Origin of the sequence: Coleofasciculus sp. H7-2, from assembly GCF_042747725.1 — a bacterium.
GTDB lineage: Bacteria > Cyanobacteriota > Cyanobacteriia > Cyanobacteriales > FACHB-T130 > FACHB-T130.
The window spans coordinates 57,672-173,014 of record NZ_JBHZGO010000034.1 but is presented as its reverse complement, the minus strand read 5'-3'; the positions used below and the strand labels follow the sequence as shown (position 1 = coordinate 173,014).

Here is a 115,343-nt window from a genome sequence, read left to right as displayed (position 1 = left end):
CTGTGAGCATGATCTCGGCGATTTCCTTCACCTCGTCCTTCGTCAATTGACGGAAGACGATGATCTCGTCGAGACGGTTCAAGAACTCTGGGCGGAAGTATTGCTTCAGTTCTTCGTTCACCAGCGAACGAATGCGGGTGTATTGTGCCTCTGCTTCGCTCTCTTGAGTGTCCAAGAAGCCAAGCCCGGTTCCACCTTTCTCAATCACCTTAGAACCGATGTTGGAGGTAAGAATCAACAGCGTGTTCTTGAAGTCTACCGTGCGTCCCTTGGCATCGGTCAGGCGACCGTCTTCCAAGATTTGCAGCAGCATATTGAATACATCTGGGTGGGCTTTTTCGATTTCGTCGAATAGCACCACGGTGTAAGGACGACGACGCACTGCTTCGGTGAGCTGACCGCCTTCGTTGTAACCGACATACCCTGGAGGCGAACCAATCAGTTTGGAAACGGTGTGGCGCTCCATGTATTCGGACATATCCAAGCGAATCATCGCGTCTTCCGAACCGAAGAAGTAAGCAGCTAAAGACTTTGCGAGTTCTGTCTTACCTACGCCCGTCGGTCCTGAGAAGACAAAGCTGGCAATCGGTCGGTTGGGGTTCTTTAAGCCGACCCGTGCCCGACGAATGGCTCTGGAAACTGCTTTGACGGCTTCTTCTTGACCGATGAGCCGATTATGCAGGGTGTCTTCCATGTGCAGCAGCTTCTCGGATTCGGATTCGGTGAGCTTGTTCACCGGCACCCCAGTCCAAGAGGCGACAATGTGGGCAATATCTTCCTCGGTGACGACGGGGGAAACATCATCGCGTTTGTCTGATTCGGTCTTTTTGGTTTGAGCGATCGCCCGAATTTCGGCTTTGATTTCCATTTCGCGATCGCGCAGTTCTCCTGCCCGGTCGAAGTCTTGACTCCGCACCGCGTCATCCTTATTCTTGAGAACCTGACGCAGTTCTTTATCCAATTCCTTCGCGGCGGGTGGCAACTGAGAGTTGAGCAGGCGCACACGGCTTCCGGCTTCATCAATCAGGTCAATCGCTTTATCCGGCAAGTAGCGGTCGGAAATATAACGATCTGAAAGTTTGGCAGCAGCTTCCACGGCTGTATCTGAGATTTTCAGTTTGTGGTGTTGCTCGTAGCGTTCGCGCAATCCGTACAAAATCTCAATGGTTTCGGCAACTGTCGGCTCACCCACCATCACCGGCTGGAATCTACGCTCTAGAGCGGCATCCCGTTCGATGTGCTTGCGGTACTCATCCAGCGTGGTTGCGCCGATGCACTGCAATTCCCCTCTCGCCAAGGCGGGTTTAAGGATATTTGCCGCGTCTATCGCACCTTCTGCGGCACCTGCACCAATCAGGGTGTGAACTTCGTCAATTACCAGGATGACATTTCCGGCGCTGCGGATTTCATCCATGATTTTCTTCAAGCGCTCTTCAAATTCACCCCGGTATTTAGTGCCCGCTACCAGCAAGCCAATATCCAGCGTAACTACGCGCTTTTCTTCTAGGATGTCGGGAACATCGTTGTTAGCGATGCGAGTCGCTAACCCTTCGGCTATAGCTGTCTTACCAACTCCGGGTTCCCCAATCAGTACTGGGTTGTTCTTCGTGCGGCGTCCCAGGATTTGGATTACCCGTTCAATTTCTTTCGCCCGACCGACTACTGGATCGAGTTTGCCTTCCCCTGCCATCTGGGTCAGGTTAGAGCCAAACTCATCTAATGTAGGTGTCTTGGTGCGCCCGCTACTTTGCCCCGCAGAGACTTCTGCCGTCTCTCCCAGCATTCTAATCACTTGCGTCCGCACTTTCGTGAGGTCAACACCTAAGTTTTCCAACACTCTGGCGGCGACTCCTTCTCCTTCCCGGATCAGACCCAGTAGCAGGTGTTCCGTCCCAATGTAGTTATGCCCTAGTTGGCGAGCTTCTTCTAGAGATAACTCCAGGACGCGCTTAGCTCTGGGGGTGAACGGAATTTCTACCGCCACAAAGCCAGAACCGCGACCGATAATTTTTTCCACCTCAATCCGAGCATCCTTGAGGTTGACGCCCATAGATTTCAGGACTTTGGCGGCGACGCCGGTTCCTTCTCCAATTAGACCCAGGAGGATCTGCTCCGTACCGACGAAGTTGTGTCCCAGGCGACGAGCTTCTTCCTGGGCCAGCATGATTACCTTAATGGCTTTTTCTGTGAAGCGTTCAAACATGGCGGATTTAGTTTCCCCTGCTGCGTGCCTGTAATGGTGATTCTAGCATAGGGTTTTTCTACGCCTGTCACATTGAAGATAGATGAAATCTATCCCGCGATATTTTTCTGACTTTGTTGGTAGACCTGAGCGATCGCTACTATCTAAAGTTAGAAAATTGGCGGGGCGAGAAAGCGAGTAAATTGACAGATTGGCAAAAAGCGCCAGTTGAACCACCATGTGCCCTTCAACCTTATAACCGAACCTGATAACCGTCAACCTTCTATCCTTTAAATTCATCGGCTTCTAATAACTGCCAGCCAGAGTAACCGAAGCGATCGCTAATTGTGGAATGCCAGTCGCTTAAGGTTTGCTGAAATTCGGGTGTTTGAAGACCGCTGCGCCACAAAATCAAAGCATCTTCGCCAGTGTCTTTGTAATAACGCCGACGCCTGCCGACTTCCTGAAACCCAAATTTCTCATAGAGAGACTGGGCAGGTCGATTCGATGCTCTCACCTCCAGCGTTGCCCACTCCAATCGGCGTTTCCAGGCTTTTTTGAGCAGGGCATAAAGCAGTGCCTGCCCCAAACCCTGACCCCGATAGTTTGGATGCACTCCCAAAATCGTAATGTGCGCCTCCTCCAAAATTGCCCAGAGGCATCCGATGCCCACCAGCGATCGCTCTAAAGGCGAATCCCCTTCCGTACTGAGTGCGGTAGGGGCGAAGTTTTCCCGCCCATACTGAGTGGATTGACTAATTACTCGCTCCTTGCCGCTAACTTCTTCTATAACCAGCAAGTCACTATTGGGACTTTCTAACTCTCGCTTGTAACCATCTAGAGTCCAGAGTTGACCAAAACACAGTTGGTCTAGTTCCACTACCGCCAAGAGCTGCTCTGCTGTCAGCGGCTGAAGTTGTAAAAAAGTCACAGTTTTCAATTGTAGACTGAAAAACGAGACGCATTCACGCCTGTTAAGCATCCAAGGACAACTATTAGATCATGCTATCGACTCAACCAGTCGGAGTTCAAAATTCTGGACGGCAATATTTACCGCCTACGCCTACAACCCGTACAGACGCAAATCATCGCGTCAGTGTAGAAACTCGCTCACCGAATCAGGAACTTTTACCCCTGACATCTGGGGTTAACAACCGCGACTGCCTGGAAATTGGTGGTTGTGACGTAACGAAACTCGTGCAGCAATTTGGTTCACCTCTCTATATTTTGGACGAAGAAACGCTGCGGACAGCTTGTCGTCAATATCGGGATGGTTTTAGCCGCTATTATGGCGGTGAGTCTCAGGTGCTGTATGCTTCTAAAGCCTGGAGTTGTCTAGCCGTTTGCGCGATCGCGGCGAGTGAAGGCTTGGGGATCGATGTCGTGTCTGGCTGCGAACTCTACACGGCGCTGCAAGCTGGCGTCAGTCCCGACAAAATTTATTTTCACGGCAATAACAAATCCCGTGAAGAACTGACTCTAGCTGTCGAAACCGGCTGCACGATTGTAGTAGACAACTGGCTAGAGTTACGCACCCTCGCTGATTTTGGATCGAGACAAGCGGGTAAGGAATCAGAGGTTATTGAGTCCCCAGAGCAATTTAATCATCCCAAATCCCAAATCCGGATCGTGCTGCGGTTCACCCCTGGCATCGAATGTCATACTCACGAATACATCCGCACCGGACACCTCGATAGCAAATTTGGCTTCGATCCTAACCAATTAGAGGAAGTCTTTGCCTTGCTCGGCCAGCAGTCAACCTTGGATTGTATCGGGTTGCACGCCCACATCGGTTCCCAAATCTTTGAGAAGCAACCCCATCACGATCTCGCGGGGGTTTTGGTGGAGTGGTTTAAGAAAGCTGCAAACAAGGGATTACCCGTCAAAGAATTAAATGTGGGAGGTGGCTTAGGAATTCGTTACACCGAATCAGACGATCCACCCAGTATTGACGAGTGGGTAAAAACCGTCAGCGATGCCATCACCGAAGCCTGCCAATCCCAACAAATCCCCTTACCTAAATTATTGTGCGAACCAGGGCGATCGCTCATTGGGACTGCTTGCGTCACCGCCTACACCGTAGGCTCATCAAAAGTCGTTCCCGACATCCGCACCTACCTATCCGTTGATGGCGGAATGTCTGACAATCCCCGTCCTATCACCTACCAATCCCTCTATCGAGCCGTCGTTGCCAACCGGATGTCGGCACCTTTGACGGAAACCGTCACCCTTGCCGGTAAACACTGCGAATCTGGAGACATTCTGATTAAAGAAGCATCCCTGCCGAAAACTGAGCCGGGAGATATTCTCGTCGTCATGGGCACGGGTGCCTACAATTACAGCATGGCTTCTAATTACAATCGCCTGCCTCGTCCGGCAGCGGTTTTAGTAGGTCGAGGAGAAGCTAATCTGATTTTGCAGCGGGAAACCTACCAGGATTTAATTCGGCAGGATCGCCTACCTGAGCGATTAGTAGTTAGTTAGATGGGTAATTTTTTTATTTTGCACCAATGCCGTCAACTAAAATCCCTGCCCCTTAATCCCCCTTAATTCAAGGGCTACCGTGTACACACAAGTGGCTTATTTTGCAAGGGGCGCTCCCAGACAAGAGCAAGAACAGCCCTTTCCCGATTCTGGGAAGGGGAGCCATATTCAAAGCCCCTCTCCGTGTCGGAGAGGGGTTTGGGGATAGGTCTGCCGACTTGTGTGTACACGGTAGATTCAAGGGGGAGGGCACAAGCTTTCCCCTTTAAACGCGGGGAATACAGCGGCTGGCAATTGGGTGCCGTACATTCTGACCTCTCCCCAACGCCTCTCCTCTTAAAAGAGGGTTAGGGAGAGGTAGGGAAGGGGCCAGGGGGTTAGGTCTGTATTTCACTTAGATGAAAATCGCTATTATAGTCGATTGATGCAAGATGTCAGTAATCGGAACCCACGATTCACTATCTAATTAGCGACTACCCAAGGTGGCGCTTTAGCTAAAATCGAGCCTTAAGGGCAAAAGAAAGTAAAAAATAGAAACAGCAATTAGCGATTAACTGTTTAGGTGGGACGTAACCACAGGTACACTAGATTTAGACTCTAAACAGATAACTTAAAGTTAATAGCTAACCGCTCTCCTGGCTTTTTGCCTTTAAACTCGCCCGTATCCAGCAAACTTCAGCAAACCTGATAAAAGTTCAATGAATTCGGGTCCCGGTCAAGACCCTTCCGCAACTTCGACCTTGTTGCTTCAAAGCCTTGATATTGTTTTAGTTCTCATCCTCACGTATCTGGTGCTACTCTTTATCGGGGAGCGTCGCACATTGTGGATGGTACGGGGTTTGATTGTCTTAATGCTAGCCTCAGCGGTGAGTAATCGCCTGGGGCTAGTACTGTTGAGTTTTGTGCTGGAAAAGTTGGTAGTTGGCTCGGCTGTGGCGATGGCTGTCATTTTCCAGTCAGAATTTCGTCGGTTTCTAGAACAATTGGGCAGGGGAGAACTGATGCAGTTGCTGCAACCCTCCCGACGAGCAATTCCCAAAGCGGATAGTGTTATTGATGAGATTGTGGATGCGGTCAAAGAATTGTCCCAAAACCGCACGGGTGCGTTGATCGTACTGGAAACGACGGGACCAATTGATGAGCGGGATTTTTCCGTTCAAGGCGTCAAGTTAAATGCTGAGGTTTCTAAGGAACTCCTACAGACCATCTTTCAAACATCTACGCTACTGCACGACGGCGCAATATTCATTAGTGGCTCCCGCATTGTTGCCGCTGGGGTGATTCTGCCCCTTTCTGAGCGCACGGCGTCGCGGCAGCTGGGGACGCGGCACCGGGCGGCAATGGGAATTACGGAGCGAGTCGAAAATTGCCTATGTATCGTTGTATCTGAAGAAACAGGCTCTATTTCCTTGGCGGAGCGGGGGAGCCTGAATCGCCCCCTAACCAGCAGTAAACTGAAAGAACTCCTAGAGGCGCGATTCTCCACGTCAAGCGAAGAGAGAGCCGTCGCCCCCGGTCTACGCAGTTTGGGACGTCAGATTAGCGATCGGGGAAAGGCACTGGTTTCGCGTTTGCTTCGTCTTCCACCACCGGGTTCTCGTGACAAGAAATGACTTCAAAATCAACTGTCTTACAAAATTTGCCTGCTGACCTCGATCGAGACCGTCTGCCAAAGCATGTGGCAGTAATCATGGATGGAAATGGTCGATGGGCCAAACGCCAAGGGCTACCTCGAATTATGGGCCATCGGCGAGGGGTCTATGCGCTGAAGGATTTACTGCGCTGCTGTAAGGATTGGGGAATTCCAGCGCTGACTGCTTATGCGTTTTCTACGGAAAATTGGAAACGACCGCTGGAAGAGGTTGATTTTTTAATGACCTTGTTTGAGCGGGTGTTGCGGCAGGAACTCCGGGAAATGGTGCAGGAGAATGTGCGAATCAATTTTATGGGAAATTTAGCTGATTTACCGCGAAGTCTCCAGGCAGAAATTGAGCGGTCAATGGCTGAAACTCAGGACAATGCCAGCATTCAGTTTACTGTGGCAACTAATTATGGGGGACGCCAGGAAATTCTGCAAGCTTGCCGAGCGATCGCAACTCAGGTGCAGCAAGGTCTTTTACAGCCTGATGAAGTTGATGAAGCTTTGTTTTCACGCCACCTCTATACTGCCAAAGTTGGCGATCCCGACCTGCTGATTCGCACCAGTGGGGAAATGCGCCTCTCGAACTTCCTGCTGTGGCAATTAGCTTATGCGGAACTCTATATCACAGAGACGCTATGGCCCGATTTTGATCGGACGGAGTTTCACCGGGCATTGTGTACCTATCAACAGCGCGATCGCCGCTTTGGCAAAGTATGAATATTGCCAAAGTATGAATAAATTTTGTAGAGACGCGATATATCTGACATCTTGCACCATTCTCAGTAAGCCCAAATTCCGCCTTGAACTCAAGTTCAAGGCTCATAGCTCAAGTCCATTGAAATGGACTGAAATTCTTACTGAGTCTTCTCTTAGAAGACTTGATTCTGAAAGCCCAGGGGTTTAAATCCCTGGCGGGTAATGCGACTGGTGCAAGATGTGAGATACTATCGCGTCTCTGTTTTGAGGGATTTCTTGAACTCAAAACTCAAAACTTTTTCTAAGGGCCTGCAAAAACGGCGTCTTCTACATCTTGGCGAGTCAGGGAATATTTGAAGGAGCGCAGGATATCTCGTCCGCCTTCACCCGCTTCTAGATAGCGCACGGTTAGCTCCTCCACATCTAGAGACAGTTCTGCTTTCCAAAAAGGTCTAGCAATGTGCCAGCAGTGCAGCTGAGTTCGATCTTGTTGACATCCCATCTTTTTGAGCCACTGTTCAAGATCGGGCAAGGGATGGTTATAGAGGGGCGTATCAGCAGTGGGAAGAGTCATAGGTCGTTTTAAGTTGGCTAGGGGCGGATTTTCCCAGATTATCTGTCATCCGACCAGTAGATTGAATCAACCCGCCTGTTTTGAGGGATGAGTGGGGCAAGGCGCGACCCAGATGCCACGGGTTTAGATAGATGATGAGGATGAGGAGTCGCCTGCTGTTCGGCTGGTTGCAGGGTTTGTAGACCGGAAACCTGGAAAGCAGCTTCTCCCCGCGTTAAGCCAATGGCGATCGCTAACAGTAGGCAACCCACAAAGGTTAAACCCATGATGAATAGGGCAAAAACCTCTCCTGAAGAGAGGGGGCGGTCGGTTGGATCTAAGTAGGCTGAGGAGGAATATGCCTTTTTGGGTTGGGAAACCGGAGGATTCAAGTTTGGCGGTGCTTGAATTACGCTAATGCGGGAATAGCCAATTTTCAGGTCATAAGCCACTCGCCGTTGTGGGTTACTGAGGGTGGAATAGGCTTCATTTAGCTGCTGGAACTTAGCCGTTGCTGTTTTAGCGGGCAATTCTGTGGTATCGGGATGGTAGCGTTTGCTTAATTCTCGATATGCCCGCCGAATCTCGATCGGCGTCGCCGAGGGATGCAGCCCTAGCAAAGCGTAATGACTGGTCGCCAAGGTTGTTTCATATGGTATCCTGCGACCTTCATGATTCGGATTTTCCCTGTTTTGAGTCACCGCAGCTTCACTCTGCCTGGTTAAGAGTGGTTTTCAATTATTCTAAGCGATCGCATGGGACGCCCCACATTGTCTCGTAGCATCGAATGCTGGGGCTATTGCGTTTAAGCTTGCCTTCGCGGGGTATAGAGCAATCCTTTTTGAGTTGTGAGATGCCAGTGCTTCAGATCCCCGACTTCTTGGAGAAGTCGGGGATCTCGCCTTTATGAATCTGTTTAGGACTGCTATAAAAGCAACCCCTGTCAAGCCTATAGCAGCTATTGCGATAACCAATGATATTAATATTAGATATTTACAGGACTTACGCAACATCACCACATCTGAGGGCAACCACAGAGGGATTGAACCGACAAGAACGCTATATGTATAAGCTTTGCGTAAGTCCTGATTTAGTAACAAAACAGAGAATTTAGGGAAATTTCCAGAATGGCGCTCACCTTAAGGATAATATCTAGAAGTGTGGAAATGACTAACTTAAAGTAATATCGCAATCCTATTTGAGTTGTGAGCCAGCCCTTCAGATCCCCGACTTCGTAAGAGTTGCCCTAGGATCTCGCCTTCACGAATCATTTAGGACTGCTATAGCGATCGCTCTCTTTTGATAAACTACTCCACAAATCGCTGCGAAAAGCAACCATCCCAAGGTATTCACCCGTAAATCAAAGAGGGTCACGTCTACAGTATTAAATAAAGTACAGGCACCAAAAGCAACTAAATAACTGAATAGAATTAACCTATATTGTAGGGACGGGATTAATCGCGTTGCCAATACTAGGACAGCTTGAACCATCACCCAGCCAACTAAACCACAGAAGAAAATGGTTGCGGGGATGCCAGTTTCAGCAGTTAACATTAACAGCAAACTGTGAGGATGTCCCAGCCAAACTTTCATCTGTGCCTCGTAGAGTGGGGTAAAATTCCTTAAACCCCAGCCCGTCCAGGGACGTTGCTGAGTCATCGACCAAGCAAACTGCCACTGAGTTGTTCGTAACAGCGCCACAGGTCGATCTGGATACATTTGGTCGGTGAGTCGCGCCCAAAAGTAATAGGGGACAATCGTGCGAAGCCATTCTCGCACGGGTGAAGGGCCAAAAGCTGCCCAGAGGATGCTAGTAGCAATACCTGTAACTATGGCAACTAGCCAACGCCAACCTTGATAGAAGGCAAAGGTAAGACAGCTGAGAACGACAATCGCCCAAGCATTGCGGGAATTCGTCAAAATAAGTGCAGCTGCATTTCCAATTACCGCTACACTCAGAAACCCCATTCGCCAAGTAATAGGAGGAAAAATATATTTTCTTTTGCCTTGTGCTTCCCCGCTTTTCTCTAGCGTAGCGGCGCGTAAGCGAGAAGGTTGGGGCGATCGCTTTTTGCTTTCTTCAATCCACAATCCCAGCCCCAGAATAAACACAATTTGCAGATATCCTGCCAAAATGTTGGCATACATAAATACCGCAGCCATCCGCCCGATGGGATTGCCTTTGGGTTGCAGCGCCCAACCTAGGATACCTGGCAATGGCGCTGGACTCCCCCAACCCAAAAATAGCTGTCCCAAGCCAAGAATCACCACTGGTACGGAAGGCAGCACCAAAATCCAAGCTAACCGTCGTAGTTGTGCTGGTGTCTGAATAAGTTCGCTATAGGCAGCAAAAAAGATGAAAAAGGGGAAGAAATTAAACAATCCCAGCAAGGCTTCTAAAGGAAAAGGGGCGAAACCCGCTGAAATAATTATCCAGGCGCAAAAGATAGCGAATCCGCGATTGAGAGGGCGTCGGATAATCGTGGGATGTTTTTTTCTGTAGGTGCCGACTAATCCGATAAATATTCCTACAGCACCCAGAATTGGAATCAAGGGGAAAATCAGGAACCCCAGTTGAGCATAGTTCCAAGATGCTTGCAAGCTGGGGTCAGGATGCCGACTTAAAAATGGGAAATTAAAAATTAAAAACGGGGATTTCTTCATTTTTAATTTTTAACTTTTAATTCCTAAGCAGGTTCCCAGCATTCGGCACGAGTCAGGCGAATTTGCGCTAAGGCAACGATGATGGGGATAATCCGACCATAGTTGGTAGCGATCGCTCTCCAGCCCAAATCGGCAAAAAACCACGCCCACATCGCGGGTCCCACCAAGGCAAATACACTGCGGAGGGCACCATAACGGGCAGCACTCATTGCCATCCCCCGCTTAGCTGTTTGCATCACCACGTAATTTTGGAACTGTGCAGCAGCCGCAGCACTGCCTTGGATAACAGTTTCTTTGGCGACTTGATAGCTAGCAAAGTGAATCGCAAATTGACGGGCAAGTTGTTGTAGCAGCAGCGGTTGGACAATCGAACTGACGGCTAAGGCACTGCCCCCCTTAACGAGTAAAGCCATCGGGTCGTGCTGCAATTGTAATGGCAGGGGTTCGGAGAGTTGAGACTTCGCTAGCGATCGCTGTACTCTGGCGGTTAACGCTTTCTGTTCGTGTCGTGGCATTTGTTTCCACGCCCGACCCATCAGGTTGAGAAATACTTCTGCTTCTAAATCAGTCGTCGAAAGTTTTGCCGAATAGGGAATTTTCAGATATCGACAAACTTGGATCAAAATTTGGCGATAAGTTACTTCACCCGTGCGTCCTCGCAAAACCGTCACTCCATCCGCCGCTAAAAAGCGAAATCTCTGTTCGATAGCATCCAACCAAGCTTCGCGGTCTTGGCTTTGGATATCGATCGGGTCAGGTGTCTGAACGTAATCTAAGGGGTTAAACTTGCGGCGAAATAGAATATCTGTCAGTTGCTGTAACTCTTCTTCTGTGGCTAATTTCAGCGCGGCTCTCAGCTCGTCCAACTTCAATTCCTCCCAGACCCCAGATTCGGTGCTGTCCCTTATTCTACTTCTATATACTTGAAGACTGAGGGTTATCAGTAGTGTTTGATGTCGCCGTAATTGGTGCGGGTATCGCGGGACTGACCGTTGCTCAACAGTTGCACCAAGCTGGATATAAAGTGGTCGTCGTTGACAAATCTCGTGGTGTTGGGGGAAGGGTGGCAACGCGCCGATTGCAGGGTACTTGTGCCGATCATGGCTTGCGCTATTTAGAACCCCAAGGGCAGTTAATTGAGAAGTTTATTGATGTTTTGCGGGTGAAGCAAAGCGATTTTGAAGGAAATCGGGGGATTCTTCAAGTCTGGACGAATCCTGTTTACGAATGGGAACCCGCAAAGCTGAATTCATCCTCGATCCTTCCCCGTTATGTGGCACCAATGGGGATGAATGCGATCGCTAAATTTCTCGTCACAGGTTTAGAAATGCGGTTGAATCAACGGGTACAAGAAATTACCCCAACTGATGAGAAAGCTTGGCATCTTACTTTTGAGCAGACCGATAAATTAACTGCTAAGGCTGTCGTTGTGGCAATTCCAGCGCCTCAAGCTTTGATGCTACTGGAACCCTTAGCCAAAACCATACCAACTGAATTTCTGGATAGTTTACGCACTGTGGAGTTTGACCCCTGCCTCAGTGTAATGGCGGGTTATCCAGCTTCTCGACAGCAAGATTTAAGTAATGTAGAGACGGGAAATTTGCGGTTACAGCCAGATGTTACACGCGACTCTGACTTAGCGTGGATTGGCTTAGACAGCAGCAAACGCCCCAATCCCCAGATGCCTCTGTTCGTGCTACAAAGCACCGCTGAATTTGCCAAACGTTACCTGGACGCCGAAGATTTAAACCCAGCGGCAAGCCAGATGTTATCCCGTGCCGCACAGTTACTCATTCCGTGGCTGGATTCTCCCGAATGGTTTCAAATCCATCGCTGGCGCTATGCTTTCCCCAGTCGTCCTTTGGATCGAGATTGCCTAGACGCTGGGACACCATTGCCCCTAATTTGTTGTGGCGATTGGTGTGGAGGAAACTTGGTAGAAGGGGCGATGAATTCTGGATTAGCTGCTGCTGTCAAAATTAATCAACAGATGGAAATGCGATCGCTACCAGGAGAAAGTTTTTTAGAAGCGCTCGCTTAGCATTGCCCAATCTAATATTATAAAACCAAATACAACCCAGTTGTGGCAACTACGGAGCCAACTGCCCAAAGTTACTGATTTTCAAGGCGATCGCGTTCAGCGAACACAAGTATTTACATACTGTTTCATAATACTTCGGGGGGTTGAAATTGCCATCAACCCTACGCCCTGTATGAAGAAAGCCGATTCGTAGCCGTCCTAGATGGCGCGATCGCTGTATCGCATTATGTAAAATTTTATTTACATAATGTAAAGTTTTGTTATATCCTTTAAGACAGGAGACAAAGATTCGTAAACCAGAAGTTTCTGGATTAACACTTTTAACGAATCTAAATAATGCATCCATGACCTATACGATCGAGTCCGCACAAGGCATTTTCCCTGGAACTCAGATTGCTAATGCGGTTCCAGCTACCACGGAAGCTTTCGATAAGCTCAGCGTTGACGATCAACTGGCATTACTTTGGTTTGCCTACACCGAAATGGGTGTTTCAATTACTCGCGCCGCCACAGGAGCCGCCCGCATGATACTAGCGGAAGGTTTACTAGCCCAAATTAAGCAGATGCCAGCTGCCGCCCAAACGAAAGTTATGGAGGATCTTGCTAACCATGCCGACACTCCCATCAGCCGTTCCTATTCTTCTTTCAGTGTCAACACCAAGCTGGGTTTTTGGTATGAGTTAGGAGAGTTGATGGCAAAAGGCATCGTCGCTCCCATCCCCCCTGGCTATCAAATGACACCTGAAGCCTCAGCAGTGCTAGAAACCATCAAGAAACTCGATCCGGGTCAGCAAATCACAGTTTTGCGGAATACCGTAATTAACATGGGATTCGATCCGGCTCTCAACGATTACGCAAAACCCGAAGATCCCTTGATGTCACCCACCGAGCTAGCTTCTCGTCCGAAGGTCAGCATTGATGGCATCAGTGAGCCTACAGTGCTGAACTATATTCAAAACATGAACGCATTTGACTTTGAAGCTGCTGTGGCTCTATTTGCGGAAAAGGGAGCATTACAACCGCCCTTCCAGAAGCCAATTGTCGGTCGTGAAGCTATTTCTGCATATATGCGCGAAGAATGCCAGGGACTCAATATGATGCCACAGAAAGGCGTATCTGAGCGTATAGAAGATGGTTATACGCAGCATAAAGTCACAGGCAAAGTAGAAACTCCTTGGTTCGGTGCCAGCGTTGGGATGAACATTGCGTGGCGGTTCTTACTAGATCCCCAAGGCAAAATTTTCTTCGTGGCGGTTGACTTACTGGCATCCCCTAAAGAACTACTAAACCTAACTCGTCAGTAGAACGCTAAGTATAGTTGCTGAGATAAGATAAGGCATAAATAATCGGCTTAGCAACAAAAACTGTAGGGTGCTAGGATAAGCACCCTACATTACTGCTTGAGTCTGCAAGACATCAAATTTTTCACCCAAACCCCTCATAACTCCCAAAAAAGTGATGCAATTTTACCGCTCGTCAAGTAGTTGGGAAACTAATTTTATGGCTTCTGCGGGAGTGGAGATTTTACCTTCAGCCCGTGCCAGTCCAATAGCGGTGAGAAGTTTACCAACTTGTGGCCCAGATGGGAGATTGAAAGTTTGGATCAAATCTTTGCCAGTGACGAGGGGCGCGGGATGAGCAACTGGGTCGTCAGGAGTAAGATAGCGGTTAATGAGGGGTGTCAATTCTGCTACCGACACCCCAGATGCTACAGCCAGAACGAGGATGGCTGGAAAAACCTGTCCGGCTTCCCGAAAGAATAAATACTGCTCTCCTAAAGACATCTGAGATGATTGCAGCTGCGGCAACAATTTGAGTGCAGTGGTGATTGCGCGAACTTCAGCGCGACTGTACTTTAAATTCAATAATTCAGCCTCGGCTATTTCAGGCACGGGCGATAGTAGAGTTGCTAATTTCGCAATTCCCAACCAAGAAGTTTTTAAAGTATCGCCCACTAAGCTAGATAAAAAGATTGCTAATTCATGCCATGTTTCTCCCAGCACTACCGCTGAACGTTCAACCGCTGGCAAGATTGTAGAGAGATTTTTGGAACCTCTCCCCCAAACCCCCTCCCCGTCAACGGGGAGGGGGCTAAGAGGTGGGGTTATCGGCTGGTGGAAAATGGCAGATTCCCCCAATCCCTGTGGAAAAGGCGGGCTAAATCCCTCCAACCCCCCGATTGTTCCCTCTCCTTGCAGGGGAGGGTTAGGGAGAGGTTCAGGGCTAGTTGAGGCACTCTTAAACCAAGTTTGGAGTAAACCATCGTCAACGGCAGCAATAATCCAAGGAGTGCCTTTAGGAGTGTTAAGAAGATAGGCAAACTCTGCTTGCACTCGTTCTGCCGATACTTGCCCCAGCAAGGGCGCTAGTTGTCGAATCGCTGATTGGGTTTCCGGTTCAATGATAAAACCCAGCTGGGCGGCTTGTCGGTAGGCTCTTAATAGCCGTAAGGGGTCATCTTGGAGATTTTTGGGGGAAACCATACGAATGACGCCCTGTTGCAAGTCTGCATAGCCATTGAGGGGGTCGATGAGTTCGCCTGTGTGGGGATTGTAAGCGATCGCATTCATTGTATAGTCGCGCCGCTGCAAATCGATTTCTAGACTTGACCCTTCGGCTTGGGCAATATCAACAGTTGCCTGCTCAAATACGACTCTGGCAATCTGTCGCTGGGCATCTAACAACACAAACCCCGCTTTGTAGCGACTGGCAATCTTTCGCGCCGTTTTTACCGCATCCGCCAGTAAGACAAAATCTAGATCCCGGTACTCGCGGCGGCGTCCCAACAAGGCATCTCGCACGGCACCCCCCACCATATAAGCGGGTTGTGGGAGCAATTCCAGGCTAAAAGGCCAAGTTTTTGGCGATAGGGTAGAAGTTTCTGTGTTTAAGTGCATCTGTATACTTACCCCAGTTAGATAATTTTCTGAGTCCGCGCACAGGGACAAGCGTTTGTGTCGCTATGAATTTATTCGCCCCAACGACACATCGCCATAAAAATCAACCCAATAGGTAATTAATAGACGTGTTGACTGAGCTAGATTAACAGAAAAGCCTCTGGAGGCTGTGCTATGTGTATTTGTGTTAACTGCCAATACGTAGACCGCTGCACCACCTATCATGCGGTAGAAACGCAGCATCAGGTGCCTCACCTAACTGAAGACCCCGATTTTGAAGCCACTGAACCCACCATCAATGTCAATATCCGCACGCAGGGGGAAATGATTGAGATGGAGTGGGATGTTGTGGGTTGTCTCAGCTTTAAGCGGGAAACTGGCAAATGGGTTCGGTTGCGTCCCGGCGAGCTAGTGCCAACCTGAAAACATCTCGCGTCAGATGGCGCTAAGTTACACTGTTTTACCAAACTTTAACCCGACGGCTACTGCTACCTCAGTAGCCGTTTTGTTGCGTTTAGGTTAAAAAGAGGGAGAGTAGAGCGATCGCTTACCGGCAATTCAGGTGACTGCATAGAGTCAAACTTAGTCACGAAAAATATTGTGAATTACTAAGAAAAATTACTTGCTTCTTAATAGTTGATAACAATACAGACAACAAGAGTAACGATTGGCTAAGAATCTGCACTGTTTTAGAGTTTTTACAGTAATTAATAAACTAATGCTTTTTTTATCTGGTTGCGGCAACTATACCTAAGCAGGTAAGCAAAAATGAATATATCTGGTGGAGAAACTGGTGGAGATGGTAGTAGGGATTAGGCAAGCGATCGCTCTAAACCGCATTCCCTAATAATTAGCATAGTAATCTGAATTAATTTATGAAATATTAGCAACGATCGTTAGGAATTTTTAATAGCCCTTATCCCATTTTACTTTTGCGAGGATACACATTATCTTCCCCATTTCCCCGCGCTTACGCACTGCTACGCTTGAAAAAAGGGTAGCTAATAAGAAGCCTAATTTCTGAGTAAAGCGACTGGCTCTAACAGAATTTATCTAGCTTAATCTCACTCAAGAATACCAAGGCGGAGTTATGAATTTAAGCCATCATTTACCAAGAATAACACCGTTTTACGCCCGTAATAGAGCCGTCTTTGGACTGAGTCTTTTAATTGTCGCCGGATATTTAGGTAATTATTTCCGCTGGTCATTATTTTTCGATATTGATTTTCTATTTGGCAGCATTGCCGTTTGGATTGTAGTGTCTTTGTATGGCACAGGTTGGGGTACTTTTGCAGGCTTCATTTCTGGCATTTGTACCTATGTTATTTGGCATCATCCATACACGGTAATTACCTTTACTCTTGAAGCATTCTTTGTCAGTTTATTATTTCATCGTCTACGCCAGAATATCGTGCTGCTAGACGGAATTTTTTGGCTGTTGATCGGAATGCCTCTCATCTGGCTGTTTTATGCAATTATCTTGCACGTAGATACTACACAAGCGCTGATTATCCTGTTAAAGCAGCCTGTAAACGCGATTTTCAATGCTTTAATTGCTAGCTTAATGCTGACTCATTTACCGATTCATAAATGGCTAAGTCGTCCTCAAGCAGTTAGTACGCTTTCCTTGCAACAAACTGTATTTAATTTGTTAGTAGCTTTTGTTTTTTTTCCTACTTTAATTCTTATAATTTTAGACAGCCGCCGCGTAATTGACAACATCAAGACAACAGCTAATGCAGAACTCAAAGCAGCTTCTACAGATTTAGTTGTTGAAGTGCGTTCTTGGCATCAGCAACATCTAAAGATCGTTCAGGAATTCGCTCGGATTGCTGCTGACTCTGAGCTAACCCAATTGGATGCATTGCAGTCAAGTATAGAATTCGCTAAACGTACATTTCCGGATTTCCGTAATATTTATGTGGTCAATGCTGAAGGTAAAACAATTGCATCTTCCCCTAGCTTGAATGAAGCGGGAGAGTCCACTATTGGATTGAATCTCGCTGTTAAACCCTACTTCAAGGAAATAAATAATACTCTGCAACCTACTCTATCGGATGTATTAACCGGACAAAAAGTAGTTCTCAGTGTACCCCTACTGAGAGACAATCGCTTCCGTGGTTTAGTAATTGCAGAACTCGATTTGAACGGTATTGACGAACTCCTAAAATCAAATCTTGACGACCGGGGACTGCAAATTACTCTCGTCGATCGAAGAAAGTCTGTAATTGCTAGTACTCAGCCTGAGCGAGTAGCAATGCAAACATTTGATCGTCGTAAGGATGGCGAAATTCGTCTAATTGCGCCGATGACTTATCAGTGGCTACCGATAACTGGCAGTCGGCTTGTCATGGTGCGTTGGAACAATTCGTTCTTCGTGCAAGAGACTCCGATTGATAGCCAACTTCCGTGGACTCTAATTGCAGAATTGTCTGCGACACCATACGTCCGCCATATAGAGCGCGTTCATACTAATAGTTTAGCGATTTTGATGCTAATTTCAGCGATCGCGCTCATCTTCGCAACCCTTCTAAGTCGCAGCTTAGTTAGCCCTCTCTCAAAACTAGCCCAAGTGACGACAAACCTGCCTCATAAACTTCTAGAGCAAGAATTAATCGATTGGCCTAATAGTTCGGTGACAGAACTGGACGCTCTAGTTCGCAATTTCAAGTCAATGGCGGCGACGCTTAATCAAAAGTTTTCGGAAATCAAAAGCGTCAACGAAATACTTGAAGAGCGGGTGCAAGAACGTACCCAAAAATTATTAATTATTAATACAGAACTTGAAGCTGAAATTGCCGAACGAAAGCGAACCGAGGAAAAATTAAAAGCCTATACCTTCAAACTGGAACAAAGCAACCGGGAATTGCAAGACTTTGCCTTCGTCGCCTCCCACGACTTGCAAGAACCATTGCGGAAGATTCAAGCTTTTGGCGATCGCCTCAAACTCAAATACAGTGAATCCCTGACCAATGAGGGGAAAGACTACCTGGAGCGGATGCAAAAAGCGGCGCAACGGATGCAAACCCTGATTAATGACCTCCTAGCCTTCTCGCGGGTGACAAGCAAAGCTCAGCCTTTTACTCCCGTCAATATCACCAACGTGCTACAAGAGGTCTTGTCTGATTTGGAGGTGCATATCCATAAGGTAAGCGCACAAATAGAAATTGGCGATCTGCCAACGATTGATGCCGATCCGTCGCAGATGCGGCAATTATTACAAAATTTGATTAGCAATGCGCTGAAATTTCGGCGTGAGGAAGAAGCACCAGTCATCAAGATTTGGGGTCAGTTATTACAGGGGGACGAGCAGCTTTGGACACAAGAATTATCTGCTCGTCCGATGTGTCAAATTATGGTAGAAGATAATGGCATTGGTTTTGACGAGAAGTATCTGGATCGGATCTTCACAGTTTTCCAACGCCTACACGGTCGCAACGAGTATGAAGGAACGGGAGTTGGCTTAGCGATTTGCCGTAAAATAGTCGAGCGTCATGGTGGTAGTATCACCGCAAAAAGCATATTGGGGCAAGGAGTGACATTCATTGTCACGCTACCTGTTGAGCAATCTAAGTGAGAAATTTTATCATTTGAGATTTTATATTTTGGATGAAAAACCTTAGAAATTAACGCCATATGCAACTTTTTCTTAGCCCCCTTTTTCCAGGGGAGTTGGGGGATCGAAACTGATTGACTGACAAATCTCGGATGTGTAGGCTGAGTTTCGCGAACTCAACCCCACACTGGTGCAGTTTGTTGGGTAACGCGATCGCTCTACCATTCCCTACGATTTTTCTTAGCCCCCTTTTTCCAGGGGGGTTGGGGGGATCGAAATGTAAAGCCAATTTTGTCAGATTACCCCTAGCTTCCCTCACAAGGGGGAGAAATACACAAAGTTGCAAACTGCGTGAAATTAAGTCTCTTATAGGAATTGGAAATGATGCAACGATTCTGCAACTTGGTGTGAGTAAAACGCTGTGAATAAAGCTGGAAAATCAATTACTATCTTGATGGCTGACGATGATGAAGACGATCGTCTGCTAGCAAAGGATGCATTAGAAGAATGCCGACTCGCTAACGATCTGCACTTTGTTGTAGATGGTGAGGATCTGATGGATTATCTTTACCATCGGGGTAAGTATGCCCAGTTAATAAAGTCGCCCCGCCCAAGTTTAATCCTGCTGGATCTGAATATGCCTAAAAAGGATGGACGGGAGGCTCTCCAAGAAATTAAAGGCAACCCCGAACTGCGACCTATTCCAGTTATCGTGCTGACTACATCAAAGGCTGAGGAAGACATCTATCGCACTTACGATTTAGGTGCAAACTCTTACATTGCTAAGCCAGTCACATTTGAATCCCTCGTTTCCGTGATGAAAACTTTGGGAAAATACTGGTTTGAAATTGTTGAATTACCGCTAAATGAAGCGGGATAAACACTATAAAATAAAACTTTGCAGAATTAATAGGTTAGGGTTTGCGATTGCGAAACTCAATATTAAGCAATCCTAAATTTCGGTAATTTAATCAGGGCAAATGACCTAACCCAATACTTCTTGGATAAGCGACAATTTGAAACCACGTAGGTTGGGTTAAGGTATCGAAACCCAACGCTAATATTAGGTTGGTTGGGTTTCACTCGCGCTCAACCCAACCTACAATTTTTCCTAGCTAACTCCCTAACCCAAGACTTCTTGGATAAGCAACAATTTGAAACCACGTAGGTTGGGTTGAGGTAACGAAACCCAACGCTAATATTAGGTTGGTTGGGTTTCACTCGCGCTCAACCCAACCTACAATTTTTCCTAGCTAACTCCCTAACCCAAGACTTCTCGGATAAGCGACAATTTGAAACCACGTAGGTTGGGTTGAGGTATCGAAACCCAACGCTAATATTAGGTTGGTTGGGTTTCAACAATTTTTCCTAACTAAATTTCGGTAATTTAATCATGGAAAGCGAGTAATTATTTTTTACCCATTCCCGATTACCCAAAATTATTGTGGCTTTACAAAGCTTGAGGCAAAACAATTAAAATCGGTGGTGAGCTGCTGTGCTGTAACAATTAATTCTTCTGCTTCCTCTTGAGTTAAGGGTTTAGAGAAAAAATATCCTTGCCCATATTCGCATTCCATTTCTCTGAGTTGCGAGAGTTGCTCGACTGTTTCCACCCCTTCTGCTGTCACATTCAGCTCTAAAGTATGAGCCAGGGTCACGATGGCGCGGACAATTTCTAAACTGTCGTCTTTGACCCCCATTCTGCTAATAAAAGAACGGTCAATCTTTAACTGATCGATGGGGAACCGATGCAGATAACTTAAGGATGAATAGCCAGTGCCGAAGTCATCAATATGCAGATGTACGCCCAAAGCTTTTAATTGGAAAAGCATTTTAATTGCCGATTCGGCGTTTTCCATGACTGCACTTTCAGTAATTTCTAACTTCAAACTTCGTGCATCCAGGCGGGTTTCCTGCAAAATTTGGTCGATTTGCTTAACTAAATCTGGTTGTAAAAACTGTTTACTGGAAAGATTAACACTGATCGTTAATAGTAACTCTGGAGAAAATTGCTGCTGCCAATCATGCATTTGGTAACACGCTTTGCAGAGTACCCACAGTCCGATGGGAACGATCAAACCTGTTTCTTCGGCAATTGGAATAAATTCCGCTGGAGAGATCAAACCGCGCTCTGGATGCTGCCAGCGTACAAGCGCCTCGAACCCGTCAAGTCTGCCAGTTGTCAATGACACAATGGGTTGATAGTGAAGCTGAAATTCATGCCGCTCGATCGCACGCCGCAAGTCGTTTTCCAGTTGCAAGAGTGCCACCGCGCGGGTGTGCATGGTGGTATCAAAGACTTCATGACGCGCTCTACCCATCGATTTGGCACGATACATGGCGGTGTCAGCATCGCGCAGGAGATTTTCCGGACAGTCATATCCGATTGCTGGGGCACTTTGCGAACCGCCCCCGATGGCAATGCCGATGCTTGCTGTCGAGAATACCTCTTGTTCGTTGAGGTTGAAAGGATACATGAGTTCTAAGTGGATGCGCTCGGCAATGTCAGTGGCATTGTTGATATTTCTGATATCTTCGAGCAGGATGGTGAATTCATCTCCGCCTAGCCGCGCGACTGTATCGCCACCCCGCAGGCAAGTTTTCAACCGCTGCGCGATCGCTACCAGCAATTGATCGCCTATCATGTGTCCCAAACTGTCATTAATCACCTTGAAGCGGTCAATATCTATAAAAAGGACGGCGAAGAAATAGTTACTGGTTCGTTTTGACCGTTCAATTGCCTGTCCCAACCGATCGATAAACAAGGCTCGGTTTGGCAAGCCAGTCAACACGTCATGAAAAGCATCATGGAGGAGTTGTTTCTCAACTTGCTTGCGCTCGGTGATGTCAGTCTGAGAACCAGCCATGCGAGAGGCTTTCCCATTAGTGTCTCGTACAGCCATCCCCCGAATTAGCATCCAAAGGTATGTTCCATCTTTGTGTAGTATGCGATGTTCGTTCTCGAAATGGGGGGTCAGCTCTTCGAGATGTAAAGAAATCTGCGCTTTCAACCGCTCTATATCCTCAGGATGGACTCGCTCAAACCAAGCATCCGGAGTATTGCTAATTTCGTTCTCCTCGCAGCCCAGCATGGATTTCCAGCGGGGAGAAAAATAAATTTCGTTGGTTTTTAAATTCCAGTCCCAAAGTCCGTCGTTAGCACCAGAAACGGCGAGTTCATAACGTTCTTGACTCTCACGCAATGCCTCCTGGGTTTGGGCAGCCGCAAGGGCAGCCTTTACGCGCTCGGTAATATCTTGGAAGGTAACGACTGCACCCACCAACTGACCATTTTCTCGAATGGGGGTGCTGATGTACTCAACGGGAAAACTCGTGCCGTCTTTTCGCCAAAAGACTTCTTCGTCTATTTGTTGAACTTTGCCATCGTGAAAGGCTGTATAAATTGGACACGCTTCTCGCGGATAGGGAGCGCCATCGGCTTTTGAATAATGGCAGATAAAATGTAAGGGCTTGCCAATGAGTTCTTCAACTTCCCATCCCAGCATTCTCGCAGCAGCTGGATTGACAAAGGTGGCATTTCCATGAAGATCCAAACCATAAATTCCTTCACCTGCTGAGTTGAGAATCAGTTCGTTTTGGTGGCGCAGTCGTTCAATTGCCTCTTCGGTTTGCTTGCGAACCGTGATATCGTTCTGCAACCCGATGAAGTTGATGAGTTTCCCTTCGTTATCAAAAACCGGGTTGATGGTGAGTTCATTCCAAAACGGTGTCCCATCTTTGCAGTAGTTCAGCAGTACACAGATAATAGGTTGCTTTGAGGCGATCGCTTCTCGCATCACTTTCACAACAGCGCGATCGCTATCTTTTCCTTGTAGGAAGCGGCAATTACGACCCATCACTTCCGCCGCCGAGTAGCCGGTGATGGCAGAAAAAGCCGGATTGACGAAGATAATGGGATTGTCAGGTAAAGTTGGATCTGTGATCGCTACTCCAGTTGTCAGGTTAGCGATCGCCGCAGCTAGCTGGCTGTTTTCGCGCATGGCTGCCCGGAGGGCTTCTTCTGCCTGCTTGCGTTTGGTAATATCGGCAGCCAAACCATCGATTCGGATGACATTCCCATTGGCATCACGCCCTAGATGAGCGCGATTGCGAATCCAACGCTCTTCCCCGTCAGGTCGGAAAATGCGATACTCTTCGTCTGTTGCACCGACTTGTGGTAAAGCTTGCGTCACAGCTTTCAATCGTTCTCGATCGTCTGGGTGAATCACCTCCAGCCAAAGGTTCGGGCGCTCGAAGAACTGGGAGACTGGACGACCATAAATTTCCGCCGCCGCCGGACTGATGTAAATCGGCTCCCAGGTGGTGGCTGAAACCGACCACACGCTGTCTTCGAGTGAGCCAAGGATGCTCTCCAGCCGCGATTCGCTCTCCCGCAGCGCCTCTGACGTTTTGACTCGCTCGATTGAGTAGCGGATCGCCCGCTCTAATAGCGGTGCATCCATCTTCCCCTTGACTAAGTAATCGGCGGCTCCCGCTTTCATCGCCGCAACGTCTACTTCCCGATCCCCTTGCCCCGTCAGCAAGATGAGCGGCGCTTTACAATTATTTAAAATTGCTTCTTTTAACAATTCCAAGCCGTTGTGCGCGCCAAGACGATAGTCTACTAAATAGACATCATGTTGATGCATCTGAATCTTTTCTAAAGCAGCATCATAACTGTCTACCCATTCCAGTTCAAACTTTTCTCTCTCAATTTCTGAGAGGAGATCGCGAGTAAGAACATAGTCATCCTCGTCATCCTCAATTAAAAGCACTTTTATGAAGTCTTTAGACATAAAATAATATTAGAAGCGAAATATCTCTATCTTAGAGTTCCTATCTCCACGGGTAAAGCTAGAGAAGTCGTCTCTCAGCCAGAGTTGCAAATTCAGTCACAACTGGTTTTTGGCTTGAGTCCTTACGCTCGTCACTCTTTAACAGTCTTAAGCATAACCAAATTTTAATTTGGCATCTGTCCGCAGGAGGAACTGCTGAAAATGCTTTTTAAAACTAAACAGCCAGTATAAATAAAACTGCTGGCGGCAAAACCCTCTCTACTAGCCGTCTCGATAACAATCTCAAGATTTGCCGCCCTGATTGACACCCTGAGCGGATCGAGCCACTATGATAGAAGTATGAATCTATGTAAAGACCCAGATAAATGTCTTTAGAATTTGTATCTGTGGAAAATATCAAAGAAATTGCCCACCACTACGGTTACTGGGCAGTTTTTTTGGGGATTTTGCTAGAGAATCTTGGCATTCCCATCCCTGGTGAAACGATTACGCTCGCCGGGGGTTTCTTGGCTGGTAGTAAGGAACTGAATTACTGGTTCGTGCTAGGGAGCGCGATCGCGGGTGCAGTTGTCGGCGGTACTTGCGGTTACTGGATTGGCAGAAAAGGCGGCTGGCCACTCCTTGTGAAAATTGGGGGATTTTTCCGCATCCGCGAAGAAAAACTCTTACAACTAAAGCAACAGGTTAGCGAGAACGCCGGAAAAACCGTATTTCTCGGTCGTTTCCTTGCCCTGCTGCGAATTGTAGCCAGTCCCCTAGCTGGAATTGCCCAAATGCCCTTCCTCAAGTTTATGGCTTATAACTTAGCTGGGGCAGCCGCCTGGGCATCGGTGATGGTTACGTTGTCCTTTTTTGCAGGGCGACTCGTACCCCTGGAACAATTAGTTGTGTGGGTTGCACAATTTGGTTTAATCGCGTTATTCCTGCTAATTGCCTGGATTGTCGTTCCTCTCTGGCTAGAAGCCCGCGAAGCCAAGCGCCAAGCCGGGGGATAGAATTGAATTTTTAACGCTCTCGGTACGCAAAGGTAATCGCAAAGTTTCGCCAAGGATGACCGATAACTTTGCGTACTTTGCGCCATCGTTTGCGTACCTTTGGGTTAAAAAATTGACTGTTTTATTGGCGAGCTTTTTGCGACCAAACGCGAGTCGGTAATCCCCAAACGTAGATAAATCCTTCAGCAGCTTTATGGTCAAACTGGTCTTCAGCCCCATAAGTTGCTAAGGTTGGGCTGTAAAGGGACTTGTCAGACTGACGCCCCACAGTCATCGCGTTGCCTTTAAAGAGTTTAATCCGCACGGTTCCCGATACCCGCTCCTGTGTTTGTTGAATGAAGGCATCCAGAGCAGCTTTGAGCGGACTATACCAAAGACCGTTATAAACTAGCTGAGTGTAAGTTTCTTCGATACCGCGCTTGTAGTGGGTCACATCTGCGGTTAAGGTGAGGCTTTCTAAGTCGCGGTGGGCATGAATTAAAACCATTAAAGCTGGGGCTTCGTAAATTTCCCGCGATTTGATACCCACTAGGCGGTTTTCGATCATATCGATCCGCCCAACGCCATGATTTCCAGCAATTTCGTTGAGTTTCGCAATCAGTGCCACTGGCGGCAAAGCTTCACCGTTGAGGGTGATGGGGATGCCTTTTTCAAAGCCAATTTCAACGTATTCTGGCTCATTGGGTGTGTCAGCGATCGCTTTGGTCATTACATAGATTTCTTCTAGCGGTTCTGTCCAAGGATCTTCCAGGGGTCCTGCTTCAATGCTACGACCAAATAAATTGCGATCGATACTGTAGGGAGATTTCTTTTTCACTGGCGAAGGAATCCCATAACGCTCACCGTAAGCGATCGTTTCCTCTCGGCTCATCCCCCACTCCCGCGCCGGTGCTAGAATCTTCAAATTCGGGTTAAGTGCGCCAATCGACACATCAAAGCGAACCTGGTCGTTACCCTTACCCGTGCAACCGTGAGCGATCGCATCCGCACCGTATTTTTCAGCCGCTTCCACTAAAAGTTTGGCAATCAGCGGACGTGCCAAAGCAGTCTGAAGGGGATAGCGATTTTCATAGAGAGCGTTCGCTTGAATCGCTGGAAACGCATAATCTTTGACAAAACTTTCTGTAGCATCGGCAACTAGCGATTCGCTAGCACCCGATTTTAACGCTTTTTCCCGGACTGGCTCCAGTTCGTCTCCCTGTCCTAAATCCGCCGCCAGGGTAATTACCTCTTCAACTCCCCACTCCTCTTTCAGGTATGGGATGCAGACGGAGGTATCGACTCCACCTGAATATGCCAGCACAACTTTGGTAGCACGACCCATTGATCTCTCACTTCCGCAAAACAACGAGTTCTTATTATGCAACTAATCTATACCAAGTCTTGTGAGCAATGGCACAGATTAATCTACAGCCATAGCCATTTGGGGCACTAGGAGATAGATGAAAATGCTTTGTGTTCATTGGCTTACAGTTCTTTGAGAGATACTAAAAGTGTTGTAATCTGGGGGAAATCGTGTTTTTTAGTGTTGTCATTCCAACTTATAATCGCAAACCGATTCTAGAGAAATGCCTGAGGGCGATAGAAAATCAGCACTTAGTTGAGAGTAGCGTCGTCAGCGGCTATGAAGTGGTGCTGGTGGATGATGGTTCGACGGATGGCACGTTGGAGTGGTTAGCTCAACACGCAGCTGAATTTCCTCATGTGCGATCGCTCTTGCAAGACCATCAAGGGCCAGCCGCCGCCCGTAATCTGGGAGTAGAACAGGCTCAGGGTGATACGATTATCTTTATTGATAGCGATTTAGTCGTTACCGAGCATTTTCTCCAAGCACACGCCGATGCTTTAGTTGAGGGAGAAAAGAATCTAGGAAGCGATCGCCTCTTTACTTACGGTTGGGTGATCAATACCAATAACTTCGATAATCCCACCTCCGAACCCTACAAAATCACGGATTTTTCCGCCGCTTACTTTGCCACGGGGAATGTAGCGATCGCTCGTAAATGGCTCACAAAAGCTGGATTATTTGACACTCGCTTTCAACTTTACGGCTGGGAAGATTTAGAACTCGGCATCAGACTCAAACAACTGGGTTTAAAACTGATTAAATGTCCAGCCGCAGTCGGCTATCACTGGCATCCCCCCTTTGCCTTAGAACAAATTCCCCCCATGATTGATAGAGAAATTCAACGGGGACGCATGGGCGTTTTATTCTATCAAAAGCACCCTACCTGGGATGTCAAAATGATGATTCAAATGACCCTACTTCACCGCATCCTCTGGGGTTTTCTTTCCCTCGGTGGCAGACTCAACGAGCGCACAATGGCACCTTTTTTGCAATGGCTAATTAATCAAGGTAAACCCCAATTAGCCTTAGAAATTGCCCGAATTTTCCTCAATTGGTACAACGTTCAAGGTGTTTATGCAGCCTACGCTGAAGCCAAGCAAAAAGCATAATTTACACGATTGTACTGCTAAGGATGCGAGTGGGCGATTTGTTTTGCGATCGCTAATCTTTTAATATTTTTATTGCCAAATATCCAGAAATAGGGTATCACAACTGTGCTAGCCTATTTTTCAATGTTTTTCCATCAAGTTTTTCCATCAAAGCCCTTATAACTCTGATAAACTGGAAGAGTTGTCTCAAATTCGCACATTCAGGATTTCGGGTGTTTCCGTTGGAAATACACCTGGATGGAGGATTAACCCGAAAGGAAAAAAATATGTCAGTTGTTTCTTTGGCTCAGATGATGGAGTCAGGTGTTCACTTTGGGCACCAGACCCGTCGGTGGAACCCGAAAATGGCTCCATACATCTATACATCCCGCAATGGCGTCCACATCATCGATTTGGTGCAGACTGCCCAACTGATGGAAGATGCCTACATCTATATGCGAACCGCAGCGGAACAGGGCAAGAAGGTTCTCTTCATCGGTACCAAGCGTCAAGCCGCAGGAATTGTGGCTCAAGAAGCTACTCGTTGTGGTTCTTATTACATCAACCAACGTTGGTTGGGGGGAATGCTCACCAACTGGACGACAATTAAGACGCGGGTAGAGCGCCTAAAGGACTTGGAACGCCGGGAAGAAACCGGAGTCCTCGACTTGCTGCCTAAGAAAGAAGCTTCGATGCTGCGCCGGGAAATGACTAAATTGCAGAAATACCTCGGCGGTATTAAGCAGATGCGGAAAGTTCCCGACATTGTGCTGATCGTGGATCAACGTCGGGAATATAATGCAGTTCAAGAATGCCAGAAACTGGGGATTCCCATCGTAGCGCTGCTGGATACAAACTGCGACCCGGATGTAGTGGATATTCCCGTTCCAGCCAATGACGATGCCATCCGCTCGATTAAGCTAATAGTGGGTAAGTTGGCAGACGCCATCTATGAAGGTCGTCACGGTCAGCTAGACGCAGAAGCAGAAGAAGATTACGAAGATTACGAAGGCGCTGAAGACGATTTGGAATATGAGGAAACCGAGTCGGTTATTCCTGAAGAAGAGGAAGAAGAAACCGAGGGATAATTCAGCGTTAGAAACATCAATTCTTAGTTAGGAACTGAGGAAATGGCGGAAATATCTGCAAAACTCGTTAACGAGCTGCGCCAAAAAACTGGTGTCGGCATGATGGACTGCAAAAAAGCGCTAAAAGAAACCGATGGCGATATGACCAAAGCTATGGAATGGCTGCGGCAAAAGGGAATGGTTAGCGCTGGGAAAAAAGGCGATCGCCAAGCCTCAGAAGGACTCGTCGGCAGCTACATCCATACTGGAGGTCGAGTCGGCGTCCTGGTGGAAGTGAACTGCGAGACAGACTTTGTCGCCCGCAACGAAGCCTTCCAAACTCTGGTGCGAAACATAGCCATGCAGATTGCAGCTTGCCCCAACGTTGAATACGTGAAGGTTGGCGACATTCCCTCTCAAGTCGTTGAGAAGGAAAAAGAAATCGAAATGGGGCGGGATGACCTGGGAAACAAGCCACAGAACATCAAAGAAAAGATTGTTCAGGGTCGGATTGACAAACGCCTGCAAGAGCTGAGCTTGCTCGATCAGCCATACATTCGTGACCAAAGTATCACGGTGGAAGAGTTGGTAAAGCAACATATTGCGACTCTGGGTGAAAATATCCAAGTCCGTCGCTTCGTCCGATTTATTTTGGGTGAAGGACTGGAAAAGAAAGAGAGCAATTTTGCTGAGGAAGTTGCGGCTCAAATGGGTAGCAATACATAAGTGAGCTTTTTCACTGGTAATTAGAGAAGACAGGTTTCGCCTTCAGGCTGACCTGTCTTTTATTATGAGTCGTTAGTTCTTAGGCATTAAGTAGGTGGAATTAATTATTTGTAGTAGTGGTTAGCGATCGCGTAACCCATGCAAGTGTTGGGTTTCCTACGTCAAACGCCACGTCGCGCTAGGGCAGGGGAACCCCCACTTTTCGTGTGGCTCCCATTCCCGACGATAAATCTTCAATTTAATTGCATCCGCCTACTTAGTCAGTAGCAACGGACTAATGGCGAATGACTAATGGTTATGGGTCGGTATTCTAAACTAGGGAAGTACATCTGTACGCCCGTACCGTCCCGATGGACAGATGTAAGTAGCAATGGCGAGAACAGTAGAGGAAATAAAGCGGGATATGGCAGCGCTGGAAGAAGCAATCAAAGCGATCGCTATAGAATTCCACGATACCTACAACGATTACCTGACTGCGTTGGGACAAGCCATGCGGCAGCAGTTGATCGTGGCGAGTTATTATCTTTGCACCCAAGTCTATCCAGAAGCGTTTCTGAGTCTGGCTCTCAGAGAACGACAACAATTGCAACAGAACCTTCAGCAACTGGCAAGGCTTGCTCAACCACAACTGCGAAACCTCGAAAGAAGTCGTTCCTCTGGGACATCGCACTGGGACTCATCTCAAGAAGAGGGTTTCCCCGCCCCGACTGATGACTTAGCCATCGAGATGCCAGCGCCACAAGACATTCCCGACACCCTAAACCTCAATAGCGACTCAACCAGTCGCTTTACCTTTTCTAACATCCCGACAAACAACCCAGAGGATTTGGCTCAATGGCAGGAAGAGGTGGAAAACGCCATCAGCGCAACGTTGCTCGCCGTTTCTTGCCAAAGCAATCGTCTATTACAGGAAGTGGGGATCTTACCGAAAAACTTTCCGGAAGCTGTTCTGGAAGCTGCTGTCAGATCGGAGCCATCTGGTGAGCCTGTGGTGGGACGTGCCAATCTTTTAAAATTTGTGGTTCAAATGGAAAATGAGCCGGTAGAAACGTCAAATCTCCCGACTTTACAAAATCCTACCTTGATGCCGATTATCGCCATCCATCTGCGGTTATCTGAGATTGAATTTGCTGATTCAACGGTAATGGCTGGGCGCAACCAGATTCGGAACCTCAGCGCACGGCTTAGCACGCTGCGCCGAGAATTTCAGAAAAAGCAACGAGAGCGTACCGTGGCTGCGGCAGAAGCGGCTTGGCGTGCTTGTTGGTTTGAAGAATAATGGGAATCGTCGTGAAGATCGACCATATCCGGGTGAGGACGGCTATTGGCTAATGGTTAATCGCGAATTGTCAGCAGAATTGGGCAATCAGCCATTCGCTATTAGCAATTAACAAAAAAGGGGAGAGAAGATGCAAATAGAATCACCGGATTGGCTGCGATTGCAGAAAGCCCTTTCAGTCGAGGCAGAACGGGGCTTTACGGACTTAATAGGGAAACAATATCGCTTCAGTGAATTCTTAAGCCTGGAGTTCGGCAAAACTCCATCTTTTTTGCCGCTGATAGAGCGACATCGGTGGCAGGAGATGGCGTCTCAGTTTGCCCGTTACCCGAACCTCACCCTCTCCCAGCGACAACATTTAGTCTTGGAAACGCGGCGATTTCTCCACCAGATGCAACAAGTCATGGAGAGGCAGCGATCGCGCTTGCATCAGCGAAATGAAGACAATCAGCAAGAAGTAGAGACAAGTTCAACGCCCCCATCCCCTGATACTCAAGCTCCGCGCACCACGCCCCTCGTCCAGTCCAACTCAGCGATTTCTCTTGACCAACCGCTGACCAGTTTGCCAGACGTGGGAATCAGAAAAGGCGGGTATTTAGCCAAGCTGGATCTACATACGGTGCGGGATATCCTCTTCTATTACCCCCGCGACCACATTGACTATGCACGTCAGGTGAATATCTCTGAGCTGGAATCGGGCGAAACGGTGACGCTGGTGGGAACGGTGAAGCGCTGTACCTGCTTTAGTAGCCCAAAGAACAAGAAATTAACCATATTACAGGTGGTGCTGAAAGATCGCACGGGTCAAATCAGCCTCAGCCGCTTTTTTGCCGGTTCTCGCTACAGCAATCGCGGCTGGCAAGAAGGGATCAAGAATCGGTATCCCCAAGGTGCAGTCGTGGCGGCTTCTGGCTTGGTGAAAAAAAGTCAATATGGTCTGACTTTGGAAGATCCACAACTGGAAGTTTTGGCACACCCTGGAGACCCGATTGACTCCCACACAATTGGTCGAGTCGTGCCGGTGTATCCCCTAACCGAAGGCGTGGCGGCAGATATGGTGAGACAGGCGGTAATTGCGGCTCTCCCCGCCGCCGCCCAGCTGAAAGATCCTTTACCCACGGTTTTACGGGATGGGTATGGATTGATGAAGTTGTCGGATGCGATCGCAAATATCCATTTTCCCACCGACAGCGCCGCCAAGGAAGCCGCCCGTCGCCGTTTAGTCTTCGATGAGTTTTTCTACCTTCAGTTGGGTTTCCTGATGCGTCGCCAAGCCCAGCGGCAAAAGCAGTCCAGCGCTATCTTGGCTCCCAGAGGGAAGCTGATTGAACAATTCCACCAAGTTTTGCCCTTTCGATTAACGGGTGCCCAGCAGCGGGTACTGAACGACATCCTCAACGATTTGCAATCATCCAACCCGATGAATCGGTTGGTGCAAGGCGATGTCGGTTCTGGTAAAACTGTTGTGGCAGTCATTGCCATCCTCGCCGCAATTCAATCCGGCTACCAAGCGGCGCTGATGGCTCCCACAGAAGTTTTGGCAGAACAGCACTATCGCAAGTTAGTCAGTTGGTTCAATCTTCTGTACTTGCCCGTAGAACTGCTGACAGGTTCCACCAAAACTGCCAAACGCCGCCAAATCCATGCCCATCTAGAAACGGGCGAACTACCTTTATTAGTGGGGACTCATGCTCTGATTCAAGAGAAAGTCAATTTTCATAAGCTGGGGTTAGTGGTGATTGACGAACAGCACCGTTTTGGAGTAGAACAACGGGCGCTGTTGCAGCAAAAAGGCGAACAACCCCATGTATTAACCATGACAGCTACACCAATTCCCCGCACCCTAGCGCTGACGGTGCATGGGGATTTGGATGTGAGTCAGATTGATGAGATGCCACCCGGTCGGCAAGCAATTCATACGACCGTACTAACCGGCAAAGAACGCACTAATGCCTACGATCTTATCTGCCGCGAAGTTGCTCAAGGGCGTCAAGCGTATATCGTCTTGCCCCTGATTGAAGAATCGGAAAAGTTGGATGTGCGTTCGGCAGTTGAGGAGCATCAGCGCCTGTGTGAAAGTATTTTCCCTCAGTTCCAAGTAGGATTGCTGCACGGGCGCATGACTTCAGCGGAAAAAGATGAGGCAATTACCCGATTCCGCGATAACCAGACTCAAATCATTGTCTCCACCACCGTGATTGAAGTGGGTGTGGATGTGCCGAATGCCACGGTGATGATGATCGAGAATGCCGAACGCTTTGGCTTATCGCAGTTGCACCAGTTGCGGGGGCGCGTTGGTCGCGGTGCCCATCAATCTTACTGCCTGCTGATGAGCAGCACCAAAACCGCAGATGCTCGTTACCGGCTCAATGTATTAGAACAATCCCAAGACGGCTTTTTTATTGCTGAGATGGATATGCGGCTGCGGGGTCCCGGTCAAGTGCTGGGAACTCGCCAGTCGGGGGTGCCAGATTTTGCCTTGGCGAGTTTGGTGGAAGATCAGGAAGTTTTGAATATAGCGCGGGATGCCGCCGAGAGAGCGATCGCACAAGATGTCAACTTAGAGCGATCGCCCTTATTAAAAGCTGAGTTAGACTATCGTTACCAGCGCTTAATGGGTGGGGCAATCTTAACATGATTGACCACGACCGCTTATTCAAGGAACTGCTCACCGAGTTCTTTATAGAATTTATAGAGTTATTTTTTCCAGAAATTGTTGCCTATCTAGAACCCGATTCCATCAAGTTTCAAGACAAAGAAATATTTACAGATGTCACGGCTGGGGAAAAATATGAAGCTGATTTATTGGTAGACGTTAAATTTAGAGACCAAGAAACATACTTTCTAATTCACCTAGAACATCAAGCGCAACCACAAGCGAATTTTGGCAGGCGGATGTTTCGCTATTTTGCCCGTTTGTATGAAAAGTTTGCCAAACCTGTATATCCAATTGCTATTTTTTCCTATAATGCCCCGAAACTTCCACAGCCCAACTATCACCGCGTAGAATTCCCCGATAAAGTTGTATTGGACTTTAACTATCAGCTAATTCAGCTAAATCGCCTGAATTGGCGGGATTTTCTGCAACAACACAATCCAGTAGCTAGTGCGCTCATGGCTAAAATGAACATAGCGCCTGAAGACCGTCCCAGAGTCAAATCTGAGTGTCTGCGTCTGCTAGCAACGTTGCGAGTAAATTCCGCCAGAATGAGGATGATTTCTGGGTTTGTTGACACTTATCTCCAGCTAAATGCAGTAGAAGAAGAGATTTTTCAGGCGGAAATAGCCAAGTTTGAACCAGCACAACAGGAGGTAGTTATGGAAATCGTCACCAGTTGGATGCAGCAAGGTATAGAACGAGGGTTGCAACAAGGAAGACAAGAAGGAGAATTGGCAGTGATTATGCGTCAACTCAATCGCCGAATCGGTACAGTTGAGCCGGAGTTGCAAGAGCGAATTCGCCAGTTATCTCTCACCCAGTTAGAAGATTTAGCTGAGGCGTTGTTAGATTTTTCGGATGTAGCAGATTTGGCTGCTTGGTTAGAAAGCCAAGGAGAGGGTTAAAGGCTAGAATTTTAACAAATTTGAGATATGCTCTGGTTCGCGCGATCGCTCTTGTTGCCGAGATCAAGCGATCGCTCCTATTAAAATCAGATATGAGATTATCGTGACCAGTGACTGATAGAAGGTGAAATTTTGACGGAATTAGCTTTGAAACCTTCTTTAAGAAATATAAAGTCATTTTCTATAATGTTTGCTAATAAATTCAATAAATAAAACTAATATTTTTAATAAAATGCTTGCTACTCAATAAATCCTCTCTTAAAAAATAATAATTTCGACACAAATACGAAATAACAGTTATTATAAATAACAATTCAAATACTCCTATAAAACCAGATATGTCGAGTGCAAGCAAGATTCTTCCATCAACTCGTAAAAGAGGATCGGTATTTGATCTAGAACTATCTATCCTTACCTATACATTAATATTCTTCTTCTGTTCATTACTTCAAACAGGATATGCCGTTTATGTCCAAAACCAAGCGCTCCAGCTCCCCCTTGTTCATCTCCTAAACAATCCTTCTCTTTACCCAAACGACCCATTTGGTGCCACTCTACCCTATTACTCTTCCACACTTTGGTATGGAGTGGCGCTGCTTCATCGCTTTATCCCACTGGAACCCGTACTGCTGACGCTATTTTTATTTGAAAGAATTTTAGTTATCTACGCAGCAGGGCAACTCGCTCAAGCTTTTGCACCCCAATCTAAACTAGCGGTTGGTGGTACAATGGCACTGTTTGCATTAGCAATCAGTCCGATTATTGGTTCGGGCACCATAGTTGAAGACTACTTTGAACAAACTGGCTTTTTTATACCTTTTTTCTTATTAGCAACAGCTTCATTTTATAAAGAGCGACCCCTGCCGTGTGCTATTTGGCTAGCCATCGGATTTAACCTGAATAGTATGTATGGAGTTTACGCCCTAACATACTTGGGAGCAGTGTTTCTACTTGACTCTACTTACCGGAGAGCCTGGAAAAAATGGATGTTATTTTTCGGTTTGTTCCTCTTGTTAGCTTCACCAGCTATATATCTTACTGCTGCTGCCTTTGGTCGAGAAGCCGTTGATAAACAATTGTGGCTGGCAGCAAGCAAATTTCGTTTTCCCCATCATCTTTATCCGCTTACTTGGAGCAGCCAAAGCTTTGCTCACTTTGCAATATTGATTGTATTACTGTTGGTTATCCTCTATCAGAATAAACAGAGGATAGAAAAGCTTTTCAAGCATGGTGTAATTTGGGCTGGAATGAGCATTCTTTGGGTGTTTTATGCATTTGTGGCTGCTTACATTGCTAAATCACCTTCAATGATAATCATGCACCCTGCAAGAGCTACTGACTTGTGGTATTGCTTTGCTGAAATAGCATTAATTTCAGTATGTGCGATTCAACTGGAAGCAAGTAGAGGCAAAGCAAGGTGGATTCTCGCCGCAGTAGTCTTCGCCTCAAGCATTCTGATTTGGCATCAACCTGTTGGAACCTACATCATTGCAGTTTGTTTGATTGCCCTTACTTTCCGACCCGTGTGGTACTACATTCTTGGTCGGGGAAGTACTAACCGTGTGGCTTTATTGCTAACACTGGTGGTTTTTGTGATGGGAGTTAAGAGCTTTCGATATCGCATATCACAGACTGGAAGTTTTGATGCAGCTTTGATCAGACGACCTTCATCTTCTATGGAAGAAGTTATTAACTGGACAAGTGCCAATACTCCTTTAGATGCACAATTCCTAGTAGAGTTGTTCTCCGACCCGCGCTTGCCAGGTTGGGAAGAGTTTCGGGGTCTGGCAAAGCGCCCGGTTTTCGTAACTTGGAAAGATGGTTCAGCGATACTTTGGGATCGACCGTATGTACAAGCCTGGGCAGAACGCCTGAAGGCGCTCGGTTTTGATATTACTAAAGAAGAGTCCACTAATGCTATAAATAAGCTCAAAAGTCTGTATAAAAAACTTCGGGATGAGGATATTAAACGGCTTCAATCCCGCTTTATAATTAACTATTGGATTGTTCCAGCGAATCACCCTTCTACGTTTCCTGTCGCTTTTCAAAATCGGTCTTACAAGGTACTGAAACTCCAATAACCAGTACTACTAAATAGGTGGGTTTTACAGGGTGATGATGCGGAATCTGAAGTAAAAAGTTTCGTTTATATAGAGAGGCATGAGCATCCATCTCTACAGGTGGCGAGGATAAGTAGGCTTCCCTCGACAGCAAATATGTCGGCGATTTGAGGCAACACTTGATTGAATGATGTAATTAAGGTTGTCATCTTGGGTTCGGCGCTCATCCCGCTCAAAAATCGATTGCAGCTTTGAACCTCAGTAGCGTCTGGTTGCAAGGTATCGTCAGATGCGATGCGATCGCTATTTGCAACTGAGTCAGAATTCCTGGATTTCAGGTTACTTGCAGATTACTCGGCACTTCCTTTCTCTAAAAGGGTTGTTGGCTGTGAATGCCTGTGATACACTTAAAAACCTAGGGCGATTAGCACAGTGGTAGCGCACTTCCTTCACACGGAAGGGGTCACTGGTTCAAATCCAGTATCGCCCACTTACATTCTTGCTGCTATCCAATCCCAGGTAGCATAAGGTTTTCAGACTTGAGTCGATTTTTTCTAGCCAAAGTTATCAAAGAAGCATCGGCACAAGTTAACCTAGTCAACCCAGCCCCTACCACTACAACACTCATCATTGATTCAACAGTCGCAGCAAGTCTAGCGTATCTTGTTGAAAAACCGTGGGCGGAGGCTTAGGAAAGCGAGAGTATTTTAATATTCTAGCAGCAGCGACACGAACATATTAAGTAGTCGTGCGTCTACAGATAGGTTGCGAAAGCGCGTGCCTTAATCATTGATTTATCTGGTATTGGGGTAAATTCTCACCATGAAATACGGGCGTGAAACGCTAGCAGTTTGCCAGCGAATTTTGATTGAATTGTTACGACGGCGACGCAGCCTGATTTTTTGGTGTATTTTTCCAGTTTCTGTTTTGCTGATTAATGGGGTAATTCTGGCAGAAAATGCCAAGCTGTCTATGGCTCAGGCTTTTGAAAAGGCTGCTCCCTCAACACTGGTGGGTGCTGCACTATTTTTCAGTTGCTTGGGTGGTAGTGTAGCAACCGTGGTGGCGGAGCGAGAACAGCAAACGCTCAAACGTCTTTTTATCTCACCGCTCAGTGGAACGTCTTATTTCTTAGGAATTTTTCTAGCTCACAGCTGTATTGGTGTCGGTCAAGCCCTTTTAGTTTACACGATTGCTGCCTTTTGGAATGCTCAGTTTCAGGGTTCTATTGTGCTAGGAATACTGATTATTTTTCTAAGTATTATTTCCTATGTTGGGGTAGGATTTATTCTCGGTACGCAGTTTGCTCGTCGCACTGAGGATGTCAATGCTTTAGTGGCAGCATTTGGGGTGCCATTATTAATTTTAGGAGGCGCATTTTTACCGACCTCGCTATTTTCCAAGACGCTGCTAGAACTTGCTAAGTTTAATCCAATTTATCACATGAATGAAGCCTTGATAGGTGTTTCTGCTGACGGCAGCGGACTGGGAGAAATTGCATCTCACTTTTGGTTTTTATGCGTGTTTGCAATTTTGATGGTTGCAGGAGGATGGCTATCCTACCAGCGGATGCTGAGTGTTGAAAGGAGGCTTTGATAGGTTAAGAATGGGGATGTCAATATAGTTTTTTAACGCAAAGTTACGCGAAGTTTTACGCAAAGGTCAGCAAAGTTTAATTTTATTCTTGGCATACTTTGCGGTTCTCTTGCCGTACCTCTGTGGGTTAAAAATATCGTTCAGCCTGCAATCAATTAGGAAATATTGTGCTGCGAATTGAGAAGCTAAATAAATCTTACGGAACGCGACCTGTTTTACAGGAGTTAACGCTGCATATTCCACCCGGAGAAATTTACGGTTTACTAGGGCCAAATGGAGCGGGGAAAACCACAACGATTAATATCATTTGTAATTTACTGCGGGCGGATAGTGGAGAAATTAAGATTAATAACCAACCCGTCTCGAAGGCGACAAAAAAGCTGATTGGTGTGGCACCACAAGAAAATTTACTTTATAAAACCCTAAGTTGTGAGGAAAATCTCCATTTCTTTGCTCGGATTTATGGCTTAACGAATCAGCAGCGGCGTCAACAGGTAGAAGCAAGTTTGGCGGCTGTCAATTTATTAGATAGAGCGAAAAGTCCGGTGGAAACGTTGAGTGGTGGAATGCAGCGGCGGTTAAATATTGCTGTTGCTTTGGTACATCAGCCTAAGTTGATCGTTCTGGATGAACCTACGACTGGGTTGGATATTGAAGCGCGTTACGAAATTTGGGAGTTAATTCGGCATCTGAAAAATCAGGGGATTACGATTCTGCTCACGACTCATTTGTTAGATGAAGCCGAACGCCTTTGTCAAAAAATCGGGATTCTTAAAGGGGGTAGTATTTTAGCGGAGGGAAGTTTAACAGAACTGCGGAAATTAGTGCCAGCAGTGGAAGTTGTGGTGGTGGAGACGCCGGAGGAGGAACAAGCGATCGCTCGTGCTAAAAAATATAATTTTACTCCTCGGCGTTATGGTAATGACTTAGCTTTTTGGCTACCAGAACATCTAGAACTGAAGGAAATTATCTCCTGTTTTGATGGGATTCCTCTCGATTCGATTTCTCGGCAACCTGTACGGTTAGAGCATATTTATGTTGAAGTGACGCAGGGTTAAGAATTTGAACGGCGAGACAACAGAAGGCAAAGAGAAGGAGAGTTTTGCTGACTCATTTAATCATGAGGGGAAGAATTGCGCGATCGCAATATCTCTCCGTAGCAGACAGACCAAAAATAAAGTGCAATATTGATTTCGCTGAACAACTTTGGGACACCCTCTAGCAAGACAGAAACTCCATCACCGCTTAACTTTAGCGAATCTACAGCGATCGCGCTGAACAATAAACCGATACCACTCAGTAGTAGAATGTAGGGCGTTGATTTTATTTTGCGCCTGAAGGCTAATCCGTATCCCAAGGTAGTCATGGCATATACGACTATGGTTATCAACTTGGGAATCCCTGCTCTTAAAAGAATAATGTGAATCCGAAAAATTTCATTGACGAGAAAACCTCCGGTTATGATTGCTGAATACAGGATAAATAAATTTCCTTTTTGTTGTGGTTGAATCGTTCTCAGCAAGGCAAAACTAAAGGTGCAAACAATGGGCGGTACAGCACATAATAATTGGAACGTATGAGTTAACAAACCCGCATTCGGATCTGGTGGGGCAAGTGGCGGCTCGAATAATATTCCTGCTGAGGCACCAAACAATTTGGTATAGACAATCAAAGAAATAACCACTAGGAAAGATAAACTATTGACCCAAATAGCAGATCGGTAACTTGCCATAACTCAACCAGAAACACTTTCTCTTCAATAGGGATACACGATTCGCGCCAGCCGTTACGAATTATTGCCGCCCGAATAAGCTGATGGTGCGCCACTAGCAATTTGCTATTGTTAAATCTGCTAATTAAATAGGAGAAAGTTGCCGCGATCGCTATTGTTGTATTTTACCGATACAGCGCTTTCACGGCTTACTCCCTGAAATTCTGAAACGATAATTTCTCTGCGTTCTGATTACCAATTCCACATGATAGGACTATCATCTAGACAATCGGTGACAATCCGCCCAATTGCGTCAATTTCCGGCAATTCATCAGCCGATAGTTTAATATCACCCGCCTTGGCGTTGTCTACGGCTTGTTGAGCATTTCTCGCACCAGCGATCGCATTCGCTTGGGGTTGGGCAATTAACCACGCCAATGCCAGTTGAGCAAGGCTACACTGATGGCGTTCGGCAATTGGACGCAGTTTGTCTAAAGCTTGCTGGGCGCGTTCGTAGTTCTCCCCTTGAAAGAGCTTATTTTTCGCGCGATTATCTGCTGGATCGAATTGATGAGCGGAACCGAATTTGCCAGTTAATAAACCTTGAGCTAGAGAAGAATAGGCAATGATTGAAATATTGTTTGCAACGCAGTAAGGTGTTAAATCTTTTTCCACCCAACGCCAAAATAGGGAATAAGGCGGTTGCAAACTATCAATGCGTCCATACTGGGCGGCTTCTTCTAACTGGGCGCGGGAGAAATTAGAAACGCCTATTGCCCGAATTTTACCTTGTTCTTTCAGATGGTTGAGGGCGCTCATGGTTTCTTCAATTGGGACTATTTCAGTCTTGAACACTCCAGAAGGCCAGTGAATTTGGTATAGGTCGATATAGTCGGTTTTCAAGTTTTTGAGAGAGCGATCGCACGCTTCAATCACTTGGTCATACTTGAGATGATTGGCAAACACTTTAGTTGCATAAATCGCTTGGTCGCGCACATCTGATAGCGCTTGTGTGACAATCTGCTCAGAGTGCCCCTCACCGTAGACTTCAGCTGTGTCAACTGTGGTGATACCGGCATCAAATGCCGCCCGGATTGCTTTGATTATCTCGGTGTCTTCAATTCCCACCCACATCTTTTTGCCAGCTTGCCATGTACCCATGACAATCGGAGAGATTTGGATGTCGGAAGTACCTAAGTGTCGCTTTTCCATGCGTAAATCCTGGTTGATAGGGTTCTGCCTTCATATTACGCAACACTTGGGGGGAAGGGATGCGATCGCTTCCTTGGTTCCCAGCATCAAAGTAACGATGTTAACTGACCTATGGGGCGATCGCCGTTACCCTGGAATTAGAATACCCGATACTTATGCAATCCACGACCACTACAACCACAACCCACGCCCTCAAAGAATGGGCGGTTGCTGTCGATGCCTTAGAACAAGGCAAAACGATTATGCTGCTACGCAAAGGCGGCATCCGCGAGGAAAACAACCGCTTCACAGTTGCCGAAAAAGAAGTTTTGCTTTATCCGACTTATGAACATCAACAGCCAGATTTATTGAAAGCAGAATATTCCAATTTGGTGACACCAGTACCCTCCGGTTGGCATCCAGAAACCATCCGAATCGGTGCTTGGGCGGAAATTACTGATATTTTGCCTGTGAGTGAAGAATCAGCGGTGAGAGGGCTGCTACCGTACCATATTTGGAACGAGCAATTTGTAAGCGATCGCCTCAAATGGAAGCCGCGTCAGCCGATTTATGTGCTGCTACTACGCACTTACAGACTTCCCCAAGCGCAGATCATCGCTTACCGCACGGAATACGGAGGTTGTAAGTCGTGGATCGATATTGCGATCGCGATCGCAATTGAGGAAGCAAAACCTGTTTTAGATGATGCAGAATACGCCCAGCAAGTAACAACAATTCGGCAAATTGCTACTTCAGGACTTATGTACTGAAAGCTTGAAACCTAGATCCTCCCTAACCGGAAAATTCCCCCAATTTATCGGGGGATTTAGGGGTATCTCTGCGTAAACGTAAGTCCTATAATTGCTAATTGACGCGATGTGCGACTTTTCTTAGCCCCCTTGACAAGGGGGAGAAATACAGAAAGTTGCACACCGCGTTAATTGGTGCTTGGTATCCCATTACTCATCACCAGACATTGGATGTGTCAGAGGTAACTCCAGAGTAAACGTTGTCTCATCAGAAGCACTCCTGACTCGAAGAATGCCGCCTAAATGTTGGGTGAGTTTCTGCACCAGCGCTAATCCTAAACCAGTTCCGCCCTGCTTCCAGCGATCGGCACGGGGAATGCGGTAGAACTTGTCAAAAATGCGGGGTAGCTCATCAGGCGGAATCTCTACACCAAAATTGCTCACCTTGATTTGCATCATTGCCGAAGAAGCACGAACTGTCACCGTAATGCGTTCTCCCGGTGGGGTATACTTGCAGGCATTATTGAGCAATTCTGTCAAGATACGCTCCAGACTGGCTAATTCAGAGACCAGGCTGGGCAAGTCCGAGGGAATATCAACCTGTAAGATTTGTTCGCGTTCCTGGATGCGGGAGCGAAATGACTCAACAATATTAGGCAACCACTCTGGTAGGTCGATTGCCGTGGCAAGAAAGCTGGGATAAGACGCAGCTGCTAGCCGTTGCAAGTCTAGAAGGTCATTGATTAGCTCAGTTTCTCGGTTGCACTCTGCTTGCAATATTTGTAGATAGCGCTGAGTGCGATCGCCTGTCGGAGAAACTTTGAGCATTTGGATCGCCATTTTCATATTGGCGATGGGAGTCCGCAATTCGTGGGAAACGGTGCTGAGGAAGTCATCTTTGAGTTGATTGAGTTTTTCCAGTTCCTGCACTTGGGCAAGCGATGCTTGATAAAGTCGGGCTTGACGAATGGCGATCGCGCATTGAGTTGCGACCTGCTTGACTAGCCGGATCTCTAGTTTTTTGAAGGTATAGTCTGGACGATGGAATAACCACAAATCCCCCAGGACTCCTTGATCGTCGAACATCGGACAAGCTAACATAGCCGCCTGACCGTGGATCGAGTTGGCAGCGAAGGAACACAATTGAAAATGTTTTCCTTGCCGGAGGGGTTGGTAAATCTCTGGGAAAGAAGTCATTTGCAATACGCGACCCTTCGAGGAAGGCATTGAGGCGACATACTCGTAGCAAATGGTAGCAGTTTCTTGTTCTAGGTTGTAGAGCGAAGCATGGCAGCTGCTCATGTTGAGAGATAGCCCTAACTCCCGAACCGCTGCTTGCAAAATTTGGCTTTCGTCCAAACTATCGCGGACTTTGTCTGTGATGCGTTTCAGTACCGCATCAAAGCCAAGCGCTTTTTGCAGTTGGGTGGTTCGTTGTTGTACTTGGCGTTCCAGACTGGAGTTCATCTGTTGCACCTGCTTAAACAGTGCCGATTGCTCAATGGCGATCGCTAACTGATTCGCCAATGAAGTGAGCAAGTCAATTTCTAATTGCTGCCACTGTCGGGTTTCCGAACAATGATGGGCACACAGCAACCCCCACAATACCGGCGTGGGGGTGGCGGTGCAAAGTACGGCATTCGCTCCCGTATTTTGCCCGACTGTGAAGACTTCCTCCCTGCCTCTTTGCAAAATCGGGACTACCAAATTAGCCCTAACTTGAATCTCAGCCATGAGGTCAAGATAAGTCCGATCTATATCTGCTGTATAAATATCTTCTATAGCTGCGATTTGCCCTTTTTGGTAGCGCTGGACATAGGTTTCCCCCAATGGGGTAGAGATGAGTCTTCCCTGGAGAGACATCCAACCAGAACCGACCGATTCCATCATCACGACTCCACTCAAGTCTGGCTCGAAACGGTAAATGATGACCCGGTCAATCTGGAGAAATTCCCGGACTTCAGTGACGGTCGTATTCAGAATCTCGTCTAAGTCTAGAGATTGGCGAATGTGTTGAGCGATCGCTGCCACCAACCGCTGTCGCTCAGTCTGTTGCGTTAAGGCGAATTGTGCTAGCTTCTGTTTGGTAATATCCAGCGTAGTTCCAATCATCCGCACCGCTCTACCCGTTTCGTCGCACAGCAACTGGCTTTTTGTCATCATCCAACGAATGCTGCCATCAGGGCAGACAATGCGAAATTCCTGTTCGTAACCCCGGTTTTCTTCCAAGGCACGAATCGCTGCTTGCTGTACGGATTGGCGGTTTTCTGGATGAATGTATCCGAGAAAGGCGTCATAGGTTTTCTCAAAGCTACCTGGAGCTAGACCAAATAGCTTTTCATTGTTGTCAGTCCAGGTCATTTGATTCGTGAGGATGTTCCAGTCCCAAATGCCCATTTGTGCAGCTTCCAGGGCTAGTCTCAATCGCTCCTCACTTTGTCGCAGTGCCTCTTCTGCTTGCTTGCGTTTCGTGATATCGAATCGAATTGCTAAATATTGGAAGGGTTTTCCTTGGTCGTTTATAAATGGCACAATGGTGGTATCGACCCAGTAACCAGTGCCATCTTTCGCTCTATTTTTAATTTCACCTTGCCAAACTTTTCCGCTAGAAATAGTTGTCCAAAGGTTTTGGAAGAATTCTTTTGAATGAAATCCAGAATTGATCAAGCGATGAGTTTTACCTATCAATTCTTCCCTGGCGTATTTAGAAATCTGACAGAATTTATCATTAACATAGTTAATAATTCCTTTCTCGTCAGTTGCCACTGCGATCGCAGCTTTATCTAAAGCAAACTTGATGTCTGATAATTCCTTCAACGATTGTTCTAATGCCTCTTCAGCTTGCTTGCGTTCATCAATGTTTTCAAGCACCGAAATGAAATACTTCGGCTCACCCGTTGGTTCTCGTACCAGCGATACAGTCAAATTAATCCAAACTTGAGAACCATCTTTGCGGATGTAGCGCTTCTCTATTGAGTAGGTCTGAATCTCTGACGCCAACATTTGGCGGACGTGTTCAAGATCCGCATTCAAATCGTCGGGGTGGGTTATATCCTGAAAAGTCCGCTCTCGCAGTTCCTCTGGCGTATAACCCACAATCTCGCAGAGTTTTTGGTTAACCAGTAACCACTGTCCGTCGATGCTGACGTGAGCGATGCCGACAGCAGCTTGGTTGAATGTAGCCTGGAATAACCTTTCGCTTTTTATGTGTGCCTCTTGCGCTTGCCTGCGGTTGGTTATATCCGTGAATATGCTGATTAATCCCTGAAATTGACCTTCTTCGTCGAGAATTGGATTGTTTCTAGCGAATACCCACAGTTCTCGATCGTTTTTGCAACGCCAACGCCAGTCATGCTGTTCTTGGGTCCCCTGCTGCATCCGCTGGTAATAAGACTGTGCTTCAGCTAAGTCTTCCTCAAAGAGGAAATCAAATGCAGAACGACCGAGAATTTCCTCAGTCGGATAGCCGAGGATTTCGGCGGTTCGCTGGTTGACGTATGTCGTTTTTCCCTCAGCGTCGATTATCCAAATGCCTTCACCCGTAGCATCCACAATGCGGCGATACATCTGTTCGTTTTGGCGCAGCACTGCCTCCGTTTGTTGGCGCTGATTGATTTCACGTTGCAATTGTTCGTTGGCTTGCGCCAGTTCCGCAGTCCGGTCTTTTACCCGCTTTTCTAACTCTTCATGAGCTTCGTGCAACGCCGCCTCTGTTTGCTGGCACTGGGTTAATGCAGCTTGCAACGCTTCTTTGGCTTTGAGAAGCTTTGGAGTTTGTGCTTTAAGTCGTATTTCAAACTCTCTAGACATTCTGCGCTTGAATCTGCTCATCATAACTAGCCGCGTTGCCAAGTACAGTGCTACGATTAGCCAACTGATTAGCTTCTTGTTCAGTACGAATGCGATCGCTCACAAGTTTTCTTGATAGAAGAGCTTTAAGAAGCTGTTTACGATCCCCATTTTCCTGCTTCTTCGAGCCAACTGCCAGCGAGAAGCCGCCTATAGCGGTATAGACTACGCAATGGCGATCGCATACACACAAGATACCAGCTACGTTGATATGCTCTATTCCTGGCGTCAAACAAGGACAGACCACGTCAAACTAGCTTAAATCGGTAACTTCGTCTCCTTCGGTAAGCTTGGTTTTGTGCCTAGATTCATTAGATACTGTATAGCTTCAGTAGAGCTGCACATTCTAGCTTTTCCGAATTCCGCAATAAATATGCAGGATTATTTGATTATTTCATCCCGATCTTAGGCTTTGGGTTTTATTGAATACATCTTACTTGTTGTATATTTCCTCCGAGTAGGGAAGTCGCTCCAATTCGCTGGTGCTACCAAGTGAAAGGTAACTCACCCGATTGGATGAGACTCAACTGCTCTACCTAAATAATGTTTCACCAAAAAAAGCGACTGGCAACGACCTTTGAGCAAAAGTAATTATAGCGATAGGTCAAAGGTATTGGGTGAGAGGGGCGAAGAATTCCTCTCAATCGGTTCGGCGTCAAAGCGATCGCTTTGATGTCGAGTTAAGAATGAATGCTACTAGACAACTTATTCCACAATTTGCACTATATACAACTAGGCTGAATAACCGATTTCTATATTCATTTTGCATAATTTGTCAAGAAACAAGTGATAATTTTTATAAATAAATCGCCAAAGATTGATTGGTGCAAGAATTTTGTGAGTTCTTTAAAGGTATGTTATTGTAAACGATCAACAAATCTAACTTTCCTTGGAGCAGCAGTTCATCTTAAGAGCTTTTCAGGATCAAATCAAGCCGATCGACCTTGAGCCGTCTCAGCAACTCTTGGTTGAGCTGTATAGACAGCTATTGTTAAGGGAAGCTTACTGCAAGCATTTACTCCAAGAAAATCTGCTCAAGGGTTCATCCCCTTTGTTTTGAGAAAGGAGTTTTCTGATGCCTAAACAAATGTCTTGGTTGCCTAAGTCTGCGACGGATGATGAGAAGATTTTGTATTTGCAAAACCAACCGAATGAACCCTGGCGACCTTACACAGCCTTTCCGCAATACGCTGTACCCGACTACCGCGAACCAGGAATTTCTAAGGGTTGGGCAACTTACCAAAAGCTAATCCGGACAGGCTGGACTTTGGTTCCCAGTGCAAAGGCACAGGAATTTTCTTGTATAAATTCAGAGCAAAGCTGATAAAACCTAACCATTATGCAAAGCAAATTAACAATGCCAAGTGTAGAAATGCCTGCTACACATAAGTGGCTGGAGACCGTTCTTGCTAATGCAGCGTTGATTGATATCTAGGACATTTCTTAGCTCCCAATTCCTGATAAATTGGGGGCTAAGAAAAAGTTGCAGATGGCGTTAATTTCTTAATTGCTTTAATTGTTTGCGGAGTAGGGCGATTTCGGTACTGTTACCGTTTTCTTCGCCCATTTTAAATAACTGAAATTTCTTTTGAGCCAACTCGGCTGCGGTTTGAATGAAAGCGCGTTTTTGTTTGGGTGCTACCCGCAACCGCGCTAGGGTGTTGGAGAGCCGGTTACACAGTGCCTCGTAGTCAGCATCTGAAATTACAGTTGGCACTTCGTCGCTGAGGTAAGTTTTGAGCATTTTGCGATCGCTCTCGGCAGCAACAAACCCTAAAACAATCATTAAGGCTGCCAGAAACCCGTAATTCCACAAAGCGATCGCTAGGGTCGCACCACCGCTGGCTTTTGCTAAAATCAGTGCGCCATTGTGGATTAAATGGGCACTCATCGCCGCAATCAACCCGCCAGAGATTAACAATATTTTCGTAAGCAGGTTATGCCGATGGCGTGCCAAACCAAAACCTATCCCGGTGAGGGCTGTCCAAAAGCCGTGCATGAAGCCCAAAACGATGACACGCAGCAGCAGCAGCTGTCCCCATTCTTCCCACGTCTTTGTGCCCAGCAAGTACAGGATATTTTCTACATAGGCAAATCCGAAACCCGCCATCGCCCCGTAGACGATACCATCTACCCAGCCATCAAATTCTCTGCGATACCACAGGTAAATAATTGCTACGGCAGTGCCTTTGAGGATTTCTTCGGTCACTGGTGCATTGACAGCAGTGGTGATAAATTGACCCCCAAGACTTTCTGCACCAAATATTAGTTGTATGGGTACGTTTAAAATTAATTGCACAATGATGCCACCAATCACTGCTGGCAGCGCCCCCCACAAAAATGCTGCAATCAGGTAGCGTGTCGGTTCTTTTTCAAACCGATCGATGCTAATAACGATGCGGATGTAAATAAATGTGGGAATCGCTATTAGAATGGCTGTGATTAGGAATCTATCCATAGGGAGAGCTTTAATTTATTCGTTTATAACTTATTGCTCAGTCACTTGTCTGGTGATGTTATCCAAAAGTAATCAGCGATCGCTTTATCAGTTGGTGCTGGATCTTCTACAGTAGGATTAAATAAAATCGAGCGTTGGACTATTTTATTGCCCAAGCGTCGAGCAACACGACTGGGAATTCCGTAGCCGTAGACTATATGAGCTTGTCCAGCCAGCACGACGACTTGATAATCTGGATGGATTTTTAGAAACTGCGCGATCGCATCTGCCATTGTTTCATCCCACAGCACTTGCGCGGTGAAAAATCGTTCAAAGTTGGCACTGCTATGACCCGCTACTTGATGTTGTTGAAAAGTCTGTTGTACCATTTGGCGATATTCAGTATTATCGGTACGAATTTCAGCATCTGGTGGAATATAGCGTCGTTCCTCTGGTGTTAGGCTTTCTAATCCTTTTCGGGCAACTTTGCGGGTGACTTCGCTGGGAGTATTCAAAGCTAAGACAGGCAGTTTCTTTTCCTTGGCAAAACCCAGAATTGGGGCGTAATATTCCCAAGAAAAACCCCAGCGTTTTTCATATTCACTTTGTTCGATTAACTGAGTTTCTGTTATCTTTCCCGCCAGATATCGATCGAGTACGCCTTGATAGGGACGCTGGAACATTTCCATAGCGATCGCTACTTTCCGATTGCGCCGATAGAGTTCCTGAATTATCTCCAGTTGAGCTTGGTGATCTTCAGGGCTATCGTGGGTTTCCCCTAAATAAATGACGTTTACCCTTGCGAGTTGTTGCAAAACTTCGGGTGTAGTATAGCTTTGCTGCGTTTGAGGGCTGGATATTTTTTGGGAATAAGCAGGCAAAACGCAGAGGAGGAAAATAAACAGCGACCAAGCGCAGAGTTTGGTGAATGAGTATTTTTGCATAAAGCATAAAGATATTGTGGCTTGCGATCGCATTCTCCAAGAAGCTTAAGCTATCTACAAAGTCCTATAGCTTCTGGCAGAATAGTTGTAAGTGCCCACCTGATTCTTTCCCCGATGGCATAATTGCAAGCATAAGCCTATGACTATTGTTACACCCGAAGAAATTGCGAAGTTTCGGACTGAACTGGCAGATAACCCAGAAGCCCTGGAAGCTCTAGATGTGCTTGAGGAGTGTGAAGGTAATTTAGAATATGCAGCCGAAACCATAGCAATAGAGTCAGGAGAATTACAGAACGATCTGGGTGACAAAGACCCGAATGAGCCTAGCTGGTTAGAAAAGTCGATCCAGAAATTGCGTCCTCATATTTGTACGCAAGCCTTTAAAGAAGCCTTAAATCAAGGTTTCGCTGGTGCAGTAGGTTGGCTAATAGCTATCGCTGCGTACCCAGCAGTACCAGTAACACTGGTAGTTATTTACATAAGTAGAAAAAATCTGGACGAGTTTTGTAAGGATTGCTAAACGCCGATCGCGGTGAAGCCAGCCCAGTAATGAGGTTCAGCAAAGGGAAACGGCTTACGACTAAGTGGGCTATTCAAAGGAGCATCAATATAACGTCTGCGTTCTTTTGGGGGTAGTTGGTCAAAGATTTGATCGATTTGGGGTTAGAGGCGTTCCAATTCGGCTTCAAGCTTCTCTGATGTCAGATTCCGCAGCCATTGCTGTGCCTCGCTGAAAGCAGTAATAGTTGACGGAGTTTCCAGGTTTTCATGGAACCGGATCAGTAACAAAGTGCTGGCGAGTTGATCCACTTTCCAGAGGGTGCTGACCATACTGGGGCTACCTGCCAACAAGAAGCCGAAAGGTAAACCAATATATTCATCGGTGGTGCTAGATTCTGTCAATCCAGTTTCGCAGGCGGAGAGGGTGACAAGGCGGCATTGACTGAGGTTGAGAGCTAAAATTTCCAGCAGTGTCAAACGTTCCTTATTTGCCAAGATGAGGGCTGATTCTAGAGGCGAGTCAGGGTTAAACTCACCGTGACAGCCGAAATGGACGCAGTTAGTAAGGCTGAGTTGTTGGTTTTGAATTGCTTTTTTGTTAGCATCATCTTTCGCCAAAGAATGCTCAGACTTGAATCGGTGACGGATGTTTGCGGCTTGAAGCTCAAGTAAGTAGCGGTCTTTGGTGGGATTGGCAATGGCGAACAGGTGAGAAAATTCAGGACGATCGCGTTTTTGGGCAAGTTGTAGGAGTTGGCAACTGGGGGCATAACGCACGCCATTGGGGAAGCAGTCTAGAAGACGATATCCATCTGGAGGGCGATCGCCTAGTTCGCTGTTTTCGGGTATGAGTCGGCGCGATCGCACTACAGCATCCCCAACTGGCAAAGCATGGAGAGGAAACAGGTGCAACCAACGATGAGGTATTAAAATTAATTGGGTGATGTGTGGTGGAATCAGTTCAATAATCTCATCGATATGCAGTATTTTTGACAGTTCTGCTAGTTGAGTGTTCAATTCACTACGCCATTGCTCTTTTTTCTTTGTGTAGCTATGCCGATAGTTATTTGCCCATCTTTCTAGTTCTTTTCTGCCTGTGTCGGATGAATAGCAAACAATGGGCTGTGGGTGGTTGCGAGTGATGATGAAGGTACGGAAGAATGGATCGCTGATGTACCACTCTACAATTGCCGTGTAGTCATCTAACAGATCTTGGATTTCAGAAAATTGGATAGGTTTAACCTTTTGAGTAATGCTGAACTCTGGATCGTAGAGTTTTATTTGCTCTAAAATTTCAGCTAACTGTTGCTGTAATGTGTTGAGGTAGCTTTGAGTTGGATTTAGCTCTGTTGACAAACTGGTAAAGAGTTGATTTCTTGCTTGAATATCATTAGTTATAACTTGCTCACTAGCCAAATTTCCAATTTCTTCAGAGTTCTCTTGTGGCTGCATCGCTAGCATTTGGCGGCGTAAGCGATCGAGTTCAATCAAAATTTCTGATGGGACTTCTCCTTGTGGGTAAACATCTCGATTTACCAAAAGTTCGACTAAGTTCCGAGCTTTGCTGCGCTCAGCGTATTCTACTGCTTTCTCTGGTTGACCAATCAACAGACAGGCAGCGATGATTAGCTCATAAATTTTAATCGCATTTTCTAATATTTCTTGCTTGCTTTTTTGGTAGACTGCCCAAGCTTGGCTCTGTTCTACACCTTGAATCGCATAGTCTAACCCCTGAATAGCTGTTGCCCAGTCTCCTATCTCAAAAGCTGCCAAACCGAGGCTTCGCCCAGTTTGGAGGCAATTTATGGGAAAAGTAGCAGGTGTGTAGATTTCTAGGGCTAACTGGAAACTCTCCATCGCCTTAGTAATCTCTTCCATTTCAAAATAAACATTACCTATATTGTGTTGAATCTGCGCCCATTCTTTCTGGAAAGGGTCACGAGTGTATACCTGCAAAGCAGCCTTGAAACAATCGATAGCCTTTTCTAAATTATCTCCTCGTTCTTCCCTGCTAAGACTACAATAGGCAGCACCCAAATTATGTTGGAGCTTAGCCCATTGGTAGGGATAAGTTTGATAAGTGGCTACCTCCAAAGCATCTGAGAGACATTTGATTGCTGCTTTTGAATGAGCTACCCGTGGCTCCCCGGTGTGCCTCGCATAAGCACCACCCAAAGCGATTTGGATATCTGTCCATTGTTGGGGAAAGTCTTGGCGGGTAAATACTCCCAAGGCATTTGAGTGATAGTTGATCCCTATTTCCAAGTTCTTTGTTTGCTCCCCCCGGATACGATAAAAGTAGGCACTACCCAGATTTGCTTGAGTTCTAGCCCACTCGAAGGGCAAGGCTTCGCGGCTATTTACCTGCAAAGCAGCTACAAAACAGCCAATTGCGGTTTCTAAATTCTTCGCCCGCTCTCCAAGAATGCGATGACTGTAGGCAATATCCATATTATTTTGGATATTTGCCCATTCCTTTGCGAAACCTTCCCGATTGAATACCTGCAAAGCGTTTGAGAAACAGCCAATGGCAATTTCTAAATTCTCCGCCCGTTCTCCTCGACTACGCTCGCAATAGGCATCACCCAAACCGTTCTGGATCATTGCCCACATTTCAGGGATTACTTGGGGAGTGAAGACTGTCGCAGCTACCTCATAACCTGCAATGGCAATTTCTAAATTGTTAGCCTGGTTCTCCAAAGGGAACTGCTTAATCATAGCCGTGAAAAGGAGAATATTGCCTGCCAAGCTTTGCGCTTCCTTTAGCTCTGCTTTCGGTAGGGTAGCTGTCGCTCTAGTTCGCAACAGTTCAGCAAAGTTATCATCAAGTAATTTTAGGTTATCTTGGAGCAGCGAGTACAAAGCTTGCGGGTTGTCTTCGCTCTCAGAGGCTAACTGCAATGCCTGGAAAAGGAAAATAAGTTGGGAGTCGCGAGTTGTAGGTGGCGAAAAAGTAGAAGTTGATAATGATATTCCCAAGGAAGCAGCCATTTGACGGGCAATTTTAATTAAAAAATCAGCAACTTGACGACAGAGAAGTTTCACCTCTGGAGACTCACTCCTTTGCGCCCACTCTTCTGCCACTTCTACCATCGTCTGCACTAAGCCTTCATCAAGCAAGTGTGAGTTGGCGATCAAAATCTCCTGTCCCTGACTGGAGTTGCTAAGTAAGTCTCTGATGAGTTGGTGATAAGCTTTGATGCGTTCTTGGGTCATAGGGCTATGTAGCTATCGCAGGATAGGTTATTATGACGCTTATCCATAAAAGAGGGTGGACATTGCCCACCCTACTACTTACTGGTAGATTAGATTACGATTTAATGCCCTCGGCTTCAGCCACAATGAGGAGTGTCTTTAGCACGGTGTCGGGATTGAGGCTGATTGAATCGATACCTTGCTCAACCAAGAAACGGGCGAATTCAGGGTAATCGCTGGGGGCTTGACCGCAGATACCAATTTTGCGACCATTCCTTTTAGCAGCTGCAATAGCCATCTGGATCATCCGTTTCACGGCTTCGTTACGTTCATCAAATAAATGAGAAACCAAAGCCGAATCCCGGTCTAATCCCAAGGTTAGCTGAGTTAGGTCATTAGAACCGATCGAGAACCCATCAAATACCTCGCTAAACTCATCAGCCAAAATAACATTACTGGGTAACTCGCACATTACGTAAACTTCTAACCCATTTTTGCCCTGTTCCAGACCATTTTCTGCCATTTCAGCTAACACCTTGCGTCCTTCGGCAGGGGTGCGGCAGAAAGGCCCCATCAGGATAACATTGGTCAACCCCATCACGTCCCGCACCTTTTTCATTGCGTGACATTCCAAAGCAAATGCGTCCCTGTATTTCTCATCATAATAACGAGACGCCCCGCGCCAACCAAGCATCGGGTTTTCTTCTTTGGGTTCAAATTGCCGACCGCCCAAAAGATTGGCATATTCATTACTTTTGAAATCGCTCATCCGCACTATCACTGGTTTGGGATAAAATGCCGCAGCAATTCTCGCTACCCCTTGGGCTAATTTATCCACAAAGTACTGCGGTTTCTCTTCATAAAGTGCGGTCATTTGGGCAATCTTTACTTGTGCAGATTCATCTTGCAGCTTGTCGAAGTGAATCAAGGCTAAAGGATGCACTTTGATGTGATTGGCAATAATAAATTCTAACCGCGCTAAACCAACACCATCGCAGGGAAGATGGGAAAGACCAAACGCTTCTTCTGGATTCCCCACATTCATCATTATTTTGGTGCGGGTGCGAGGTAAATTTTCTAGCGCTACTTCTTTGACATCAAAAGGTAGCAACCCAGAATAAACTCGTCCTTCTTCACCTTCCGCACAAGAAACTGTTACTTCTTGACCTGTTTTCAAGATATCAGTAGCATCGCCAGATCCGACAATTGCGGGAATACCCATTTCGCGAGCAATAATTGCGGCATGACAGTTACAAACAATAACAGGCGTGTATTTGCGAGTGAATACGACATAATTATGATGTTCCGCAACGGTAATATTGAAGACATCACCATAACTTTCTTCACCAGTTGACACGACTCGCAGCATCCGGATATCTCCCGCCAAGAGTTCGTCAAACTTGCCAGACGGTCGAATTTCTCGCTCTGAGATGAGTAAATTATTATCTTTTCTCATCTTAATTTGCCCTAAAGCATCTTCGCCAAAGAGTTGGTTAGTGGCAAAGAAGCGTGTTTGGATTGTTCTTGGGGCAACATTTCCTTTGACTCGTTTGGTATGAAGGAAGATTTCGTTCAGCTTCTCTACGATTTGGACATTATAAATGTTTCGGTTTCTTGTTACTTGGGGAACGGTATTTATCTTCAAACAAGCGACAATAATGGCTTGCAGCAGAAGCTCTTCACTGACGTAGATATTGATGCGATTGTTGAAGTAACTCCCATCCCCGTCGATGACTCCCGCTAGGAACTGATAGCAGACTTCGGGACTGCTGTTGAGCAGGGTACTAACGATGTTTTGCTCTCGCTGATGTAATTCGTATGCGATCGCTTTAGAGTAGAGTCTGTAAGCGGTTGCTTGTCCTACAACCTGTTGTCCCCGAATATAACCGACAGATTCTTTTTTGGGGGAAGGGGTAAAAGACTTACCATAAAGAGTGCTGATACTCTCATTCATGGCAGCGATAAATGCTTGTTTTTCCGGGATATCTTTCTGAATGAATTGTACTTCCCCATGAGTGCGGCTTCGGTAAATAGAACCGTCTGTAAGCAGTCCGCCTAATAGGTAAGCCGTGTTTTGTTGTTCTTTGGTGCTGTGATTCAATTCTGGAATGTGTTGGCTGATGACAACCATTTCCTTTTGAGCTAGCATTTCTTGGATTTCAGTTTTGACATATTGACCCCCACGGATGTTGATCATTTTATGATCGGGAGTGAGGCGAAGGGTGTTGTCAGTAACTTTTCCTGTCTGAGACACACTGATATCAATCATTTTTGAGCGCCTTTTCATCGAGTCAATAATAGGTTTCCACTCGATTTTGTGTGTCTGGGTGTTTAAGGCGAGGGTTAATAATCCTTCATAACCTTGCTCGTGAATTTGTTGCAAGGTCATGAAGCCTTTGTTGGTTAAAATTCTAGTGTCGCCGTCAAAGCAGGTGCGCCCCCCTTTATTCGTAATAATGGCGCTAGCTTTTTTCATGATCGGTTCCCAGTCGGGGTCAGTTTTATCAGTTACTAAAACTTCCCCGGCTTGGAACAAATCAATTTTGTTAGCATTGAGAATTACCCTGGCTTTGCCCTGCCCGATCGCCTCTCCAACGCTACGCCCTGTTAGCAAAGGCACCTGCTGCGCCCCTACTAGATGATAGCTACGCAGGACTGTTTTACTCTTTTGAGATTGCACCGTTTCTGGACGAGCTTGTACAATGAAAAGTTCATTGGTAACGCCATCTTTTGCCCACTCAATATCCATCGGCATATCCTTGCCGTGGACATCACTGTAGTGATTTTCAATCAAACAAGCCCACTTAGCGAGTTGCAAAATTTCGTCATCGTTGAGGGCAAATTTCTGTTGATCGCTTAAGGGAACTCGCTCATTTTTAGTAATTTTGCAGCCCCCAACATCACACACTAATTTGAATTCTTTGCTGCCCAGCCGTTTGTCAATAATCGGGCGGAATCCATCTTTTAAAGTGGGCTTGAAAACTAGATATTCATCGGGGTTGACTGCCCCTTGAACCACATTTTCCCCTAACCCATAGGCGGCTGTAATTAAGGCGGCATTTTTAAAGCCAGTTTCGGTGTCAATCGAGAACATAACACCAGAGGAGGCTAAATCCGAACGCACCATTTTTTGCACGCCGACGGAGAGCGCAACATCAAAATGGTCGAAGTTCTTGATGTGGCGGTAAGAAATCGCACGGTCGGTAAATAGGGAGGCAAAGCATCGATGACAAGCTGCCAAAACTCCGGGAACGGTTTGAACGTTTAGGAAGGTTTCTTGTTGACCGGCAAAACTAGCATCGGGCAAATCTTCAGCGGTGGCAGAGGAGCGAACGGCTACATCCATGTCTGAGCCATAAAGCTTGCACATCTGTTGGTAAGCTGCGGTAATTGCTGTCCGTAGTTCCTCAGGGAAAGGCGTATGCATTAGCAATGCTCGTGCCTTTTTCCCCCGTTCCCGCAGGTTTTTGAGGTCTTCAACATCCAAGTCAGAAAATAGCGATCGCAGCTTGTCTTCTAATCCCGCTGACTGAATGAAATAGCGGTAAGCATACGCCGTTGTAGCAAACCCGTTGGGAACATTGACTCCCTGGCGCGTTAGCTGCTGAATCATTTCCCCTAAGGAAGCATTTTTGCCGCCTACCAAAGGGACATCGATAATCCCAACTTCATCGAACCAGAGAATTAGCGATCGCTCTTTGGATAAGTGCAATGACCTTTCTGTCGCCGCTGTAACCATAGCTTTTTCTCCTTTTGTAGCTTTAGTCTAGCGATGGCGAGGCTAAGAATGGGTAAATTAGATCACTTCTTCATTAATTTTGTAATTTCTTTGGGATCGCTGCAAAGTCAGCCGGTTTTGGTTATAATTTCCAGAGATTAAAGCTGCCAATTGGCAAAGAGGCGATCGGTAACTGGTCGGGATAAACCCTAAAGAATTCAGGGTAAATACTTAGGGATCGAGGTTAAAGGTAAACAGAGTTTGTGTACTTCACCCTTTTCTTTTCAGGCTTTTTTGCAGTTTTATTAACCTATTCTCCGTTTCCAGCCAAGTCCTGGTAGGCTGGAATTGCGCTCATTATTCCTTGCCAAGCTACAAGCAAAACGATAAAAGCCTCTATATCTTCTTGCACGCACAACAAAATAGCAGACCCAATGAAAAAATTACCCCAACTTTGTGAAGTTCGGGGGGGCAAGGGAGGAGCTGTTGTAGAGCAATAAAAAAGGGTAGGTCATCAGTTTGGGGAGCATCCCAATGAATTGCGCCCACACCCTGATGAAGGGTGTGGGCGTGTATTTGCAATTCACGGGATGCTCCCATCAGTTTGTGATAGGAAATTGAGAAGTGACCAGTTCCCTATCACCCAAGTAACACGTTTCTACTCTTTAGACACTTGTATGAAACTTTATATCCCAACCGCCTTACTTTCCATTTGGCGATTGCTTGATTGAACAGCGATCGAACCATTCTTGGTAAGTTGCCTGATGCTCTGCATCTTCTAGAATGATTTCCACTCGCACTTTGGCGCACCCATGATGACGCTGATGAGCGATCGCATCTAAAATTCGACTTGCTGTTCTTGGTGAATCAAATTCACCTCTGACTGTTGGCTGAGTGTCAATTGTAGATTTAGTGTCGAAACTAGCCGTTTCAATCAGCTCAAGACCAGGAATTTCTCCTTGTCCTAAATCAATTTCTGCAAGTTTTTTGTGTTCGGGGCTGACTTGTTCAACAATTAGAATCTCTCGGCGGACTGGCACCTCTACCATGCGGGTTTCGATTTCTTTGCGAACGATCACTTCGCCGACTTTATGTTTGCTACTGTCAATGATTAATCGCTCTTCTAGCAACCGAAAGATTTCTTCCTCGACAACTTCTGACTCTGTACTAAAAGTATTAGAAGCATCTTCTGGCATACTATCTCGCTCCAATTCTTCGGGGTGACTATTTAATTCATCTGGCGTTGGTATGACGGAGGCAGTCGAGGCATCTGTTACTTCCCGTGCAGTTGTCCTTGACATTTGTGTAGTTTCTAAAAGCTCCACATCCGTCGTTTGTTCTGATAGTACATATTCAGGCAAATACTGGGTTTCCGCTTTGCTAACGTCTACAAAAAGCGTTTTCCTGGGCGAGTCAACCTGCTGAATATGCTTGCTTCTGATGAGAAATAGAGGGGCATTTTTAGTCAACCCATCTTGAGATATAACTAGGTTTAGCTGACGCTCTGGATCGAGATTTACATCCTTCACATTTCCTAACAGCAAGTTCTCCCGATCTCTGACTGCAAAATCTTTTAGTTTATTCTGCAATTTATTTAGCAAGACATTAATCCGGATATCGTTTCGCCTTGCTCCTTGCCCTTGTGCCAACGTTTGATTGTTCATTTTACAAACTTCCTAAATGATCTTGAAGCAATCGTCTTTACTTCCATTTATGAACGGGTGTTTATAAAGATAAAAAGCCAGCCCCGATCCCAGTTTGAATTTTAGATTTGGGATTTAGCATGGGGAAAGGGAATCGCCGCCGGGAGCATATCCGTTTTGCAAGCAACAAATCTTCAGATGGGTTGAGCGACTAAGCGTTACCCAACCAAATAGACCAGAATGTTGGCGCGGACAACAACCCAACCTATCAAGATACAAAGGTAATATGGTTCCCTCTGTGTCAGTGTTTCAAAATTTACATTCCTTTCCCCAAACTCAAAGAGTATCTAGGAAGAATTGACTAATAAACACCCGATATGCTTAAGCGTTTTATTGAAAATTAGGTGGTTGTATAATTTTCATCCATCCAACAGCGAGGTAGGCTTTCTCCAGAAGGAAAAATTAAGTCTTTCTTATCAAAAGAAGCTTCCTCCTGTTCCTCTTGTCCTGCTTGATCTCGTCCTGAAATAGCATCCTTATTAGGATTGAACAGCTCCTCAATATTGAGGATTTCTATCAAATCGCCAGTTTGTTTGTTTTTGAGAAACATGAGGACTTTCTAAATAGATGATCGAGTGCAAGGCAGTGGTAGTGCAAAGCTACCTCTAAAGGCGCAGGCAGAGCTAATAATTTGCCCTGCCTGCCTGCACGGTTTTTATTCGCTCAAATCAGCTGATTTAACCGCTCGTTGGAGGGCTTCTTAAATCCGGTCAGAAGGTAAGTTAGTAGGGCGATCGCTCATGGGTTGACCGTCCGTATTCACATCCAACTCTTCCCGACGAATCGTTTCTTCCGCGTCAACCGTTTCGCGGTCTACGACTTTTTTCACTCTGACTTCTTCACGCACAAAAGCTTCCTTGTGGATGTCAGGAGTTTCTTCGTAGATTTCCATGCGGGCAACTTCCCCTTCTTGGAAATTAGCTTGACCAGGAGCAACGGCTGTTCCCGCGTCTGCTGGAGTGACTCGCTCAATCACCACTCGCTCTTTTTCAACTGGCACTGAAACTCGTGCAGTTTCGGTTTCAATGCGCTTACCAACCGCTACTTCCCCGGTTTTAACGCGAGTTTTGTTAGCAATCAACCGCTCTTGGTACAGTTTGAGAGTTTGATGATCCCGATCGTTCAGTCCGTACAAAGCTGGCTCTTGCTGATAGTTGTAGGTACCCCGATCGTAAGCGTCATTGTTAGGCATAGCCGCTGCGTAGGAGGTATCAACAGGTGCTGCATCAACGGTAGCAGAGCTAACAGACGCTCCAGTAGAAGGAGTGCGATAAACGCCTCTTACCCGTTCTTCATAATCGTAGTCAGTCGTCGTAGCCTCGTTGAACTCTGGTAAAGCTTCTGCTTGCTCTCTGGTCATCCCAATGGCATAGACCCGATCGGTGTCGTAATCGATTCGAGAACGACCAATTGGTAGTAGAACTTTTTTGCCGAAAATCCAAAATCCTAGGTCAACAACTAAATACCGAAAATGACCTTCTTCATCAACCAGAACATCGCTAACAGTTCCAATTTTATCTTCGGTACTACTTTCTGAATAGACCCCCATTCCATGAAGGTCATCTCCTTCAAAAGTCTCGCTGTAGTTTGGATCGAAGTCAGTGAGTTTTAAAAGAGGCATGATTCTATTCCCTCAACATTATCCTATATTTGCCATCTTATGAATTTCTTTAGTTATCTCCATCTCCCTAGCGACTGAATTAACTCGCGTTAAGTAACTCATGCAAAAATTAAATCAAATAAAAATTTAAACTTGGGTTATTGAGGATGTAGCTTGGTGGTTGAGCTTGAGTTTTCTTGGCAGTAACTGATAGCAACAAATATTAAGGAATATTAATTAACAGAAAGTTAAGATAAACAAATGCGTATTTTTAAGGGGTGAAAAGTCATTAAGGGTTAAATAGGAAATATTTAATATTATCTAATAAGTTCAAAAATTAATCTGCCTAACGGTAGAAAATCAGAATGTATAATCAGTCGTGGTTCAAGCAGGTGCAAAAGCACCGTGCGATCGCAGTCATTCGCGCACCACAGATAAAGCTGGGTCGCCAAATGGCTCATGCGGTTGCGTCTGGGGGAATGCAGTTGATTGAAATTACCTGGAATAGCGACTCGCCAGCAGAATTGATTGCTGATTTGCGTTCAGAATTACCCGCGTGTACGATTGGCACGGGCACTGTATTAAATCGGGAACAGCTTAAAGACGCGATCGCCGCAGGTGCCCAGTTCGTCTTTACTCCCCACGTTGACCCAATCTTGATTCAGACAGCAATGGATAGCGGCGTGCCGATGGTGCCAGGGGCGCTGTCTCCGACGGAAATTGTCACTGCGTGGCAAGCAGGTGCCAGTTGTGTCAAAGTGTTCCCCGTCCAAGCGGTAGGCGGTGCCAGCTACATCAAAAGTTTGCAAGGACCATTGGGACAGATTCCCTTAATTCCGAGTGGCGGTGTCACGGTGGAAAATGCCAAAGAATTTCTAGCAGCCGGAGCGATCGCTGTCGGACTTTCCGGCAGTTTATTTCCCCAAAACTGGGAAGCCATTGCGTCACACTCTGGATGGGATGCGATCGCCAAACGCGCTCAAACTCTGATGCAATTGGTAAATGACTCCACAAGCTGAGTTACGATTGAGCTAATAAAAAACCGACATTAGTTGCTCCTAGCAGCTACCAAGAGCTTTTCGCTGAATTTCTCTAACCGATCCACCGAGTGAGATGATTGGCCATGAAAAGCATCATTTCTTCTACTTTGCTGCGTCGCCCAGTTGCATTATTTGCCGGGGCAGTGGTGGCGCTTACGGCTTTAGATGCTGCTTTAGCACCCGCTCTGGCTCAAACAAAGCAGCAGATCGTCGCTGCAAAAATGCAGGAGTTGCAACAATCTGAGCAACGCTGGATTCAGATTGACCTGTCTAAGCAACGACTGGTTGCCTGGGAAGGTGGAAAACCCGTCTATGCAGTTGTTGTTTCCACAGGCAAAGGTTCAACTCCCACTCGCACTGGCACTTTTGCCATTAAATCCAAACATCGGTACGCCCGGATGCGTGGGGCTGATTATGATGTTCCGAATGTTCCTTACACGATGTATTACTACGGTGGTTATGCCATTCACGGTGCTTATTGGCATCGCCGATTTGGGACTCCCGTTAGCCACGGTTGCATTAATGTAGCCGTTAATCATTCTAAATGGGTATTTAACTGGGCTGCGGTAGGGACGCCGGTGGTAGTTCATAAGTGAGAAAAAAAAGGAAAACATAGTTTCTTTCGCCCTGAAACGTTTTTATTATGTAAAAATCGGGCAGCAATTGCAAAAATCTGCCTAAAGATAGTTTTAGCTAAATATCAGATAGGGAAACCTAACCTTAGCTACTTTCATAGACTCGAAAGTGAGGTGTGTCATTAAAAGCCAAATTTGCTTTGCTTGGTTACGTCGTTCTGGAACCTTCTGGGCAAGTATCGCCCTAATCTTTGCGACTTTGTTTTCTTGGTCAACACCGGCGCTGTCAGCATCAAAGTCAGTAAGGGCAAGGGAGACATCGCAACAGCTCAACCAATCTACTAGACGATCCGCGCGATCGCGCAGAGCCATGAGGAAGCGCATCCGGGTTCGGAGAACAGCCGCCAGCAATAAGGTTCGCCTTCGCAGAAGAGTCGCCAGCAACAAGGTTCGCCTTCGCAGAAGAGTCGCCAGCAACAGTATTCGCGCTCGGCGATCGCAGCGACGCTGGATTGAAGTTAACCTCTCAAAGCAACGGTTAATTGCCTGGGAAGGTGGAAGACGGGTTTATTCTGTCCCCATCTCCAGTGGTAAGCGCTCCACCCCGACTCGCGTCGGTACTTTCACCATTCAATCAAAGCACCGCTCGACCCGGATGCGAGGCAGGGGCTACAACGTTGCCAATGTGCCCTACACGATGTACTACTCCGGCGGCTATGCCATTCATGGAGCATACTGGCATAACCGCTTTGGCACCCCAGTCAGCCACGGCTGCGTCAATATGCCGGTCGGTCAAGCCCGCAAGTTGTACAGCTTCGCCTCACCGGGCACAAAAGTGGTTGTACGTCGCTAAGGGGGAATGGGTAATATCAAATCCATCTATTTACCCATTATAAAAGAACCCCACCCCCACCCCTCCCCGCTTGCAGGGAGGGGAGCCGGAGGCGATCGCTCTGGGGGTGGGGTTCTTCTTAATTGCCGGTAATCAACCGGATTTGATATAAGGACTGATGACTTAAACCTAGCTCAGCTCAACGACAGGCTGATTGTCCAATAGTGTTTGATTGGTCAGCAGGTCTTCAACGGTGATTCGCAGGAAGCGATCTCGATCGACGCGAAACATAAGTTTAATGCGATCGCTTCCTGGATACCCCGGTGGTGTCAACTTGGCAATGGTACGGGCACCCTCGCGGTCGTTGAGGGGCTGTACCGATGTCTGGTCGCTGCCCAGACGACGGGTGATTAAGCGATCGCCATCGAAATACACTTCTGTGCTGCCGGTTTCAGCGCCTAACTCTCCGATAATTAATTCGATGCTGGGTTGGTTTTCCACCGAAGCACCCAGAACTAATTCCACAGGTTGGCTCATCGGGTAAGCTTGCCCTGAGTTAATTAGCTTATGCCAGTTGTGGCGGGTATTCCGGCGATCCCAGTAGCGGATGCCGTAGCTATGGTAGAGAAAATCTTGCAGTTCGACGCCTTGACTCAGCTGGAGGGCACCTTGCGCGATCGCTTCAAAGGGGCGATCGCAACGAATTTTGCTCTTGTCAAAGTATTGCTGCACCCACGTCTGTACGGCGGGGATTTGTACAGTACCGCCCACTAATAAAACAGCATCAATATCTGACACTTCGATGCCTTGCCGACGCGCTTGCTGCAACACTTGAGTCATCGATTCATCTAAGCGAACAAAAAATTGGTGTTCTTTGAGGATGGCTTCAAAGCGATCGCGATTTAGTTCTAGTTCGTAACTCTCAAAAGTTTCATCATTAAAATAAACCTCATTCGCCTCTGTTTGCACAGATAACTGAATCTTTAACCGTTCTGCCAATCGTGTCGTCAAAGGTGTCGGCTTCAATTCTTGAGTTTTGGCAAAATAATCAACAACCCAGTTGTCCAGATCGGAACCGCCTAAATTTTGTCCAGCTTTCGCTAATACCCTGGCCGTTTTTGCCTTCTGTCCTGACTTTTCAGCTAGCTGTTTTTTTCCCCATTTGAGAATAAAACCAAGTGGCTTCTGAGTTTCTGTCATATCCAGCCGCACCAGGGAAAGATCCAGCGTCCCGCCGCCAAAATCTACCACCAGCACCACACCCCCATCTTTCATTCCATAGCCCAAGGCAGCCGCTGTGGGTTCATCCAACATCCGCACTTGTTCCACCGGAAGAGATTGGCATACCTGCCCCAGCCACTTGCGGTAGGCTTCAAAACTGTCTACTGGCACCGTTAATACCAGAGACTGTCCTACATCGGGGGTAACGGCATGGAGTTTCTCAATCAGCTGGTTGAGGAACCATTGCCCGACTTGCTCAAAAGTAACGAACTGCCCATCCAGTTCTGGGAGAAATCCTTGAATATCAGCACCAATTCCTCGTTTAAAGCTGCGGAAAAAGCGGGCATCGGTGGTGAGATCGAGACCGCGATCGCGTACAGCTTGCCCCACCACTACCGTCGAGAGTGCAGCATCCTCAACATAGAGCAAACTGGGAATCAGGGGGGGATTCTGCCCAGCGATGACCGATAACCCAGGTAGGCTCACGGTTTCTGGTTGCTGGAGGGCTGGATTCCAGCGAGCGATAACCGTATTGCTAGTTCCAAAATCAATTGCGATCGCCATTCAGCTTCACACCGACAAACCGGCATCACGTCCTCAAGGATTTTATCAACGAATATCCCTGTTTCCCTTCAAACTCAGTTTTCCCGCTTTTTTTGTCTGACTTGAAGGCTGCTAAACCTCTATGCTGTCGAGCTTATCGCTTTTTTAGTAGTTTAATATACATTTTCCTTGCCTTTTGTTGATTTCTCTGGTACTTTGGCAACTCCCTCTTTGGACGCATGGCAAGTAAATGAAACATTTTTTAACATGGAAGTGTCAATGGAAATGTCAGGAGTTATTAAAAGTCCTCAAGCCTTTTAATTGCTAAATAACGATTAAGTCTCCTCAGAAAAAAGGCTAAAAAAATGAATAACCAGCAACCAACAGAAGCTGCTAAGTTCTTGGCAAACTTCAAAATCGGTCTATGGTTCTTCGGTATTTCCTTTTGGCTATTTGGGATTACCGATAGAAGTATCGCTTCATTTTCAGATGGATATCTTTCTGCCACAGACATCGCGCAACTAGCTACGGCGACGTTTTTCTTTGTGAGCTGGCTCCTTTTAAAGCCAACCTCAAGGCAAAAGCAGGTTTAAGACAGGTGGCACTCGGAGGGTTTTTCTAGGGGCATCAAGTCGCCAGCAAAAGACGAGCGATCGCATCTAGCACAGGCGGCGAAGCACCATTGGTAGTGCAGAGTCAAGCATGAATCAGTAGAAAAAATTTCAATCTTTTGAATTATTATGTCTAGCAATATTCTTCAAAAAAATGACTTTAAAGTCATAAACAATCAGTACCTAGAAATTTCTCTTTTTATCACCAACTTCAAGAATGGAATTTGGGTATTTGGGATTCCATCTTGGCTATTCGGAATCACCGATAGAACAGTTGCATCCTTTGCTGATGGCTATTTATCAGCGATAGAAGTTATACACTTATTTACAGCTTCTTTCTTCTTTCTAAGTTGGCTGTATTTAAAGCCAGATCAAAGCTTAACGAGCGATACTTTAGGCATAATCCAAAACTACCGAGCCGATGCAAATTCTTACCAGTATGAAGGATATCTATCAATTCAAGCCAGAATGCTTGAATTGCAAGAGCAGCACATGATAGGGCAGGAATATATTTTACCTTTTCCCTATCTCTGCCAAATCTATCATTTATTGAATTTAAAACATTTGGAAAGCATTCACAACTTTAGCCTGAATAACTTAAAAATTATTAATGTGAGTTATTTCCAGCCTACAGCCATCGGTGGAATGGTGAAATTCCAAACCGTTTTAAATTCTCCAATCAATCCTTTAAGAATTTGGAGACAACCTATCGTTGAAGTGGACTTAACATTGCATAGTCCCTATACGGTTGAACTCAGCATTCCGGTTTACAATGGCAAAAGGATCGTTGTAATCTTCAATGCCATTCCGCTCAGTAACACCGAACATAAATTCTTGGTAGACATTTACAGTGACTTGGAGTGGCCCAGACCTTTATTGCAAATTATCTTGCATTTTGCCTCTTGTTTGACACTGTTTGAAGATTTGCCCTACCTACAGAAACTAGCCCAAAGAAATATACAGCGGTTAGTTAGCTTAAATAGGGTTTCAAATCATGAAACAATGTGGCTTTTTCAAAGATTCGTAGACCTATACGGTTCAAGTATAGAATCCTCCGAACCCAAAGCAATTAAAGCGATTGAGGAGTCGCAGGGGGCTACCAGTTTTAAGTAGGACAGTGGAGGAACCTCGCCCCCAACCTCTCTTCGACTTCAGGAGGGCAGGATGGTTTCATTGAGGTGGAGAAAAACCCACGGTAAGATCAAATACAGGACTTACGCAAATATCACCACATAGTAAGGGCAACCACAGGGGGATTGAACCCGAAAAAACGCTATATGTATAAGCTTTGCGTAAGTCCTGAAATACACGCTTGACTTGATTAGCCAGTATTCTCAGCCCAGTTGGAATGGTGGGAGAGATCGCAAAACCATTTAAAATAGCCCAATGGACAGGCGCATTGCCGCCAGGACAGGCGACGTGTTCCGAAAACGCTTATATCTTTCGGCACTTTCAAAAAAGTTAGTATTATCGTAGAAATCGGTCATTGCGTTGTGTCCCTACTTAGAAAACAGAGAAGTAGAGATAACCGAGCCAGTAAATCAAGTTAACGGCTATGAGTAGTGCTTTGCCGATGTAGGAGTGAACCATCCCGAAGACGTAAACTGTCGCTACCAGCACCAGCAACCGCTCAACGAAAGAAACAATCGTGCCGTATTTGTTAGTATCCCAATAGGAGATAGGGCTGATAAAACGATAATCGCTGAAGGGTAAAAAATGCCTGTGCGCGTCATCGCTGTGGACGGGTAAGTCTCCGAGGGAATGTAGCATCATGCTCAGAAAGACGATTTCAATGGGTTTCCACCCGTAGTAGTGAGCGATCGCTACCCCAATTAAAGCGAGTGGAATTGAATGAAATAGGTGGATAATATTTTGCCAAAAAGGTTGGTAGTAAGCGGTTGACCAGATTTGGCGTTTCGGTAGGTGTTGAATATATTTCGCCACAAGGTAGAAAACAAAAATTGGAATATCGGGTAATATAGCGCCGAACACGATTAGGAGATTAAAGTGCGATTGTTGCGGTTTGGCGAGAAGGGCGAGATTGAGGATGGCATGGCTGGGCGTATTCACGATTATTGCTGGAATTGGTTTGATTGGTTTTGTCTTTGGTATCCTCCAGGCTGGCTGATTTTATTCAACCGCCACTGGCAACACTATCACGCCGATCCCGATGGTTGGAATTGGCTGGAGTATGGATTGTTTCTAATTCCTGGGGGATTTTATCTGGCGTTGCTGATTCGCTGGATACGTCTCGGTTTTCGTTCCCCCCACCAGGGAGAAGGGCAGTTCGATCCAAATTATCAGCAAGCTTTCCGAGATGAAGTGCTAGCTCCAATTGTGAAATATTATTTCCAGGGAGAACTACAACAACTCGAAAATTTACCTCAAACCGGGCCATTGATTGTATCAATGAACCATGCGGGAATGTCTTTTCCTTGGGATATTTTGGGATTAGGAACTCTCTTAAGTCAGACACGGGAATGGATTGTGCAACCGCTGGCGGGTGTTTCTTTGTTTGAACATCCCTGGGTGATTTGGTGGCTACCTCCGGGATGGTCGCAAGTTTTGGGTGGTGTTAGGGCAGAAGCTGATGAATTTGAAGCGGCGGTGGCTCAAAAAACAATCTTACTATACGCCCCGGAGGGCATACGCGGGCCGGGGAAAGGTTGGAGAAAACGTTATCAGTTAGACACTTTTCATCCAAGTTTTATCCAGTTAAGCGATCGCTATCGCATTCCCATTCTGCCAGTTGCTTGCATCGGCAATGAATCTTTGCATCCTTGGGCAATCAATCTCAAAAAATTTGCAAGAGCCATCTACTTGCCTTTCTTGCCTCTATCTTTTTTGATGTTCGCCTTTATTCTCTTCCCATCAATGGGTGTTTGGGCGATGCGAAGTCGGCTGCGTTATTTTATTCAGCCTCTCTATCAAACTTGGTCAACAGAAGCTGTTGAAGACGAGCAACTTCCCGAACCAAAAACTTCGGCGCGGCAAGAGCGAACCACTGCTTACCGACACGCACAACTATTACAAGAAAAGCTGCAAAGTCAAATTAACCAACTCTTGAGCAAAAAGTAATCTGGGTTTGATTTGCATTCAATCAGTTTTTGCAGGAAGTTGGTCAAAATTCAACTTCTTAGCCTGTAAAATAATTGGAGATAATACCGCTTTGTCTTGTCCCGCAGGCACGGCTTTCCGCCATGCAGTGATGCCGCCAGATAAGACTGCCATCTTTAACCCCGTCCCCTCTAACATCCAGTAGGCTTTAGTTGAACGCGCTCCTTTGGTGCAATATAACACTACCGTTGGTTCGGGTTGATTGGGTTGAACGCTCTTTTTCACCAATGCCTTAACGCGCTCAACTCCTATCCCTGTTTCAATCTGAGTCAGGGGTACCAGTGGAGTTTGGGCAATATGATCTTTAGCGTACTCTTCTGGCGATCGCACATCAATTAGGAACACTGGCTTTAGTTTTCCTTGCTGCAACTGTGCTACCGTCACTTTGTTTGCATATTTGCCAGTCGCGATCGCTTGGATGTCGATGTCTGCGATCGCGATCGCGGCACCTAAAGCACCTACACTGAAAGCGACAATCCCTAAAATTACAGGTAAAGGGCGTAAACGACTGGTTATTTTAGTCATTATTTGCATAAAACTTTCCGATGAGTGGCATCTCGATCTCACTACCATAGCAACCGTAATACTGAGATGTCATTATTCACAATTAGAAATAAAAACTTTAAAATATCAAATTTTTTTATATACTCTCTATTTTTTTAGCATGATTCATAAACTTTTTTCGTTTAAAAAACGGGTAGAGTATTTGTCCAAGATACCCAGAAGGCACAGGCTCAGATATACCATACTTCTCCGGCATTTTACCCGCAGGCATATAAAGGGTGCCGAATACTAAATCTAAAATTGGAAGCTGAGCCGCAAAGTTTTTGTCATATAACTTTCGATCGGCAGTATGATGCCAATGATGAAATTCTGGTGTAGCAATTATCCACCTGAGCCATCCAAATCCAATCTTGATATTGGCATGGATAAAGAAGGCTTCAAAAGCACCAAAAAGAAAAAATACAGTGAATGTTTCTTTAGTGAAGCCTAATATGTATAGAGGGACTATCTGAAAAATTTTTGTAAATATTTGGTCAATGGGATGCAGACGCACCGCAGCCAACCAGTCCATATTTTCTACGCTATGGTGAATCGCATGGAATTTCCACAGCCAAGGAATCTTGTGAGTGAGTTTATGAGCAATGTAATATCCAGTATCAGCGATTAAAAGTGCTTCTATAAACTGCAACCATACAGGTTGAGAGGCAACTTTTGTTTGTAATTCTGAATTGATTAAGCTTCTGAGAAGATGCCCTATTAATATTCCACTAATTGCTATTCCTGCCGTTCTGCCAACAAAGTAACCGATAAAATAATGGATGGCATCTGTTCCCCATCCTTTACGAAATATCTTCTGTTTGTGTAAAAAGAATATTTTTTCTATAGGGACTAATATAAACAGCAGTAACAAAAAGCCTTTGACAACATCAGGAAGCATAACTTTTAAGCATTATTGATCAATTATGGTGGGCAATCTCCACCATACGCCTTTTTTGGATTTAGCGAGGCTGGGTAGTGTCTTCTGATTGCATTTTTCCACCACAAAAATCCATAGAAACTGTATTAATAGCGTAAAATACGCCGACAGTTAATAAGGCTCCCAGACCCATAACACCCAGTATCCTAATCCCTAAAAAAACTAATAAATTATTCAGTTTTTTAGGAAAAATATTTGCTTTTAATTGATTGCTTAAATCTGGATTTATTGTGACATTTTCCAGTTTTTTGTTAGAGGGAGTTGGTGAATTAAATTGGGATAGTGTTGTTACTAATTTTTGTTCTTTTTTCTTCTTAAGTTGCATGATTGCCTCCGGTAAATTGCTTGATTTGTAAAATTGCTGTTTCAGGCGATCGCTATATTTTTTAGGTGTGGTACTAGGGTAGCGGATGAGTATTAGAACCGCAAGTCAGGACACCCTTTTGGTAAGTTGGATCGGCGGGAGGTTTGCTACTAGGGGTATCTGTCTCGCATAATATTGCTAACGTTGCCTTGTGATTTTTAGCTGCCTTCTTGTCTACATTAGATGTAGGTACTATGAAGACAGCCCCAACATAGCTCTTCAGCGGTTTTGAGGCAGTTTTTTGAGCGATCGCGTAGTTAAATACTGTTGTTTTTGTTGCCCGAAGAGAATATTCATAATTGATTGTTCTAGTTGGAATACCTTGATCCAGTTTCGGAAGAGAAGCAACAAAAGTACCATTTTCTAAATAGTAAGCTTGTTGTCCTCTGTTTATAGAGCTGATATATTGTTTTCCTTCCGATTGTTTGGCTTTATTGGCACAACCCAAAAAATTAGGCAAAGCCATAGCTGCCAAAACACCAACAATTATCATAATAACCAAAATTTCAATGAAGGCAAAACCTTCATTTTTGTTTTTGTTAAATAAATATTGTAACCACTTAGCTCGGAGGTAGATGCTCATCTTCAGTCTTTTTCAGTAAATAAAGCCGATATAGTATTTTGTGCTTGGCGTGCGTGCAAAGTACAAAATGCTTTAAGAAGTATTCACTGGCAAGATGAGAAATTCCTGAAAAGTTTAGATTTTGGATTGCTTAGATGCCAATTCAAAATCTAAACTTTCTTCCGAGTTATCTATCATTAAGGCGAGTAACGGTAGATTTCTGTGGTGTTAGAACCGCAAGCGACTTCGCCATTTTGATAAGCTGGCTCTAGTTTGATTGCACCGGGAGCATTCGCTTGACACAGAATAGTTACTGTTGTCATTTCACGGGTAGCAGCCGCTTTGGATTTTACCTCAGTAGCAGGGACTACAAACACAGCCCCAACGTAACTGTTACGTCCTTTACTTCGGGATATTCCGTAACTAAAGGCAGCCGAAGCAGTGGCACGAGTTGAATATTCGTAGTCATCTCCCTGCTTTTGAAGGCGGATTCCCAACTTATTAAAGTCGTTGGCAAAGGATTTTTTATCAGAAAAATGGGCTTCTTGAGCTAAGTTGATTGCCTCAATATTTTCTTCCACTGCTGATTGCTTGACTGGGCCGCAGTTCAACATGGGAGGAAACCCAAGTGCCAAAGCAATGGGATTACTTACTAATACCAAACCCCCTATCGTTAGTAGACCCGTTGCGAAAAAGAGTATTTTTTTCCGATCTTTGAGGGAAGCTTGCCAATTGTAAAGATGCGATGAATTTGGTTTTGTAGACGCCGCAAATTTACAGATTGGTGCGTTTTCCAAAAGATGTCGTTTGGTTTTGGCTGTAGTTTTTACCAAGGTTCGTTCCTTTTTCTTTTTCAGTTGTATTGTTGCACCCTTCTAAACCATTTGTTTGGTCTGAAACTGTTTTAACTCACTGGGCGCGATCGCGCCATACTCTGTAATAATTGCTGAAATTAATTCAGCGGGAGTGACATCAAACGCTGGGTTGTAAAACTCCACGCCAGCAGGGGTGAGAAGCGTATCGCCAACTTGGTAGATTTCCGAAGCGTGGCGCTCTTCAATCGGAATTTTGTTGCCAGAAGATAACTCAAAATCAATCGTAGAGAGGGGTGCAGCAACGAAGAAAGGAACATTGTGAGCCTTGGCAACCAGTGCCAGACTGTAAGTGCCAATTTTATTAGCAGTGTCACCATTGGCGGCAATTCTGTCAGCACCGACAACGACTGCATCAATTAAACCCTGTTTCATGCAGTGAGCAGCCATGCTATCGGTAATCACCGTAACGGGAATGCCCTCTTGGACGCATTCCCAAGAAGTCAGCTTCGCACCTTGCAAGCGAGGACGAGTTTCATCGGCATAGACTCGCTCCAGACGCCCATCTCGCCACGCAGAACGAACAACGCCCAAGGCAGTGCCATAGCCAGCAGTTGCCAAAGCTCCAGCGTTGCAGTGAGTCAAAATAACCAGTTTATGGGGCTTAGAGGGTAAAGCTTTTAAACCATGATCGCCGATTGCCTGACAAGTTTGCAAGTCTTCTGCATTAATCGTTTTAGCAGTAGTGAGTAGAATAGATTTGATTTGTTCCACGGTGCCGAGAGACTCATAAGCAGTTCTCAACATCCGCGCGATCGCCCAAAACAAATTAACCGCAGTTGGACGAGTTTGCCGCAACATCTCGGCAATTTGCTCCAACTTGGTCAAAAATTCCTCATGCTTGTCTGTCTGAATCTCCCTTGCCCCCAGGTACATCCCGTAGGCAGCAGCAACACCGATAGCCGGTGCCCCCCGGACAATCATCGTTTTAATCGCCTGCGCCATATCCTCGCAGCAGCTGATTTCAACAAACGTGTACTCAGTGGGCAGCCGGTTTTGGTCGATGAGCAAAACGCGGTCTTGGTTCCAAATAACCGGATAAACTTGAGTTTTGGTAGACATATCGGCTGTGAGTTGTTAGTCATCAATATGATAGTTTCTAACAACTTAGCCGATATTTACCCGACAAACTGCTTTTTTACCTTCTGCCTTCTCCCAAAAATACTTAGGGTAATTTTGGATTAACGCAAAAGAACGCCCAAAGCGCAACCGATATCTTTGCGTACCTCTGCGTTAACCTCTGCGTACCTTTGCGTTAAAAAAACCTACCTTTAACCCATAACTGCTGACAGCTGAGGACTAAAAGATTTCCGCACTCGCTCAGCAATTTGAGCCGGTGTCAGACCCAGTTCCGCCATCGACTGTTCTGGCGTAGCATGATCCACCAATACATCAGGCACGCCAATCCGCATGATCGGCACCATCAGATGATTATCCAGCAAGCTTTCTGCCACAGCCGAACCAAAGCCGCCAATGACGCAGCCTTCTTCCAGCGTCACCACCCGACCAATTTGCTGAGCCAGAGGCAAAATTAACTCAGTATCCAGCGGCTTAGCAAAACGAGCATTGACGACAGTCGCTTCAATTCCATGTTCGCTCAAAATCTCCGCTGCCTGCATGGCGGGATATACCATCGAACCATAACCCAGTATCAAAACATCATCGCCTTGGCGCAAAATTTCTGCTTTGCCGATGGGTAGTTCTTCCCAGCCTTCTTCCATCAGGGGCACCCCGTAGCCATTGCCGCGAGGATAGCGCATAGCAATCGGGCCATCGGTGTAGTTAACCCCAGTCACGATCATCTGCTGCAATTCAGCTTCATCTTTGGGTGCCATCAACACCATGTTCGGGAGACAGCGCAGATAGGCGATATCGTACATCCCTTGGTGCGTCGGACCGTCAGCACCGACAATTCCGGCGCGGTCAAGACAGAAGAAGACGGGTAATTTTTGAATGCAGACATCGTGAACGATTTGGTCGTAGCCGCGTTGCAGAAAAGTCGAGTAAATCGCGGCAACGGGTCGCATCCCTTCACAAGCCAAACCGGCGGCTAAAGTGACAGCGTGTTGTTCGGCAATGCCGACATCAATGTATTGCTTGGGCAGTTTGCTGGCGAGTTTGTCTAAACCCGTGCCAGTCGCCATTGCTGCTGTGATGCCAACAATTTTGGGATTATTCTCGGCAAGTTTAACCAGCGTGTGGGAAAAAACTTTGGAATAAGCGGGAGGCTTGGGTTTGCTGGAGGGAACCGCTTTACCCGTGGCTAGGTTAAAGGGGGATTGCGCGTGGTAGCCGACTTGGTCTTTCTCAGCTATCTCATAGCCTTTCCCTTTCACAGTTGCTACGTGAACCAGGACTGGCCCCTGCATCTTGTGTGCTTGCTTGAAGGTGGCAATCAGTTCCTCTAAATTATGACCATCCACCGGCCCCATATAAGTAAAGCCGAGTTCCTCAAATACCGCCCCTACCTTAGGAACTGCCAGACGCTTCATCCCTTCTTTCACCCTTTCCAGTTCTGGGGTCAGGGATTCACCCACAAAGGGAATATGCTTAAATTGCTCCTCCAGATTATCTGTAATAAACTGCATCGGCGGACTGAGACGCATTTTGTTCAGGTAGCGAGGAATCGCGCCGACGTTGGGAGAAATCGACATTTCGTTATCGTTCAGCACCACCAGCAGGTTCGTTTTGGGCAAGTGTCCGGCATGGTTAATTGCTTCCAACGCCATACCGCCAGTAAGTGCCCCATCGCCAATCACCGCCACTACTTTGAAGTTATCGCCTTTGAGGTCTCGCGCCATCGCCATACCCAAGGCAGATGAAATACTGGTGGAAGCATGACCGGCACCGAAGTGATCGAATTTACTTTCACACCGCTTGAGATAACCGGCGATGCCGTCTTTTTGGCGCAGCGTGTGGAAGCGGTGATACCGCCCCGTGAGCAGCTTGTGCGGATAGGCTTGGTGCCCGACATCCCAGGTCACTTTATCGCGGTCTAAGTCTAGCGTTTGATACAAAGCTAATGTTAGTTCCACGACCCCCAATCCCGGTCCCAAATGACCGCCGCTGGTGGCTACAGTTTGGAGATGCTTTTCCCGAATTTGACGGGCAATTTGCTGAAGTTGACGAATTGATAGACCGTGCAACTGGTTGGGATGAGTAATTTCACTCAAATGCATTCCAGATTTCCCTATAAGCTTAAGGATCGGATTTTAGTTATCTCTTTAAACTGTAATGGATTTGGGGGAACGAACCGAATCATTACGGCATACAAGGCGGGTTTAGTCTGCGTAACCGTTAGTTAGGGACGCAGAAGTGCCCTCACTGTTACCCGGATGCAAAATATCCGATGAAATCCGTTAAGGACAAAAATTCTGGATGTAGAGACAAATGCTTAACTTTTATCAATTAGAACAGCAAATTGAAGAACAGATGAAAGCCTCTGCTATCCCAGGTTTGGCGCTTTCGGTTGTGCAAAATCGGGAAGTCATCTATGCCAGGGGTTTTGGTGTCACCAGCCTGGAAGATGGTTCAATCCCCGTGACCCCGCAAACTCTGTTTCGCATTGGTTCTGTCACCAAGCCGCTGACTGGGACTGCGGTGATGCGGCTGGTTGAGACGGGCAACCTTGACCTAGATCGACCGATTAAAGATTACATTGATTGGTTCGCGCTCAGCGAGGAGGGAGCCGCTGAGCGCATCACCCTACGGATGCTGATGACTCATACTTCTGGACTCCCTACAGATGCCCAAAACTTTGGTCGGCGCGATCCAGAGGGACTTGAGGCTTACGTCCGAGACCAGATACCGAAGTACCCGATTATTGCACCTCCCGGCAAGCTGTATTCCTATAGCAACCCCGGCATTATGGTGGTTGGTTATATCGCTGAGCTGGTCAGCGGTAAGCCATTTACACAACTGATGCAAGAGTTGGTTTTCGACCCTTTGGAGATGCAACGCACTACATTTGATCCGACGGTGGCGATGACTTATCCAATTGCCCAATCGCACAACCAGAATCAGGATGGGACGTTAAGTGTGGATCGCCGCTTTGCTGACAATACGGCTGGTTATCCGGCGGGATTTATCATGTCCACGGTGCTAGATTTGGCAAACTTTGCGATGATGCACATGAACCAGGGTTGTTTTGGCGATCGCCAGATCCTCTCGCCCCAATCGGTTGCCCAAATGCAAACACTTCATGCAGACTGGTATACGGCAGAAGGTGCGGGATATGGACTGACTTTCATGGTTGACCCCTACAAGGGGATACGCCGGATAGGACACAATGGTGCGATTAGCAGCTTTGGTAGCTGGTTTTTGATGGTTCCGGAGGCTGATGTTGCAGTTTCGCTGGTGTTCAACCGTCGTGCGCCTGACTTCGCTGCTTACAAAATCGTCAACCGCATCTTTGACCAACTCCTGAATCTGCCAAAGCAGACACCGAAGCCGCAAGCGATCGCGCCCGATACCGCTTTATGGTCGCAGTATACAGGATTATATTTGGGACCTCAGACGGGGTTGCTCCAGATTCAGGTGGTGGATGACCAGCTCAATCTTGAGTTAAACCAACAGGTGATGCCTTTACAGGCGCTCAAAAAAGACCTTTATTTTGCACAAAAGCCAGATAGCGAAGAAAAAATTTCTGTCGGTTTTATCCTCGAAGCAGCTGCGCCGACGCGGTATATTATGGTCAACTCTTCGCCCTGCGAACGCATCGAACTTGATGCTTCGTTTGTGCCCGATTTCTCGGCTTGGGCGTCTTATGCGGGCAGCTACACGTCAGATTTGGATACGCTGACTATCCATGTTGAGGAAGATCGCGTCTTCCTTCACACCAAAATGTTCAATCAAGATGTGCCTTGCATCCTGATAGATAATACCCACTTTGCTTGCAAATTTGGTCTATTTGAAGTGCCAGTCGCGGAGGATGGTGTTACGCGATCGCTTAACTTAGGAAATTATTTCATCTTTACACGCTGTTAAATCATCCGCTCTATCTGTAGATTTCAGCAAAGATAGTAGTAGCGTCATCCGGCAATTATCTGGTTCAATCGGCACTTTTTTAAAGATAACGACTGAATTTGCTATAGGATTTGGTCAGTAGCAAAGGTTTGAGAACCAATCCTTTGCTACCCATGCAATCGGGGAAAACTTAAACGGGTAGCTGCGTTTGAGATGGCGGAAATTTTTAAAGTTGGCAGCAAGGTAATTCAGGCAGATGAGATTCCGTCTTTGTTAAGTCGTTATCAGTTGCTGCCCCAGTTTTTGCAAGGGATAATTATTGACGAAGCGATCGCGCTCTATTCTTGCACAGATGCAGAGCGCAAATTGGCTGTAGAGCAGTTTGCCGCGTCGCACCAACTCACCTCCCCGGAAGCGCTAAAAGCTTGGGCGGCATCCCAAGGCATGACTTTAGAACAACTGGAAGACTTAGCTGTACGACCCGTGTTGCTAGAGAAGTTTAAGATGGCTACTTGGAGTTCAAAGGTCGAGTCTTATTTTATCGCTCGCAAAGCAAGTCTCGACCAGGTAGTGTGTTCTTTAATTCGTACCAAAGATGTAGGAATTGCCCAGGAAGCCTACTTTAGAATTCAGGAAAAAGAGCAATCTTTCGCAGAGTTAGCGAGAGAATATTCCCAAGGAACAGAGGCTCACACCGGGGGAGTCATTGGCCCGGTGACGTTGAGTGCAATGCATCCAGCGATCGCAAAAATGCTATCAATTAGTCAGCCGGGGCAGCTATGGCCTCCCACTCGTCTGGAAGAATGGTATGCAATCGTTCGACTCGAAAAGTTCTTGCCCGCGCAGCTAGATGAACAAATGCGCCGTCGCTTGATTGACGAAATGTTTAATAACTGGCTCAAAGAGCGGATGCAACAAGTCGGTTTATTACAGTTTATCGGATCTTCAGCCTCAGATTTAGTATGATTTCAAGTGCGAAGCTGATGTGCATCTTGCATTGCACACAAAGCTACCCGTTTCCGTGAATGGACAAAGGCTATTTCTCCCCTCCCTGTGGATGGGGAGGGGCTTAGTTCGCGTAGGTTGGGTTGAGGAACGAAACCCAACAAAACATAAGCATTGGTTGGGTTTCGTTCCTCAACCCAACCTACAATTATTTTTAACTGTGTATACACAAGTCGGCAGACCTCTCCCCAAACCCCTCTCCGACACGGAGAGGGGCTTTGAAGATAGCTCCCCTTCCCTTGTAAGGGGCGGGGGGTTAGGTCTGGGAGCGCTCCCTTGCACACAGGAGTCACTTGTGTATACACGGTAGCCAAGATAGAGGGTGGATGCCGACAAGTATTAGCCCGCTTCTTGCCACTCTCAGTATATCTACAGAGATGATGATTTCTTGGTACCGGGATAGTTTATGAAGATTGCGTGAATCTACTACAAGTTCATCCTAGCTTAATTTATACTTGTGGTAAGTATCAGGGTTTCTTAACATTAACTGAATATGGTCAGGGTGGCGCTGTTTAGGCTTAGGAAAGTTTGAAATCCTGCCGTTAGCACTGAGCTGAGTGCTGATGATGTTAGCTGCAAACAAGCAATTTCCTGGAGAGATAGATTTTGCCAAAGTATCTGTTTTACCACAGATAGGTTCGCTCAATTTGCCCCGCCTAATGCAAAGGGCAAAATTTGTGAAGAAGCAGTAGGAGAAAGCGATCGCTCCTAAAAAATGGGATGAGAGCGATCGCTCCTACTGCTCCTAGTTGACTTCACAGTTCCAGACAACAATTGAAAATGAAAAGAGACTTCTATGGCTCCGACAACGCTTGCTGCTGGTGACATCGCCATTATCGGTTTCAACTTTGACGATCCCGATCAATTTGCCTTTGTTTTGCTAAAAGATATTGATTCTGGAACTACAATTCACTTTACAAATAAAGGTTGGCAAAGCAGCAATGAATTTAGAAAGGGTGAAGGTACCCTGACTTGGACAGCAAATAAAAATTACTCGGTTGGCGAAATTGTCAATCCGGGCGTTGGTTCAATGAAACTTTCGAGCGGTGGAGATCAAATCCTTGCCTACCAGGGATTGGCAAGCAATCCCACTTTTATTTATGCAATAAATAGTAACGATTCAGAATGGGCAGAGAATGCGACCAGTAACAATAACTCTGCATTACCGCCAGGATTAACAAACGGATTGACAGCGGTATCTATCCCAGAAATTGATAACGCAACTTATAACATTACTAACGGCACTTCTGGAACTAAGGCAGAGTTACTTGCAAAAATCAGCAACCCAGCTAACTGGACGGGAAATGACACTACTCGATTGACGATGCCCAGTAGTGCATTTACAGTGACGAATATTGGCAGTGGAATAACAGAATCCCTCAGTTTAACTGTTAACTCCGCCACATTTTCAGAAGCGGCGGGTACAGGTGCTGCCACTGCAACTGTTACCCGCACGGGAGACTTATCAAATTCGGTCACGATTAACTTACTCAGCAGCGACACCAGCGAAGCCACTGTTGCGACAACTGTAACCATTCCGGCAAATCAGGCATCAGCAACCTTCGCAATTGATGCAGTCAACGATCCGTTTGTGGAGGGTTCTCAAACGGTGACATTAACAGCTTCTGCAACCCAATATACCAGCGGTACAATTAGCGTTACGGTGACTGACGACGAACTAGAAGCTGGTAATATTCGTATCCACGATATTCAAGGTGCAAGCCATACATCGCCACTGGTCGGTCAGCTGGTCTATAAAGTACCTGGTATCGTCACCGCAGTCCGGTCGAATGGATTCTATCTCCAAGACCCGAATCCGGACGCGAATGATGCTACCTCGGAAGGGATTTTCGTCCTTACTTGGATAACACCCAAAGTCAGCGTTGGCGACTCTATTCTGGTTAGCGGTATTGTTGATGAATCCATTCCTGGCGGTTCTGATAGCAGCAATCTCTCCACGACTCAAATTATGGTGGGAAATGCAGGGATTGCAACGATTTCTAAGGGCAATCCTTTACCTGGTAGCACTATTTTGGGTGAGGGTGGACGCACGATTCCAACTCAAGTTATTGATGATGATGGATTAGGTATATTCGACCCGACGCAAGACGGCATTGACTTCTACGAAAGCCTGGAAGGAATGCGGGTGCAGGTGAACAACGCGGTAGCGGTAGGACCTACCAATGATTTTGGGGAAATTCCCGTCCTGGCTGACAGTGGTGTGAATGCTGGCACCCGAACGGAGAGGGGCGGTATTGTAGTTCAGCCTGGGGATTTTAACCCGGAACGAATTATTATCGACAATGCCATTATTAACGGTGAACCTCAGGTGAATGTCGGCGACACTTTCAATGGTTCCATCACTGGCGTCATCGACTACAGCTTTGGCAATTATAAGCTTCTCAACACAGCACCTTTACCTAATGTTATTTCTGGAAATTTAACGCGGGAAACGACTGCATTAACTGGAAGTGCCGACCAGCTAACGGTGGCTAGTTTTAACGTCGAGAATCTCGACCCCAGTGATGGCGAAGCTAAATTTACCAGCCTTGGCAATATTGTCGTCAACAACCTCAAGTCACCAGACATTATTAGCTTAGAGGAAATACAAGACAACAATGGTGCCACCAATGATAGTGTCGTTGATGCCAACCAAACTTACCAAACGCTGATAAATGCGATCGCATCTTTGGGTGGCCCGACTTACGAATACCGTCAAATTAACCCGGTAGACGACCAAGATGGCGGTCAACCGGGAGGCAATATCCGCGTCGGTTTCCTTTTTAAGTCAAATCGCGTTCAGTTTGTAGACCGTCCTGGCGGCACTTCCACGACCAATACCACCGCAAATAGCGGAACAGAGGGTGCAGAACTTTCCGCTAGTCCGGGTCGCATCATTGACACCAACCTCTCCGATGGTGATGCTTTTGCCGACAGTCGCAAGCCTTTGGTCGGTGAGTTTCTCTTCAACGGCAATCAAGTATTTGTCATCGGCAACCACTTTAACTCAAAAGGTGGCGATCAACCTCTTTTCGGAAGTTCTCAACCGCCGACACTCACCTCAGAAGCACAACGTCTACAGCAAGCCGCTACAGTTAATAACTTTGTAGATAGCCTGCTGGCGGTTGACCCCAATGCCAATGTCGTAGTGATGGGCGATTTCAATGATTTTCAGTTCTCGAAGCCGTTAGAAGTATTGAAAGGGAACGACCTCACGAACCTGATTGATACTTTGCCGCTAAATGAACAATATACCTACGTTTTTGAGGGTAATTCTCAGGCACTTGACCACATTTTGGTCAGTAAAAATCTCAACACGACGGCAGAAATTGATGTGGTGCATCTCAATGCCGAGTTTGCAACTCAAGACAGCGACCACGATCCGCTAGTCGCCCGTTTTACCTTACCAATTAATGGCAACGCAAGTTCTAATACTTTGGTTGGTAACGATAGTAATAACCGCATTGACGGGAAAGCGGGGAATGATACTCTGATCGGTCTGCAAGGAAATGATATCCTGACCGGCGGTGGCAACCAAGATATTTTTGTGATTCGTAGCAGTGATGGCACCGACACTATTACAGATTTTGGCGGTATAGGAAGGGGAAATAATCCATCCGCAGATATTATTGCCGAAGTCGATACGCTCAAATTTGAAGGTGTTGGTTTAACTGCCAGTAATCTACTTTTAACTCAAACGGGTAATGATTTAGCGATCGCATTCGACGGCGTTGAAAACACGAATGTCGTCCTGAAAAACTTTAGCCTCGAAAACCTGAATAACCTCCAACAATCTACAGGCGCGTCGGTAGACATCGGCAATATTCTCTTTGACGGACAAACACAGATTCAGCAAAGCTTTGACATTGCTAACGCTAACGAGGATCTCAAACAGATTTTCAACAAAAATACCGTCACTTTCCTTAACGATTTGGATAACAACACCCAAGGTTTTGCTGCTTCTAACGATGTCATTAACGGTCAAGGTGGCAATGACACGCTAGAAGGATTGGGTGGCGATGACTTGCTGCGTGGCGGGATTGGTAACGACACTCTGTTGGGTGGACAAGGAAATGATTACCTTGCAGGTGGCGACGGTGATGATTGGCTGAATGGTGGTATTGGTCAGAATACACTATTAGGTGGTAGTGGTTGCGATCGCTTTGTTTTATCCAATAGCAGCGGCGCAAACACAATTCTTGACTTCACCAATGCTCAAGACCTAATCGTATTGTCCGACGGTTTGAAGTTGGAGTATCTAACAATTACCCAAGGTACGGGTGCGAATGCAAACGATACTTTGATTGGTATTGCCAACACCGGGGAACTATTAGCGACACTCACTGGAGTGCAAGCGAACACCCTTACCAGCGATGATTTCACCACAATCTAGCTAAGTGAAAATCAATCGGTAATCGTCTGTTGACCCTAATTGGACATCGTTCTGGTTAGGGTTGACGGATATAGCCAAGACTTCTTTGCTTTCTCCCCTTCCCTAATAGGGAAAAGGTTAGGGGTTAGGTTCTTATCTGAGAAGTATTGATAAATCCCTATAACAAAAAACTATATAAAGCGGAAATAAAGTTACAGTGAATTTTTCATAAATTTATCATGAACTTTTTGTCATCTTTCTGAAGTAGGAAACAATTAGAGTGTCAGGTGAGTGCAGAAAGGATTGAAATGTGCTGAAGACTACACTACAGATTAAACAAATCGACACGCTTCAATTTAACGGCTATAAGTTCCAGAACTGAGAATTACCACCAATGCCTAAGTGAAGCCGAGAGAAGCGGTAACAGATACATGAGTGAAGGAATGGCGATGGGAATTTTCATAGATGAGCGGCAGAAAAAGCATATTTAGCAATATTTGTCAAATTTTTTCATGATATTTGGTGCGCGATCGCGTTGCACCCCAGTTTTGATGTCTAATTCAGCTTAATTCATAAGGAAATTTAATCATGCAAGACCTCTGCAATCATTCCTCTGACCTAAATCAACAACTAAACAACTCTGTTTACAGCCTCAAGAATGGAGACTTCTACACAGCAGCGATTTCTCCTATTCAAGCTTCCCCCAACAAAGAGATTGTCTTCATTGATGAGACAGTTGAAAATTACCAGAGTCTTGCAGCAGGAGTCAAACCAGGAACTCAGGTTGTTATCCTCAACCCAAGACAAGATGGAGTAACGCAGATTACAGAGGTGCTGAAGGATTGCACCAACATCAAGGCAATTCATATTGTCTCCCACGGCAAAGAAGGCACTTTGCAACTAGGGTCAAGCCAGCTAAGTGCAGATACTCTAGAAACTTACACCCACTTTTTGCAGCAGTGGAAATCTGCGCTAATACCTGACGCCGATATTCTCCTGTATGGATGCAATGTGGCATCTGGCGCACCTGGTGTTGCCTTTGTAGAAAATTTAAGTCAGCTGATGGGGGCAAATATTGCCGCTTCCAATAACCTTACTGGCAGTGTAGCGTTAGGCGGTGACTGGAATCTGGAAGTCAAAACAGGGTCAATTGAAACACCCCTAGCATTTGATTCCTCAGTCATGCAGGAATACACCTCAGTTTTAGAAATTTTCAAGTTTATCGGGGGATCAACATTTGATTCAGCTTACAACTACTCAGGAACCACAGTCGGCGGCTTATCAGGCATTACTTACGATGCCGCTACTAATACTTACTACGCTATCTCCGATGCCAAAAACGATGTTAACGGCGCGGTTCGCTTCTACACCCTCAACATCGATCTGAGTTCGGGTTCCTTAGGAACGATTAATTTCACAGGTGTTACAACCTTGAAAGACTCCGGCGGTACCCCCTTTGCAGCGAACATTTCTGATACAGAAGGCATCGCCCTTACCAGCGGTGGGAATGCCTTCATTTCTTCAGAAGGAATATTTTCTTCTACAAACGCACAGCCCTTTATTAACCAATTTAACCTAACAACAGGAAATCAAAATTTATCGCTGTCTATTCCTAGTCCTAAATTTGACGTATCAGCAGACACAACTCAAGGTGTCCGCAGTAATAAAGCTTTTGAAAGCCTGACTATTACGCCTGACCAACAGGTTTTATTTACAGCGACGGAAGTTGCTTTAGAACAAGATGGTCTTGCGCCAACAGGCAGTGCTGGCAGTCCTTCCCGCATTTTGAGATATGACTTGTTGACAAGCAACCCAGGAGCAGAATTTCTCTACAATACTGACGCTGGAAACGGTATTTCGGAACTATTAGCACTCGATAATAATACCTTCCTGGCGATAGACCGTTTTGTAAACCCCTTTAGTGGAGGCAGCTTAAGACTATATCAGGTATCTCTGCAAGGAGCCACTGATATTAGTAGTTTTCCCACCCTTCCGGGCAGTGGCATCACACCTGTCAAGAAAACTCTGATTGCTGATTTCCAAGCTTCAAACTTGCCTCTGGGTAATTTTGAAGGCATGACGCTTGGTCCCACTTTACCAAATGGGAAACGCTCTTTAGTGCTTGTCAGCGACAATAATTTCGGTGCAGGTTTTGGCATTCCCACCCAGTTCGTCTCTTTTGAAATTAATAGTGCCCCCGTACTAGATAACAGCGGGTCGCCTATCATAACAACGATTAACGAAGATCCTACCAGCAACCCAGGCACTTTAATTTCCTCGCTTATTACCACTTCTGTCACAGATTTAGACACTGGAGATGCCAAAGGAATCGCCGTAACGGCAGCGGATAATACCAATGGCACTTGGCAGTTCTCAACCAACGGCGGCACTTGGACAGCCTTCACACCATCAGAAAGCGCAGCACAATTGCTGGCAGCAGACGCTGACACCCGAATCCGTTTTGTCCCCAGTGCCGACTATAACGGCACCGTAACCGCAGGCATCACCTTCCGCGCCTGGGATCAAACTACTGGAACTAACGGCGGCACTGCAAATATCACCACTAACGGTACTGGCGGGTTATCTTCCTTCAGCACCGCGATTGAGACGGCTAGCATCACCATTAATCCCGTCAACGACGCTCCCACCTTTACGCCAGGAACGAATCAAGTTGTCACCGCAGGCACAGGGGCGCAAAGCGTCACCGGATGGGCAACCGGGTTCAATCCGGGGCCAGCTAACGAATCCAGCCAAACGCTTCTCGGCTACCAGATTGTCAGCAACAGCGCCCCCGGCATCTTCAAAGTTGCGCCCACCATTAATGCTACGGGTCAATTGACCTACACTCCCTCTCCTAGCCTTGGCAGCAGCGCCACTGCAACGATTGGTGTCACCGTTCAGGACAATGGCGGCACTGCTAACGGCGGTGCAGACACTTCAGTAATTAAGTTTTTCGATATCACCGTCAATCCCAACATTGCACCATTAAACGTAGTCATTAACGAAGTTGCCTGGATGGGAACTAATGCTGACTTCAATGATGAATGGATTGAACTTTACAATCCCACTGCTAATGCAATCGATTTGAGTGGCTGGACGCTAACATCTGGCGATGGCACTCCCAGTATCACTTTCCAAGCGGGGAAAATTATTCCCGCTGGTGGATACTTTCTGTTAGAGCGCACGGATAATACAACCGTCAACAGCATCCCATCTGACTTAATTTATACAGGTTCCCTTGGCAATGCTAGTGGGGAGACACTGACACTCAAAACACCAGATGGCGTTGTGATTGACACTGCCAATGGAAACGGCGGCGCGTGGCCTGCTGGCGCGAATGTCACAGGTACTCCCACCGTCCGTTTAACAATGGAACGAACGAATCCCCTCGCCGCCGATACTGATAGCAATTGGCACAGAAATGATGGCGTGACTCGTAACGGCACCGACGTTGGCGGAAATCCCATCTATGGAACACCCAAAGCTGCTAATTCGGTTCCCGTTCCTCCTGGTGTCACAGTGACTCCAATTACAGATTTGACGACTACAGAAGCTGGAGTTACTGCGACTTTTACCGTAAAACTGAATACAATTCCCATCGCTAATGTCACTATCGGTTTAACCAGTTCCGATACAACTGAGGGGACTCTCTCCACTTCATCCCTAATTTTTACTCCTAATAACTGGAATACTCCCCAAACTGTCACCATTACTGGCGTAGATGACACGATTGTTGATGGCAACATCGCTTATTCCATCATCACCGCTGCAACAGTTAGCACTGACATCAAATACAACAACATCAACCCAGCGGATGTGGCTGTAGTTAACAATGACAACGACACGCCAATTGTTAATCTCACCTCCATAGATGCCAATGCGGGGGAAACCGGCGCAAATACTGGTACTTTCCGCATCAGTCGCACTGGTACTTTCGGCGACTTGATTGTATATATGACCATTGATGGCAGTAGCAGTGCTAGTGCCAGTGACTATAACCTCAGTGGTAACAGCACCCTTGCGAGTAGCGGTACAAATGTCAAAATTGTCATTCCTAATGGTAGTGACTTCGTAGATATCACTCTTACACCTAATGATGACACTCTCTACGAAGGGTCAGAAACACTCCAGCTAAAGTTGACAAATGGAAATTACATTATTGGTAGCAATAACGCTGCTACTGTCACTATTGCCGATAACGATCCGATACCCAGTCTTACTATCGGTGATTTTAGCTTAATGGAAGGCAACCTGGGCACTACCGATGCCACCTTTACCGTTACCCTTTCAGCAGCTTCCAGTCTACCCGTTACTGTAGATTACGAAACCGCCGATGGTACTGCCAAGAACTTATCTGACTTTACCGGGATTAACGGCACCCTTACTTTTTCCCCTGGTGAAACCACAAAAACTATCAAGGTAGCAGTTCAAGGCGATACTCTCAATGAAATTAACGAAAACTTCTTCGTTAACCTAAAAAATCCCAGTAATGCCACAATTGCTGATAACCAGGGCATTGGCACTATCAACAATGATGATGCCCCACCCAGTATTTCCATTGATAATGTCTTGGTCATTGAGGGCGTTAACGGCGGCACTAACTACGCCATCTTCAACGTCAATTTGTCCGCTATTTCTGGTCAAACTGTTGCAGTAAATTACGGCACATCTGACGGTACTGCTACTACGACTAATAACGACTACACCAGTGTCAATGGCACTCTCACTTTTGCCCCTGGTGAAACAAAACAAACTATCAGTGTGCCAATCGTCGGCGATGCCCTTAATGAACTCAACGAAACTTTTCTAGTCAATCTGTCCAATCCCAGCAAAGCCACAATCGTTAATAACCAAGGCACTGGAACGATTATTAACGACGACAACCCGCCCAGTATTACTATCGGCGACACCAGTATCCTTGAGGGCGACAGCGGCACTAGCAACCTCACCTTTATCGTTAAACTGTCTGCTGCTTCTGGTCAAGTCGTTACTGTAGATTACGCCACCGCTGACGACAAAACCACAGTTGGCAGTGACTACATTGATACCAGTGGCACTGTAACTTTTAACCCCGGTGAGACGGAGAAAACGATTACAGTCCAAGTGAAGGGTGACACCCTCAATGAAGATAACGAAGGCTTGTTTGTTAATCTAAAAAATGCCAGCAGCAACGCCACAGTCGCTGACAACCAAGCTTTAGGTATCATTATCAATAACGATCCAGTTCCCAGTCTTGCTATCAACGATATCCCTATTAATGAAGGCGATGGTGGTAGTACCAACGCGACTTTCACTGTCACTCTTTCTGCTGCTTCTAGTAAAACTGTGACGGTAAACTACAACACCAGTGATGGGACTGCTACGACAGCGGATGGGGATTATGCGATCGCTTCTCCTACCCCAATCACTTTCGCACCGGGTGAAACTAGCAAAATTATCACTGTTGCAGTTAACGGCGATACCAAATTTGAAGCCAACGAGACTTTCAACATTAATCTGACTGCTGCAACTAACGCCACTATTGCCAAAGGCACCGGAGTTGGCACCATTAACAACAATGATGCTATCCCCAGCCTCACCATTAGCGATGCCATCGTTACCGAAGGCAATAGCGGCACTAAATTAGCTAACTTTACCGTTAGTCTTTCTAATGCTAGCGCTCTAGCGATCGCAGTCAATTATGCCACTGCTAACGGTAGCGCGATCGCTCTCAACGACTATACCAACAAGGCAGGCACTCTAAATTTTGCCCCCGGTGTCACCAGCCAAATCATTACTGTTCCTATCATTGGTGACAATGTGGATGAGGCGAATGAAACCTTTTTTGTTAATCTCTCCAACCCCATCAACGCCAAGATTGCCGATTCTCAAGCAGTCGGTACCATCCTAGATGATGACACTGCTGGCTTCACGATTTCCCCCATCAGCAATAACACCACCGAAGTGGGAGGTACTGCGACATTTACGGTTAAACTCAATAGCCAACCCACGGCTATCGTCACCCTTGGTTTAGCGAGTTCCGATACGACAGAAGGCAGCGTCTCCACGCCATCGCTGACCTTTACTCCGAATAACTGGAATCTGGCTCAAACCATTACGGTAAAAGGAGTTGACGATGTACTTGTCGATGGGAATATCGCCTACAGCATCGTTACTGCCCCTGCTATTAGCACTGACGCCAAATACAACGGACTCAACCCTCAAGATGTCGTTGTTGCCAACATTGACAATGACACTGCGCCCCTCAATGTCATTAACGGTACTTCGCTTTCTGAAACCTTGGTAGGAACCTCTTTAGACGATCGCATCATTGGTTTCGGCGGTCATGACACGATTGTGGGGGGACTGGGAAAAGACCGGATTTACGGCGACGACGGCAACGATACTCTGATTGGCGATCTCAACAGTAACGTGTTAGCCGGAGGTTCGATGGGCATGGATGACCTAATCTACGGTGGGACGGGTAGCGATCGCATCAATGGTTGTGGCGGCAATGATACCCTGTACGGCGAGGCAGGCAGCGACCAAATTTGGGGAGATGGGGGCGATGACCGACTCTACGGAGGCTTGGGGAATGATATCCTCACCGGAGGTTTGGGGCGAGATATCTTCGCAGTTGCCAAAGGGGAAGGCACTGACACCATCCGCGACTTCCAAATTGGTCAAGACTACATTGGGTTAGTCGGGGGTTTGAAATTGAATCAGGTTTCAATTATTCAGCAAGGTAGCAATACCAGCATTATTGACAGTTCCACTAACCAAACCCTGGCTATATTGGCTGGGGTGAATGCTGGTACTTTTCTCAGTAGTGCTGCTTCCACTTTTGTGAGTATTTAGTACCGCTGTGGATATGGGTTTGAAACTAAAACACAATTTAGCTGGGAAAAAATGCTTCTAAGAACATCAACACCGTGCATCTACACAATTTTGCTGCTATTAGGAACGCTAACCTCAAACGCCGCCCAAACAACTGAGTTTCAACCTAATTCTTCAAGCGCGACAACCGACTTTACAGGTGTTACAATCGTCCACTTTCCTGATGGCGTTGCTCAATTAAATAACAATACTGTAGGGGCATCCCTTGTGGATGCCCTTGATGTAGCTCAATTAAATAACAATACTGTAGGGGCATCCCTTGTGGATGCCCTTGATGTAGCAGAACACCCACAGAAAGCGTCCCCATATCGTTCTAAAAATCAGCAACGCTTCCCTAATTCCATCGCTTCTGCCGAGTCAAATTTTTCTCACCCAGTAATAGACTCAAATCGTTTCACCAATCAATTGCAGCAGATCCCCCCAACCCCCCTTAATAAGGGGGGCAAGAGAATATCAAATGTATTGTCTCAAAAGAGTGAATTGGTATCAGAAGTTGAAACTGTAGGCTTCTCTCAGGGTAATTCTCTCAACCCATCTTTTTACACGCTAAAGGAAGCGGCTTTTATCGCCCAAACAACTAACCTAGATGCGCTTCCTCAACCAGAATTTAGTCCCGAAAACGCACCTTATCCAGAGACAGGCGAAGTCCAATCTCCTCAACCTTTAGCAGCAGTAATAACACCTCCCCGCACTTTGCGCGAAGCAGGTTTTATCCAAGAAATACTGACTCCAGAAATTGCATCTCCTACAGCAGAGATTAGCGCCGATACCAAACAGATAGCACAATCAGATCGAGTCCGTTTCCAGCGATTTATGCCTCGCATTGGTGCTGAATTTACTACTGGCTCTGGGGTAGGTTATGAAAGCTCTTTTGGTAGCATTGAAGGCTTTGTTCCTTTATGGCAAAATTCAGACAACCTCACTTTCTTAGAAGGTCGGTTGCTGTTGTCAACGGTAGAATCTCATATAAGCAGCAATATTGTTTTAGGACATCGATTTTACAGTTCTAAAGATAATCGTATTTTTGGCGGCTATGTCGCCTTCGACACCCGCGACACGGGTAATAGCAACTTTAATCAACTCGGTGCTGGATTTGAAAGTTTAGGAGAAAGCTGGGATATTCGCGCTAATGCTTATATTCCGGTTGGAGATACCCGCCAACTGACCCAAGAGACAGTTTTTTCTACAGGTTTCTCGTTTTCAGACCCTTTCTTTCAGGGTAATTTTTTGGGTCAAACTAGAAATCAACAACTTCGGCGCGATCGCAATTTTGAAGCTGCGATGACAGGGTTTGATGTTGAAGCTGGCGTGAAAATTGCCCAGATAGGTCGAACCGGCGACCTCCGAGGCTATGCCGGACTTTATTATTATGATGCCCCAGGCAGTACGGAGATTTTGGGCTGGCGGACTCGGTTAGAAGCCCGTCCTACTGACACTTTCAGGCTGGGACTATTGCTCTCAAATGATGCCACTTTTGGCACGAATTTGGTGCTGAGTGTGGGGACGAATTTTCCCGGAACTCGTCCGAGAGGGATACGAACTGAAGATCGGGTTCTGGCGCGGCTGGGGGAATCTGTGACCCGAAACGCAAATATTGTAGTCGATGAACAATCGGAATCTGAATCTTTCAGCGTGCAAGATACGGTGTTTGTTACGAATCCCGCGACGGGACAACCGTGGAGATTTCGGCACGTCAATTTAGGAATTGGAACCGGAAACGGTACGTTTGAGAATCCGACGGCAACAGTTTCTGAAGCCTTGGCTGTGGCGCAACCCAATGATATTGTCTACGTGCAACCGGGGACAAATCTTGGGGTTCCTGCTTTCAAGATTCCTGACCAAGTGCAGGTGCTTTCGACGGGTCCCGTGCAGCGTATAGATACGGTGGAACTCGGCAATGTACAATTACCCTTGTCTAATGCGGGAGTACTGCCAGACGTGACAGGAACGGTCACGATGGGGAACACGACAACCCTTTCGGGTTTTGCTATCACCACAACCACTGGTTCTGGCATCGCTGGAAGCAACATCAGCAATGTAATTATTCGAGACAACGCGATCGCAAATTCTGCCAGTGAGGGCATTTTACTTGAGAACGTGACCGGAGACGTGACGATTCAAGACAATGCGATCGCTAATTCTGGTTTGGAAGGCTTTTCCCTCAACAATAATCAGGGGCAAGTTAACTTAATTCTTGCCAAAAATACGATTACCAACAATGGCGTTTTAGCTAGCGAAGGGGACGGCATTAATATTGAACTTCGCAATACTGCGACTGGAACCTTCAACATTTCCAACAACATAATTGCTAACAGTAACAGCTTCGGTAGCATCGCCGACGGAGTCGAAGTCAAACTGTTCGAGAGTGCTTCCGGAACCTTTAATCTTACTAATAACCAAATAACCGAAAATCAATTTAGCGGAATTAATATTGAACTTGAAGCCAATACTTCGGGAACATTTAATATTACCAATAGCATAATCTCAGACAATCAATTTGACGGAATTTCTCTCAAACTAAACGATAGTGCGACCGGAAACTTTAATATCGCCAATACTCAAATTTCTAAAAGTGGGTTTTATGGAATTGGCATACTTCTCTCAAATAATACCTCTGGAACATTTAACATTACCAACAGCACGATTTCTGAAAACCAAGATAACGGGGTGAATATCGCACTTTCCGATACGGCGACAGGAACAGTCAATATTTCCAACAACCAGCAGATTTCTAAAAATGGATTTTACGGGATTTTTACCAGCATCAATGGAAATGCCCAGCTTCGGTTTCTCAGCGAATCGAATCAAATTATTGATAATGCTTTTACCGGACTTTCCCTCAACAGCTTCGATACTGCCAAAATCTTTGCCGGAGTCCGGCTTAACACCTTAACAGGCGGCGCAATCGGCGATCTCGAAGCAATAACCAGCGGTTCTGGCGATACAATTTGTCTGCAACCCCACAATAATACGATTGGCAACTTTTTCTTAAGTGACAGTTTTGGAGGAGCAATCCAGATAGAAACAGGAACGCTGTCTACAAATAATATCTCTGTAAGCGACCTCAGCAATTGGTCTGCAACCACTGTACCGACGGGAACGTGTGGTTTCCCTTAGTGGGTAAACCAGTTTAGTTCATTCAGATGCAGGCTTTGAACTCGCTTAACTAAGCAAGCTAAGTATCTCTAACTTGCACAGACCGCCTTCTGCTTGAGCGCAAATACTCGCCATACCACCGGCAAAAGCATTTCGGGCAGTAACCGCGAACCAATTTTTTGTGAGAGGTAAAGTTGAATGAATTATGATATTTTATGGTTGTAGTTAGCTAAACCGTGTTAAGTGCTTCAAGCGGATGGTTTATCAATTAACCAGGCTCAAGAAAAATTAAAAAGAGGTTAAATATAATGAAAAAACTATCAAATAATTTATTGCTGACAGGTATTTTATTGTCTTCACTCGCGCTAGTCAGTGGTTGTGGTGGAGGCGACAAATCTACTCAGGCTTCTCCTTCCCCAAAATCTCCTACATCTAAAACTGCAACTACCTCTACACCGACTTCTTCTCAACTGAAGTTTGAAAAATCTTTCTTGGTCAGAAAAACTCCCGATAAAAAAGTTGTGCCGGTTAATGATGGAGTTTATAAAAGAGGGGAAGATGTTCAGCTAGTCTTGCTCAATGTTGGCAAATTCAAGAAAGGTCAGGATGGGAAAAACTGGCTAGATATGGATATGGAAGTTAAAAATGCCAAGGGTGAAGTCATTTTGGTAAAAAAGAGCCTAATTGGAGAAAAAGGACATACGGCTTTAAAAGATGACGTGGCAGTATCTCCCAATGGCACTGTTAATACAACTCCTAAAATTCAACCGGGAACTTACCAAATTACGCTGACTATTTATGACAAAGTGGGTGGTGGTAGGGTAACGGAAACCAAACCTTTTACTTTGAAATAAGGGCGACGCGAACAAAAATAATCTATGATATTATGTTCGGTTGATGACTCGTAATTCCCTTTGACATTGCACCCCACCCCTAGCCCCTCCCCGCAGGCAGGGAGGGGAGCCGGAGCCGCAGAAAATGGCAGGGAGGGGTTAGGGGGAATGGCGGGAAATCAAACGGATTTTACAGCAGTTCCCGCTATTGTGAGGTACGTTCTTAGTCGTGAAAGGTTACAGGAGGTAGCGGGGAGGGGATAAACTGTACTTCATAACAGCAGGAAGCGCTGTATCTCTGATTAAAGTTTGCGGTTATACAAACAAATCCGTTTATGCGATAAGGCTGACTATTTTTGAAATAGCTGATTTCCCAAATTTGAGATCAAACCCAAAAATTAAAGCTTCGATGTTTTATCCCTGCTTGATAAACACGCCCTCATTTTCGGATGAATAGCGGATATTAGCTTCTTTAAAACGCCGCAAAGCTTCAGCTAAGCGATCGCATTCAGCAATCAAACTTACCCGCACATACCCCTCACCGGCAGATCCAAAGGCATTTCCGGGAGTCAATACCACACCTGTCTGCTGCAAGACAGACAGGGCAAAATCTGTTGAACCCATCCCCTCCGGACAAGGAACCCACAGGTACATGGTGGCTTTTGGTTTGGGAACTGTCCAACCCAACTCAGCAAATCCCTCGATTAAAAAATCGCGGCGACGACGATAGCGATCGCATACCTGATTTACATAAACATCTGGAAGTTGTAAGGCGGTTTCGGCGGCAGATTGCAAGGCGGCAAAAATGCCATAATCCAGATTAGTTTTGAGTGTCCGCAACCCTTGAATAATATGTTGGTTGCCTACGACAAAGCCGACGCGCCAGCCTGCCATGTTGTAAGTTTTAGACAGGGTATGAAACTCGACGCCGATTTCCTTCGCCCCTGGAATTTCTAACAAGCTGGTTGGTTGATAACCATCAAAAGCTAATTCTGCATAGCACAAATCATGCACAAGTAAGATTTCGTGCTTCTTGGCAAAGGCAACAATATCTTTGAAGAACTCGCGAGGTGCTGTTGCGCCAGTGGGATTGCTGGGATAGTTGAAATAGAGAATTTTGGCTTGTTGGGCTACTTCATCTGGAATGTCACCGAGATCGATCACCCAGTCATTTTCGGGTTTCAGAATCAGCGGGTGAATTTTGCCCCCAGCGATCGCTGGTCCGCGAAAATGGGGCGGATAAGATGGACTGGGTACCAGAATCACATCCCCTGGGTTGATGTAGGCAAAGGCGAGGTGAGTCAGCCCTTCCTTAGAACCTAGTAGCGGCAAAGCTTCGCTATCTGGATCGAGGTCAACATCATAGCGACGCCCGTACCAGTTAGTGATGGCGCGGCGGAAGCTGAGAGTTCCTTCAAAGGGGGGATAGCCGTGATTTGCCGGATTTTGCAACGCTGCGATCGCTGCGTCTATCACTGGCTGAGGCGCTGGGCCATCGGGATTCCCCATTCCCAAGTCAATTAAATCCAGCCCTTGTTCGCGCGCCCTGGCTTTCAGTTCATCCAGACGGGCAAATACATAAGGGGGCAGTGATTGCAGGCGTTCCGCTGGGCTAATCCAATCTAACGTCATTGGTTAAGGCAGGAAAGTTGGCTTGTTGGCTTGTTGGCAAGGCAGGAAAGTTGCAGGTTGGAGGTTGGCAGGTTGATTAAAACCTTCAACTTTTGAGATTCTTCAACCTTCAACTCTTTACAACCTTCAACTTTTGAAATTCAAACATCATTATTTGCCGCTGAGGTCAGCCCCAAATTTGGACGCCCTACCTCAACGGGTGCGGTCGTGGAAACCATTGCCGCCATCAGCTGTTCGGGCACCACCCGGAAGGGTAGCCGGTAGATATCGGAATTAGGGGCACAGGCAATTTCAGCTGCTTGCTGAAATTCTCCTAGTGTAATATTTCCCAAACCCAAATCATCCAAAGTTTGAGGCAGTCCAATTTCGGCGTAAAACTTCAATAACTGTTGTCTTGCAGTTGCTGCTAGTTGGTTGCCTTGCAGCATTTCTTCTAACCGCAACTGCACGAGAATGCCATAGGCGACTTTCTCACCATGTATGGCACCGTGGGCAGCGGGGATATGCGTCAAACCATTGTGGACGGCGTGGGCGGCGACGGTACGGCACTGGGCACCTCCTAAACCACCGATGACACCGGCAAGTAAAACTGTGGCATCTACGACTTCTCTCCAAACTTCACTGCCCGGTTCTTTGAGTGCTGCTGCGGCTTTTTGGAAGAGAATATCCCGCAGTACTCGCGCTTGTTGCACGGCGGCAATCATCAAAGTTTGGTCGGAGTGACCGCTGCTGACAGAAGCTTCGTACCACTTCGCCAAGGCGTCGCCAATCCCGGCAATTAAGGTGCGTTGCGGTGCAGTCTGAATTAACTCGTAATCCAGCACTAGCAAATCTGGGCACCGATCGAGACTGACATCATATAGAAATGCCCCTTCGTCGGAATAGACGTTGGAAAGGGCTGTCCAAGCAGCGCAGGTCGCCCCTGAGGTGGGAATTGTGACTACTGGCAACTGGCATTGATGAGCCAGTAGTTTTGCGGTGTCTAATGCTTTCCCACCGCCGATGCCGATAATCGCGTCGGCTTGATGGTCGGTGAGAGCTTTCCGCAGAGATTCGAGCGATCGCATACTGCAATCGGGGCTGTAAGATGCCTGGGCAACGTCTGTCTTTTGCTGTTTTAGGGCAAGTTGCAATCGGGGTAGCGTGACGGACAGCGTGCGATCGCCCCCTACAACCAAGGGACGCCGCCCAAAAGTCGCGATCGCTTCTCCCGCTTGTTCCAGCGCCCTCTGACCGCGCAGCACCCGACCCGGAGCCACTGTCAGCCAAAATAACGAAGGAGCGGTTTGAGTAGACAACTCTGGCAAGGATTGATTGGGCATAGAATCAACCATTTTAGTCTAAATAAGGGGATTTCTCAATACTGCTTATGAAAGAATTTATAGCAAATTTCTCTAATAACTTCCCGGTAGTAATTTGGGGAGGCAGCAGCCTATCCAACACTCGTTCCTAGGCTCCGCCTCGCTTCGATGGGAATCCAAATGCACAGAGAAGGCTCCGCGATTACGCGGTAGACTTTGGCAATTGTGCCAGGTTTTCTGGGAAGATTTGGATGTCAAGCTGCCGATCGTTGCGGACAGCTAGCGATCGCGTCACCTGACCCAAATAAAGCGGTTTAGAAACGCCAGGAGAGGGATGAATAACGGTACGGACTCGAATGGTCAGTAAATTGTCTTTTGCCCGACCTAAACGACCATAAGAGTACAAGTCGCTGGCAGCTTGACGCAGCGTTGCATCTAATTGGGAGTTGGAAATCGTCGGCGGTACGGAAATCACCGTTTGCGCCGCGCCCGTGTCATAAACCAACTTATAATGCACCGAACCTGGAACTGCTGTGTGGGTAAGCGGTACCAAACTCAAAGAAAATAAACCTGCTGTTAGCACACCCATAAACCCAGTGCTACCCACCAGCCGAAACCGGATGTCCCATTTGAAAATAAACCCCAGCGCTGTTACAACCGCACTGGCGATGGTAAGAACCGCTGACCATTTGGCTAGTTCTAGAAAATCAGTAGTCGTTAACATGGCAACTTAAGCGTCTTCCTTTTCATTACTGACGAAGCCATTTGGCTGATTGCCATTGGGTGATTCCAAGGCAGCTTTTAAAGTATGCCAGGTGAGGTTAGCACATTTGATCCGCACTGGAAACTGAGAAACGCCTTGCATCACGTTCAGCTTGCGTTGTTCTTTGGGGAATTCGGCTTCCCCTTTCATCATGCTTTGGAAGCGTTCCACCATTTCCAGGGCTACATCTACTTTCTTTCCCCGCAAAGCCTCCGCCATCAAGTCAGCAGAAGCCATTGCGATCGCGCAGCCTTCTCCTTCAAATTTCACATCTTCTATGGCGTCGCCTGCTGCATTCATCTGCAATGTCAGCTCAATGGTATCGCCACAAGAAGGATTGTGCCCCCTCTGAGACCGATGCACGGGATTGGTTTGACCCTTGTGCCGGGGCTTCTTGTAGTGTTCTAAAATGACCTGTTGATAAAGGTCGCGTAGATTGCCCAAAGTCATGGCGAGATTGATAAGACGATATTCATCCATCTCGATCCTATCAGTGTCGCTCAATTTCCGGAGGGCTGAAGACTGAGCATTGACTTCCCAACGCTGATTCCCAACGCTGAATGTAGATTAAATTCCTAGCTGCCTTCAGGCTAGAGTGCCCTGGTATCCCGCAATCATTCGGCTGCTGGCACCCTTGCGGAAGTCGCCCTTGCCAGTTTAGCAAGGGCAGATTCATAAGTTTCCTCAATATCAAATATTTCCTCAAGCTGAGCCGCTTCAAAAAGTGTTTTGACTGAAAATTGCAAGTTACAAATTACGATACGGCACTGCTGCTTGCGGGCGGCTTTGAGTCCTGCTACCAAAGAAAATAGCCCCGAACTATCTACCCCATTGATATGGGTCATATCTAGCACGCATAGAGCCGGGGCATCCAGTACGACGTTGTTCACAATCCATTGTTGTAAGGTAGCGCCATTGCAGCGGTTCAGAACCCCTTGAGGCTGAATGACAATCCGGTGGCTGGCTTTTGTGTTTTCTGGGACTTGAGCAAATTCATGGCAGGACTTCCCCCGTTTAATTACTGAGGAAAAAATAAATTCAGGATGCAGTATGGTCGATCGCCAAAACTTTATAAGTCTAGGTACACCCATAGTTGTGGCTGAGGTAGACTGATTGGTTCTTTAAAAAGATTAATCCTCAGCTCAGTAATTTTTCGTATGAAGTTGATGAAGACAGCACAAATTACGTAAAGGTAATGCAAAGTTTAGCCTTGCCCTCACGATCGCTCAGTAGGCAATATTGTCCGCTTAATGCGGTTTGGGAATGGGGAAGAAGCAATTACCCCATTCCCCATTACCTATCACTGCGCTTCCCCAATCAGGGTAAAAGCCGCCCAGTTGAGGGGATCTGGATGTTGTTTCATCGTCACTAACATGGCGCTTCGCAATGCCTGGGCTTTATCAGGTTTTTTTTGCACAGTTCGATAAAACTCTGTCATGAGAAGGGTAGTCGGTTCGTCAGGAACCGCCCACAGGGACACGAGCACACTGGGTACTCCAGATGAAATGAGCGATCGCGACAAACCGATGACACCATCGCCGGTGATTTTGCCGCGTCCCGTGTTACAAGCACTCAATACCACAAGTTCAGCATTTAGCTTCAGATCAAAGATTTCTCCAGAGGTGAGGAATCCATTATCGTTCTTGGATGGAGCCAGAGCGATCGCGCCGGGAATGCCTAATTCTTGAATATCATCAAGTAAGCCGTGCGTCGCTAGATGAATCAGCCGCGCCTGGGGCATCTGTTGCACAATCTCAACTTTGGTTGCTTTGTCACCAACGATCGCTTTAGTGTTCAAGAGTTTAGCAATCGTCAGCGCTTCCCGTTCGGCACCCGGTAACGGTGCTAGTGGCTGAGGCGTTTGTCCAGCCTCTTTTGTGGGCATTGTGGGCATCGTCGGATTGCCTACCACTAGCACGTTTTTGCTATCTAGAGATGTTGTATGCAACCTTTCTACACGTTGCTGTTGTTGGTGAGTTAGGTCTAACACCTCAATTGCTGGAGCTGTTACGATTGTGTGTTGCTCGATTAAGTATTTGCCATTGGGAGCTTTTAGCGCCGGGAAAGGCAGCAGAAACAACCCACCTTGCGGAATAAATATTACGTGGGAATTTGCGTCTTTGGGCAGGAAATCAGCAATTGGCTGAATCAGCACTTGATGAAGTTGCGATCTAGCCGCTTCTCCTTTATTAATATTAGGCCCGTATAAAATACGACTGTTAGCTAGCAAATCTTCAAAAGAATTATTTTGCTGCCGTAGCGGTTTCAGGTCAACTCGACGAAACGCCACTTTACCTGTAGGCTGAACTACCCAAATAAACAGTTCTGATGCCTTACCTCTGAGTTTACCTTGAACTTTGAATTCTTCTTCAGGAACAATTGAATATTCAACCAGCGTGGCATTTTGTTCTTTGGCAATTTTTTTAATTTGGGCGATTGTGGGAGGGTTTAAATTAGTTTTAGATCGAGCCGATGCTTCAGGAGATAATCGCTGTTGCAGTAACTCCACAAACGCACGGGCGCGTCCTCGTTCGGAAATTTCTAGAGCCGAATCTTCTTTCTTCTGGGCAATGAGGATTTGTTGCAGCAGGTTGTAAGTAAGAACTTGCGTATCAAAAACTGAGACATTGTGGATATCATTTAATCCTGGTCGCAGAGATTCCATAACCTCAACGGCATCGCGGAGTTTTTTCTCGGCTTCTGGAAGTTTGCCAGAGGCAAATAGAGTATGTCCTAGGTTATTGAGAGCCGCTCCCTCTCCTCGTCTGTCACCAAGCGATCGCGCAATTTCTAAACTCTTCTCGTGATGTTCAATCGCTTTGGGGTAGTCGCCTAAATCTTCATACGCAATTCCTAAATTTCCTAGTGCTTTGTGCTGTAACTCACGATTGCTAATTTCTTTGGCGATCGCTAAACTCTGCTGATAATAATTGAGGGCTTGGGTAAATTCGCCCTGAACATGATAAGCAGATCCGAGATTGGTTAGGGTGCTTCCTTGTCCTTCCTTGTCGCTAATTTGTCGCGCGATCGCTAAACTCTGTTCGTAAGACTGAACTGCTTCCTTAGACTTACCCAAATTAGCGTAAATCGTTCCCAGATTTCCTAATGCTCTCCCTTCCCCTGAGCGATCTTTAATTTCCCGCGCCATCGTTAAACTTTGCTGATAAGACTTAATTGCTTGGTCATATTCACCCAAAGCTTCGTAAGTATTGCCTAAATTTACTAAAACCTGACCCTCTCCCTGACGGTCTTTGGTTTCTTGCATAATAGTCAAAGCTTGCTGATGGGATGCGATCGCGCTTGCATAGTTACCCACGGCTTTGTAAGCAATTCCCAGATTTGAAAGTGCTTGCGCTTTACCCGTGGGATTGCCATTTCCCGGTTGCATCGTCAAGAATGGCTCTAAGAGCGCGATCGCATCCCTATAGTTTTCCTGAACCAGGGAAGCCGCACCCAGAACACCTCTGGCAGCAACTTCCCCCGGAACGTCTTTGAGTTCCTGGTAGATTCTTAATGCTTGTTGCCAAGACTGGACAGCAGATTCAACCTTATTCGGCTGATACTGTTCAAAGCCTTGCTGTAACAGTTGATCTGCCGCCACTTTGCGGCTATCTTGAGCTGACGCTGATGCCACTGATGCGGCGGGTTGTTCTTGCAAGCAACGCGGATCTTGCAGTTGCAGGTTTCGCAGTCGCAAATTTTGCACTCGTGCAGCGCACACAGCGGCAGTTGACTCAGCAGTTGACAATTTCAGCGTTCCATCGCTGTTGCGCGTCACTCGGTTAGCATGACGGGCATCTGAGCTGTTTTTGAGGCTGTTATCGAAGACAACAATGCGATCGCCTGAGTCAGATGCACCCGAAACAGAAGCACTATCCCTCAGCGCAATTAGTTGTATATCTGTTGTAAGTTTGTCAGATCCATCAGTAGCAGTATCGCTCCCAGTATTCGTGTTGGTGCCGTTGCTAGTATTCGTATTAGTGTTCGTGCCAGTATTCGTGTTGGTACCGATATTATTGCCAGTATTCGTGTTGTTGCCAATCCCACCACTCGTGTTAATGCCAGTGCCAGTATTCGTATTAGTGTTGGTGTTAGTCCCAGGATTCGTAGTGGGGTTGGGGTTTTGGGCAATTGGAGGAAAAGAGCTATTTTGAGTAGACCCATAAAACAGATTGTTATTTCCAGCTCCTACGGTGATAGATCCCACAGTACCGCTAACATTGTTGGGAAACTTATCTGAACCAAAAACAAGCGGTGTGTAGATTTCGTTTTTAATCAAGTCAAATGGATTTTGGGGATCGAAATTATCAAAACTATCACCGCTGGAGTTTGGTTTAAAGGGTTCGCCATTAATAGCGATCGCTGGTCCCAAATTAAAAGCTCCGTCTCCACCTTGGATCAGAAGGCTACCTTTGGTACTATTAATATTAAACTGCTTTGATACAAGTGGTGTAGTTGCACCTCCACCTCCATACCGAATACTAATCGGGGCATTGATTTCCCCATCCTGTTTACCGCTATTCGGTCTAGCATGCAGACTAGATGGAAAATTTTGTGTATATACTGTTACTACTTTTTCAGGATCAACCGCAGTATTTTTGCTTTGAAGAAAACTCAATAATTCTGGATCGTCTTTGAGTTTAACTTCCGCCTCCAAAAAAGGTTCAGGAACAGTAGAACCCTTAGCTTGGAAAAGACCAGCGGCTGTAATATCAATTCCTCCACCCCCCGCATCAATGCTATTGACCACAATATTGCCTGCTGTAGAAGACAAAACTACAGCACTGTCAGCAGAGCCACCAAGCCCACCCGTGAAGATATGTCCTGATGTAATGTTGCCTATAGCAGACAAATTTACAGAATCACCATCAGTATTAATGTCTTTTGTTAAGATGCTTGTTCGTGAATCAAGTAAAACTGCACCGACATTATCCGAAGAATTTGAATTGTTATTATTAATAAAACCGTCAACTCGGATTTCTCCGCTGGATGAAGTGTTAGGAGAATAGCGATTTGTTAAAAGAATAACTCCGTCTGGCGCAGTTATATTAACATCTCCAGTGATTACAATACTCGCATTTGTTGTTGTTCCAGCAAAAACAGGTTGAGAATTAGGGGATAGATCGAATGCGGAAGTTGGAATAACGCTATTTGTCGGTGCCCCACCTAACAACTCCCAATTGATTCCAGCTCGTATATCTAACGTAGGTTTAGCGTTGCCATTAATTGTTACCGTCTTCCCATTAGACAAGGTGACATTCGCCAAACTGGCAAGGAAAGGATTGGGGTTATTAGGATTAATCGTATTTTCTGTTGAGTCTGTACCAGTAATCTTGACACTGCCGAGCGTGACACTACCTCCAGCCAAAATATGGAGTGAGGCTCCCTCATAATCTCCTAAACTCACATCTCCAACTGCCAGAATAATCGGGTCGTTAGGACTTAATAGATTTCCCGCGCTTCCATCCAATTGCTCAATTTTGAAGCTGCCACCTGTTGTGAAATGAGCATCACCGATGACTGGGTTAGGAGAGCGCAACAGTGTATTCTTACCAGAAACTACACCACTGGCAGGATGATTTAAGGCAAAAATATAAACTCCTAAATTCCCCTGAATAAGTAAATCTCCTCCTGCCTGAAGTAAAACAGGATTCGCTTGGGTATCTCGGACTCGTACCGTATCAGCAGCCAGCAATTGCAGATTTCCTGTCGTCTCTAGCTGGCTTTCTACTAAGGTGAGATTGTTATTGGCAGATAGCTTTGCTGTCTCGGCGGTCACTTTCTTGGCGACTACATCCCCATTTTCCACCTGAATGCCTGAGCCAGTTAATACTACCTGTCCGTTTTTAACTGTCACTCCGGTAGCATTGCCTCCACTTCCGCCCGTCAGCAATTTCGGTAATGTGGGAATCGGCAAATTCCAGTTTTTAGGTTGAGTATCTGCCGTTGCCAGGGGTTGAATATCCAAACTTAGCAGCAGTCCTTGCTGAGTGATGCGGACTACACTTTCACCGGGTACAGCAGCTACGGTAATGTTACCCTCTGGTGCTGAAAGTTTCCCGGTACTGACGACTGTGCCGCCCAACAAAGTTAAGAAGTTTTGTCCCGGCTGTAAGCTGAGGTTGCCAGCATTAATAATTGCTCCTGGCTGACTGACGGCGAAAGCAAAAGCGTTGGGGTTTCCTGTCAGCGCGGCGTAGTCGTTAGAACCTGCGGCATTGAACCAGTTTGAGCCGATACCAATTCCGGTTGCTGTAGTCGCTGTGAAGGAAGCAGGCACATTGAGGCTGGCTCCTGCGCCAAATATAATGCCTGCGGGATTCATCAAAAAGAGGTTAGAGTTTCCGCCTGTTACCTGAATCAGTCCATTAATAATCGAGGCGTCTCCACCGACAACGCGCCCCAGAATATTTTTAATCTCTGGTTGGGAGAGAAAGTTGGCAATTTGGTTTGAGTTCAGTCCAAATTTCTCAAAGCTGTGGAAAAGATTCGCTCCAGATTGCTGTCCGCCGCTAATGTCGAAGCGAACCGAAGGTTGTCCTTTGAGGACATCGCCCTCAAGGACAACATCGGTACCAGTGCCGTCAGTTGCCGGAACGATGGATTGCGCCCGTACCGTTTGGGTATTAATAGCGCCTACTAAAGGGAAAAGTATCAGAAACCGACGAATGCTTCTCACAGCAGAGTTCATAGGATTCTCGCTCAAGATTATTCAATTTTCAGAACTTAAAATTTTTTGACCGCCAGAATAACGCTTAACATTTAGTCAAAGATTAACTTGATTTTGCTTGCAGCTATTTATTTTTTACTTTCTCGGTAATTTCAACTATATTATAAATATTGTTTTTTTTTAATGCCGACTATTTTTACGTATCTTTACTTAATCTTCATCGAATCTTTATAAAAAAAGTTAATTGACTCCGATAAATCACTCATTTATTGTAAATATAGCAGTCCTAAATGATTCGTGAAGGCGAGATCCCCGATTTCTCTAAGAAATCGGGGATCTGGGCTGGCATCTTACGACTTAAATAGGATTTCTATAGATTTGCGGTTAGTGCTAACCATCAACCCTATTTTTGAGTTGATGAGACTCAATTGAAGTTTGTGCGAATTGCTTGGAAATAGAGCAAACAGATGCAAGATTTACCCTGACTTCTGGCAGAGGTAGCAAGAAAAAATAAGTGGGATTCTAGGAATATATAGCAATCCTAAATGATTCGCACTCTCCCTGTAGAGACGCGATTAATCGCGTCTCTACACTAAGGCTTAGAGAAGGGCTAAATTACAACGTGTCAGAAAGTCTTTTCCAAGGTTCTAACGGTTAAAACTTGTGGCGGCGTGGCGTCTGGGGGATAAATAAAATCGACTTTTACCAGTCGGCGATCGCCCGGTAGCATCTTCAAGGTTATCAAAGGTTCGCCTTGCTGACCGCGCCGTTGAACTAAATGCACGTAACGAATTTGGGGTAAACCTCGGTCATCAGTGTACTGGATCTGGACGGTGCCCCGGAAAAATACTTGCTGAGGCGGTGGTTCTAGAAAACGCAGCCCTCCCTGCAAGCGATCCTGTTTGATCGGCGTCTGTATCGCCAAGGTTACAGTTTGGCTGTCGTTCGTATCGTTAATCAGCGGCAAGGTGAGGCTGTAATGCACTCCATAGTTGCCGTGAGCCAAATATAGCGGTATCTGGGTAGCGCACCAACATGGGGGCACTTTGCACTCGTTCGGTGCCGAGAGTGCCGCGAGAAACCGTGCTGAGGGTATAGGAAAACGCTTTTCCTGGTTGGGGAACGCTCAGATTCACTGCACCCGGTCTTTCCACCAGTCTCGCTTTCCACTGCGAACCTTGAGCGACACCGGCAACACGACCGTAGATCAATTGCCCGTTGCTTGCCTCAGGAGGGGTAGGAAGGCGATCGCGCGGCTCTGCTAAATTACCAGAATCCAGAAGTGTCTGCCATTCTTCCAGCGTCGGTGCGCGTTCGCTGCCATCCGGATTTTTCTTGGCATACATCGCTAAACTAGCCATGTAGACTCTGGCATCGCTCCGCAACCGCATCAATGTCGAGCGACCATTTAGCGGCGGCGTCAGCGTCTTTACAGGAATTGGATGATTCAGCAACATCCGGCTTTCCCCTGGCGGAATCATCAACTGAGGGGGAAAATCGGCTTGACGCTGTTCTCGCAAAATATCATTAGTGACGCGATCGCCAGGGCCAGCATACACTGTACCCAAGGGATTCTCAATGTAGGACGCCATTGGCATAAATGGCGCATCTGGTTGACTGAGATAACTGGCTGCTTGCAAGATATCCACCGTGACGGGTTGCTTACCGGGATTATGCACGATGATTCCCAAGTAGAGAGTGCGTAAGTCTTCCGGAGTCGGCGGCTTGGCAATATGATGGGCAAACACATCAAAACGCCCTTGGAAGGGAAAATTTAAATGAGCTGCCGAGACGCTTTTGTTGCTGGGGGGAAAGGTTGAAAGTAAAATTCCCTCTGTCTGTACTAATTCTGGACTGTTGCTGTTAAAAACTGGCACATCATCCAGTTTTCCCGGTAAAGGGCGGACTTCCTGAGGTTGCACGATTTCAAGTGGTGGTGCAGGTGTCGGGATTGGATTTGTTTGGGCGAAAAGAAAAATCGGCAAAAAAGTCAGCATGAAGCGATTTTGGAGTCTCGCGGTTAGCACTCACCATTTTCTCCGTAGTCGGATGCGATCGCACCCCTATTCTTCCAACTAAACCGATTAACGCAGTCAGTAAGGGCTTTCGCATTCGGTAAACAAGCTATCGGAACGAAAAATCGTCGCCCGTAGGCGTAAGCCCCTACATCTGGATGGTGTTATAACCGACTTCTCAGACATCCTCTAAATTGGCAGAGAAAATCATGCCCTTGTCAATAACATTTCCTCAATTTCTGCAATAAAATCAAAGATAATCGCTGTAAATTTATCCGGAAAAAAGAGATTCCATTCGTGGTATCCCTCCTCTACTATTTTCACCTTAGAACCTTTTATTCCTTGTGATAACTCTTGGGCAAATTTTACCGGAGTTAGGATATCGTTTTCTCCCCACACAATTAAACAAGGGGATTCAATGTTTGGCAAAATTGGTCTAATATCTTGTTCTAAAGCGATAAATCCCATTTTTATCGTATTTTCAAGGTTAAACAAGCTGTTGTAAAGCAAGCATTGAAAAATAGCACTGACAGGCTGAAGCTTCATTTGCCAAGATTGGGCAGGCATTTCAATTGCCCTTCTTAATAAAACTTCTGGTATGGAACCTAGAGGAATTCCCGTACTATCTACGACGACGAGGCTGCGGACAATCGACGGCATCAAAGCTGCCAATGCCATGCCAATTGCGCCCCCTAGCGAATGTCCAATTATATGAACTTTTTTTAAATTTAACTTCTTTACAAAATCTCCAATAATCTTTGCATAGTCATTATAATTTTGAAGAACTTTTTCTGGTGCGGTTGAGCTTCCTAAACCTGGTAAAACAGGTGCTATCACCTGATAACGCTCGGATAAAATATCTAAACTGTCTTGATAAGGTTCAACTAATACTCCCCATCCGTGTATAAAAAGTATCGGATCTAAATTTGAGGCGACTCCTCCTTCATAATAGGAAATATAACAGTTATCCACATCAACTTGCTTTTTGATGAGTTTGCTTTTCACTGAATTACCCTTCAATTTTTTGAGACAGAACGCACTACTTTAGGCATTTCGGACAAATACCCTTGCAGCGTATGTTACATAAGTTAACAATTACTCTCTAGTTTTCTCTTCTGTCTAAAGTAAGGACACAGCAATGCCGTGTCCCTACGGCTGGAAATGAAGAAGCGAGGCAAACCCCGCACCCAATACATCAGGAAATTCTTTACCTAAAGTACAAACCGAATTCCATACAGGACACGCATCAATTCCAACAATGACTTGTCACCTGCATTCGCTGAGGTATTTTCTAAAGTTCGCACAGTCAGTACCTGCGGCGGCGTCGAATCTGGAGGATAAATCAAATCGACTTGCACCTGTCGGCGACTTGCCGATGGCATTTTTAGCGTTAGCAGTGGTTCCAATACCTGACCCGTTCGGTGCCACAAATGTACGTAGCGCGTCTGGGGTTTCCCTTGGTCATCGTTGTAGCGCAACCGTACCGTACCTCGGAAAAATGGAAAATCTTGCGGGGGTTGCCGGAAACGCAATCCTCCTTTTGGTAGCTTGTCTTCTTTCAAAGGCGTTTCTAGCGTCAGGGTGACAGTTTGGGGTTGGTTCTTAGAGTTAATTAACGGCAAGCTGAGGTTGTATTCAACTCCGTAGTTCCCATGCGCTTCGTAAGCGGTATCAGGATAGCGCACCAGCATCTTTGCAGTTTGTACTTGACCTGTACCGAGGGTGCCTAGCTTGAGGGTACTGATGGGATAGGAGATGGCGTTGCCGGGTTGGGGAATGGTAAGATTCTGGGCATTGGGTTTATCCACCAGTTGCCCTTTCCAGGCAGAACCTTCAGAGACTCCTGCCACGCGACTATAGATAAATTGCCCCGTGGTTTGCCCTGGAGGGGAGGGAGTTTTATCTCGTGGTCCTGCTAAAGTGCCTGTCTCTAGTAAAGTCTGCCATTCTGCTTGGGTAGGTTTCCGTTCGGTGCCATCTGCATTTTTCTTGGCATACATGGCTAAACTGGCTGCATAAACCTTGCCATTACTCTGCAACCGCACCAGCGTAGACCGACCATTGATGGGCTTTTCTAAATTCCGCACCGGAATCGGATGATTCATCAACAAACGGCTTTGTCCCGGTGGTATTACTAGCTGGGCGGGAAAATCAGCTTGTCGCTTGCCTCGGATGACATCGTTGACTGCGCGATCGCCATGACCTGAGTATACGTCTCCGTTGGGATTTTCGACATAAGGCGGCAGTGTGACATAGGGCGCATTCTGCATTAGCTGACTTGCCGCTTGCAATACTTCCACTTTGACGGGTTTTTTACCCGGATTATGCAAAATTACCCCCAGATAAAGCGTCTGCAAATCCTTGGGAGTGTGGCTAAAGTGGTGGGCAAATAAATCAAATCTTCCCTGGAAAGGAAAATTAAGATGAGCCGCTGGCACCTTTTTACCATCTGGGGGAAAAGTAGAAAGTAAAATCCCTTCACTTTTCACCCATTCTGGACTGTTACTGTTAAACATCGGCACTTTATCCAGTTGTCCGGGTAAAGGCAAAACTGGCTGGGGTTGTACAATCTCTTGAGGGGCTGGCTTCGGTAGCGGCGGTGGTGTCTGAGCAAGCGGTAAAATGGGCAAGAACGGCAGCATGGGAAGATTGATTTTAAAAAACTATAACGACTCTATCCGAAAAAAATAGTGTGCCCTCAGACTAAAGTCTGGGGCTACACAAACAAAGCCTGCCTCCGCAGGCTAAATCCACTCTTAGTCAGCGTAGGCGGACTTCGTTCGTGAAGCCGCAACTTTACTTTAGTCGTCCTTGTACTTTCGCTCAGAAGGGCATCAAAATATTTTCCGGATGGGTGCTAAGACATAAAGGAGTTTAAGAAAGTGCCAGGTTCTTAATAATATATAAAAAATCTGCCCTAATTTCTGAAAAATTTTCTGGAGTTAGGATTGGGACGTGGACAAAAATACAGCGGCTGTTGAGTTGGCGTTCTTGCAAGTAGTCTAATACTGAGTAATACAGCCCTTCGCAGACAAATTTACCAGCATTATGGCTAATTTCAGTTGCTGCTGAGCCTGTTAATAGTTTTTCTAGATTCACCGATGTTTTCAGCACCGTGGTTCCACAAGCCGCACAGGATTCTACACTTAATTGAGTGCGTCCCTCTGCCATGCCGCAGCAGATAATCGCATCGGGCTGTAGTTGGTTAATTTTGGCAAAGACGCGATCGCTTGCTTGGGCAACATTAACGGGTAGCTGTCTTAAAAAATTTAAGGATAGCGGTAAAGAGTCAAGTTTAGCAACTTCTATCAATAAATCATCGGATGAATTAGACTTTTGATGAGGTAGCCAGGTTTGAAAAGAGGTTAACAGGATTTTTTGATACATTCAAAGTGTCATTAATTACTTTAAAATGGAAAGAGTCTTGATGACCAATATCAATAGTAAGGGGGAGCAGGTTTAATGTCAGTCATTGCAGTCATAGACTACGACATGGGAAATCTGCACTCTGCCTGTAAGGGATTGGAAAAAGCGGGTGCAACGACAAAGATAACTGATTCACCGGCAGACATTGCACGGGCGGATGCTGTAGTTCTGCCTGGTGTGGGATCTTTCGATCCGGCGGTGCAACACTTGCGATCGCGCCACCTGGTAGAACCCATCAAAGAAGCGATCGCGTCTGGCAAACCTTTCTTAGGTATCTGTCTGGGATTGCAAATTCTGTTTGATTCCAGCGAAGAAGGCAAAGAACCCGGTTTAGGCATTATCCCTGGTGTGGTGCGACGATTTCGACCAGAACCCGATTTGACGATTCCCCACATGGGTTGGAACCAACTGGAAATTGCCCAACCTGATGCCCCAATTTGGCAGCATTTACCGTCTCAGCCTTGGGTTTATTTTGTCCATTCCTACTACGTCGATCCCGTTGATCCCCAAATCCGCGCCGCCACTATCACCCACGGAAGTCAAACTGTGACGGCGGCGATCGCGCGTGACAACTTGATGGCTGTGCAGTTCCACCCAGAAAAATCTTCCACCAGCGGACTGCAAATATTATCCAACTTTGTCGCCCAAATTCAGGCGAAAGTGGCGGCATAAAATATTTTTGGGTAGACTCCTCAGGACTTACGCAACATCACCACATCTGAGGGCAACCACAAGGGGATTGCCCCTACAAAACGCTATATGTATAAGCTTTGCGATAAGCTTTGCGTAAGTCCTGTCCTCTCCTTCTTGTCTTCCCTAAGCGCAGGCTACGCCAACGTGTCCTTAGCCTCTAAAGCGCTAACACGGTTCGTTTTTCTTAACAATGACCCTAAGAATCTACGGCAATCGCCTACTCAAAACCTTACCAGGTCTGGAAACCCGACCCACACTAGGGCGAGTGCGGGAAGCAGTATTTAACATTTGGCAGGGCAGCATCAGCGGCTGTCGCTGGCTGGATTTGTGTGCCGGTAGTGGTTCAATGGGCGCAGAAGCTTTGTGTCGGGGTGCTAGCTACGTCGTCGGAATTGAACAGTGGAGTCGCGCCTGCGCCATTATCCAGCAAAACTGGCAGCAAGTCGCTCAAGACGAGCAAAAATTTCAGGTGTTGCGGGGGGATGTCGTTCAACGATTGAAAACCCTTGCCAGTCAGCAGTTCGACCGGATATATTTTGACCCGCCCTATGCGAGTGAATTATATCAGCCGGTGGTGGAAGCGATCGCGCAACATCAACTGCTGGCTGAAGGCGGTGAATTGGCAGTAGAACACAGTCCCAACAACTGGACGGTTGAACCCGTTCCTGCACTGGAAATCTGTCGCCAGAAGGTTTACGGCAACACTGCCCTTACCTTCTATTGCCCGGTAAGCATCTGAAAGTTTACAACAATTTAAAAAGGTGGGCAGTGCCCACCTCACTCAGCTGACTCAGGAGGGCGGGAGAACCTCGCCCCTACAGCATTTTTATACTCCCAGTTGATTGTCGCGCTTTTTCTGCATATAGGCAGCGACAAATAGCCCCGCGAGGGTGACTAAGATCAAACCAAGCACGATACCAGAAAGCAGGGGTTCTACCACGTCAGTACTCCTTTGTTAACGTTTTTTGCCTGTTTCTCATCCTACAAGCTAGAGAGGAAGAACGGGTGAGCCTGTAGCGACACAATTTCAAGGCATTTCCTATCCTGGTGGCAGGCTAGACGAAACTACGCTTGCCTCGACCCTCTAGAAAATTTAAGCTATGTATATGAATCGAAATCTTTATCGATACACAAGCACACATATCGCTATACTCGTTCATTGCATAGCGATCGCCCGTGCCCAGATCAAAAACTGCCTTTACCTCTCACTTTCAGAAACCTTTGGATAACCAGCTACCTAAACCTGAAATCCTGATGCAGCGCCTCAGCTTGATGGCATTAGCTGCTTTCCTGGTCATCCTCTTGGCACTTGTGGGGGTTAACCTGTTTCGCGTCTCCGATCCTTATGTCAAGACAGTTTTGACCCGAACCGGCGACCCTGTGAAGGGACACGCTATCTTTCAAATGAACTGTGCTGGGTGTCATGGATTGGAAGCGCACGGTCGGGTGGGACCCAGTCTGGAAGCCATCTCCAAGCGCAAGTCTCGTGTGAGAATCATTCACCAAGTCATCAGTGGGGATACACCGCCCATGCCCCAGTTCCAGCCCAGTGCCCAAGAAATGGCGGATTTACTGCGTTATTTAGAGAAATTGTAGATGGGGATGGGGATGGGTAATGGGTCATTAGTTATTAGCCTAGACCTAACTGAACTGTTGTGCATAAAACCGGGCATAGCGATCGCCCTTTTGCAGCAATTCTTCATGGGTTCCCGATTCCATAATCTGCCCCTGTTCCACAACCAGAATTCGGTCGGCGCGGCGCACTGTGGCGAGGCGGTGAGCGATGATAAAAACAGTCCGGTCTTGCATGATCCGTTCTAGGGCTTCCTGCACCAAGGCTTCTGATTCCGAATCCAGGGCGGAGGTTGCTTCATCTAGGATGAGGATTCTAGGATTCAACAAAACAGCACGCGCGATCGCAATTCTCTGCTTCTGCCCCCCCGATAAGTTTACGCCTCTCTCTCCCACCCAGGTATGATAGCCCTGTGTAAATTGGGTAATGAACTGGTGGGCGTTGGCAATCTCTGCTGCCACCTGCACGTCCTTGAGGTCAAACTGCGCTTGTCCAAAAGCAATATTTTGAGCAATCGTCCCAGAAAATAGAATCGTTTCCTGCGGCACAATCCCAATTTGCCGCCGCAGACTCCGCAGCGTCACATCCTGAATATTAATGCCGTCAATGAGAATTTCACCCGCTTGGGTGTCATAAAAGCGGGGAAGAAGATTCACCAAAGTAGTTTTACCCGCACCCGACGCACCCACCAAGGCAATCATTTCTCCGGAGTGTGCCAGCAAATTCAAGTTTCGCAGCACCGGACTTCCTCCTTGCCCTTGCTTAGAAAGAGGTTGCACCACTTCTTTGGCATCCTCTTGGAAGGCGGGGGTTGGGGAATTTATTGCAGGATAGGCAAAGGTAACGTTACGATATTCCACCTTACCCGTAACAGGAGGAAGGTCAACTGCACCCGGCTTTTCCACCACGGTTGGCTGAATAGCCATCAGCTCAAAAATCCGATCGACCGATGCCTGACCCTGTTTAAACTCGTTGTAATTGCTGGTGAGATGGGCGATAGGGTCAATGAGTAACGCCACAGCTGCGATATAGCTAACAAATTCTGCCCCAGTCAAATTGCCGGTAGAAATTTGCCAGCCGCCGAGGAAAAACAGCAGTAAAACGCTCATCGCGTACAGGAATCCAACCACCGGGTTCTGAATCGCCTTTAGCCGTTCAGTTGCATACTTAGCTTTCCGGTTTTCTTCAGCTTCCTGGGCAAAACGGGCAATTTCATAATCTTGGGCGGCGAAAGCCTGCACCAGACGAATTCCGCTAAATACCTCCGTCAACAACGCCGATAAATTAGATACGCGATTTTGGCTGCGGCGAGAAAACTTCAGCATCTGTTCGCCAAACCAGCCAATTAAAACGCCCATCAGCGGTGCGACTAAAAATGTTGCCAGTGTCAGCTGCCAGTTGAGATAAATCATGTAGCCCAGCACGACGATTAGCTGCAACACGCAGGGAACAAAGTCATGGAAAACTTTATTCACCACTTCCCCAACTCGGTCAATATCTTCGGTGAGACGGTAAGTTAAATCGCCTGTTTGTGCAGTTTCAAAATAGCCAAAGTTGAGACGATGTAGGTGAGTATAAACTTGTTTGCGTAAGTTAAAGGCAACGAAAAGGGCGGCTTTCGCCATCAGGGAATCCTGTCCATACATCAGGATTTTCTGGGCTAGAAAAACGACTGCCAGCACTCCTGCTAACTGGGCAAGTGCTGCCATATCGCCCTGTCCAATGAAATTGGCGATTTTGCCTGCAAGTGCCGCCTGTATGGGCCAGAATACTGTAACCCCTAACGTGCAAGCAAAAGCTTGAGCGATGGTTTTCCACTGAGGGCGGATGTATGGCAGTAGATGCCAGTAACTAGAGCGCGTTTTCAAGCCTTAACGTCCTGTAATAATCTTCTCCTTTGTCTGACGCTACCAGTTTTCGGTTGTTTCTGAGCCATGATTCTTGAATCTATTTTAGGGGTAGTCAGCGATCGCTTCCCCCGTTCGCAGGGAAAATAAGAGAAATCCAGCTTTCTGTCTGCTAGCAGGGAGGGTTTCTTCCAGCCTGAGTGTACTGACGGGCTTGTTGGAAGTAGCGATCGCTCAATGTCATCACTCAGATACAATTTTTTATAACTGTTCGCCAAACATCCTTTTTTGTGCTTTCTCCATCAAATCGGAAACCACAATCAATAAAGTTGCCAAAATTTCAAGAATTGCCAATCCTAAAATTACTAATAATTTCAGGATTCCAAAAACTAATAGCCAAACTAGTCCAATAATTTTTGACTCAATTAACACAATTCTCAGAGCGCGTAAGACTATCCTAGCAATCCTAATCTTTTGACTTAGCTTCAAGCTTGAGGGTTGCGGATCTTGTTCTAGCAGATATTTCTTACTTTGTCTTACTATCGTATCAACTTCTGCCTCCGTAATTTCTACATTGCAGTATTGGTGTAACCAAGTAATCCCACAAATTCGCCCTAATAGGAAATCATGATCTCGATATCGTTTATCAAAAAAGCCACCAAACGCACCCAGAAAATCTGACGCGAGTAGTTCTGCGGCGCTTCCTTCTTGCAGAGAAGCTTTAATATTTTTGGGTAGATTATCGTAGATGGGTTTCAGTCTGCTTAGTGCATTACTTCCAGAATTAGCAATTTCACCGATAATTGCTGGAGTAATTGGACGAAGCTTTATGTGCCGATAAGGTATCGCTTCTTCTATAATTTCCTCAATTTGACTGATATCTCCAAGATTTTTCTTCTCAATTGCTTCTATTAATTTTTCCTTGGCTAAGACTAATTGATTTCGTTTTTGAATTTCTCTTAACCGGAGCGAGTCATGTTCTGCTTTTGGCAGCGTCAAGCCACTAAATCCAACTTCTAGTGTAGAAAATTCGCCTTGCGTTAGTTGTTTTGCACTATTCAAATTTTCTACGGGAACTGGACGGATATAAACGTGCAATCGTTCTGTATTAATTGATGGCTGTTGTGCCGTAAATTCCTCCTGAAACTGACTTGAACGCTCGTTGTTCTGTATTTGATTAGAGCGCAAATCATTTTCCAGTTCAATTCCTTTTAAGATGGGTAAACCATCTAGTATGCTTCCATCCGTATACAGAAATACTAAATGTGTATTATCTGCCTTGCTTTCACGTACAGCGCCTAGTCCTTCTTCCTTCAGTTCTTCTTTCTTGGGAGTTTTAAAGTAGTCACCACTCAGGTCTTTAAGATTGATACTACTAACATCAGAATGATCCCAAATGGGTGGAAAAGCAACCGGGAAAGCGCCGGAAGCGCGACCCCCCATTACTGCCTTGTCCCACATCTTATTCATGGTTTCTTGAGGAATCCCTGAATGAAACAAAAATTGACGACTTTCTGAATTAGTAATTGTTTCAATTTCTTGTTCCAAATGCCCTTGTGAATCTGTGAGATTTATTTCTTCAAGAATCCCTTGCAAGTTGGTAAGTGTCATTAAAAGCGCCAGAGGTTTCGTACTTTCTGTAATCTGGGGAGGCTTTATGACAAGTTCGGCAATTTTCTGGATTGCCTCACCAGAAAGAACGCTCAGGTTTGTTCTTTGGCGTTTGGCTTCGGGGGTAGACTCGGAGGAAGTAGAACGATGGAAAAACTTATAAATACCTTTTCTCAGTGGATTAGAACTCTTTTTGTATCTCTCTATTGTTGCTTCAAAGCTATCAGCAAAACTTTCTATGGTTCCTTGAAATCCATCTCTGAAGCTAGAGAGCATTACTGAAAAGCTATCTATTTTTTGAATATCGGCTTGTTGAACCCATGCTTGATATAAAGGGCTTTTATGCTCTTCTTCCGCAAATTTAAGCAGTTGATTAGATTGAAAAGGTGGATCTACCTTTCCTTGAAGTAAACAGTAGGCGGCGATGACTCCAGACATTGCCCCTGCTGAAGAGCCAGTAATGATATCAATAATAACTTTAGGTTCAGCCTTGACGGATTCTTTCGTCAATTCATAAAAAACTCCTGCCATATAAGCACCCAATGAAATGCCACCAGAGCAGTTGAGGGTGATGAGTTTGGGCGTTTGTGCAGATTGTGTTTCGGTTTTCATGACGATATCCTTGGGGGTGAAAATAACTTGGAATTAAGTTCAATTCAGCAGAATTCTGTTCTGAGGTAGTTGATAAAAGGGTGTTACTCGAACTTTCCGAAAAATTATCTACTTGACAACAGAAGGTGTAAAAGCTGGGTTCTAGTTGTGAATAGCATTGAGCAAACGGGGTGGTATCGCTAAGCTGGCGTTTTGAGCAAGCGTCTCGCTTCTCTGGCGACAGTCATTCCTATACATAGGCGGATGCTGCTCTAAGTAGCTGTTCGTTTCTACTACAACCTCACTATTTTATATGAACAGAGAATAATTAACACTTTTTAGGGAAACAATCACAAGCGTCTTCCCTTCTGCTTGTAACTTGATGCTGAGGCTACTTCCAGAACTAAGTAGGACAGCTGAATTAAACCCTGTCATCTTGTAGGTTGGGTTGAGGCAACGTTACCCAATCTTGACATAAGGTTTGATGGGTTTCGCTTCCGCTTACCTATCCTACAAATAATTAAGTCGGTCTACTTAAGAGCGATCCGCTCATCTAAGGCGAACAATCAAATGAGTTAGAGCGAGCGCTACTTTATCTAACAATTAAGAATAATTGAAGTTTTCGCTTTATTCTTTTTTACTAAAAAATGTAAATGTAAATTCATGAGTGAATCAATGATGGCATTTTAAAAGAAAGGCGTTTAGAATAAAAAAAGAATTCACCGATAAATTTTCTCCTTGCATTCAAGAACCTCTCCCCAATTAGTTTCAACTTAGCTAGGAATAAAGCTAAAGAAATAAATACTTTTAGTCATTGCTCAGACTGCATTGACTCCCTCAGCAGGGAAAAATAAATTCCAGAACTCAAAATTCGGGCAGCAGCTTGAGAGAAAGCCTTTTTTCCGCCTGAGCAACTCCTGCGCCCAATCGCCGCCCATCGGTAGCGATCGCTAACTATCTTCTAGTGTCTTCCTGGCAAAATACAATACACTCACAAACCAAACATCTTTGCAACAACCGATTTATACACGCTGAATCTATGCAGACATTAAACATTCCGATCAACATTCCCCAACCACCGACCTTTGCTTCTATCGAAGATGAACGCCGCGATCGCAAGCAACGCCTAGCCGCTGCATTTCGCCTATTTGCCCGCTTCGGCTTTGCTGAAGGTATCGCCGGTCACATCACCGCCCGCGACCCCGAACACCCAGATCGCTTTTGGGTCAATCCCTTCGGGATGCACTTCAGTCTCATCCGAGTCAGCGATCTGCTTCTAGTCAATGACCAAGGTGAGGTCGTTGAGGGGAACAAGCCTGTCAATCAGGCAGCCTTTGCCATCCACTCCCGCATCCACGCCGCCTGTCCCGACGTTGTAGCAGCCGCACACTCCCATTCAACCTACGGCAAAAGCTGGTCAAGCCTGGGTCGCCTTCTCGACCCCCTCACGCAAGATGCCTGTAGCTTCTACGAAGACCACGGGCTGTTCGATGACTACACGGGCGTCGTTCTCAAGCTAGAGGAGGGCAAGCGGATTGCCGAAGCTTTAGGCGACAAAAAAGCCCTCATCCTCCGCAACCACGGGCTGCTTACAGTGGGTCACTCAGTCGATGAAGCTGCCTGGTGGTTTATCACAATGGATCGCTCCTGTCAGGCACAGCTAATGGCAGAGGCAGCGGGTAAGCCTGTCCTGATCGACTCCGATATGGCTCGTTTGACATATCGCCAAGTGGGGTCGCACCACATGGGGTGGTTTAGCTTTCAACCACTCTACGACATGATTGTGCATCAACAACCCGATCTGCTGGAGTAAGTGTTTTCAAAAGTGTGGAAAGGTGAGGAAGCTTCTAACAAGGGCTGGAGTTAAAAACCAGCGTCTACCGATTGTATTTAAAGAAAAATGAGGGTAGATATATGACGAAATTAGAGCTGCCGAAAGGAAAGTTCAATAAGACTTTGAACTCCAACCTAGACTCACCTTTTTGCGAAAAAGATGGCTTGCTGGAGTTCAAGGCAGAATTAACC

General features: G+C 46.3%; 82 protein-coding genes, 1 tRNA gene and 1 pseudogene (2 of these 84 cut by a window edge). 40 read left to right on the top strand and 44 right to left on the bottom strand.

The annotated features are described in order from the left end of the window. Together ACFW2W_RS09055 and rimI are read right to left on the bottom strand one after the other, a co-directional pair. On the bottom strand, positions 1–2,203 hold the 5' portion of the coding sequence (locus ACFW2W_RS09055) for an ATP-dependent Clp protease ATP-binding subunit (RefSeq protein ID WP_378176287.1). The gene continues 278 nt to the left of window position 1, outside the view; the window shows 2,203 of its 2,481 coding nt (coding positions 1–2,203); it begins with the start codon at positions 2,201–2,203; its stop codon lies beyond the left edge, outside the window. A 262-nt stretch (positions 2,204–2,465) separates the two neighbouring features. Beyond that, the gene (gene rimI, locus ACFW2W_RS09050) at positions 2,466–3,113 is read right to left on the bottom strand and encodes a ribosomal protein S18-alanine N-acetyltransferase (RefSeq protein ID WP_378176284.1); all 648 of its coding nucleotides are present in this window, start codon (positions 3,111–3,113) and stop codon (positions 2,466–2,468) included. A 71-nt stretch (positions 3,114–3,184) separates the two neighbouring features. On the opposite strand from rimI, the gene lysA reads away from it, so the two are divergent. From lysA to ACFW2W_RS09035, 3 genes are all read left to right on the top strand, one after another. Beyond that, positions 3,185–4,666: a diaminopimelate decarboxylase gene (gene lysA, locus ACFW2W_RS09045; protein WP_378176281.1), complete on the top strand. Its 1,482-nt coding sequence runs from the start codon at positions 3,185–3,187 to the stop codon at positions 4,664–4,666. 698 nt (positions 4,667–5,364) lie between these two features. Next, positions 5,365–6,279 carry a diadenylate cyclase CdaA gene (gene cdaA / locus ACFW2W_RS09040; RefSeq protein WP_378176278.1) on the top strand — a complete coding sequence of 305 codons (915 nt, stop codon included), beginning with the start codon at positions 5,365–5,367 and terminating at the stop codon, positions 6,277–6,279. Beyond that, positions 6,276–7,025 (top strand): isoprenyl transferase, encoded by a 750-nt coding sequence (locus ACFW2W_RS09035; RefSeq protein ID WP_378176275.1) that lies wholly within the window; start codon positions 6,276–6,278, stop codon positions 7,023–7,025. Before cdaA ends, ACFW2W_RS09035 begins: the two co-directional genes overlap by 4 nt. 280 nt (positions 7,026–7,305) lie before the next feature. On the opposite strand, the gene ACFW2W_RS09030 is transcribed toward ACFW2W_RS09035, so the two are convergent. The 4 genes from ACFW2W_RS09030 to ACFW2W_RS09015 all read right to left on the bottom strand — a co-directional run bounded on the left by ACFW2W_RS09030 (position 7,306) and on the right by ACFW2W_RS09015 (position 11,087). Continuing rightward, positions 7,306–7,578, bottom strand: coding sequence for a DUF3143 domain-containing protein (locus ACFW2W_RS09030; protein WP_378176272.1), 273 nt, complete (start codon positions 7,576–7,578; stop codon positions 7,306–7,308). 38 nt (positions 7,579–7,616) lie between these two features. Next, entirely contained in the window at positions 7,617–8,216 is a 600-nt protein-coding gene (locus tag ACFW2W_RS09025; RefSeq protein WP_378176369.1) for a J domain-containing protein, read from the bottom strand. Positions 8,217–8,817: 601 nt separating this feature from the next. Then, complete coding sequence (locus tag ACFW2W_RS09020) at positions 8,818–10,221, bottom strand: O-antigen ligase family protein (RefSeq protein WP_378176269.1); 1,404 nt, start codon at positions 10,219–10,221, stop codon at positions 8,818–8,820. 23 nt (positions 10,222–10,244) lie between these two features. Further along, the gene (locus ACFW2W_RS09015) at positions 10,245–11,087 is read right to left on the bottom strand and encodes a YaaW family protein (RefSeq protein ID WP_378176266.1); all 843 of its coding nucleotides are present in this window, start codon (positions 11,085–11,087) and stop codon (positions 10,245–10,247) included. Between the two features lie 80 nt (positions 11,088–11,167). On the opposite strand from ACFW2W_RS09015, the gene ACFW2W_RS09010 reads away from it, so the two are divergent. Further along, a complete protein-coding gene (locus ACFW2W_RS09010) occupies positions 11,168–12,262 on the top strand; it encodes an NAD(P)/FAD-dependent oxidoreductase (RefSeq protein ID WP_378176263.1) in 1,095 nt (364 codons plus the stop codon). Positions 12,263–12,311: 49 nt separating this feature from the next. Here the strand turns inward: ACFW2W_RS09010 and ACFW2W_RS09005 are convergent, their stop codons facing one another. Next, positions 12,312–12,608: a hypothetical protein gene (locus tag ACFW2W_RS09005; RefSeq protein ID WP_378176260.1), complete on the bottom strand. Its 297-nt coding sequence runs from the start codon at positions 12,606–12,608 to the stop codon at positions 12,312–12,314. Between ACFW2W_RS09005 and ACFW2W_RS09000 the strand changes: the two genes are divergently transcribed. Further along, positions 12,607–13,566 carry an orange carotenoid protein N-terminal domain-containing protein gene (locus tag ACFW2W_RS09000; protein WP_378176257.1) on the top strand — a complete coding sequence of 320 codons (960 nt, stop codon included), beginning with the start codon at positions 12,607–12,609 and terminating at the stop codon, positions 13,564–13,566. The genes ACFW2W_RS09005 and ACFW2W_RS09000 overlap by 2 nt on opposite strands. A 162-nt stretch (positions 13,567–13,728) precedes the next feature. Here the strand turns inward: ACFW2W_RS09000 and ACFW2W_RS08995 are convergent, their stop codons facing one another. Beyond that, the gene (locus ACFW2W_RS08995) at positions 13,729–15,159 is read right to left on the bottom strand and encodes a CCA tRNA nucleotidyltransferase (RefSeq protein ID WP_378176254.1); all 1,431 of its coding nucleotides are present in this window, start codon (positions 15,157–15,159) and stop codon (positions 13,729–13,731) included. 174 nt (positions 15,160–15,333) lie between these two features. On the opposite strand from ACFW2W_RS08995, the gene ACFW2W_RS08990 reads away from it, so the two are divergent. The 3 genes from ACFW2W_RS08990 to ACFW2W_RS08980 all read left to right on the top strand — a co-directional run bounded on the left by ACFW2W_RS08990 (position 15,334) and on the right by ACFW2W_RS08980 (position 19,595). After that, positions 15,334–15,582, top strand: coding sequence for a Ycf34 family protein (locus ACFW2W_RS08990; protein WP_378176251.1), 249 nt, complete (start codon positions 15,334–15,336; stop codon positions 15,580–15,582). Positions 15,583–16,249: 667 nt separating this feature from the next. After that, the gene (locus ACFW2W_RS08985) at positions 16,250–18,736 is read left to right on the top strand and encodes an ATP-binding protein (protein WP_378176247.1); all 2,487 of its coding nucleotides are present in this window, start codon (positions 16,250–16,252) and stop codon (positions 18,734–18,736) included. Between the two features lie 433 nt (positions 18,737–19,169). Further along, positions 19,170–19,595 (top strand): response regulator, encoded by a 426-nt coding sequence (locus tag ACFW2W_RS08980; RefSeq protein ID WP_378176366.1) that lies wholly within the window; start codon positions 19,170–19,172, stop codon positions 19,593–19,595. Positions 19,596–20,154: 559 nt separating this feature from the next. On the opposite strand, the gene ACFW2W_RS08975 is transcribed toward ACFW2W_RS08980, so the two are convergent. Further along, positions 20,155–23,511, bottom strand: coding sequence for an EAL domain-containing protein (locus tag ACFW2W_RS08975; protein ID WP_378176244.1), 3,357 nt, complete (start codon positions 23,509–23,511; stop codon positions 20,155–20,157). A gap of 365 nt (positions 23,512–23,876) precedes the next feature. Between ACFW2W_RS08975 and ACFW2W_RS08970 the strand changes: the two genes are divergently transcribed. Further along, positions 23,877–24,506: a DedA family protein gene (locus tag ACFW2W_RS08970; protein WP_378176241.1), complete on the top strand. Its 630-nt coding sequence runs from the start codon at positions 23,877–23,879 to the stop codon at positions 24,504–24,506. A gap of 121 nt (positions 24,507–24,627) precedes the next feature. Here ACFW2W_RS08970 and ACFW2W_RS08965 read toward each other — a convergent pair whose 3' ends face one another. After that, positions 24,628–25,830 carry an argininosuccinate synthase gene (locus ACFW2W_RS08965; protein WP_378176238.1) on the bottom strand — a complete coding sequence of 401 codons (1,203 nt, stop codon included), beginning with the start codon at positions 25,828–25,830 and terminating at the stop codon, positions 24,628–24,630. A gap of 191 nt (positions 25,831–26,021) precedes the next feature. Between ACFW2W_RS08965 and ACFW2W_RS08960 the strand changes: the two genes are divergently transcribed. The 10 genes from ACFW2W_RS08960 (at position 26,022) to ACFW2W_RS08915 (ending at position 38,292) form a co-directional block, all read left to right on the top strand. Next, positions 26,022–26,963, top strand: coding sequence for a glycosyltransferase family 2 protein (locus ACFW2W_RS08960; protein WP_378176235.1), 942 nt, complete (start codon positions 26,022–26,024; stop codon positions 26,961–26,963). Positions 26,964–27,229: 266 nt separating this feature from the next. After that, positions 27,230–28,030, top strand: a complete 801-nt coding sequence (gene rpsB, locus ACFW2W_RS08955; protein WP_378176228.1) for a 30S ribosomal protein S2 — start codon at positions 27,230–27,232, stop codon at positions 28,028–28,030. Positions 28,031–28,072: 42 nt separating this feature from the next. Then, positions 28,073–28,735, top strand: coding sequence for a translation elongation factor Ts (gene tsf, locus ACFW2W_RS08950; RefSeq protein WP_378176225.1), 663 nt, complete (start codon positions 28,073–28,075; stop codon positions 28,733–28,735). Between the two features lie 370 nt (positions 28,736–29,105). Further along, the gene (locus ACFW2W_RS08945; RefSeq protein WP_378176222.1) at positions 29,106–30,014 is read left to right on the top strand and encodes a hypothetical protein; all 909 of its coding nucleotides are present in this window, start codon (positions 29,106–29,108) and stop codon (positions 30,012–30,014) included. Positions 30,015–30,144: 130 nt separating this feature from the next. Next, entirely contained in the window at positions 30,145–32,652 is a 2,508-nt protein-coding gene (gene recG / locus ACFW2W_RS08940) for an ATP-dependent DNA helicase RecG (RefSeq protein ID WP_378176219.1), read from the top strand. Next, complete coding sequence (locus tag ACFW2W_RS08935) at positions 32,649–33,578, top strand: Rpn family recombination-promoting nuclease/putative transposase (RefSeq protein ID WP_378176216.1); 930 nt, start codon at positions 32,649–32,651, stop codon at positions 33,576–33,578. The genes recG and ACFW2W_RS08935 overlap by 4 nt, the downstream gene beginning before the upstream one ends. 728 nt (positions 33,579–34,306) lie before the next feature. Beyond that, positions 34,307–35,659, top strand: coding sequence for a DUF6798 domain-containing protein (locus ACFW2W_RS08930; RefSeq protein WP_378176213.1), 1,353 nt, complete (start codon positions 34,307–34,309; stop codon positions 35,657–35,659). A gap of 397 nt (positions 35,660–36,056) precedes the next feature. Next, positions 36,057–36,128 (top strand) — tRNA-Val (locus tag ACFW2W_RS08925). 332 nt (positions 36,129–36,460) lie between these two features. After that, on the top strand, positions 36,461–37,234 hold the full coding sequence (locus ACFW2W_RS08920; protein ID WP_378176210.1) for an ABC transporter permease: 774 nt from the start codon (positions 36,461–36,463) through the stop codon (positions 37,232–37,234). A gap of 167 nt (positions 37,235–37,401) precedes the next feature. Then, positions 37,402–38,292 (top strand): ABC transporter ATP-binding protein, encoded by an 891-nt coding sequence (locus ACFW2W_RS08915; RefSeq protein ID WP_378176207.1) that lies wholly within the window; start codon positions 37,402–37,404, stop codon positions 38,290–38,292. 56 nt (positions 38,293–38,348) lie between these two features. On the opposite strand, the gene ACFW2W_RS08910 is transcribed toward ACFW2W_RS08915, so the two are convergent. Together ACFW2W_RS08910 and ACFW2W_RS08905 are read right to left on the bottom strand one after the other, a co-directional pair. Beyond that, complete coding sequence (locus tag ACFW2W_RS08910; RefSeq protein WP_378176204.1) at positions 38,349–38,966, bottom strand: hypothetical protein; 618 nt, start codon at positions 38,964–38,966, stop codon at positions 38,349–38,351. 231 nt (positions 38,967–39,197) lie between these two features. Continuing rightward, positions 39,198–40,157, bottom strand: coding sequence for an aldo/keto reductase (locus tag ACFW2W_RS08905; protein ID WP_378176201.1), 960 nt, complete (start codon positions 40,155–40,157; stop codon positions 39,198–39,200). Between the two features lie 155 nt (positions 40,158–40,312). Between ACFW2W_RS08905 and ACFW2W_RS08900 the strand changes: the two genes are divergently transcribed. Continuing rightward, positions 40,313–40,906, top strand: coding sequence for a DUF1802 family protein (locus ACFW2W_RS08900; protein WP_378176198.1), 594 nt, complete (start codon positions 40,313–40,315; stop codon positions 40,904–40,906). Between the two features lie 189 nt (positions 40,907–41,095). Here ACFW2W_RS08900 and ACFW2W_RS08895 read toward each other — a convergent pair whose 3' ends face one another. Next, positions 41,096–44,695, bottom strand: coding sequence for a PAS domain S-box protein (locus ACFW2W_RS08895; RefSeq protein ID WP_378176195.1), 3,600 nt, complete (start codon positions 44,693–44,695; stop codon positions 41,096–41,098). After that, entirely contained in the window at positions 44,688–44,981 is a 294-nt protein-coding gene (locus tag ACFW2W_RS08890; protein ID WP_378176191.1) for a hypothetical protein, read from the bottom strand. The genes ACFW2W_RS08895 and ACFW2W_RS08890 overlap by 8 nt, the downstream gene beginning before the upstream one ends. Before the next feature lie 642 nt (positions 44,982–45,623). On the opposite strand from ACFW2W_RS08890, the gene ACFW2W_RS08885 reads away from it, so the two are divergent. Further along, complete coding sequence (locus tag ACFW2W_RS08885) at positions 45,624–45,794, top strand: hypothetical protein (RefSeq protein ID WP_378176188.1); 171 nt, start codon at positions 45,624–45,626, stop codon at positions 45,792–45,794. A gap of 15 nt (positions 45,795–45,809) precedes the next feature. Further along, the gene (locus tag ACFW2W_RS08880) at positions 45,810–46,058 is read left to right on the top strand and encodes a hypothetical protein (protein WP_378176185.1); all 249 of its coding nucleotides are present in this window, start codon (positions 45,810–45,812) and stop codon (positions 46,056–46,058) included. A 171-nt stretch (positions 46,059–46,229) separates the two neighbouring features. On the opposite strand, the gene ACFW2W_RS08875 is transcribed toward ACFW2W_RS08880, so the two are convergent. Both ACFW2W_RS08875 and ACFW2W_RS08870 read right to left on the bottom strand, forming a co-directional pair. Further along, positions 46,230–47,192: a PrsW family intramembrane metalloprotease gene (locus ACFW2W_RS08875; protein ID WP_378176182.1), complete on the bottom strand. Its 963-nt coding sequence runs from the start codon at positions 47,190–47,192 to the stop codon at positions 46,230–46,232. A 41-nt stretch (positions 47,193–47,233) separates the two neighbouring features. Continuing rightward, entirely contained in the window at positions 47,234–48,115 is an 882-nt protein-coding gene (locus ACFW2W_RS08870) for a ChaN family lipoprotein (protein ID WP_378176179.1), read from the bottom strand. A 139-nt stretch (positions 48,116–48,254) separates the two neighbouring features. Here ACFW2W_RS08870 and ACFW2W_RS08865 point away from each other — a divergent pair, with 139 nt between their 5' ends. Continuing rightward, positions 48,255–48,635, top strand: coding sequence for a hypothetical protein (locus ACFW2W_RS08865; RefSeq protein ID WP_378176176.1), 381 nt, complete (start codon positions 48,255–48,257; stop codon positions 48,633–48,635). Between the two features lie 143 nt (positions 48,636–48,778). On the opposite strand, the gene ACFW2W_RS08860 is transcribed toward ACFW2W_RS08865, so the two are convergent. The 5 genes from ACFW2W_RS08860 to ACFW2W_RS08840 all read right to left on the bottom strand — a co-directional run bounded on the left by ACFW2W_RS08860 (position 48,779) and on the right by ACFW2W_RS08840 (position 58,853). Continuing rightward, on the bottom strand, positions 48,779–51,832 hold the full coding sequence (locus tag ACFW2W_RS08860; protein ID WP_378176173.1) for a CHAT domain-containing protein: 3,054 nt from the start codon (positions 51,830–51,832) through the stop codon (positions 48,779–48,781). 94 nt (positions 51,833–51,926) lie between these two features. Beyond that, complete coding sequence (gene ppsA, locus ACFW2W_RS08855; protein WP_378176170.1) at positions 51,927–55,550, bottom strand: phosphoenolpyruvate synthase; 3,624 nt, start codon at positions 55,548–55,550, stop codon at positions 51,927–51,929. A gap of 680 nt (positions 55,551–56,230) precedes the next feature. Next, the gene (locus ACFW2W_RS08850) at positions 56,231–57,193 is read right to left on the bottom strand and encodes a DUF2382 domain-containing protein (protein ID WP_378176167.1); all 963 of its coding nucleotides are present in this window, start codon (positions 57,191–57,193) and stop codon (positions 56,231–56,233) included. A 379-nt stretch (positions 57,194–57,572) separates the two neighbouring features. After that, positions 57,573–57,782, bottom strand: a complete 210-nt coding sequence (locus ACFW2W_RS08845; RefSeq protein ID WP_378176164.1) for an acetyltransferase — start codon at positions 57,780–57,782, stop codon at positions 57,573–57,575. A gap of 150 nt (positions 57,783–57,932) precedes the next feature. Further along, positions 57,933–58,853 (bottom strand): DUF2382 domain-containing protein, encoded by a 921-nt coding sequence (locus ACFW2W_RS08840; protein ID WP_378176161.1) that lies wholly within the window; start codon positions 58,851–58,853, stop codon positions 57,933–57,935. A 344-nt stretch (positions 58,854–59,197) separates the two neighbouring features. Between ACFW2W_RS08840 and ACFW2W_RS08835 the strand changes: the two genes are divergently transcribed. From ACFW2W_RS08835 to ACFW2W_RS08825, 3 genes are all read left to right on the top strand, one after another. Then, on the top strand, positions 59,198–59,851 hold the full coding sequence (locus ACFW2W_RS08835; protein ID WP_378176158.1) for a bifunctional 4-hydroxy-2-oxoglutarate aldolase/2-dehydro-3-deoxy-phosphogluconate aldolase: 654 nt from the start codon (positions 59,198–59,200) through the stop codon (positions 59,849–59,851). 104 nt (positions 59,852–59,955) lie between these two features. Further along, the gene (locus ACFW2W_RS08830) at positions 59,956–60,468 is read left to right on the top strand and encodes a L,D-transpeptidase (protein WP_378176155.1); all 513 of its coding nucleotides are present in this window, start codon (positions 59,956–59,958) and stop codon (positions 60,466–60,468) included. 349 nt (positions 60,469–60,817) lie between these two features. Next, entirely contained in the window at positions 60,818–61,300 is a 483-nt protein-coding gene (locus ACFW2W_RS08825) for a L,D-transpeptidase (protein WP_378176363.1), read from the top strand. Between the two features lie 168 nt (positions 61,301–61,468). Here ACFW2W_RS08825 and ACFW2W_RS08820 read toward each other — a convergent pair whose 3' ends face one another. Beyond that, complete coding sequence (locus tag ACFW2W_RS08820; RefSeq protein WP_378176152.1) at positions 61,469–63,064, bottom strand: Hsp70 family protein; 1,596 nt, start codon at positions 63,062–63,064, stop codon at positions 61,469–61,471. 344 nt (positions 63,065–63,408) lie between these two features. On the opposite strand from ACFW2W_RS08820, the gene ACFW2W_RS08815 reads away from it, so the two are divergent. Next, positions 63,409–63,636, top strand: coding sequence for a hypothetical protein (locus tag ACFW2W_RS08815; protein ID WP_378176149.1), 228 nt, complete (start codon positions 63,409–63,411; stop codon positions 63,634–63,636). Between the two features lie 147 nt (positions 63,637–63,783). Beyond that, positions 63,784–64,767, top strand: a complete 984-nt coding sequence (locus ACFW2W_RS08810; protein ID WP_378176146.1) for a hypothetical protein — start codon at positions 63,784–63,786, stop codon at positions 64,765–64,767. 390 nt (positions 64,768–65,157) lie between these two features. Here the strand turns inward: ACFW2W_RS08810 and ACFW2W_RS08805 are convergent, their stop codons facing one another. Beyond that, positions 65,158–65,598 (bottom strand): hypothetical protein, encoded by a 441-nt coding sequence (locus ACFW2W_RS08805; RefSeq protein WP_378176142.1) that lies wholly within the window; start codon positions 65,596–65,598, stop codon positions 65,158–65,160. Between the two features lie 108 nt (positions 65,599–65,706). Here ACFW2W_RS08805 and ACFW2W_RS08800 point away from each other — a divergent pair, with 108 nt between their 5' ends. Then, positions 65,707–66,732 (top strand): 1-acyl-sn-glycerol-3-phosphate acyltransferase, encoded by a 1,026-nt coding sequence (locus tag ACFW2W_RS08800; protein WP_378176360.1) that lies wholly within the window; start codon positions 65,707–65,709, stop codon positions 66,730–66,732. Positions 66,733–66,750: 18 nt separating this feature from the next. Here the strand turns inward: ACFW2W_RS08800 and ACFW2W_RS08795 are convergent, their stop codons facing one another. From ACFW2W_RS08795 to dxs, 7 genes are all read right to left on the bottom strand, one after another. Then, positions 66,751–67,305, bottom strand: coding sequence for a rhodanese-like domain-containing protein (locus ACFW2W_RS08795; RefSeq protein ID WP_378176139.1), 555 nt, complete (start codon positions 67,303–67,305; stop codon positions 66,751–66,753). A gap of 106 nt (positions 67,306–67,411) precedes the next feature. After that, positions 67,412–68,212 (bottom strand): sterol desaturase family protein, encoded by an 801-nt coding sequence (locus tag ACFW2W_RS08790; protein ID WP_378176136.1) that lies wholly within the window; start codon positions 68,210–68,212, stop codon positions 67,412–67,414. Positions 68,213–68,273: 61 nt separating this feature from the next. Then, complete coding sequence (locus ACFW2W_RS08785; RefSeq protein ID WP_378176133.1) at positions 68,274–68,576, bottom strand: hypothetical protein; 303 nt, start codon at positions 68,574–68,576, stop codon at positions 68,274–68,276. 73 nt (positions 68,577–68,649) lie between these two features. Next, complete coding sequence (locus tag ACFW2W_RS08780) at positions 68,650–69,198, bottom strand: type IV pilin-like G/H family protein (protein ID WP_378176130.1); 549 nt, start codon at positions 69,196–69,198, stop codon at positions 68,650–68,652. A gap of 176 nt (positions 69,199–69,374) precedes the next feature. Further along, complete coding sequence (locus ACFW2W_RS08775) at positions 69,375–70,010, bottom strand: type IV pilin-like G/H family protein (protein ID WP_378176127.1); 636 nt, start codon at positions 70,008–70,010, stop codon at positions 69,375–69,377. A gap of 42 nt (positions 70,011–70,052) precedes the next feature. Beyond that, positions 70,053–71,111: an S-methyl-5-thioribose-1-phosphate isomerase gene (gene mtnA / locus ACFW2W_RS08770; protein WP_378176124.1), complete on the bottom strand. Its 1,059-nt coding sequence runs from the start codon at positions 71,109–71,111 to the stop codon at positions 70,053–70,055. A 209-nt stretch (positions 71,112–71,320) separates the two neighbouring features. Further along, positions 71,321–73,228 (bottom strand): 1-deoxy-D-xylulose-5-phosphate synthase, encoded by a 1,908-nt coding sequence (dxs, locus tag ACFW2W_RS08765; protein ID WP_378176121.1) that lies wholly within the window; start codon positions 73,226–73,228, stop codon positions 71,321–71,323. 211 nt (positions 73,229–73,439) lie between these two features. Between dxs and ACFW2W_RS08760 the strand changes: the two genes are divergently transcribed. The 6 genes from ACFW2W_RS08760 to ACFW2W_RS08735 all read left to right on the top strand — a co-directional run bounded on the left by ACFW2W_RS08760 (position 73,440) and on the right by ACFW2W_RS08735 (position 91,217). Beyond that, complete coding sequence (locus tag ACFW2W_RS08760) at positions 73,440–75,035, top strand: serine hydrolase domain-containing protein (protein ID WP_378176118.1); 1,596 nt, start codon at positions 73,440–73,442, stop codon at positions 75,033–75,035. A gap of 192 nt (positions 75,036–75,227) precedes the next feature. Next, positions 75,228–75,980 carry a peptidylprolyl isomerase gene (locus ACFW2W_RS08755; RefSeq protein WP_378176115.1) on the top strand — a complete coding sequence of 251 codons (753 nt, stop codon included), beginning with the start codon at positions 75,228–75,230 and terminating at the stop codon, positions 75,978–75,980. Between the two features lie 835 nt (positions 75,981–76,815). After that, a complete protein-coding gene (locus ACFW2W_RS08750; RefSeq protein WP_378176112.1) occupies positions 76,816–80,412 on the top strand; it encodes an endonuclease/exonuclease/phosphatase family protein in 3,597 nt (1,198 codons plus the stop codon). Between the two features lie 567 nt (positions 80,413–80,979). Continuing rightward, on the top strand, positions 80,980–87,228 hold the full coding sequence (locus ACFW2W_RS08745; protein ID WP_378176109.1) for a Calx-beta domain-containing protein: 6,249 nt from the start codon (positions 80,980–80,982) through the stop codon (positions 87,226–87,228). A 51-nt stretch (positions 87,229–87,279) separates the two neighbouring features. After that, positions 87,280–90,384, top strand: coding sequence for a right-handed parallel beta-helix repeat-containing protein (locus tag ACFW2W_RS08740; RefSeq protein WP_378176107.1), 3,105 nt, complete (start codon positions 87,280–87,282; stop codon positions 90,382–90,384). A gap of 287 nt (positions 90,385–90,671) precedes the next feature. Continuing rightward, positions 90,672–91,217: a hypothetical protein gene (locus tag ACFW2W_RS08735; protein WP_378176105.1), complete on the top strand. Its 546-nt coding sequence runs from the start codon at positions 90,672–90,674 to the stop codon at positions 91,215–91,217. A gap of 393 nt (positions 91,218–91,610) precedes the next feature. Here the strand turns inward: ACFW2W_RS08735 and ACFW2W_RS08730 are convergent, their stop codons facing one another. From ACFW2W_RS08730 to ACFW2W_RS08680, 11 genes and pseudogenes are all read right to left on the bottom strand, one after another. Further along, positions 91,611–92,828 (bottom strand): aspartate aminotransferase, encoded by a 1,218-nt coding sequence (locus ACFW2W_RS08730; RefSeq protein ID WP_378176103.1) that lies wholly within the window; start codon positions 92,826–92,828, stop codon positions 91,611–91,613. A 140-nt stretch (positions 92,829–92,968) separates the two neighbouring features. Next, positions 92,969–94,150 (bottom strand): iron-containing alcohol dehydrogenase family protein, encoded by a 1,182-nt coding sequence (locus ACFW2W_RS08725; RefSeq protein ID WP_378176101.1) that lies wholly within the window; start codon positions 94,148–94,150, stop codon positions 92,969–92,971. Between the two features lie 181 nt (positions 94,151–94,331). Next, positions 94,332–94,853, bottom strand: a complete 522-nt coding sequence (locus ACFW2W_RS08720) for a Ycf51 family protein (RefSeq protein WP_378176099.1) — start codon at positions 94,851–94,853, stop codon at positions 94,332–94,334. A 6-nt stretch (positions 94,854–94,859) separates the two neighbouring features. Further along, positions 94,860–95,342, bottom strand: a complete 483-nt coding sequence (sufU, locus tag ACFW2W_RS08715) for a Fe-S cluster assembly sulfur transfer protein SufU (protein ID WP_378176357.1) — start codon at positions 95,340–95,342, stop codon at positions 94,860–94,862. A gap of 164 nt (positions 95,343–95,506) precedes the next feature. Further along, positions 95,507–95,983 carry an STAS domain-containing protein gene (locus tag ACFW2W_RS08710; RefSeq protein WP_378176097.1) on the bottom strand — a complete coding sequence of 159 codons (477 nt, stop codon included), beginning with the start codon at positions 95,981–95,983 and terminating at the stop codon, positions 95,507–95,509. Between the two features lie 209 nt (positions 95,984–96,192). After that, positions 96,193–101,583 (bottom strand): CHAT domain-containing protein, encoded by a 5,391-nt coding sequence (locus ACFW2W_RS08705; protein WP_378176094.1) that lies wholly within the window; start codon positions 101,581–101,583, stop codon positions 96,193–96,195. Positions 101,584–102,187: 604 nt separating this feature from the next. Beyond that, positions 102,188–103,559: pseudogene (locus ACFW2W_RS08700) on the bottom strand (DUF3370 domain-containing protein). Further along, complete coding sequence (locus ACFW2W_RS08695; protein ID WP_378176384.1) at positions 103,489–103,674, bottom strand: hypothetical protein; 186 nt, start codon at positions 103,672–103,674, stop codon at positions 103,489–103,491. The pseudogene ACFW2W_RS08700 and the gene ACFW2W_RS08695 overlap by 71 nt, the downstream one beginning before the upstream one ends. Positions 103,675–103,784: 110 nt before the next feature. Beyond that, entirely contained in the window at positions 103,785–104,582 is a 798-nt protein-coding gene (locus ACFW2W_RS08690) for an alpha/beta fold hydrolase (RefSeq protein WP_378176091.1), read from the bottom strand. Positions 104,583–104,788: 206 nt separating this feature from the next. Further along, a complete protein-coding gene (locus ACFW2W_RS08685) occupies positions 104,789–106,219 on the bottom strand; it encodes a DUF3370 domain-containing protein (protein WP_378176089.1) in 1,431 nt (476 codons plus the stop codon). Positions 106,220–106,451: 232 nt separating this feature from the next. Then, on the bottom strand, positions 106,452–106,964 hold the full coding sequence (locus ACFW2W_RS08680; protein ID WP_378176086.1) for a peptidase C15: 513 nt from the start codon (positions 106,962–106,964) through the stop codon (positions 106,452–106,454). A 75-nt stretch (positions 106,965–107,039) separates the two neighbouring features. Here ACFW2W_RS08680 and hisH point away from each other — a divergent pair, with 75 nt between their 5' ends. Together hisH and rsmD are read left to right on the top strand one after the other, a co-directional pair. After that, entirely contained in the window at positions 107,040–107,675 is a 636-nt protein-coding gene (gene hisH / locus ACFW2W_RS08675; RefSeq protein WP_378176083.1) for an imidazole glycerol phosphate synthase subunit HisH, read from the top strand. A gap of 211 nt (positions 107,676–107,886) precedes the next feature. Further along, a complete protein-coding gene (rsmD, locus tag ACFW2W_RS08670; protein WP_378176080.1) occupies positions 107,887–108,435 on the top strand; it encodes a 16S rRNA (guanine(966)-N(2))-methyltransferase RsmD in 549 nt (182 codons plus the stop codon). 87 nt (positions 108,436–108,522) lie between these two features. Here rsmD and petG read toward each other — a convergent pair whose 3' ends face one another. Beyond that, positions 108,523–108,636, bottom strand: coding sequence for a cytochrome b6-f complex subunit V (petG, locus tag ACFW2W_RS08665; protein ID WP_378176077.1), 114 nt, complete (start codon positions 108,634–108,636; stop codon positions 108,523–108,525). A gap of 281 nt (positions 108,637–108,917) precedes the next feature. On the opposite strand from petG, the gene ACFW2W_RS08660 reads away from it, so the two are divergent. After that, the gene (locus ACFW2W_RS08660) at positions 108,918–109,292 is read left to right on the top strand and encodes a c-type cytochrome (RefSeq protein WP_378176354.1); all 375 of its coding nucleotides are present in this window, start codon (positions 108,918–108,920) and stop codon (positions 109,290–109,292) included. A gap of 45 nt (positions 109,293–109,337) precedes the next feature. On the opposite strand, the gene ACFW2W_RS08655 is transcribed toward ACFW2W_RS08660, so the two are convergent. Next, positions 109,338–111,137: an ABC transporter ATP-binding protein gene (locus ACFW2W_RS08655; protein WP_378176074.1), complete on the bottom strand. Its 1,800-nt coding sequence runs from the start codon at positions 111,135–111,137 to the stop codon at positions 109,338–109,340. Positions 111,138–111,377: 240 nt separating this feature from the next. Then, positions 111,378–113,339, bottom strand: coding sequence for a patatin-like phospholipase family protein (locus ACFW2W_RS08650; protein WP_378176071.1), 1,962 nt, complete (start codon positions 113,337–113,339; stop codon positions 111,378–111,380). A gap of 1,018 nt (positions 113,340–114,357) precedes the next feature. Between ACFW2W_RS08650 and ACFW2W_RS08645 the strand changes: the two genes are divergently transcribed. Together ACFW2W_RS08645 and ACFW2W_RS08640 are read left to right on the top strand one after the other, a co-directional pair. Next, entirely contained in the window at positions 114,358–115,131 is a 774-nt protein-coding gene (locus tag ACFW2W_RS08645; RefSeq protein WP_378176068.1) for a class II aldolase/adducin family protein, read from the top strand. A 101-nt stretch (positions 115,132–115,232) separates the two neighbouring features. Further along, positions 115,233–115,343, top strand: the beginning of a protein-coding gene (locus ACFW2W_RS08640) for a hypothetical protein (RefSeq protein WP_378176065.1). The gene runs 564 nt beyond the window's last position; 111 of the gene's 675 nt are visible here — the first part of the coding sequence; the start codon lies at positions 115,233–115,235; its stop codon lies beyond the right edge, outside the window.

What these genes read in the sequence shown, in the direction of transcription:
- sufU (WP_378176357.1), bottom strand. Translation starts at nt 95,342, where the DNA reads ATGACTTTGGGCAATCTACGCGACCTTTATCAACAGGTCATTTTAGAA.
- ACFW2W_RS09020 (WP_378176269.1), bottom strand. Translation starts at nt 10,221, where the DNA reads ATGAAGAAATCCCCGTTTTTAATTTTTAATTTCCCATTTTTAAGTCGG.
- recG (WP_378176219.1), top strand. Translation starts at nt 30,145, where the DNA reads ATGCAAATAGAATCACCGGATTGGCTGCGATTGCAGAAAGCCCTTTCA.
- hisH (WP_378176083.1), top strand. Translation starts at nt 107,040, where the DNA reads ATGTCAGTCATTGCAGTCATAGACTACGACATGGGAAATCTGCACTCT.
- ACFW2W_RS08995 (WP_378176254.1), bottom strand. Translation starts at nt 15,159, where the DNA reads ATGCACTTAAACACAGAAACTTCTACCCTATCGCCAAAAACTTGGCCT.
- ACFW2W_RS08910 (WP_378176204.1), bottom strand. Translation starts at nt 38,966, where the DNA reads ATGGCAAGTTACCGATCTGCTATTTGGGTCAATAGTTTATCTTTCCTA.
- ACFW2W_RS08980 (WP_378176366.1), top strand. Translation starts at nt 19,170, where the DNA reads ATGGCTGACGATGATGAAGACGATCGTCTGCTAGCAAAGGATGCATTA.
- ACFW2W_RS08730 (WP_378176103.1), bottom strand. Translation starts at nt 92,828, where the DNA reads ATGACGTTAGATTGGATTAGCCCAGCGGAACGCCTGCAATCACTGCCC.
- ACFW2W_RS08735 (WP_378176105.1), top strand. Translation starts at nt 90,672, where the DNA reads ATGAAAAAACTATCAAATAATTTATTGCTGACAGGTATTTTATTGTCT.
- ACFW2W_RS08815 (WP_378176149.1), top strand. Translation starts at nt 63,409, where the DNA reads ATGAATAACCAGCAACCAACAGAAGCTGCTAAGTTCTTGGCAAACTTC.
- ACFW2W_RS08785 (WP_378176133.1), bottom strand. Translation starts at nt 68,576, where the DNA reads ATGCAACTTAAGAAGAAAAAAGAACAAAAATTAGTAACAACACTATCC.
- ACFW2W_RS08875 (WP_378176182.1), bottom strand. Translation starts at nt 47,192, where the DNA reads ATGGATAGATTCCTAATCACAGCCATTCTAATAGCGATTCCCACATTT.
- ACFW2W_RS08740 (WP_378176107.1), top strand. Translation starts at nt 87,280, where the DNA reads ATGCTTCTAAGAACATCAACACCGTGCATCTACACAATTTTGCTGCTA.
- ACFW2W_RS08860 (WP_378176173.1), bottom strand. Translation starts at nt 51,832, where the DNA reads ATGACCCAAGAACGCATCAAAGCTTATCACCAACTCATCAGAGACTTA.
- ACFW2W_RS08990 (WP_378176251.1), top strand. Translation starts at nt 15,334, where the DNA reads ATGTGTATTTGTGTTAACTGCCAATACGTAGACCGCTGCACCACCTAT.
- ACFW2W_RS08895 (WP_378176195.1), bottom strand. Translation starts at nt 44,695, where the DNA reads ATGTCTAGAGAGTTTGAAATACGACTTAAAGCACAAACTCCAAAGCTT.
- rpsB (WP_378176228.1), top strand. Translation starts at nt 27,230, where the DNA reads ATGTCAGTTGTTTCTTTGGCTCAGATGATGGAGTCAGGTGTTCACTTT.
- ACFW2W_RS08975 (WP_378176244.1), bottom strand. Translation starts at nt 23,511, where the DNA reads ATGTCTAAAGACTTCATAAAAGTGCTTTTAATTGAGGATGACGAGGAT.
- tsf (WP_378176225.1), top strand. Translation starts at nt 28,073, where the DNA reads ATGGCGGAAATATCTGCAAAACTCGTTAACGAGCTGCGCCAAAAAACT.
- cdaA (WP_378176278.1), top strand. Translation starts at nt 5,365, where the DNA reads ATGAATTCGGGTCCCGGTCAAGACCCTTCCGCAACTTCGACCTTGTTG.
- ACFW2W_RS08680 (WP_378176086.1), bottom strand. Translation starts at nt 106,964, where the DNA reads ATGTATCAAAAAATCCTGTTAACCTCTTTTCAAACCTGGCTACCTCAT.
- ACFW2W_RS08820 (WP_378176152.1), bottom strand. Translation starts at nt 63,064, where the DNA reads ATGGCGATCGCAATTGATTTTGGAACTAGCAATACGGTTATCGCTCGC.
- ACFW2W_RS09005 (WP_378176260.1), bottom strand. Translation starts at nt 12,608, where the DNA reads ATGGATGCATTATTTAGATTCGTTAAAAGTGTTAATCCAGAAACTTCT.
- ACFW2W_RS08780 (WP_378176130.1), bottom strand. Translation starts at nt 69,198, where the DNA reads ATGAGCATCTACCTCCGAGCTAAGTGGTTACAATATTTATTTAACAAA.
- ppsA (WP_378176170.1), bottom strand. Translation starts at nt 55,550, where the DNA reads ATGGTTACAGCGGCGACAGAAAGGTCATTGCACTTATCCAAAGAGCGA.
- ACFW2W_RS08835 (WP_378176158.1), top strand. Translation starts at nt 59,198, where the DNA reads ATGTATAATCAGTCGTGGTTCAAGCAGGTGCAAAAGCACCGTGCGATC.
- ACFW2W_RS08695 (WP_378176384.1), bottom strand. Translation starts at nt 103,674, where the DNA reads ATGCGAAAGCCCTTACTGACTGCGTTAATCGGTTTAGTTGGAAGAATA.
- ACFW2W_RS08710 (WP_378176097.1), bottom strand. Translation starts at nt 95,983, where the DNA reads ATGGGTGTACCTAGACTTATAAAGTTTTGGCGATCGACCATACTGCAT.
- mtnA (WP_378176124.1), bottom strand. Translation starts at nt 71,111, where the DNA reads ATGTCTACCAAAACTCAAGTTTATCCGGTTATTTGGAACCAAGACCGC.
- ACFW2W_RS08650 (WP_378176071.1), bottom strand. Translation starts at nt 113,339, where the DNA reads ATGAAAACCGAAACACAATCTGCACAAACGCCCAAACTCATCACCCTC.
- ACFW2W_RS08965 (WP_378176238.1), bottom strand. Translation starts at nt 25,830, where the DNA reads ATGGGTCGTGCTACCAAAGTTGTGCTGGCATATTCAGGTGGAGTCGAT.
- ACFW2W_RS09035 (WP_378176275.1), top strand. Translation starts at nt 6,276, where the DNA reads ATGACTTCAAAATCAACTGTCTTACAAAATTTGCCTGCTGACCTCGAT.
- ACFW2W_RS08865 (WP_378176176.1), top strand. Translation starts at nt 48,255, where the DNA reads ATGACTATTGTTACACCCGAAGAAATTGCGAAGTTTCGGACTGAACTG.
- rsmD (WP_378176080.1), top strand. Translation starts at nt 107,887, where the DNA reads ATGACCCTAAGAATCTACGGCAATCGCCTACTCAAAACCTTACCAGGT.
- ACFW2W_RS08830 (WP_378176155.1), top strand. Translation starts at nt 59,956, where the DNA reads ATGAAAAGCATCATTTCTTCTACTTTGCTGCGTCGCCCAGTTGCATTA.
- ACFW2W_RS08970 (WP_378176241.1), top strand. Translation starts at nt 23,877, where the DNA reads ATGTCTTTAGAATTTGTATCTGTGGAAAATATCAAAGAAATTGCCCAC.
- lysA (WP_378176281.1), top strand. Translation starts at nt 3,185, where the DNA reads ATGCTATCGACTCAACCAGTCGGAGTTCAAAATTCTGGACGGCAATAT.
- dxs (WP_378176121.1), bottom strand. Translation starts at nt 73,228, where the DNA reads ATGCATTTGAGTGAAATTACTCATCCCAACCAGTTGCACGGTCTATCA.
- ACFW2W_RS08825 (WP_378176363.1), top strand. Translation starts at nt 60,818, where the DNA reads ATGAGGAAGCGCATCCGGGTTCGGAGAACAGCCGCCAGCAATAAGGTT.
- ACFW2W_RS08935 (WP_378176216.1), top strand. Translation starts at nt 32,649, where the DNA reads ATGATTGACCACGACCGCTTATTCAAGGAACTGCTCACCGAGTTCTTT.
- ACFW2W_RS08645 (WP_378176068.1), top strand. Translation starts at nt 114,358, where the DNA reads ATGCAGACATTAAACATTCCGATCAACATTCCCCAACCACCGACCTTT.
- ACFW2W_RS08790 (WP_378176136.1), bottom strand. Translation starts at nt 68,212, where the DNA reads ATGCTTCCTGATGTTGTCAAAGGCTTTTTGTTACTGCTGTTTATATTA.
- ACFW2W_RS08985 (WP_378176247.1), top strand. Translation starts at nt 16,250, where the DNA reads ATGAATTTAAGCCATCATTTACCAAGAATAACACCGTTTTACGCCCGT.
- ACFW2W_RS08900 (WP_378176198.1), top strand. Translation starts at nt 40,313, where the DNA reads ATGCAATCCACGACCACTACAACCACAACCCACGCCCTCAAAGAATGG.
- ACFW2W_RS08880 (WP_378176185.1), top strand. Translation starts at nt 45,810, where the DNA reads ATGCCTAAACAAATGTCTTGGTTGCCTAAGTCTGCGACGGATGATGAG.
- ACFW2W_RS08745 (WP_378176109.1), top strand. Translation starts at nt 80,980, where the DNA reads ATGCAAGACCTCTGCAATCATTCCTCTGACCTAAATCAACAACTAAAC.
- ACFW2W_RS08800 (WP_378176360.1), top strand. Translation starts at nt 65,707, where the DNA reads ATGGCTGGGCGTATTCACGATTATTGCTGGAATTGGTTTGATTGGTTT.
- ACFW2W_RS09030 (WP_378176272.1), bottom strand. Translation starts at nt 7,578, where the DNA reads ATGACTCTTCCCACTGCTGATACGCCCCTCTATAACCATCCCTTGCCC.
- ACFW2W_RS08850 (WP_378176167.1), bottom strand. Translation starts at nt 57,193, where the DNA reads ATGAACAATCAAACGTTGGCACAAGGGCAAGGAGCAAGGCGAAACGAT.
- ACFW2W_RS08905 (WP_378176201.1), bottom strand. Translation starts at nt 40,157, where the DNA reads ATGGAAAAGCGACACTTAGGTACTTCCGACATCCAAATCTCTCCGATT.
- ACFW2W_RS08725 (WP_378176101.1), bottom strand. Translation starts at nt 94,150, where the DNA reads ATGCCCAATCAATCCTTGCCAGAGTTGTCTACTCAAACCGCTCCTTCG.
- ACFW2W_RS08750 (WP_378176112.1), top strand. Translation starts at nt 76,816, where the DNA reads ATGGCTCCGACAACGCTTGCTGCTGGTGACATCGCCATTATCGGTTTC.
- ACFW2W_RS08945 (WP_378176222.1), top strand. Translation starts at nt 29,106, where the DNA reads ATGGCGAGAACAGTAGAGGAAATAAAGCGGGATATGGCAGCGCTGGAA.
- ACFW2W_RS08810 (WP_378176146.1), top strand. Translation starts at nt 63,784, where the DNA reads ATGTCTAGCAATATTCTTCAAAAAAATGACTTTAAAGTCATAAACAAT.
- ACFW2W_RS08795 (WP_378176139.1), bottom strand. Translation starts at nt 67,305, where the DNA reads ATGCAAATAATGACTAAAATAACCAGTCGTTTACGCCCTTTACCTGTA.
- ACFW2W_RS08840 (WP_378176161.1), bottom strand. Translation starts at nt 58,853, where the DNA reads ATGCCTCTTTTAAAACTCACTGACTTCGATCCAAACTACAGCGAGACT.
- ACFW2W_RS08920 (WP_378176210.1), top strand. Translation starts at nt 36,461, where the DNA reads ATGAAATACGGGCGTGAAACGCTAGCAGTTTGCCAGCGAATTTTGATT.
- ACFW2W_RS08760 (WP_378176118.1), top strand. Translation starts at nt 73,440, where the DNA reads ATGCTTAACTTTTATCAATTAGAACAGCAAATTGAAGAACAGATGAAA.
- ACFW2W_RS08755 (WP_378176115.1), top strand. Translation starts at nt 75,228, where the DNA reads ATGGCGGAAATTTTTAAAGTTGGCAGCAAGGTAATTCAGGCAGATGAG.
- ACFW2W_RS08870 (WP_378176179.1), bottom strand. Translation starts at nt 48,115, where the DNA reads ATGCAAAAATACTCATTCACCAAACTCTGCGCTTGGTCGCTGTTTATT.
- ACFW2W_RS08845 (WP_378176164.1), bottom strand. Translation starts at nt 57,782, where the DNA reads ATGTTTCTCAAAAACAAACAAACTGGCGATTTGATAGAAATCCTCAAT.
- ACFW2W_RS08720 (WP_378176099.1), bottom strand. Translation starts at nt 94,853, where the DNA reads ATGTTAACGACTACTGATTTTCTAGAACTAGCCAAATGGTCAGCGGTT.
- ACFW2W_RS08685 (WP_378176089.1), bottom strand. Translation starts at nt 106,219, where the DNA reads ATGCTGCCGTTCTTGCCCATTTTACCGCTTGCTCAGACACCACCGCCG.
- ACFW2W_RS08930 (WP_378176213.1), top strand. Translation starts at nt 34,307, where the DNA reads ATGGCACTGTTTGCATTAGCAATCAGTCCGATTATTGGTTCGGGCACC.
- ACFW2W_RS09000 (WP_378176257.1), top strand. Translation starts at nt 12,607, where the DNA reads ATGACCTATACGATCGAGTCCGCACAAGGCATTTTCCCTGGAACTCAG.
- ACFW2W_RS08705 (WP_378176094.1), bottom strand. Translation starts at nt 101,583, where the DNA reads ATGAACTCTGCTGTGAGAAGCATTCGTCGGTTTCTGATACTTTTCCCT.